This window comes from Actinomadura sp. DC4 (assembly GCF_030406325.1).
In the GTDB taxonomy this organism is placed as follows: Bacteria; Actinomycetota; Actinomycetes; order Streptosporangiales; family Streptosporangiaceae; genus Actinoallomurus.
The window spans coordinates 57,672-148,123 of sequence record NZ_JAUEQY010000030.1 but is presented as its reverse complement, the minus strand read 5'-3'; the positions used below and the strand labels follow the sequence as shown (position 1 = coordinate 148,123).

Below are 90,452 nucleotides of genomic sequence, written 5' to 3'. Positions count from 1 at the left end.
TCGCGCGCCCTGTCTCCCCCCGCCCGCCCGGGTCGGGCCGGGGCGGGTGCGGGGGGGCCCCCCCCGCCCACCCGCCCCGCCCCCCCCCCCGGTTGCGGGGTTGTGTGGGGGGCCCGGCTGCCCCCGGTGTCCCCCCCTGGCCCCGCCCGCCCGCCGCGCCGCCCCCCCCCCGGGGGGGCGGGGGCGGGGCGGCCCCCCCCCCCCCCGCGCCGCGGGGGGGGGCCCCCCCCCCCCCCCCCCACCACCCTGATCAGGAGAATTCACGCCCTGGGGGCGCCTGCTTTCAGCTGCAGCCGCTGGTCGAGCCGCAGCCCTCGCAGACGTAGCAGCTGCCCGCCGGGCGCATCTTCGTGCCGCAGGTCAGGCACAGCGGGGCGTCCGCGGTGCGGCCCTGGTGGCTCTCGATCAGCTCCGTCGAGGAGTGGGCCTCCGTCGTACGGGCCGGTGCCGGCTTCTCCGTGGTCTTCGGGCGTTCGACCGGGACCGACTGGGCGAGGGTCTCCGGGTCCACGTCCTCCTCGGCGCGCAGTGACGCCGGGTCCTGACCGGCCGCCTGGGCCGCGCGCTCCTCGGCCGAGAAGATGCCCAGCTCGGCGCGCGTGTCGTAGGGCAGGTGGTCGAGGGCCAGCCGGCGGAAGATGTAGTCCATCATCGAGTTCGCCATGCGGATGTCCGGGTCGTCCGTCATGCCCGCCGGCTCGAACCGCATGTTGGTGAACTTGTCCACCCAGGTCTCCAGCGGCACGCCGTACTGGAGGCTGATGGAGATCGCCATGGAGAAGGCGTCCATCACACCGGCCAGTGTGGAGCCCTGCTTGCCGAGCTTGAGGAACACCTCGCCGAGGCCGTTGTCCGGGTACGTGGAGGCGGTCATGTAACCCTCGGCGCCGCCGACGGAGAACCGCGTGACGGTGGCCGGCCGCCGCTTGGGCAGCCGGGTGCGGACCGGGCCGACCTCGGCCGGAGCCGGGGCCGTCTCGGCCTTCTCCTCGGTCTTCTTCTTGGCGATGGACAGCGGCTGGCCGACCTTGCAGTTGTCGCGGTAGATCGCCAGCGCCTTGAGGCCGAGCTTCCAGCCCTGGAGGTAGACCTCCTCGATGTCCTCGATCGTCGCGCTCTCCGGGACGTTCACGGTCTTGCTGATGGCCCCGGACAGGAACGGCTGCGTGGCGGCCATCATCCGCACGTGGCCCATCGGGCTGATCGCCCGCTCGCCCATCGCGCAGTCGAAGACCTCGTAGTGCTCGGGCTTGAGGCCCGGCGCGTCGATGACGTGGCCGTGCTCGGCGATGAACTCGACGATCGCCTCGATCTGCTCCGGCTGGTAGCCGAGCTTCTTCAGGGCGCGCGGCACGGTGTTGTTGACGATCTGCATCGACCCGCCGCCGACGAGCTTCTTGAACTTGACCAGCGCGAGGTCAGGCTCGATGCCCGTGGTGTCGCAGTCCATCATCAGGCCGATCGTGCCGGTCGGCGCCAGCAGCGACGCCTGGCCGTTCCGGTAGCCGTTCTTCTCTCCGACCTTGAGGCACTCCTGCCACTGCCGGGTGGCCTCGGTGTGGATGGCCTTGTCGATCGCGTCCAGCGTGCGGACCTGGTCGTTGGCCGCGGCGTGCTTGCGCATGACCCGCTTGTGGCCCTCGGCGTTGCGGGCATAACCGTCGTAGGGCCCGACCACGCCGGCCATCTCGGCGGAGCGGCGGTAGGCGACGCCGGTCATCAGCGAGGTGATCGCCCCGGCGAGGGCACGGCCACCCTCGGAGTCGTACGCGTGGCCGGTCGCCATCAGCAGCGCGCCGAGGTTGGCGTAGCCGATGCCGAGCTGGCGGTACGCCCGGGTGGTCTCGCCGATCTTCTCGGTCGGGAAGTCCGCGAACGTGATGGAGATGTCCATCGCGGTGATGATCAGCTCGGTGAGCTTCACGAACCGCGGGACGTCGAAGGTGTTGTCATCGTTGAGGAACTTCAGCAGGTTGAGGCTGGCCAGGTTGCACGAGGAGTTGTCCAGGCTCATGTACTCCGAGCACGGGTTGCTCGCCGTGATCCGGCCGGTCTCCGGGCTGGTGTGCCAGTCGTTGATCGTGTCGTCGTACTGGATGCCCGGGTCGGCGCACTCCCAGGCCGCCTTGGCGATCTTGGTGAACAGGCCCTTGGCGTCGATCTTCTCGATGACCTCGCCGGTCTGGCGGGCCCGAAGACCGAAGGAGGAGCGGGACTCGACCGCGCGCATGAACTCGTCAGAGACGCGAACCGAGTTGTTGGCGTTCTGGTACTGAACGCTGACGATGTCCTTGCCGCCGAGGTCCATGTCATAGCCGGCGTCGCGGAGAGCGCGGATCTTGTCCTCTTCACGCGCCTTGGTCTCGATGAACTCCTCGACGTCGGGGTGGTCGACGTCGAGCACGACCATCTTGGCCGCCCGGCGGGTCGCGCCGCCGGACTTGATGGTGCCCGCCGAGGCGTCGGCGCCACGCATGAACGACACCGGGCCGCTCGCGGTGCCGCCGGAGGAGAGCAGCTCCTTGCTGGAGCGGATGCGGGAAAGGTTCACCCCCGACCCCGAACCGCCCTTGAAGATCACGCCCTCTTCCTTGTACCAGTCGAGGATCGACTCCATCGTGTCGTCGACCGCCAGGATGAAACACGCCGACACCTGCTGCGGCGAGGCCGTGCCCACGTTGAACCACACCGGCGAGTTGAAGCTGAACGCCTGGTGGACCAGGGCGTGCTTCAGCTCGTGGTCGAAGATCTCGGCGTCTTCCTCGGTCGCGAAGTAACCGTGCTCGCGGCCCGTCTCGGTGTAGACGCCGACGACGCGGTCGACGAGCTGCTTCAGGCTCCACTCGCGCTGCGGGCCGCCGACGGCGCCGCGGAAGTACTTCGAGGTGACGATGTTGGTCGCGTTGACCGACCACGACTCGGGGAACTCGACGCCACGCTGCTCGAAGTTGACCGAACCGTCCCGCCAGTTGGTCATGACGACGTCGCGGCGCTCCCACCGAACCTCGTCGTACGGGTGAATGCCGGGCCGGGTGAAGATGCGCTCCATCTTCAGCCCCTTACGGCCGCCCCTCCCGCGCCGTGCCTGGCCGCTCACCGTTTCCGTCATGACCTCCCCCTTCTCGGGCCTCACCGGCCCATCTCCAGGATTACTCGTACAACACGCGACAGCGGACAGGTGTTACCGGCCGCGTTCAGCCGCGCGAAGAGTTTCGATTTCCTTCTCGAAGTCGTCGATCGACTCGAACCCCCGGTAGACGGAGGCGAATCTCAGATAGGCGACCTCGTCGAGCTCGCGCAGCGGCCCGAGGATGGCGAGTCCCACCTCGTGGGAGCGCATCTCGGCGTTTCCGGTCGCCCGGACCGCCTCCTCCACCCGCTGGCCCAGTTGGGCGAGGGCGTCCTCTGTCACCGGACGCCCCTGACACGCACGCCGGACCCCCGCGATGATCTTGTCGCGGGAGAAGGGCTCCGTGACGCCGCTGCGCTTGGCGACCATCAACAGCACCGTCTCCTGCGTGCTGAACCGGCGCCCGCATTCGGGGCACGACCGGCGTCGCCTTATCGCCGCCCCGTCGTCGGTGGAGCGGCTGTCGATCACCCTGCTGTCGGGATTGCGGCAGAACGGGCAGTGCATGCCCCACCCCTCTCTCCCCGAGCGGCACGGCGTTACGTGCCGGTTACGCCGACTTCGCTGCGTAACCACAACCTGTGGTGAACTACATCTATGTAACTACTAGATGTTGTGGTCCACCGTACGGCCCCACAGTGCCCTCCGCAACCTCGTCCGCAACAAGCGCACGAAGAGCCCGCTCACGTCACAGCCATCGGCGTGTCGCACGCCGGGCGGCAGGCGCCCGGCGGGTCACCGGGACGGGATATAGACCGTCTGACCCGGGTTGACGACCGCGCCCGGCAGGGCGTTGAGGTCGATCATGCGCTGCACCGTGACGCGCGGGTCGACGCCCGGACGCGTTCGTACGGCGATGCCCCACAAGGTGTCGTGCGGCCCCACGACCACAGACTCCAAGCGTACCGACGACGGCCCCCGATCCCCCTCCGACGTGGCACGGGCACCGTGCCGTGCCCCCACCCACAGACACGTGAGGAGCACGAAGGCCACGGCACAGATGACGACCACACGCCCTCTCCGGGTGAGCCGGACCGGCGCGGAAGGGCGAGTATGAACGGTCATGCTCATGTCGCTCCCCTCGATGAGTCGAACGAGATTTCGATCGAACATCAGTACGAGTTGTACCGCGAGAGGCCGCAAAATTCCAGGACATCTTCGAACAGGTGTTTGATCATTAAGCGGCGAGGCGATAACGTCCGTCTACAGGAGCGAAATTCCGGCGACAGCGCGTCACCGGAGCACAGCCATCCAGCGGAGACACTCATGAGCAAGGTCCGGGAAATGCCTGATGGCCCCCGCGACGAGACCGGTTTGACCGCACGCCAGCGCAAGGTGCTGGAGGTGATCCGCGACTCCGTCCAACGGCGTGGCTATCCTCCCTCGATGCGTGAGATCGGCGAGTCGGTCGGACTCACGAGCACCTCCAGCGTGTCGCACCAGCTGCGGGCGCTGCAGAGCAAGGGTTTCCTGCTGCGCGATCCCAATCGCCCGCGCGCCGTCGTCGTCCGCATGCCGGGCTCGGCGGCCATGCAGAGCGAGGTCGGGTCGTACGAGACCTCGTCGGGCCAGGAGACGGCGGCGCGCCCGGCCCCGACGTACGTGCCTCTCGTCGGCCGGATCGCCGCCGGTGGCCCGATCCTGGCCGAAGAGGCGGTGGAGGACGTCTTCGCGCTGCCCAAGCAGCTCGTCGGCGAGGGCACCCACTTCCTCCTCAACGTCACCGGTGACTCGATGATCGAGGCCGCCATCGCCGACGGCGACTGGGTGGTCGTCCGTCAGCAGCCGGTGGCCGAGAACGGCGACATCGTCGCGGCGATGATCGACGGCGAGGCGACCGTGAAGACGTTCAAGCGCCGCGACGACCGGGTCTGGCTGATGCCGCACAACCCGGCGTACGACCCGATCCCCGGCGACGACGCGACCATCCTCGGCCGCGTCGTGGCGGTGCTCCGCAAGATGTGACGTGCCACGTCTCCCCGGCACTGTGCGAGCCGTGAGGGCACCCTGGGGGGTGCCCTCACGGCTTTCGTATGAGGTGTTTGCGGGGGTTCGCCCCGGTCAGGCGGGCACGATGTTGACGATCTTCGGCGCCCGTACGATGACCTTGCGGACGCCTCGGTCACCCAGGGCCGCCTTGATCTTGTCCGAGTCGAGCGCCAGCCGCTCCAGCGCCTCGGCGGCGATGTCGGGCGCGACCTCCAGCCGGTCGCGGACCTTGCCCGCCACCTGCACGACGCACGTGACGGAGTCCTGGACCAGCAGCGCCGGCTCGGCGACGGGCCAGCCGGCCTTCGCCACCGACGCCTCGCGTCCCAGCCGCTCCCACATCTCCTCGGCGGTGTAGGGCGCCACCAGGGACAGCATGACGGCCAGGGTCTCGCCGGCCTCGCGTACCGCCGGGTCGCCCGCTCCCGCACCGGAGTCGATCACCTTGCGGGCGGCGGAGGTCAGCTCCATCATCCGGGCCACCGCGACGTTGTAGCGGTGGGCCTCGATCAGCCGGGTGACCTCGTCGATCGTCCGGTGCGTCACCTTGCGCAGCTCGACGTCGCCGCCCGCGGCGGCGGCGCCCGGCGCGGACGTCACGTCGGCCGCCACGCGATGCGCGCGGGCCAGGAACTTCATCGCGCCCGACGGGGAGACGTCGGCCCAGTCGATGTCGTCCTCGGGCGGACCCGAGAAGATCATCGTCAGGCGTACGGCGTCGACGCCGTAGGCCTCGATCTGCTCGCCCAGGTCGACCAGGTTGCCGGTCGTCTTGGACATCGCGGAGCCGTTGAGGATGACCTGGCCCTGGTTGACCAGCCGGGTGAACGGCTCGACGCAGTCCAGCATGCCCATGTCGTACAGCACCTTGGTGAAGAAGCGCGCGTACAGCAGGTGCAGGATCGCGTGCTCGACACCGCCGGTGTACTGGTCGACGGGCATCCACGCGCGCGCCTTCTCGACGTCGAACGGGCCCTCGGCGTAGTCCGGCGAGCAGTAGCGGATGAAGTACCAGGAGGAGTCGACGAACGTGTCCATCGTGTCGGTGTCCCGCTTGGCGGGGCCACCGCACTTCGGGCACTCGACGTTGACCCAGTCGGTGGCGGCCGCCAGCGGCGAGACACCGCGGGGCGCCAGGTCCGCGCCGCGCAGGTCGTCCGGCAGGCGTACGGGCAGTTGCTCGTCCGGGACCGGGACCTCTCCGCACCCCTCGCAGTGGATGATCGGGATCGGGGTGCCCCAGAACCGCTGCCGGGAGATCAGCCAGTCGCGCAGCCGGTAGTTGACGGCCGCCTTGCCCAGGCCCTTCTCCTCCAGCATCTCGGTGATCCGCGGGATGGCCGAGGTCTTGGCCAGGCCGTCCAGCGGGCCGGAGTTGACCAGCTCGCCCTCGCCGGGGGTCGCGACGCCGGTCTCGCCCGGGTCGGCCTCGCCGGTGTGCACGACGACGCGTACGGGCAGCTCGAACCTGCGGGCGAAGTCCAGGTCACGCTGGTCGTGCGCGGGAACCGCCATGATCGCGCCGTGGCCGTACTCCGCCAGGACGTAGTCGGAGGCCCAGACCGGCATGCGCTCGCCGTTGACCGGGTTGACGGCGTAACGGCCCAGGAAGACACCGGTCTTCTCGCGGTCGGTGGCCAGCCGGTCGATGTCCGACTCGCGCTGCACCGACGCGCGGTACGTCTCGAACTCGGCCCGCGCCTCGGGCGCGCAGATCTCCTCGGCCAGCGCGGCGTCCGCGGCCACCACGAAGAAGGTCGCGCCGTACAGCGTGTCGGGCCGGGTCGTGTAGACCGTGACCGGCTCGTCGCGGCCCTCGATCTGGAAGGCCACGTCGGCGCCCTCGGAGCGGCCGATCCAGTTGCGCTGCATCAGCAGGACGCGCTCGGGCCAGTCCAGCTGCTCCATGTCGGTCAGCAGCCGGTCGGCGTACTCAGTGATCTTGAAGTACCACTGGGTCAGCACGCGCTTTTCGACCAGCGCGCCACACCGCTCGCAGTGGCCGGCGACGACCTGCTCGTTGGCCAGCACGGTCTGGTCGTTCGGGCACCAGTTGACCTGGCCGCCCCGCCGGTAGGCCAGGCCGCGCTCGTAGAAGCGCAGGAACAGCCATTGGTTCCAGCGGTAATACTCCGGGTCGGAGGTGTGCAGCCGGCGGGACCAGTCGAAGGAGGTCGCGTAACGGTGGAACGAGTCGGCCTGCGTCTCGATGTTGGCGTAGGTCCATTCGGACGGGTGGGAGTTGCGCTTGATCGCGGCGTTCTCCGCGGGCAGCCCGAAGGAGTCCCAGCCGATGGGGTGCAGGACGTTGAAGCCGTGCTGGTTCCAGTAGCGGGCGCTGACGTCGCCGATCGCGTACGCCTCGGCGTGCCCCATGTGGAGGTCGCCGGAGGGGTAGGGGAACATGTCCAGCGCGTACCGGCGGGGACGCTCGTCACCGGAGTCCTCGCTCGCCGCGAAGGGGTTCAGCTCCTCCCACCGGGCCTGCCATTTGTCCTGGATTGCCCGCGGGTCAAAATTCTCGTCGGCGCCAGTCATCGTTCCTCGTCTGATCTCGCACGGCTTCGGCTCACGAAACTGTGCCCCTTGCATGAGAAGGCCCCTCGCACATGGAGGGGCTGCCGCGTCGATCGGATGGTCACGTCAACGCGGCCGACCAAGGAGCAGCCGAGAGCACATATCCCAAGACTAGCGCAGACGCAAGCAAGGACCGGCTGCCTTTACCGCTCCCGAGGGGCGGGTACGCCGCACTGCCTCACTGGACACCTTACTTACAGGAAGGTTTCCAGTAAGTTCGTGACGCAGGCTCGCCACAGTGATCCGGGTCCCCGCCAGGACTCCCCGCCCCCAAGGAGGGTCACATGCCAGGAAAGATCGCCCTAGCCGTCACCGGCGTCGTCACCGCCACGCTTCCCCTGCTCACGGCCACCCCGGCCTTCTCCCACGGCTACACGACGTCGCCGCCCAGCCGCAGCTACCGGTGCGCCCAGCACCAGGTCGCCGACTGCGGCTCGATCCAGTACGAGCCGCAGAGCGTCGAGGGCCCGAAGGGGTTCCCGCAGGCCGGCCCGGCCGACGGCCACATCTGCAGCGCGAACCACACGGAGTTCGCCCAGCTCGACGACCCGCGCGGCGGCGCGTGGCCGGCCGCGGCGATGACGAGCGGCGCGTCGTACGGCTTCACCTGGACCTTCACCGCCATCCACGCGACCACCTCGTTCCGCTACTTCGTCACCAAGACCGGCTACGACCCGGCCGAACCGCTCACCCGCGCGGCCCTGGAGTCCACGCCCTTCCTCAAGGTCGACTACAACGGCCAGCGCCCGCCCAACCCGGTCACGCACCGCGGCACCCTGCCCACCAGGCACGGCCGGCAGCTGATCCTGTCCGTCTGGGACATCGCCGACACCGGCAACGCCTTCTACTCCTGCGCCGACGTCGACTTCAGCTGATCTCCTCGCTGCGGTATCAATGGGAACCCCCCGTTGATACCGCAGCTGGAGTAGCCGATGCTCAACCTCTCGGTCGTCCTCGACGACGCCGCACGCGAGACCCCCGACCGCGAGGCTCTGGTCTTCGGCGACATGCGGCTCTCGTACGCGTTCGTCAACACCATCGCGAACCAGGTGGCGAACCTCCTGCGGTCGCGGGGCATCGGGCCGGGCGACAAGGTCGCGCTCGCCTGCCCCAACCTGCCCTACTTCCCCATGGTCTACTTCGGCATCCTCAAGGCCGGCGGCGTCGTCGTCCCGCTCAACGTCCTGTTGAAGCGGCGTGAGATCGCGTACCACCTCGACGACTCCGGGGCGAAGGCGCTGTTCTGCTTCGAGGGCACGCCGGAGCTCCCGCTCGGCGAGGAGGGCTGGGGAGCGCACTCCGACGTGCCGGGCTGCGAGCACTTCATCGCGCTGCCCGCGACGCCACTGGCCACCGAGGTCCCGCACGGCGAGTCGATCTGGGCGGTCCTCGGCGAGCAGCCGGGAGAGTTCGAGACCGCGCAGACCGAGGCCACCGACACCGCGGTGATCCTCTACACGAGCGGCACGACGGGCCGGGCCAAGGGCGCCGAGCTCAGCCACCAGAACATGCTGATGAACGCCATGGTCTCCGACGGGATGTTCGACCGGACCGGCGATGACGTGTTCCTGGCCGCGCTGCCGCTGTTCCACGCGTTCGGCCAGTCGGTGATCCTCAACACCGGCTTCCTGCGGCGCGCGACGCTCGTGCTCATGCCGCGGTTCGAGGCGGGCGCCGCGCTCGACCTCATGCTCGCCGAGAGCGTCACGCTGTTCGCGGGCGTCCCCACGATGTACTGGGGGCTGCTGACGCACCAGGGCGACCACACGCCGGAGCAGATCGCCGCGATCGCGGCGAACCTCACGACGGCCTCGTCCGGCGGCGCGGCGCTGCCCCTGGAGGTGCTCAACCGCTTCGCCGACCGGTTCGGGGTGAACATCGTCGAGGGGTACGGCCTGTCGGAGACCTCCCCCGTCGCCTCCTTCAACCGGCCCGGCCGGCCGGCCCGGCCCGGGTCGATCGGGCAGCCGATCTGGGGCGTGGAGATGAAGCTCATCGAGGACGACTGGAAGGACGCGGGCGACGGCCCGGGCGAGATCGCGATCCGCGGGCACTGCGTCATGAAGGGCTACTACGAGCGTCCCGAGGCCACCGCCGAGGTGCTGCGCGACGGCTGGTTCCGTACGGGCGACATCGCGCGCCGCGACGAGAGCGGCTACTACTACATCATCGACCGCTCCAAGGACATGATCATCCGCGGTGGGTTCAACGTGTACCCGCGGGAGATCGAGGAAATCCTGATGACGCACCCCGGGGTCTCGCTCGCCGCCGTCGTCGGCATCCCGCACGAGACCCACGGCGAGGAGATCAAGGCGTACGTCATCCCGGTCTACGGCGCGACGACCACCGAGGACGAGCTGGTCGGCTGGGCCAAGGAGAACCTCGCGACCTACAAGTACCCGCGCGTCGTGGAGTTCCGGGACGAGCTGCCGATGACCGCGACCGGAAAGATCCTCAAGCGCGAGCTTCGTTGATTCCGTACGCTTACGAACCGTGAAGTCGTTGATCGCCGCCGCTGCCGCATTCATCCTTGCCGTCGCGGCGGCGATCGTCTTCCTCCTGAACCGCCACACCGAGACCGGCCCCGACGCCTTCACCGGCGCGTACCCGCTGGTCACCGCCGCGCCGACCGGCGTACCCGCGCTGACGTGGCGGCCCTCCGGCGCTCCCGCCGGCCCGCTCCCGGCCTTCCGCGGCACGGGGTCGCCGGTGACCGGGCGGATCACCGACCGCGGCAGCGGGGTCTCCTACGCCCGGTTCGGGGCCCCGTGGCGGCAGCTCACCTCCCGGCTGAGCGGCGCCCACTCGTCGGGCCAGGAGGTCGACAGCAAGGTCAAGGACTACAAGCACTTCTGGTACGCCGCGGTGTACGTCGGGCCGCTCGACCCCAAGCTCGACGTCGCCGGCGCGCAGCGGCTGCGCGCCGCCGCCGAGCTCACCGGGCAGGCCTTCGTGAAGGAGCTCTACAGCGACGACGGCAGCCGCAAGGACCTGGCCGGCGCCGCGCTGTCGGTCGACCGGCACGCCGGGTGGGTCACCGCGTTCCGGATGACCCACTCCGGCGCCGACCGGGTGGAGAAGGGCCAGACCGAGGTCGTGGTCGCGCTCGACACCGGACGCCGGGAGCCGACGATCATCGAGATCACCATCCCCAGCAACCAGCCGCGGCTCCTGCCCGACATCAACCGGCTGGTCCGGTCCCTGCACGTGGTGAGCTGAGGTGGCTCAGACCTCGTACGGCAGGTGCTTGATGCCGTTGATGAAGCTGGACAGCAGGCGGTCCGGCGGTGCGGTGGAGCGGATGCCCGGGGCGCGCCGGAACAGCTCGCGGAACATCACGCCGATCTCGCGCCGGGCCAGGTGCGCGCCCAGGCAGAAGTGCGGGCCGGGACCGCCGAACCCGATGTGCGGGTTCGGGTCTCGGGTGATGTCGAAGACGCCGGAGTCCTTGAAGACCGTCTCGTCGCGGTTCGCCGCCCAGTAGAACAGCAGCAGCTTGTCGCCCGCCTTGAAGGCGTTGCCGCCCAGCTCGGTGTCGCACGTCGCCGTACGGCGCATCCAGATCACCGGGGAGGCATAGCGGACGATCTCCTCGACCGCGCCGGGGAGGTAGCGCTCGACGTCGGACAGCAGCAGCTCCCGCTGCCCGGGGTTGACGGTGAACAGCTTCATCCCGTGCGCGATGGCGTTGCGCGTCGTCTCGTTGCCGGCGACGACGAGCAGGATGAAGAAGGACCCCAGCTCCTGGTCGGTCAGCGACTCTCCGTCGATGTTGGCATTGACCAGCGCGGAGATGAGGTCGTCGGAGGGGTTCTCCCGACGGTGCCGGCCGAGGTCCTCGACCAGGTCCTTCAGCGTCTGCCCTGCGGTGAGCAGCTGGACCGCGACCTCGTCGTCGTCCTCGGAGATGAACTCGGTGTCGGCGCCGGCGAGGATGATATTGGAGTTGTCGAAGACCGTCGTGTAGCTGCTCTCGGGAATCCCCATCATGTCGCAGATGATCTTGAGGGGCAGGCGTGCGGCCACGTCGGGGACGAAGTCGCCCGACCCCTTGGCGAGCACCTCCCCCACGACCAGCTCGGCGACCGACTGCACCTGCGCCTCGAAGCGCTGGATCATGCGCGGCGAGAAGGCGCGCGAGACGATGCGGCGGATCTTGGCGTGCCGTGGGTCGTCCATGTTGATCATCGAGCCGAAGTACTCGTTCAGCTCCGCGGGCATGTCCGTGATGTTGGTGGCCCCGCCGCTGGAGCAGAAGTCCTGCGGGCGGCGGGACGCCTCGACGACGTCCGCGTGTGTCACGAGCGCGTAGTAGCCGGGCCCCTTCGGCGCGAACGAGAGCTCGGGCTCCCGGAAGAACGCCGGGCGTGGCAGCTGCCGGAGCGCCCGGAACGCCTCGTGCCGCTCACTCAGCGGCCGGGCCCAGAAGTCCCAATCGGTGAGGTCGATCTCGGCCGGTTCGGCCGTACCCGTGGTCACTGCCCGCTCACTCTCCTGAACTAGAATCCCGTTCGGGGTCCATCCTGCCAAGTAAGCGCAGGCGACAACAAGCGAACCGGGCAATCGTCTACTCAGTGAGCCAGCCGACGATCAGGCGGTTGACCACGTCCGGTCGCTCAAGGTGCAGGAAGTGCCCTGCTCCGGGCACGATCTCGGCGCGGGAGCCCGGCGGAAGGTGGTCTTCGACACGCTGGGCCTGGTCCACGCCGAGACAGCCGTCGGCGCTTCCGTGCAGGTACAGGACGGGCCGCTCCCCGGTGGTGGCCGCGGACTCCTGCTCGGCGGCGTAGGCGGCGACGTGCTTGGAGGGGTCGAACATCGCACGGTAGTAGCCCAGCGCCGCGGTGAGGTTCGCCGGCTCGCGCAGGCACGCCTTGACCTCCTCCAGGTCGGCGGCGGCGTCGTACCCGGGCGACCAGTCCGCCCACAACCCGTCCAGGAAGCCCATGCCGTCGGCGCCGGCCGCGGCCTCCCCCAGCGGCGTCTGGAACACGAAGATGTAGAAGGACCGCTTGAGCTGGGCGTAGTCGAGGAACGAGGTCGCCAGCGCGGCGAGCGGCGGCACGGACATCGCGACGGCCCGGCGCCAGCGGGACGGCTCGTGGGCCGCCGCCGCGTAGGTGGCGGTGGCGCCCCAGTCGTGCCCGATGAGCACCGCGTCGTCGGAGCCGCCGAGGGCCTCGTGCAGGGCGTTGGCGTCGGCGGCGAGAGCGCCGGTCTGGTAGGCGCCGTCCTCGGGCACGCCGGTCGGGGCGTAGCCCCGCTGGAACGGCGCGACCGCGTGGTAGCCGGCCTCGGCCAGCGCGGGCAGGAGGTGGCGCCAGGTGTGGGCGGAGTCGGGGAAGCCGTGCAGGCAGAGCGCGAGCGGGCCGCTGCCCGCCTCGAGGTAGCCGAATGTCAGGCCGTTCGCGTCAACCGTCTCGATCACCGTCATGGCGGCGACGTTAAGGGCCGTACGCCGTGCTGTCCACGGCGTACGGCCCCTCGGTACTTAACCGTGGAACGGCGGTTCGAAGGAGAGACGCAGCGGCATGTCCGAGCGCCCGCCTTCGTGGACCTTCACTCCGAGCACCTGGTGGAGCTGGATCCAGTTCAGATCGAAGCCCAGCCGCGAGCCGGCCATGTAGAGCCGCCAGACGCGTGCCGTGCCCTCGCCGACCTCGGCGACCGCCTCGTCCCAATGGTCGTCGAGGTTGCGGCACCAGCCGGTGAGGGTCTTGGCGTAGTGCTCGCGGAGATTCTCCTCGTGCCGTACCTCGAACCCGGCGTCGTGCATCCTGGAGATCAGGTGGCCCGGCCCCTCCAACTCGCCGTCGGGGAAGACGTAGCGGTTGATGAATCCGTCCTTGCGGATCGCCGGCTGCGTGTCGTCGGGACGGGTGATGCAGTGGTTGAGCAGCCGCCCGCCCGGCTTGAGCTTGCCGTACAGGAAGGAGAAGTACGCCGCCAGGTTGCCCTTGCCGATGTGCTCGGTGAGCCCGATCGAGCTGACCGCGTCGAAGTCGGTCTCGGTGACGTCCCGGTAGTCCAGGTGGCGCACCTCGGCCAGCTCCGACAGCCCCGCCTCGGCGATGGCCTTCTGCGCCCACTCGGCCTGCTGCTTGGACAGCGTGACGCCGAGCGCCTTGACGCCGTACTCCCGCGCGGCGTGCATGACCATGCCGCCCCAGCCGCAGCCGACGTCGAGCAGGCGCATGCCCGGCTTGAGCCCGATCTTGCGCGAGACGAGGTCGAACTTGTGGAACTGTGCCTGCTCGAGCGTCGCGTCCTCGGTCGGATAACACGCGCACGTGTAGGCCATCGACGGCCCGAGCACCCACTCGTAGAAGGTGTTCGACACGTCGTAGTGGTGGGAGATCGCTTTGGCGTCCCGCCCCTTGGAGTGGCGCAGCAGGCTGGACAGCACCGGCAACCGCTCGGTCCTGACCTCCTGGGGCGGCGGCTCCAGCCGGGTGAGCGCGGCCGCGCGCAGCAGCGGGTCGCGCACGATCCCGCGCAGCAGTGTGCGCTTGCCGCCCCAGCTCAGGTCACCCATCGCCGACTGCATCCGGGACAGCGCGGTGTACATGTCACCGTCGATGTCCAGATAGCCCGCGACGTACGCGCGGGCGAGCCCGATCGCGCCGGGTGCGTGGGCGAGATACGAGATCGCGTACGGGGACCGTACGTTCACCGAGATGTCGGCGCCCGCCGGCCCGGCCCTGCTGTCGTCATAGGCCAGAAACTCCACCTGCGCGTCGCGGCCCACGACGCGCTCGAATACCTGCGCGAGCTTCATGTTCACCTGCCTCGTACCGTTTTGTCGTAAAGATCGAGCAGCCGCCCGCCGGGGTCGTACTCCTCCTTCAGCTGTCGATAGGTGACTCCGTCGTAGTGGCGCCAGAAATCATCGCGTGTGTAGAACGCGGTGGAATATAGGGACTTGTGCCCGTCGAGGCGGGCGACCTCGCGCTCGATCAGGCGGTTGTGGTGTTCGGGCAGACGGCCGGGCGGAATGGGCACCGTTCCCCAGAAACCCACGTTGACGTACGTTCGTCCCGGCTCCAGGGGGTACAGCGGCCACTTGTCCTGTGCCCGCAACGGACACAACCACACCGGGCTCATGCCGATCTCTCGCCGGAAGAAGTCGAGGAAGTCCGGCAGCCGCTCCACCGGCACCTCGACGTCCTGGATCACGTCCTCGCGCGGCGGCTTTCCGCGCCAGCGGTCGATGCGGGAGGAGAACTGCGCGCGCTTGTCGAGGGCGACCAGGCGGCGGTAGACGTCCGAGCGCTTCTTGGCCGCGGGCCACGCGCGGCGCACGAGAGGGTTCTGCACGCCGAACGCGCGCGAGCACCAGAACCAGTCGGTGTCCCAGCGCCACAGGTAGGAGTGGGTGGTCAGGACGTCGGTCGGCGCGGTGCCCGCGTCGAGCCAGCGCGGTGTCACGTTCCGCTCCTGGATCGAGCGGTAGTAGATCCGCTGGCCGGTGTAGTCGGAGACGTGGTCGGCCGTGTCGGCGAAGGTGCCGAGCGTGAGGTAGAGCTCGTCGCCGCTGAACACCGTGCCGTCGATGAAGTCGACGTCGGGCGCGAGCTTGTCGATCGCCTCCGCGCACTCCTGGGCGGACCCGAAGCGTACGTGGCGCAACTCGACGAAGGGCTTCACCGGCTGCAGCTCGATCTTGAGCCGGAGCGCGTAGCCGAGCGTGCCGTACGAGTTGGGGAAGCCGTAGAACAGGCCTCGGTGCTCGTTGTCCCGCGTCGCCGTGACGATTTCCCCGGCGCCGGTCACGATCTCCATCTCGATGACGGACTCGTGCGGCAGGCCGTGGTGGAAACTCGAGGACTCGATGCCGAGCCCGGTGACGGCGCCGCCCAAAGTGATCGTCTTGAGCTGCGGGACGACGAGGGGCATCAGCCCGTACGGCAGGGTGGCGTCGACGAGGTCCTCGTACGTCGTCATGCCCTGCACGTCGGCGGTGCGTTTCTTCGGGTCGACGCTCAGAACCTGGTCGAATCCGCTGACGTCCAGGCCGGGCGCGCCGGCGTCGTCACGGAAGCGGAAGAGGTTGGAGGTCCGCTTCGCCAAGCGTACGGGCGCCCCCTCGGGAATCGATCGGTACGACTCCAGCAGTTTTTTCGTTGCCGCGCGGTGACCAGTCACCGGACGATCGTCTCATCCCGCGTCCGGGAGTCTGCGCCCGGCCACACGTAGGGTCGGGGGTAATGCCACTCTTGGGGGTGTCTTGTGGGGAAGCTGTACGAGACCATCGACGAACGACTCCGCGCCTTCATCACCTCGCAGCCGATGTTCTTCGTGGCGACCGCGCCTTCGGCGGGCGGCCACGTGAACGTCTCACCGAAGGGCTACCAGGACACCTTCGCGGTCACCGGCCCTAAGACGGTGGCCTACCTCGACCTGTACGGCAGCGGTTCGGAGACGATCGCGCACCTGCGGGACAACGGGCGGATCACCATCATGTTCTGCTCGTTCGCCCGGCAGCCGAAGATCGTACGGCTGCACGGCACGGGCCGGGTGGTGCGGCCGGACTCGGCCTCGTGGGCCGCCCTGATCGGTCACTTCGGCGACGGCCATGCGGGCACCCGGGCGATCGTGACCGTCGACGTGTCACGCGTGTCGGACTCCTGCGGCTACTCCGTGCCGTACATGGAGGTCGTCGGCGAACGCGGCATGCTCGACGAACAGCACGGACGCCGCGCACCGGCCGACTGGGTCCCGCGCGTACAGCGCAACGCCGCCAGCATCGACGGCCTGCCCGCGCTGGAGCCGGACCACCCGGCTCCGGGTCAGCGCGTGATCCGGAGCGTGAACGGGTAGCGGAACGGGCGGCCGGCCAGCGCGAGGAGCGCGGCGACCCCGGCGACGATCCAGGCGACGGTGTAGACGATCCCGCCGACCCCGAACGTCACGATGGTGACGAGCAGCAGAGTGAGCTGGAAGTTGAGCGCGGCGGTGATGTGCCGCCGGACGTACGGGGTGCGCCGTGCCCTCGTGCACATCATCACCAGGGGGCCTACCGCCAGGGTGAAGATGCCGACGACGTGCGCGAGGGCGGCGAGGAGCCGCTGTTCGGCGGTGGGGTCGGTCTCTGGCTTCTCGGTGGTCTGCGTTGGTGGGGGGATGAGGTCGTAGAGGACGGCGTCGAGGTCGGCCCTCGTCTTGGCCGTGATGGCCAGATGCAGTCGCAGGTCGAGCTCGGCCTTGTCGAGCCGCCCTTCGGCGTACGCCTGCTGGAGCCGTTCGACGACCGGTTCACGCTCGGCGTGCGAGACACGAAGCACGCTCAGGGGTGCCATGCCGGCGGTGGGAATGGTCATGCTCTGATCGTGCGCCCGGGGACGTGTCCGGGGCCATCGGGGAAATCCCTGAGGCGCCCCTGGTGTCGGACCCTCGCCACACCCGGCCGACTGCCGCCTACGCCGGTGCTGCGCGTGTTCTGGTCGGCGGCGGGATTCCGGCCGCGGTCTCGCTACGGCTGCGCGGGCTGGGCGGTTTGGTCGTTGCCGGGCTTGAGCGGCTGTGGGGCGAACTGTTCCGGGACTCTCACCGGGGCGAAGCCACGCTTGGCGAGGGCGCACCGCAGGCTGTGGGCGGCCCTCGTGCACGAGCGGGAGGTCGCGGTCGTGCGCTTGGGGGATCGTGCGGTGCGCGGTGTCTTGATCGGGCCTTCGTGGAAGTACAGCGTGCCGGGGCGGAGGGGGCGTGCGGCGAGCAGTTCGGGCACGGTCGCGAAGGTGAAGCCGCGTTTGGCGAGGCCGCGCAGGATCCTCGGCACGGCGTTGACCGTGGTCGGGTGGATGTCGTGCATGAGGATGATGTCGCCGCGGCGGGCCCGGGTGATGGCGCGCTGGGCGACGATCGCCGAGTTCCGGTCGCGCCAGTCGTCGGTGTCGACGCTCCAGGTGATCTGGGACAGCCCCAGCGTGCGCGCGACCGTACCCACGCTCCGGTCGGTGGCACCGTACGGGGGCCGCATGAGGCGGGTCGGGCCGCCGGTCACCTTGGCGATCTCCGTGAGCGTACGGGTGAGCTGGGCCCGTACGGCCTGCTTGGGGAGGGTGCTGAGGTCGGGGTGGCTCCAGGTGTGGTCGCCGATGGCGTGGCCTTCGGCGAGCTCCTTCCGGACGATGGCCTCCCTGCCCTGGATGTTGCCGCCGATCAGGAAGAACGTGACCCGCGCGTGGCGGGCGGCGAGCATGCCGAGCAGTTTGGTCGTGTACGGGCCGGGGCCGTCGTCGAAGGTGAGCGCGACGCACTTCACTGCGCGGCAGTCGACCGGCTCGGGGTGTTTCGCGACCGGTTTCCGGCGTGCGGTGTGCCCGCGTCCGTGCCCGGAGGCCGGGATCGCCGACCGGCCGCTCGCCAGCGTGGAAGCCTGTCCGCCGTTCGCGCCGACGGGTCCGACGCCGCTCAGCCAGCCGAGGACCAACACCCCGGCGACCGCCGCGGCCCACAGCCGCGCCCGGCCTGCAGGAATGGCAAACCGCATCAGGACCCCTGTAACTACTTGCGCCAGTACAGAGGCCACATTAGTGCGAGGTATGTAGCAATGCAGGCCAACGACGCGCGTTGGTCGATGGTGTTCAATTGGGCTCCTCGGGCGGCGCTGGAACCGGGGCGACGGCGCCGACGTTAAAGACGTAATTCGCGAAGTCTGCCGCGGGCTCTGGAAATGACGGGACGGAGCCGCCGCGAGCTGGTGAGGGAGGACCTCCGATGAAGTGGGGCGATCGCTTCGGGATCCGCCGCCGGCGCGGGCACAAGGTGACGACCATGGACCGCGAGGCGACCAACGCCGACATCGAGTCCCTGGTGACCTTCGCCCGCAGCCGTCCGGGCGTGGAGTTCTACGTCGAACCCGAGACCTTCGCCACCGACACGACCGCGGTCGCCATCGCCTCCGACGGCGAATGGACCCGCCGCCGGGTCGGCTCCCCGCAGGTCATCCAGAAAGTGGCCCGCGACCTGCGCCTCCCGGTCTATGACGTACAGATCACCGGCTACCCCCAGCGGATGCGCGACTTCAACGAACGCCGCCGTAAGCAGGGCGGCTCGAACACCTCCTTCCTCTGACTTCCTCTGACCGGAAAGCCCTCTGACCAGGACTTTTGGCACCGCGCCCTGACGACCGCGCCCCTTGTCACCGCGAACCGCATGAACCCACCGCGCCGAGAAACGGCTGCGCCGTCCGGCCCCACGCGTGCGGTGGCCGCGCTGGTGGGGTGGGGGTCGACCGCTCGCCGACGCCGGCCGCGGTCGTGAGACCGCGGCCTGCTCCCGACCTGCCGCCGATCCAGGCTCCGCGCGTGCGACGGGTGCGCCGGCGTGGTCGGCATCCCGGTCTCTTCGGTCAGCGGTGCGGTGGACGGGCGGGTTTCACGTGCGGCGGTCTCGGAGTGAGCCGGGCGTTCTCGGCGGTCGAATGCCTGTGAGGGATCTCCCATGGGACTAGTCCTGAGTCCTCCGGGTGGTTCTCAGAGTGGTGTGGTCGGCTCATGGGCCGGCGGCGGTCGGATGTTTGGGCGGCGTGTCCTCTCCGGCGGCTCAGGCGGGGTCGTCCAGTTGGTCTGGGGTGATGTTCATCGGGACGGACCAGGGTGGGAGGCCGCTGATGAAGAGCTCCTGCAGGAGGCGGGCCATCGAGTAGTGCGGGTCGGCGGCGAGGGCTCGGTCCAGGGCGATGTTGGCCAGGGCGCCCTCGCCCGCACGCCACGCGGCGTAGGACAGCAGGCAGGCCGGGGCGGCCGCGTAGGGCTCGGTCACCCGGGTCAGGACACGTCGCCACAGCCGGATGTGGGACTGGAGGTCAGGTTCGTTCATGCGGACCCAGGCTTCGTCGCGTACGCGCAGGCTGCTCATCAGCAGGGCCAGCCAGGCGGACTCTTCCTCTCCCGGCATGAGGGAGGCGGTGCAGGCCTGGGCGATCACCGTACGGACCAAGGGCACTCCCTCGGCGACCATGCGGGTCGGCACCATGTCGGCGTCTTCTCCGATCCAGGCGGCCAGGCGTCGCTCCGCCTGCTGGACGGCTCGTTCGGTCGTGTCGCCGCCGATCGGGGCGAGCATGCGTTCCAGTTCGTAGCGGTCCGGCAGGGCGACGAGGCCGCCGGCGGTCGCCGCCGCGGTGACCGGGCTCGTGCTCACGTCGACGTAGGTGCCCTCTGGAGGGCAGCAGGTCGTGTCCGTGCACAGATAGGACCAGTAGCGGTCCTTGTCCACGCGCAGGGCCTCGCGAAGTCCCACGCCATGGGCCGAGAGCCGGTCGCGGACTCGGCCCACCGCAGGCGTGACCCGCTCGTCGGTGCCGTAACCGGCGACGATCACGTCCGCCGGCCGGCGACCGGCCACGAGTAACGCGATGTGTTCGATCAACGGGTCTTGCGCCGTCAGGTCCAGCCGCACCGCGCACGCGCGGCGTGCCTCGTCGCACGCCAGTACGACCACGCTGTCGGTCGGGTGGAAGCCGATGAGATAGGGGATCGCGCAGACGACGTCGGCGGGCGACTGGAGTCGCAGTATGTTCGGGCTCATGTGACTGAGCGTGACGTGCCGGGTCTCCGGCCGACACCCCCGCCGGCGGATCTGTGGACAACGGCCCGGAGCTCCCGGCCCGCGCCCCAGCTCCGCCCCGACACGGGTGACCATCGTCGGCAGAAGGAGCCGGCGGCGCGGGCGTGGACCGCCGGACCAGATGGCCGCCGGCGGCGAAGTCCGCCGTCATGGGGGAAGGTGCCCGGCGGAGCACGAGCGCCAGCGCGGCCGGGAGGGCGGTCCGGCACAGCGAAACCCACAGGTCAGAGGGAGCAACGACACCAACCGGCCGTGAGACGCACCCGCCTCCCCCGGCGCGTCGGCCCGGTCTCCGGCGGTGCGGGCGAGTGCGTCGCCATCGTCGCTGGTCGCGGTACGTGCTCGTGGAATGACTGTGCATAAGGGCACGCTTAGTGCCAAGGTAACGGGAATGTTTCGCCTGTCTTCGACAGTGATGGTCGACGAATGAGCACTCCCTACGATGAGCGGCCGTGGCTTCGGTTCTACGCCGACGGTGTGCCCGACGACGTCCAGGTTCCCGATGTGCCCTTGACCTACCTGCTCGACTCGTCCGCCGAGAGGTTCCCCGGCCGCAAGGCGCTGATGTTCTTCGGGCGTTCGATGACGTACTCACGGCTGCTGAACGACGTCAACCGGTTCGCCGGGGCGCTACGGCGGATCGGCGTGCGCAAGGGCGAGCGGGTCGCGGTGATTCTGCCCAACTGTCCCCAGGAGGTCATCGCCTTCTACGCGATCCTGCGGATCGGGGCGATCGTCGTCCCCACCAACCCGCTCTACACGGCCTCCGAGCTGCGTCACCAGCTCGACGACTCCGGCGCCCGCGTCGTCATCGTCTTCGACAAGGCCTACGAGACGCTGACCCAGGCCATGCCCGGCACGGCCGTCGAGCACGTCGTCGTGACCTCGCTCGCCGACCATCTTCCGTTCGTCAAGCGTGAGCTGCTCAAGCTTCCCCTCGCCAAGGCGCGGCGGCTGCTCGCCGAGCTGAGTACCCAGGTGCCCGAGCACGCGCCCGTTCTGCGGTTCGAGGATCTGCTGAGAGAAGGGCCCGACAACCCTCAGCAGACGCCGGTCGACCCCATGCGCGACCTGGCCGTCCTGCAGTACACCGGCGGCACCACCGGGCGGCCCAAAGGGGCCATGCTCACCCACCGCAACCTCGTCGCCAACGCCCACCAGACCACCGCCTGGGACCCCGACATCCGCGACGGTCACGAGGTGAACCTCGCCGTCGTTCCCCTGTTCCACGTCTTCGGGCTGACGTTCTGCCTGACGTGTACGACGCTGATCGGCGGCATGGTCGTGCTGATCCCGAGGTTCGACCTCGACCTCGTGCTGGACGCGGTCCGCAAGCACCGGCCGACGTTGTTCCCCGGCGTTCCGCCGATCTACCAGCAACTCGCCGCGGCGCCCGAGTCGAAGAAGGCCGGCGTGGGCGACATCCGTACGTGCGTCTCCGGGGCCATGAAACTCGCCCGCACGACGGTGGAGGCCTTCAAGGCGGGCACCGGCGGGCAGCTCGTGCAGGGGTACGGGATGACCGAGACCTCCCCCGTGCTGATGGCCAATCCGCTGGACGGGAACGCCCGCCACGTCTCGGTCGGCGCCCCGCTGCCCGGCACGGAGGCGCGCATCGTGGACGAGCACGACCCGCGCCGCGTGCTGCCGATCGGGTACCCGGGCGAGCTCACCGTCCGCGGCCCCCAGGTCTTCGTCGGCTACTGGAACCAGCCCGCGGAGACCGCCGAGACGTTGTCACGCGACGGCTGGTTCCGTACGGGCGACATCGGCGTGATGAGCCCCGACGGATTCTTCACGCTCATCGACCGCAAGCGCGACGTCGTCATCGTCGACGGCTTCAACGTCTACCCCTCCGAGATCGAGAACGTCCTGAGCGCCCACCCCGGCGTCGTCGAGGCCGCGGTCGTCGGCATCCCCGACTCCGCGCACGGCGAGGTCGTCAGCGCGTACGTCATCGCGCACCAGCCGGCGCCGAGCCCGGCAGAGCTCATGGAGTACGCCGCCCGTCACCTCGCGGAGTACAAGGTGCCGGCGTTCATCGAGATCCGCGAGACGCTCCCCCGCAACATGCTGGGAAAGGTCCTGCGCCGCGTCCTCCGCGAGGAGAACGCGATGCCCTAGAGGAAACGGGAACGTTCGGTGCGGAACAGCGTCAGGCGAGCATGGCGATCATGGCGTCGATCATTTCGAGGAGGTGGCGCCGGGGCACGCCGGCCCGCGCCTGAACGCGGAGGCCGATCCACGCGCCGTCCAGCACCGCCGCCAGCTGCTCCGCGGAGTGCGCCGCCGTCACCTCGCCCGACCGCTGCCCCCGCCGCACAAGCTCGAGGAGCAGCCCCCGCAGGAAGCCGAAGTGGCGGTCGAGGCGGATGGCGACGTCGGCGGCCTGGCCCACGCTCTCCGTGGCGGAGTTGACGGCGAAGCAGCCGAGCGGCCCGCCGCCGTCTCTCAGCACGGTCTCGAACATCGAGCGCACGGCGGGTACGACCTCCGTGGCGTCGTCGGCGATCGACCGCTGCCGCGCCTCGCTCGTGGAGATGTAACGGTCGAGGGTCTTGAGGAACAGGGACCGCTTGTCGCCGAAGGTGTCGTACATGCTGCGCTTGTGGACCCCCATGCGGTCCACGAGCTCCTGCATCGACGCCTTCTCGAAGCCCTGCTCCCAGAACACCAGCATCGCCCGATCCAGTGCCGTGTCCGGATCGAACTCCTTGTGCCGTGCCATCCCCGCCCCCCCCTTCACCTGCCCCGTCAGGGTCCACTGTAGTCTTTTGAGAACGACCGGTGCACAATCGGCGGACCCAAAAGGAGACACGTCCATGACCACGACACTTTCCGGAGCGACCGTTCTCGTCACCGGCGCGAACGGCGGGCTCGGCGTCGAGTTCGTCGAGCAGGCCCTCGAGGGCGGGGCCGCCAAGGTGTACGCCACCGCGCGCAACCCGCGAAACTGGGAGGACCCCCGCGTCGTCGCGCTGCCGCTCGACGTCACCAGCGAGGAGTCCGTCGCCGCAGCGGCGGCGGCCGCGCAGGACGTGGACGTCGTCGTCAACAACGCCGGCGTCCTCCGCTACTCCGACAACGTCCTCACCGACGACTTCGACGACATCCGGTCGACGTTCGAGACCAACTTCTTCGGGGCGCTGCACGTCGCGCGCGCGTTCGCGCCCGTCGTCGCCGCCAACGGCGGCGGGGCGTTCATCAACGTCCACTCCGTGCTCAGCTGGGTGGCCGGCTACAACGCCTACAGCGCCTCGAAGTCGGCCTTCTGGTCGGCCACGAACTCCATGCGCGTCGAGCTGGCCGGCCAGGGCACGCACGTCGTCGGCGTCCACCTCGGCTACACCGACACTCCCATGGTCAGCGAGGTGACCGACGAGAAGGCGGCTCCGGCCGACATCGTCCGCGCCGCCTACGACGGATTCGCCGCCGGGCGGTACGAGGTGCTCGCCGACGAACGCAGCGTCAACGTCAAGAACGCGCTCTCGGGGCCGCTGGAGGACCTGTATCCGCAGCTCGCCCGCTGAGCGGCCCCGCGGCGGACGTCACGAGGACTCGTCGAGGCGCCGCAACGCGCCCTTGGCGACCTCGGAGTCGTACGTCGTCCAGAACGGCGGCAGCGACGCGCGGAGGAAGGTGCCGTAGCGGGCCGTGGCCAGGCGGGGGTCGAGGATCGCCACGACGCCCCGGTCGGTCATGGTGCGCAGCAGGCGGCCCGCGCCCTGGGCCAGGAGCAGGGCCGCGTTGGTCGCGGCGACCGCCATGAAACCGTTGCCGCCGCGCGCTCCGATGGCCCGCTGCCGCGCCGAGGACAGCGGGTCGTCCGGGCGCGGGAACGGGATGCGGTCGATCACCACGAGCCGCAGCGACGGGCCGGGGACGTCGACGCCCTGCCAGAGCGACAGCGTGCCGAACAGGCACGTCGCGTCGTCCTCGGCGAAGCGTTTGACCAGCAGGGACGTCGAGTCCTCGCCCTGGCACAGCAGCGGCTGGGAGATGCGCTCGCGCAGCTCCTCGGCGGCCTGCTTGGCCGCGCGCATCGAGGAGAACAGGCCGAGAGTACGGCCCCCGGCCGCGGCGATCAGCTCGCTCAGCTCCGTGAGGTAGGCCTCCTGCAGACCGTCGCGGCCGGGAGAGGGCAGGCTCCGCGCGATGTAGAGGATGCCGCTGCGCGCGTGGTCGAACGGTGAGCCGACGTCCAAGCCCGACCACACGATCGGCTCGCCGCTCTCGGAGGACGGCTTGTCCTCATCGGAGGCGGGAGCGTCGAGCGAGGGCAGGCCCCACTGGCGGGCGAGCGGCTCGAACGACCCGCCGAGGGACAGCGTCGCCGAGGTCAACACCGTCGTACGAGGGCGGAAGAGGCGCTCGCGGAGCAGGCCGCCGACGCCGAGGGGCGCCACCCGCAGCGCGGTCGGCCGGCGGGAGTCCTCCGAGAACGGCTTGTCCAGCCAGACGACGTCGTGGCGGGAGGCGATGTCGGCCTCGAACGAGCGCAGGAAGCGCTCGGCGGTCTCGTGGATCTCCTCCAGCGACGTGAGGGCGGCCCGCCCGGCGCCGAGGCGCTCGGCGTCCTCCTCGGTGCTCTTGAGGGAGCCGCGCAGCGCGGTCGCGCAGGCCAGCGCCGCGTCGCGGACTCCGACGAGCGAGATGCCCACGGCCTGCGGGAGCACGTCCATCCGGCCGGAGTGCAGGTCGTTCAGGATCGGCCCGAGGGCCTCGCCGGCCTCTTTGAGCCGGTCGGCGAGGTCGTCCTCGATGAGCCGCCCGCAGCGGCGCGCGGTGATCTCCACGGTCTGGGCGGACAGCTCGGCGGTGGCCACCGAGGTGACCCGGTCGACCAGCTCGTGCGCCTCGTCGATGATGACGACGTCGTGCTCGGGCAGGACCTGAAAGTCCTCCAGCGCGTCGATGGCGAGCAGCGCGTGGTTGGTGACGACGACGTCGGCGTCGCCGGCCTCGTCGCGGGCGCGCTCGGCGAAGCACTCGGTGCCGAAGGGGCAGCGGGCCGCGCCGAGGCACTCACGCGCGCTCACCGACACCTGCCGCCAGGCCTGCTCGTTCACGCCGGGTACGAGCTCGTCGCGGTCGCCGGTCTCGGTGGTCTCGGCCCACTCGTGGATGCGCTGCACGTGCCGCCCGGCGGCCGAGACGGCCTGCGGGTCGAAGAGGATCTCGTCCGGGTCCTCCGGCGCGTCGACCTGGAGCCGGTGGCGGCACAGGTAGTTGCGGCGGCCCTTGAGGATGGCGAACACCGGCTCGCGGCCGAGCGTGTCCTTCAGCGACTCGGCGAGCCGGGGCAGGTCACGGTCGATGAGCTGGCGCTGCAGCGCGATCGTCGCGGTGGAGACGACGACGCAGGCGTCCGTCTCGACCGCGTGCCGTACGGCCGGAACGAGGTAGGCGAGCGACTTGCCGGTACCGGTGCCGGCCTGCACGGCGAGGTGCTCGCCGGAGTCGATGGCGTGTGCCACCGCCTCGGCCATCTTCACCTGTCCGGGGCGTTCGGCGCCGCCGACACCGGACACGGCGGCGGCGAGAAGGGCGGATACGTCGGGCAGGTCCGTACGGTCGGCGGAGTCGAGGAGGTCGTCGGGCACGACAGGAAACGCTACCGGTGCCGGAGCGCCCGCGGTGCCTCCTTTACCCCGGCGCCGGCACGGACCGGGGACCAGCGGCTCACGCCCGCCGGGTCTCCAGGAACTCCCCCAGCCGCCCGATCGCCTCCTCGATGTCGTCGGCGTGCTGCAGCGTCACGATGCGCAGGTGGTCGGTATCGGGCCAGTTGAAGCCGCTGCCCTGCACGACGAGGATCCGCTGGGTCTCCAGCAGGTCGAGCACGAAGTCCTGGTCGTCCTTGATCGGGTAGATGACCGGGTCGAGGCGCGGGAAGACGTACAGCGCGCCGGACGGCTTGACGCAGCTCACGCCCGGGATCTCGTTGAGGAGCCGGCACGCGCGGTCGCGCTGCTCGCGCAGCCGGCCGCCCGGCAGCACGAGGTCGTCGATGCTCTGGTGCCCGCCGAGGGCCGCCTGGATCGCGTGCTGGCCCGGCACGTTGGGGCACAGCCGCATGTTGGCCAGCATGTCGAGGCCCTCGATGTAGGACTCGGCGTGCTCCTTCGGGCCCGAGACGACCATCCAGCCGGACCGGAAGCCGCACACGCGGTAGGCCTTCGACAGGCCGGAGAAGGTCAGCGAGGGCAGGTCGGGGACGAGCGGCGCGATCGAGACGTGCTCGGCGCCGTCGTACAGGATGCGGTCGTAGATCTCGTCGGAGAGGATCAGCAGACCCTCCCGCCGGGCGAGTTCGGCCACGCCTTCGAGCAGCTCGCGGGAGTAGACCGCGCCGGTCGGGTTGTTCGGGTTGATGATCACGATGGCCTTCGTGGCCGGGGTGATCTTCGACTCGATGTCGGCGAGGTCGGGCATCCAGCCGTTCGCCTCGTCGCAGAGGTAGTGCACGGGCGTGCCGCCGCCGAGCGAGACCGCGGCCGTCCAGAGCGGGTAGTCCGGCGCCGGGATCAGCACCTGGTCGCCGTTGTTGAGCAGCGCCTGCATGGCCATCACGATCAGCTCGGACACGCCGTTGCCGAGGTAGACGTCCTCGACGGCGAGCCCGGCGAAACCGCGCTGCTCGTAGTGCTGCACGACCGCGCGGCGCGCGGGCAGGATGCCCTTCGAGTCGCTGTATCCGTGGGCGACCGGCAGGTTGCGGATGACGTCCTGGAGGATCTCGTCCGGCGCCTCGAAGCCGAACGGGGCCGGGTTGCCGATGTGCAGCTTGAGGATCTGGTGACCCTCGGCCTCCATCTGCATGGCGCGCTTGAGCACCGGGCCGCGGATGTCGTAGAGAACGTTGGCGAGCTTGTCCGACTGGCTGACCTGCATGGCAGACAACCCTAACGGCGCGGCCCCCGGCCGGAGGGCAGGATCGCCGCGCGCACCCTTGTCAGACGCCGCGTCCAATATGTGACCGGGCCAACATACAAGCAGGCTTGATTGCATGTATGGCTGCTCCTACCGTCGAAGACGTGTCAGTAAGCAGTCGCCGACGTCATGGCCGGCATCCACGCGGCGCCTCCCGTACGCAGGAGGAACGCCGCGCCGAGACCCAGGGCCGCCTCCTCGACGCGACCATGGAGTGCCTCGCCGAGCTGGGCTGGTCCGGCACCTCCACCACCGAGGTCGCCCGGCGCGCCGGCGTCTCGCGCGGCGCGCAGCAGCACCACTACCCGACCAAGATGCTGCTGGTCGCGGCGGCGCTGGAGCACCTGCTGGAGCGCCAGCGGCTCGCGTACGAGCGCGCCTTCGGCGACCTGCCCGAGAGCGAGCGGGGCGTCGAGGGCGCGCTCGACCTGCTGTGGGTCACCTTCCGGCAGGCGCCGTCGCTGGCCCTGATGGAGCTGGCCATGGCCGCGCGCACGGACGAGACGCTGCGCGACCTGAGCATCGGAATCAACGAGCGCGTCGTCCAGGTCATCCTCGAGACCTTCCTCCGGCTGTTCCCCACGCCCCTGGACGAGGAGAGCGCGGGCACGCTGATCCGCAGCCTGTTCGCCACCCTCATCGGGCTCACGCTGCAGAACTCACTCGACGATGACGCCCACGGTCACCAGGCCGCCGTGCTCACCCAGCTGAAGAGCTTCGCCCGTCTGCTCATCCCCGACTCTTGAGGGAGCCCGTAATGCCGAACCCCACGAGCACGACGCTGGACGAGGAAGTCCGCGAGAAGGTCGAGGACCGCACGGCCTACGTCGGCGTGATCGAGCGCCTGTCCAAGGCCTCGGTCGACAAGCACTGGGAGGCCTACGCCGACATCCCGTGGGAGGACCCGGACTTCAAGGTCGACCCGAACGACCCCCGCTGGATCCTGCCGCCGATCGACCGGCTCGGCGCGACGCAGTGGTACCGCGACCAGCCCGAGCACGTCCAGGCCCAGATCGGCCTGTGGCGCGTCGCCACGACCATGAAGATCGGCCTGCAGTTCGAGAACCTTCTGAAGCGCGGCCTGCTCGGCTACGCGTACAAGCTGCCGAACGGCTCGCCGGAGTTCCGGTACGTCCTGCACGAGACGACCGAGGAATGCCATCACGCGATGATGTTCCAGGAGTTCGTCAACCGTACGGGGATGCCGATCAAGGGCATGCCGAGGAGCCTGGACACCCTGTCGCAGATCGCCCCGCACATCCCGCGGATCTCCACCGAGCTGTTCTTCGTGTTCGTGCTCGGGGGCGAGGACCCCATCGACTACTTCCAGCGGCAGACCATCAAGAACGGGCACGACCTGCACCCGCTGCAGGACAAGATCATGCGCATCCACATCGCGGAGGAGGCGCGCCACATCTCCTTCGCCCGGCACTACCTCAAGCACCGGGTGCCGCGCATCAACCCGCTGCGCCGCAAGATGCTCGGCGTGATCTCACCGCTGATCCTCGGCCTGATGGCGCGCGTCATGCTCGCTCCCCCCGGCCCGATGGTGCGCCACTTCGGCATCCCCAAGGACGTGATCCGCGAGGCGTACCGCGACGACGCGTGGACCGGCGAGCTGAAGAACTGCGTCGCCAAGGTCCGCGACCTCGCCGCCGAGATCGGCATGATCGACGGGTTCAGCCGGCAGCTCTGGCGCGCCGTCGGCCTGTGGGACGAGCCGAACGTCCGCCGCGCCCGTACGGCCCGCTGACCTCCGACCCCCTCAAGGAGCCGACTCATGACCTCCCGCATCGCGATCATCACCGGCGGCGCCTCCGGCATCGGCCGCGCCATCGCCACCGCCCTCGTGCTCCGCGGCGACACGGTGACAGTGGCCGACCTCGACAAAGAGGGCGCCGACGCGGTCGCCGGCCGCCTGTCCGAGCACGGCGCCGCCGAGGCCGCCGCGCTGGACGTGACCGACCCCGAGGCGGTGGCTGCGCTGTACCGCTCGGTGCGCGAGCGCCACGGCCGGCTCGACCTGGTCTTCAACAACGCCGGTATCGCCGTCGGCGGCCGGACCGACGAGCTCACGCTCGACCACTGGAACCGCACCCTCGACGTCAACCTGCGCGGCGTGATCCACGGGGTGCACGCGGCGTACCCGATCCTGCTGGAGCAGGGCCACGGGCACATCCTCAACACCGCGTCACTCGCGGGCCTGGTGCCGGCGCCGCTGATGCTGCCCTACACCACGACCAAGCACGCGGTGGTCGGGATGAGCCTGGCCCTGCGGGCGGAGGCGGCGCCGAACGGGGTGCGCGTGAGCGCGATCTGCCCCGGTTTCGTGGACACTCCCCTGCTCGACAACGCCAACCCGGGCCTGCCGGCGACGGAGGCGGGCACGCACGCACGCGCCGCCGCGCTGAAGGTGCAGCGGAAGCTCTACACTCCGCAGGCGCTGGCTCGCGACGTGCTGCGCGGGATCGAGAAGAACCAGGCGCTCATCGTCGCGCCGGCCTCGGCCCGTGCCGCGTGGCGTGGTGTGCGGCTGTCGCCGGAGGGCGCCGTACGGGTCGCCGGCCGGGGTATCGGCCGCCTGAACCCCTAGAGGCGTCGCCACGTCAACCGAGATGACCAAAGCTTGACCTGGTCACCACGTGCGTTAACTCACACCCGATGTCCACTTCCGGCCCAAAGTTCCCGCTTTTCGCATCTATTTCATAACGACTATTGCTTCACCCCACAAGCATCGAAATCCTCTCGTGGCGGCCTACCGGCCGCCGACGAAAGGACTGGTGGATGTCACGAGACGCACGACGTCGTCGCGCTCTGACAGCCGCGGCCGTCGCTCTGCCGCTCGTCGGCGCGGCGTTCGCGGTTACAGGGACGGCGCAGGCGACCGATCGGCACACGGTGGCGGGAACCAGGCCCACATGGGCGCTTTCCGCCGCCGACCGCGGCAAGACTGACAGCAACCAGCGGCTCGACGCGAAGATCTGGCTGGCGGGTCGCGACCCGAAGGGCCTCGACGCGTACGCCTCCGCCGTGTCGACTCCCGGCAGCCCGCAGTACGGCAAGTACCTCACCCCCCAGCAGTTCGACCAGCGCTTCGGGGTGTCCGCGCAGCAGGTCTCCGCGGTCACCTCGTGGGTCCGCAGCACGGGTCTGTACGTCGACCTGGCCGGATCCAACGGCCACTACCTCCACGTGACCGGCCACCTGAACACGGCCACGAAGGCGTTCGGCACGGAGTTCCGCAACTACTCCGCGCAGGGCAAGGTCGTCCGCGCGCCGGAGAGCAACATCAGCGTGCCGGACTCGCTCGCCTCCTCCGTGCTCACCGTGACGGGCCTGGACACCGGCAGCCACCTGCGCACCCACGACGACGCGCTTCCGCCGCCGGAGCCGAACTACAACGTCGCCGAGCCCTGCGGGCAGTACTGGAACCAGAAGGTCGCGAACGACAAGCCGACCGCGTACGGCAAGCACCAGTCGCGCGCGATCTGCGGCTACCTGCCCCAGAAGCTGCGCGGCGCGTACGGCTCGACCGCGAGCGGGCTGACCGGCAAGGGCGCCACCGTCGCGATCGTCGACGCCTACGCCGCGCCGAAGATGGAACAGGTCTCCAACCAGTTCGCGAACAAGTACAACAGCCCGGCGTTCGCCAAGGGCCAGTACCGCGAGGTGCTGCCCGCGACGTTCGACATGGTCGACGAGTGCGGCGCGGCCGGCTGGTACGGCGAAGAGGCGCTGGACGTCACCGCGGTGCACGACCTGGCGCCGAAGGCGAACGTCGTCTATGTCGCGGCCCAGAACTGCTCCGACGGCCTTGACGACGCGCTCGCCAAGATCGTCGACAACCACCTCGCGGACATCGTCAGCAACTCGTGGGGCGACCTGTCGGAGCACTACTCCGACGCGATGACGGCCGCGGAAGAATCGATCTTCAAGCAGGGCGCGATCGAGGGCATCGGCTTCTACTTCTCCACCGGCGACTGCGGCTACGAGGTGCCCAACACCCCGTGCCAGGCCCGGTACGGCGATGCCCAGTCGACGCACCGCCAGACCGACATGCCGGCCTCCGACCCGTGGGTGACCGCGGTCGGCGGTACGACGCTCGCGGTGGGCGCGTCGAACAACTACAAGTTCGAGGCGACCTGGAACGTCCAGTACGACAGCCTCGCGGCCAACGGCAAGAGCTGGACCTACCCGCCGCCCGGGCAGTACCCCAACACCTACTCGGCCGGTGGTGGCGGTGGCACGAGCGACCTGTTCACCCAGCCCGGCTACCAGCGTGGCGTGGTGCCCAGGTCGCTCAGCACGAACCTGCCGAACGGCACGACGGCCAAGCAGCCGATGCGTACCATCCCGGACATCTCGGCGGTGGCCGACTCGGGCACCGGCATCCGGTACCCGGAATGGAACCAGCGGTCCGACGGATCGTTCGGCTACACCGAGAGCCGCGTCGGCGGCACCAGCCTCGCGTGCCCGGTGATCGCCGGTCTGCAGGCGCTGGCCCAGCAGGCGCAGGGCCGTCAGCCCATCGGATTCGCCAACCCGGCGATCTACCTCCGCTCGGGCAAACACCTGTTCCACGACGTGACCGACACGCCGCTGGGCCGCGACCCGGTCGCGTACGTCCGCACCAACTACACCGACCCGTACGCGGCGACCGGTCCGCTGCTGTACATCCTGGTCACCTCGGGGAACAAGGGCATCCCGAAGCAGGACGCCCTGACCGCCACCCCGGGCTATGACCGGGGAACCGGTGTGGGCTCCCCGACCGCCGCGTACCTGCGGTCCTTCCGGTAAGCGGTAACGCCTCGTAACACGGGGCCGGATGCCTCCTCGGCATCCGGCCCCGTTTTTCGTCCACTTCTGGTCAAATACCGCCAATTTAACTGCTTATTTCGCTCCCGGCTTCCACGGAGTCGTGCTGGTCGGGCGGGCGGGGCGGATTTCGGACGTGCAAGCACGAAAAGTCAGCATATCGGGGCTTCCGTTGACTTCTGTCATTTCTTGTGTTGATCTTCGTCTGCCGATGATGCGGTCGGCGCGTCGGGACGACGGGGTGACAATCGAATGAAAAGGCTTCGCGGCCGCCGTACTGTGGCTCCGCTGGGGGCGGCATTCCTGCTCGCTTCCGCCACCTTCGTCTGTGCGGGGGGAAGAGTGGCGAGCGCGGACACGGTTCCGCCGCCCGCGCCGGCATATCTGCAGACCACCGGGCAAGGGACCGCCGCGCCGACCATTTCGGGAGTGGTCCAGGATCCGCAGGATCGTATCGCCACCGGCAAGTTCTTCGTGACCGACCCATCGGGAAACCCGGTCGGCGGAACGCCGACCGCGTACGGCGACATGCCGAGCGGCCAGCGGGTCAGCTACCGGTTCCCGGACGGCGCGCTCCAGCCTGGAACCATCTATCACTGGAGCATGCAGGCATGCGTGGACAACGTGTGCTCGGATTCGACAACGGCCCAGACGCTCCGGGCGGGAAACGTCTCCGCGCCGTCCGCGCCGCCCGAGCAGCCGACCACGTCCACGTCCATCACGGGAAGCGCGCTGGTGAGCTTCAAAGGGATGAGCTCTTCACAGAGCAGCTGTTCGAGCTGCGGCGTCACGACCGGAGGCGATTTCAGAGTCGGCGCGGATATCACCGGAGCGTCGGCCCAGTGGACCTCGGGTCTCAAGCCGGACCTTTCCGCGATCCCGGCCGACGCGCGGATCATCACGGCGTCGCTGAACCTGTCGCAGTGCCGGTACCCCGTCCAGCCGCCTCCCGGGGGAGGCGCGGCCATGCGGCCGAGCGGAATCCCCGTTCCCGCGTACTGGACCGGGCTCCTCGATATCTTCCCGGCAGACAGCGATGTCGCCACTGCGAGCACGGGGGCGCAGCTGGCCGCCGCCGCCGACACTGACGCCGTGGCGTCGGACGTGGGCAGCAGACAGGCATGGGACATCGCCTCCGTCGTCCAGAGCTGGGTCATCGGCGACACGCCGAATGACGGCCTGGTCCTCAAGGCGCACAACCCGGCGGAGCCCAACGGGGTGATCTATTGCTCGCCTGCGCAATCCGCCTCGGCGGCGGCCATCACGGTGACGTACGAGGCACCGGCCGCCCCCGGCAGGCCGCAGGGGCTGGTCGTGACCGCCGGCGACTCGGGGCTGCGGGCGCACTGGTCGGTCCCGGCCGACGCGGGCGACCAGGGCGGCGTCACCGGATATGTCGTGCAGGTCGTCGACCCATCGGGCAACACGGTGCGCACCGTGTCCACCGACGACGACTTCGCCGTGGTCAACGGATTGACGAACGGAACGGCGTACACGGTACGGGTGGCCGCGGTGAACGCGGACGGCACCGGCCAGCCCGCCGTCCTCGTCACCCCGTCGACGCCGGTCGCCGTGGCCGGCGGTGCAGGTCAGTACGTTCAGGCCGCACAGCAGTTCCTCGACGCCAGGCAGGGCCTGGATGAGGGGGTGTATCCGAACGCCGCCGCGGCGATCCAGGCGAGCTCGGCCGGCGCCCTCTTCGGTGACCGGCTGACCATGGAGGCTCCCCAGGACCTCGCCTACGGTGCGGACCTGAGATCGGCCGGTGAGGGGCCGAAGAACGGTGTGAGCAGCCTGACGAACACCCTGGCGGTCCCGTCGGCCGACGGGTCGGCCGTCTCGGTCTACACCACCGATCAGCTGACCTATGCGACCGACATCGCGGTCACCGACCCGCCGGACGGCAGCGTGACCTGCTGCAGCCGGCGCGACAACCTCCTGTTCGCCTTCTCGGTCCAGGGCGCGCCGAAGCTGACGGGACTCGTCGACGCGTCGGACGCGGAAGACCAGGTCGGTTCTTCGAGCGACGTCACGGCCGCATCCGACACACTCGGCGATTTCAATGACTCGGACGGCAACGACCCCGCGCCCTTGGACACATCAGCCGTTCAACCGACGCCCGCGCCGAACATCATGCGGCCCAACATCTTCTATCCGAACAGAAGAGGCATCCAGACCTGGGCGTGGAACAACGCCTATCACCGTAACTTCAACGGCTACGGCGATGACTGCACCGACTTCGTCTCGATGGCCCTTCATATCGGCGGCGGCATGAAGATGACCTCATATTGGAAGTGGCATGCCCACCACACCAACGACCATTATTGGGCGCACGACTGGAGCGGCTCCACCTACTCTTGGGGTGGTGCTCCCCATCTCGCCCAATACCTCGCCAATTATGGAAGTGACTGGGTTCGCTACTACTCTCAGGCGAATTACGGGAACGTCGTCTTCGCGAACTGGCGGGGCGGAGGTTTCAAGGGAATCAGCCACGCCGGCGTCGTCGTCGGGGTCTACGGGACCAACGACTTCATCGTCGCCCAGCACAGCCGCAATGTCCGCGAATGGTTCCACACCTGGGTGTCCTATGCGCGTAGCCACGGTCACGAGGGGACCTTCTGGGTCGCTTCCGTACACTCGAAGTGACGAGCCCTCGTGCCCGGTCCGTCAAGGAAACGCGGACCGGTCGGGAGAACGGCACCGCCGGTGAACGCCGGTGCCGTTCTCACGATCGTTAGGAGGTCGAGCGTCGCATGAGCAAGAGACGATGGAGGCTGTGGGTGGCGCTGGCCGGTGTTCCGGTCGTGGCCGCCGCCGGTGTCTACGGATTGAAGAGCTGGGACGAATGGCGTGCCCGGACGGCGGAGCGCATGGGAGCGCCGGTCGTCGTCGCACGCTTCACCGCGCCGGACGCCCGTACGTGGGAACTCGTCGCCCAGCATCAGTGGATGCGCATGGCGCACCCGCACGACCACCTCTGCCTGGACGTGGTGCCGCCGGGCTTCACGGCGGGAGCGATGGGCAACTGCGGTTTCGACCCCCGCCTGCCGATGAGCGACTATTGGGCGGCGAACGCCCTCGCCCCGGTGACGCCGTCGGCGCCGCCTCCCCACCGGGCACCGGTCTACTACTGGGGTCCGACACCGGACGACGTGGTGAAGGTCCGGCTCAGCGGCACCGGCCTTCCCGCGTACGACGTGCCGACGAAGCCGCTTCCGACAGGCCACGGCATCGCACCGGGACGTTACTTCCTGGCGGACGTCGACCCGACGGGCCGGATCTCCGGATACTCCGTTGCCGGAGGTAGGTACTGGACCGTCCGCTGGCTCGACGCGGCCGGGCGGCCGGTTCCCTTCCGGCCGTTCTGACCGCCGCCCCTCAGCGGTCCTGACCAAAAGGACCGGTCGGGCTCCCCGACCGCCGCGTACCTGCGGTCCTTCCGGTAGGGAACGACCTGGGCCCGCGTCGTGTCTCCGGCCGGTCAGTCCGGGAAGCCGATGTGGCGGCCCAGGCCGCGCATAGCGTGCTCGAAGACGGCGGCCAGGTCGGTGATGACGTTGTTGTACTGCCCGAACAGCTCGAAGCTGACCGCGCCGAACAGGCCGGGCCAGCCGGTCACCGCCCGCGCGACCATGTCGTCGGGCACGTCCGGCAGCAGCACCGTGCGGATGGCGTTCGCGTCGCCCGCGAACGTCGCCGGCGCCGGCGGGTAGCCGCCCGGCGGGTCGAGCACACCGTCGCGGTGGGCGTCGCCGAAGATCCCGCCGAACACCAGCACGGTGCGGGTCGCGGGGGCGATGGTGTCCTCCGGCGCGCTGTAGCCGGGCACCGGAGAGCCGTAGAGCAGGGCGTACTCCTGGGGGTGTGCCAGCGCCCAGTCGCGGAGCGCGTGGCAGACCGCGAGCCATCGGCCCATATGGTCGCCGCGCGGGCAGGCGGCCTCGGCCTTCTCCACCGTCTCCGCCACCGCGTTGTACCCGTCGATGATCAGCGCGGTGAGCAGGTCGTCGCGGCTGGGAAAGTAGCGGTAGATCGCCGAGGAGACCATGCCCATCTCGCGGGCGACCGCCCGCAGGGACAGCCCGGCCGCGCCGTCGCGGCCCAGATGCCGCCGGGCGATGTCGGTGATCTCCCCGATCAGCTCGGCCCGCACCCGCTCTCTCGCCGTACGGCTCGCGTTCATGACCTCGACCATAACAGAGCGTCGTTATGAAACGAGAGCGCCGCTCCAGAGATCAGCCGGCGACGGCACGCCCGAGACCCGCCAGGGCCTCGGTCAGCAGTGTCTCCCGGCCGGTGGCGGCGGCGTACTCGGCGAGCGCCGCGCACAGGAACACCGCCAGCACCCGCGCCCGTACCTCCCTCTCCTCCCCGACCGGCCCGTACGCGGACAGCAGTGCCGTACGCGCCGGGCCGGCGAACCCGGCATACGCGAGCGACAGGTCGACGGCGGGATCGGCCACGCACAGGTCGCCCCAGTCGATGACGCCGGAGGCCCGCGCGTCCGCGTCCACGAGCAGGTGCCGGATGTGCAGGTCACCGTGGGAGACCACGGCGGCGCCGGTGCACGGCCCGAGGCGTTCGCCGTCGGCGAGGAGACGTTCGACCGCCGGATCGAGCGTCCAGACGCCGTCGCGCGTGAGCCGGGCGAGCCGTTCACGCGCGAACGGCGAGCGCACGGACGGCTCGGCCCGGCTCTGCGGGTCGCGTGGCAACGCGACTCCCGTCACGGGCACCAGCCGCGGGTCGTGCAGCGCCCGCAGGAAGGCGCCCAGACCGGCCGCGGCGCCGGCCCGCGCGCCGTCGGCCAGGCCGGCGTCGGCGAGCTCGCGTCCCGGCAGGTGCCGCGCGCCCCAGAACGGCCAGGGGAACGCCGGCGACGGGCGGCCGGCGAACTCGGGTACGGGCACGGGCAGCGGCAGCCGGGGAGCGAGCCGGGGCAGCACGTCGATCTCCCTGCGCAGGCCCGGCAGCGCGACCGCGCGGCGAGGGAACCGGAAGATCCACTGTTCGGCGACGAGGAACACGGTGTTGTCCCAGCCGGTGGCGAATGCCTCGACGGACGCGCCGCGCAACCGCGGGAACTGGTCTCCGATGAGGTCGGCCGCCGCGTCCGCCGTCACGAGGTGCTCGGGTTCCCAGCCGTTCACCGTGGGACGGTACCGCACGGCGGAGCGTGAGCGGCGGGCTCTAGGGTGGGGTTACGGAGACGCATGAGGAGGCACAGCATGGAGTCCGAGCCCAAGGGCCGGGACGACGAGCAGTCGCCCGAGGAGGGCGGGGACGAGCATCCCCAGTCCAAGACCGCCGCGGAGCTGTCCGACCGGGCCGCCGAGTCCGTCGGCCGCCGCTACGACGGCACCAAGGAAAGCGTCCACGAAGAGCACGGTCACGACGACTGAGCCGTCTCAGTGCGCGACGCGGTCGGCCGACGGGCCGCACCACGCGCTGAGCGCCGTACGGATCGCGGCGGCCCGTCCCGCCGGGTCGGCGTCGTCGTCGGCCCACGCGATGTAGCCGTCCGGCCGTACGAGGACGACCGTGCGGGTCGCGCCGCCCGCGACGGCCAGGTCCACGCGGTCGGCCCATCCGCCGGGCCGCGCGGTGTCCACGTCGGCGCCGGGCGGCACGACCAGCAGGAACCGTCCGGGCCGTAGCGCGCGGTACAGCGTGCGCGGCGTGCCGCCGGCCAGAGGGATGTCCGGCGCCCGGCGCCCGGTGAGCGGGTGCGCGCCCGGCGGCGCGGCGTACGCGAGGTCGATGCCGGAGACCGCTCCGGCCATGCGGCGCGCGATCCACCGGGAACGGCTCGCGGCGGCCAGGAGCGCGTCGCGTACGAAGCGGAGCGCGCCCGGCCCCAGGAGCGCGCCGCGCAGGATGACTCCGCTGGTGCGCAGCACGCGCCGCCCGACCGGATACCGCTCGTCGTGGTAGGTGTCGAGCAGCCCGTCGGGCGCCCAGCCCTTCACCGCGGCGGTGAGCTTCCAGCCCAGGTTGACGGCGTCCTGCAGCCCGGTGTTCATGCCCATGCCGCCGGCCGGGGAGTGCACGTGCGCGGCGTCGCCGGCGAGGAACACCCGGCCGTCCCGGTAGCGCGGCACCTGGCGCTCGTCGCTGTGGAAGCGTGAGATCCACCGCGGGTCGTGCATGCCGAGGTCGGTGCCGAGGACCCGCCTCACGATGTCGCGGACCTCGTCGAGGGAGACCGGCGCGGACTCCGGCGGCTGGCCCCGGCGGTTCCAGGCGATGACCCGGTGCCAGCCGTCGCCGAACGGCACCGTGAAGACGACGCCCTCACCGGTGGCACGGGCCGTCACGGTGTCGACGGGCGGATGGAGGAGCCGCACGTCGCAGATCACGACCGAGCGCACGGCCGAGCGGCCGGGAAACGGCAGGCCGAGTTCACGGCGGACCACGCTGTGCACGCCGTCGGTGCCGACGACGTAGCGCGCCCGCCGGGTGTAGGTCCCGCCTCCGGCGTCGCGCACGGTCAGGTCGACACCCTCCAGGTCCTGGCGCAGCGCGACGACCTCGGCACCGCCCGCGATCTCGGCGCCGAGCGCCCGCGCCCGCGTGCCGAGGATCCGCTCGGTCTCGTACTGCGGAGTGATCAGCAGGTACGGGAAGCGGCTCGGCAGGCGGAAGAAGCCGAGGCCGAACGAGCCGAGGCCGGAGACCCGCACACCGGTCGCGATGAGGTCACGTGCGAGGCCCCTGGCGTCGAGGAGCTCGAGTGTGCGGGCGTGCACGCCGAAGGCGCGCGTCAGGTTGGACTCGCCGTCGCGGCGTTCGAGCAGGGTGCAGGAGACGCCGGCGGCGGCCAGGTCTCCGGCGAGCAGCAGTCCGGTGGGGCCGCCGCCCACGATGAGCACGTCGCTGTCGGGAAGCATGGTCTCCCCCAAGTCGTCCGGTCACCGCAGGTGACCGTCACTGACGACCTTCCCCCGACGCGCCCCGTTCGCACCTGATCAGGGGTTATTCGGCGTGCTCGCCGCTCTCCGGCGCCTGCGTGCGCCCCTCGACCTCGCGGCGGACCTCACGCTCGGCGCGCTCGCGCGCCTCGGCGAAGTAGCGGCGCGGGTTGCGGATCATGCGCTCCGACCGGTCGTCGGAGTCCTGCACCACCAGGTCTTCCGGCATGGCCCCCACTCCCTTTCTCTCGTCAGTGTCCGGTCACGTGCGCGAAAGGTCAATCGATTCAACGCACGAGCCGCCGCAATCCCTCCTCGGCGGCTCCATAGGCCAGCGCGTCCGCGAGCAGGCCCGCGAGCAGCCGTACGAACGGCACCTCCGAACGGCTGACACCACCGACGTTCATCGCGTCGACGGTGAGCATCCCGTACGCCGTGTGCCCGGCGACGACCGGAACGGCCACGAAGGATCGGTAGCCGTGCTCGGCCGAGCCGTGCCAGCCCTCCGGCGGGTGCCGGTCGACGTCGGAGGACTGCAGGTGGTCGTTGTGCCGGATCATGGCGAAGACGGAGTCGCCCTCGGCGGTGCCCTCCTCGAAGACCGTCACGGGCGCGTCCGCGCGGCCGGCGTACTGGGCGGGTTCGAGCCGGCGCGGCCGGCCGTCCTCGATGCGGAACCAGCACGCCCGCACCCGGCGGCCCTTGATGAGGTGCGCCGCCGAGTCGAGGATCATCGGGATCGTGGCCTCCCGCAGGTTGCCGCGCTCCTGCCGGCTGGTGGCCGTCGCGATGCGCCCGAGCTGCCGCACGATCGGGTCGAGCGCGTCATTGATCGTGACCCGCATCTCGACCGCGGCGTCGATCGCCGCGCGCTCGGCCTCCTTGCGCTGGCGTTCCTTGCGGATCTGCTCGTAGCCGGGCACCGCCGCGCCGACCACCGTCATGGCGATGCTGAGGAGGACCCACCAGGTCTTCATCGGCCCGCCCTCGGCCGCCTCGGCACCCGCCACCGCCACCATGGCGACGGAGGCGACGCCGATGCCCGTCGTGAGGTAAATCCTTCTCTGCGGTGGGATGCGCACGCTCGGGAGATTAAACGATCACTCTGCCGTTCTGCGCATCGACGGCATATGGACGCGACATCAACGCCATTTCAGGACAGACCCTTCCCCAGTCTCCTGCGGCGGGGACGGTCCGCGATCCCACGTCCGACCAGCGATGAGTCCCGGCGGCGGCACCGGCCCGACGACGCGGGAGTGCTCGTCGATACGGCCGTCTCTCCCCGCCGGAGGTCAGCCGCTCGCGGACGGCCGTACGGCCGCGGTGACCGCCGCGTCGGCCCGCGCCGCGGGGACGCCTGCGGCGATCAGGCAGGCGCGTGCCGCGTCCCGTGCCGGCTCCGCGCTCTCCCACACGCCCTCGTTGACCGCCTGCAGGAGCCCCAGGAGCAGTGACTCCAGGCCCTGGGCGAGCACGGCCGCCGGCAGGTGGCCCGCGAAGTCCCCGCTCCGCGCGCCCTCCTCCAGCAACCCGGCGAGCCGCTCCCGGGCCGGGCGCAGGTGGTCGCGCATCCCGGCGGCCGTCAGGCTGCGCTGGGCCAGCGCGATCAGCAGCCGGTAGCGGTCGCCGATCTCCCAGGTCGCCATCGTCGAGATCACCAGCGCCTCGACCGGGGATGCGGTGTTCTCCGCGCCGCTCCCCAGGGCCTCGGTGACCTCGCGCGCGGCCTCGTCGGCGATGCCCGCGATGAGCGCCTCACGGCTCGGGAAGTGCCCGTACACGGTGCGGCGCACGACGCCCGCGGCGCGGGCGATGTCGTCCATGCTCAGGTCCGGATCGCGGCTCAGCTCGTCCGCGGCGACGGCCAGGATGCGCCGCCGGTTGACCTCCGCGCGGCCGGGCCGCCTCGGCTCGCTCATGTGACTCCTTTCACAAGCGCCGATTGTTGCACACCACTGTGCAGATAAATAGCTTGCACAGTGGTGTGCAAATACGCGCCCCTTACGCAAGGAGAGGAACGAACATGCCGTTGATCGCGACCACGCCGGTCGACCACGCGGACCCGCCGTACCCCCGCCGCCGGGCGGCGCTGGCGGTGCTCTGCCTGAGTCTGCTGATCATCGTCATGGCGAACACGTCGCTGCTCGTCGCGGCCCCCGCCATGACGCGGGACCTCGGCCTGAGCGGCAGTGACCTGCAGTGGGTCATCGACGCCTACACCGTCCCGTACGCAGCGCTGATGCTGGTCATGGGGGCGATCGGGGACAAGTACAGCCGCCGGGGCGCGCTCCTGGCCGGCCTGGCGGTCTTCGGCGCCGGCTCGGTGACGGGCAGCCTGGCGCACAGCACCGCCGCGGTGATCGCGGCGCGGGCGGTGATGGGCGTCGGCGCCGCGATGATCATGCCGGCCACGCTGTCCCTGCTGACCGCGACCTTCCCGCGCCGCGAGAGGGCACGGGCGATCACCGTCTGGACGGCCACCTCGGGCCTGGCCATCGCGGCCGGGCCGCTGCTGGCCGGCCGGCTGCTGGAGGGGCACGCGTGGGGCCTGACATTTCTGATCAACGTGCCGGTCGCGGGCGTCGCCATGATCGCCGCCCTCGCGGTGGTCCCGCCGTCCCGCGCCGCCGTCTCGGGCCGCCTGGACCTGGTGGGCGGGCTCCTGTCGGTCGTCTTCCTCGCCTCACTCGTCTACATGATCATCGAGGGGCCGCGCTTCGGCTGGGGCCCTGGGGCGATCGGCGCCGCCGTGCTCGCGGGGCTGGGCCTGGCCGGGTTCGTCGCATGGGAGCTGCGGCACCCGCGGCCGATCCTCGACGTCCGCAGGTTCGCCGACCGCGCCTTCGCCGGGGCGAACCTGGCCGTCATGCTGTTCTTCCTCGCGGCGTTCGGCTCGATCTACTACCTGACGCAGCACCTGCAGTTCGTCCTCGGGTACGGCCCGCTGGCCACCGGCGTACGGCTGCTGCCGCTGGCCGGCGCGGTGTTCGCGGGCGCGGCCGTCACCGGTGCGCTCACCCCGCGGGCCGGCATGCGGGTGACCGTGACCGCCGGCATGGCCCTGGGCACGGCGGGCGTCCTGCTGCTGACCCGCGTCGGCGACGGCTCGGGGTACGGCGACTTCCTCGCCCCGCTGCTCCTGCTCGGCGCCGCGATCGGCCTGAGCGTCTCCCCCTGCACCGACGCGATCATGGGCGCCTTCCCCGAGAAGCAGCTCGGCGTCGGCGGCGCGGTCAACGACACGTCGCTGGAGCTCGGGGGTTCGCTCGGCATCGCGATCCTCGGCTCGATCCTGGCGAGCACGTACGCCTCGGGCGTCGACGCGGCCGTCGGCGGACGGCTGCCGGCCCAGGCCACCGAGGCGGCCGGGGAGTCGGTCGGCGGTGCCCTCGCGGTCGCGCGGAAGGTCGCCGAGACCGCCGGCCCCGGACCGGCCGCGGCCCTCGTACGCGCGGCCGACCACGCGTTCGCGCACGCCGTCGCGCACACCAGCCAGGTCGGCGGGATCATCCTCGGCGCCGGCACCGTGGTCGTCGCCCTGCTGCTGCCCGGCAGGCGCCGGGCCGTCCCGGAGGCGCCGCACGAGGCCGCGGACAAGGCCACGGTGTCCGTCTGAGACGAGGCGAAGGTCCCGGCGGACCGCCGGGGCCTTGACGCGCGCGCGGCCCGTGGCCGGAACGGGGCGTTCCGGCGAACCGGGGCGAAGGTCCCAGGTCTGACTTCCGTGCGGCCCTGCCCCGGCGGGCGCCGGCCAATGAGCATGGGGACATGCCGACACTCCGTGACCTCCTCGACCGGTTTCACCCGGACGGCCCGGCCGGTGAACCCGTACCCGCCGGTGTCATCGGAGCTCTCGAACCCGTGGCGATCGACGATCCGCCGTCCGCGCGCCCTGCACCGGAGAAGCGCGGCGCGGCGAAGATCGCGGTCATCGGGGAGAGCGGCAAGGTACTCGGGTTCGGCCTCGCCGGGGCGATCGTGCTGCCCGCCGAGGGCCCGGAGGCCGTACTCGCCGCCTGGCAGTCGCTGGGCGAGGACGTCGCCGTCGTAGTGCTGACCTCGCGCGCGGCACGGACCCTGGCCGGCCGGACGGCGTCGTGGCCGCTCACGGCGGTGATGCCGCCGTGAGCGGGCCAGAGTCGCGGCTGGGTGAGGGCACGCGGAGCCGGGAAGGCTGAGGGAGAGGAGAGCTCGCGCGGCGATCACGGGAAGAGGTGAACCGGCCATGCGCACCGGCACCGGAGAGTGCGTGCTCGGGGGCGACATCACGGCTGTGATCTTCGGCGTGGACGGCGTGGTCATCGACAGCGCCCGTACGTCGGCGGGGGCCTGGAAGACCGTCATGGACCCGTTCCTGCGCGCGTACGCGGCGGCGCACGAGACCGCCTTCACGCCGTTCGGCGTGCGCGAGGACTACCTGAGGTACACCCACGGCAGGCCGAGGATCGCGGGTGCGCGCGACTTCCTCGCCTCACGCGGCGTCAGCCTGCCCTACGACGACCTTCGCGCCCTCACGATCCGGCAGGAGGAGTTCTTCCTCGCCGAGGTCCGCCGGCACGGCGTGAGCCCGTTCGGCTCCGCCGTGACGCTGATCCGGGAGGCCCGTAGGCGCGGCATCCGCACCGCCGCGGTGTCCACGCAGCGGCACGGCGGCGAGGTGCTGCGGAGCGCCGGTGTGGTGGCCATGTTCGACATCGTCCTGGACGGGCTCGACGCGCCCGGCACCGGCCTGCCGTCCGGCCCGGACTCGGCGCTGTTCGCCCAGGCCGCCCTGCGGATGGGCGCCCAGCCGCGGCACACCGCGGTGGTGGAGGAGATCGGCTCGGCGGTCGCGGCGGCCCAGCGGGGCGGGTTCGGGCTCGTCGTCGGCGTCGACCGGCTCGGCGTCGCCGGAACCGGCGAGTGCGGCGCGGACCTCATCGTGACGGACCTGTCCGAACTCCGTGTACACGCGGCCTGACCACCGCTCACAACCGGGCGTGCGGCGCCGGCGTGACGTCGTCCACCTTGTACGTCAGGTGGTCCATGACGGTGAACACACCGGCGACGTGCGCGATGGCCCCGGCGAGCCGGAGCGCGGCGGAGTGGCGTTCGAGCCGCCCGCCGATGGTCACGGCGCCCCTCGTCACCGCGACGTCGAAGTCATCAGGCGGCATCCCCAGCGTGTCCTCGATGATGTCGTAGAGGATCTCGCGGCGGATGTCCTCGTCCGGGCGCTCGTACACCGCGAGCACGTCGGACCTGGTCACGGTCCCGGTGAGCCGGCCGCTCACGCCGTCGACCACCGGAAGCTGGTGGACGTGGTGCCGGTACATCGCGCGCGCCGCCTCGCGGGCGGGCATCGCCCCGGTGACGGTCACCGCCGGTGAGCTCATCAGGTCGGTTGCCAGCCTCTCCCGGCCTCCGTACCTCGTGGGCCGCACGGCGCGCCGGAACCACCGGTCCAGCCGGCCGACGATCCGGTCGCGGGGAGCGCAGGACTCACGGGGCTCGCCGCCGAGCAAAACGTCGTCGTCCACGATCTGCCCGATGACCCGGTCCTCGGCGTCGACCACCGGCAACGAGGAGACGTGGAAACGGCGCATCGCCGAGACGATCTCGGCGAGGCGCGCCCTCTCGCGTACGGCCACGGCCTGGTGACGCATCACGTCCGCGACCGCGATCACGGCCGTCTCCTCCCCTTCGCCGGCGCCGCCTCGGCGACCGCCGGGACGAGCCAGCGCAGCCATTCGCGGTCCCCCTGGACCTCCAGCCGCGCGAGCTGGGTGCCGCAGCCACCGGCCTGGCTGACGTGGGCGCTCATCGCGTACCGCTGGATCGTGCGGGCGACCCGCAGCTCGAAGTCGATCCGCGTCCCCGCGTCCCCGGTCACCGACAGCCCGGTGGCCTCACGTACGACCTTGGCCACCTCGTGCGGCAGGGTCCAGCCGAGCACGGGTACGGCCGCCTCCCGGCCGGCCTGGCAGGCCACGCACGCCGCCGTACGATCGACCACGCGCCCGTCGACGGTGAGGATCAGGTCGACGGACCATTCGCCGATCATGCGGATCACGCGTTCGGCGAGCTGCGCGGTCGGGAGCCGGCGCATCTCGGCCTCCGGATAGTCCGCGAGCAGGCAGTGCACCGCCCGCAGGGCCGACGCGGCCCGGTCCAGCTCGAACGGGCGGATCACCTCGAGCTGTTCCATCGAGTCGTTGTACGGCGACTCGTCCCCCCGGCTGAAGGCGAGAACGCTCACCTGGCTGCCACCACGGCGGAAGGCGTCGAGTACCGCACCGAGGTAGCAGGCCTCGTCGCCGGGCCTCGCCACGACGGCCAGCACACTCCTGGCCTCGGGGAGGGCCGTACCGGCCCCTCCCGGTTCGTGCGCCCCTGATGACGGCCGCATTCCGGTCTCCGCGGTCATCTGATCGTTCCCCCTGTCTGGTCTCTCTTCCGAGAATCGCCGTACGCGGGGGCCATCGTGAGCGGCAAAGGTCCTCGATCCCCGTGACTTCGGCCTCCGGGGCTCAGCCGCGCGGCCGGACGATCGCCACCGAGCAGGGCGCGTGCTGGAGCATGGCGCTGCTGACGGCGCCGAGCCGCAGCCCCGTGACACCCCCGAGACCCCGGCCGCCCAGGACGAGCAGCGCGGCCCGCGCGGCGGCCTCCAGCAGCGCGTGGCGGGGCGTCCGCATGAGCAGGACGGTCTCCGCGTCGACGTAGGGGTACTGCTCCCGCCACGGGGACACCGTGCGCTCCAGCCGGCTCGCGGCCATCATGCGCACCTCGTCCGGGTCGCGGATCATCCCCATCTCCGCGGAGGCGATGACGTCGGGCTCCCAGCAGCCGAGCACGGCCCGCAGCGGCTGCCCGCGCAGGGCGGCCTCCTCGAAACCGAACGCGAGCGCGGCGTCCGAGGCGGCCGAGCCGTCCACGCCGACCACGATCGGCCGGCCGCGGTCGGCGGCGTTACGCACGACCATCACCGGGCAGTGCGCGTAGGCGGGCAGCTGGAGGGCGGAGGACCCGGCGGAGGTCTCCGCGCCGGAGCCCTCGCCGTGCGTGCCGACCACGGCCAGGGCGGCGTCCTTGGACTGGTTCACCAGCATCGCGGGCGCGGGACCGGACACCAGCCTCCCGCTGGCCGGGATCCGCGGCCCGGCCTCCCGCGCGATGAGCATCCCCCGGTCCAGGACGTGCCGGGCCATCTTCTGGACGGTCTCCAGTGCCGACGGGCCGGACGGCGGTACGGGATAGGGCCAGTGCCAGGCGTGGCACACGACCAGCGGCATCCGCCGCAGGCGTGCCTCCTCGACGGCCCAGCGCAAGGCGCGCTCGCCCGCCGCCGAACCGTCGAAACCCGCGAGCACGTACGCCCCGTCGAACCGGCCCATCGGCGCCTCCCCCTCCCTCTCAGGGTCGTGGAGGAGGGCACGGGTCCAGAAGAGGCCGAAAGTCCCCTCGACACGGCCCGGCAGCCCCTGTTCCGGCCCGCTCGGACGGCGCGATGCTGGGGTTCTCGGCTCGCCGCGGCGCGGCCCGGCTCACGGCGGGGTCCGTCAGAGACCGGTCAGGGGGCCAAGCCCTTGCCGGCATGGGGCTGAACGGGACGTGGCACGTATGCCGACGCCCCTCCCCTGTCAGGGCCGAACCGCCTAGTCTGACGGTGAAAGGCCGTTGCGGAGGTGTCCGATGCGAACCTTCACGATCAACCTGTTGGGCGTGATCCGTTACCTGCGCCCCGATCGCAACCCGCTGCGGCGTCCGGTCGACCGTACGCACGCACGCGCGATGATCGCGCTCGGCGTGCTCTTCCTGGTTCTCGCGCCGCTCACGGTCCTGGTGACCGCACGGGTGGCCGGGGGCGCCGGGGCCCGGGCCGAACGCCTGCAGGCGCACACCCGCCACCTGGTGGACGCCGTCGTCATCGACGCCTCGCCCACGGGGTCGCGGGGCGTCCTCGACCAGGCCGTGCGCATCGGCTGGCACGACGCCGCCGGGGCCGGCCACAGCGCCGTCGTCCCGACTGCGGGAGGCGAGCCGGTCGGCACGCACCGCTCCGTCTGGATCGACCGCGAGGGCCGGCTGACCTCGCATCCGCGCAAGCACTCCCAGACGGTCGCCGACAGCATCATGGCCGCGGTGACGGCCCTCACGCTGATCGCGCTGCTGCACTCCGCCGCCCGAACGCTGATCGACCGGCGGCTCGAACGCCGCCGCATCGACCTGTGGGAGCGCGAGTGGGCCGCGGTCGCGCCCCGCTGGACCGGGCTGCCCTGATTCCGGCGATCGCGCAAGGGACCTAGGTCTTGAGGATCGCCGACGTTCGTTCCGCGCTGAACTGAGGAACGCCTCCTAACGTGAGGACACAGGGCCGGCGACCGCCGGCCCGCACGGATGACGGGGGCAGGGCATGACGATCCGGGTATTCCTGCTCGACGACCACGAAGTGGTACGGCGCGGCGTCGCCGCCCTGCTCGAGTCCGAGTCCGACATCGAGATCGCCGGCGAGGCCGCCACCGCCGCCCACGCCATCGCGCGGATCCCCGCCGTACGGCCCGACGTCGCGGTCCTGGACGTACGGCTGCCCGACGGCGACGGCGTGAGCGTCTGCCGGGAGATCCGCTCGCGGCTTCCGGGGCTCGCCTGCCTGATGCTCACCTCGTTCTCCGACGAGGAGGCGTTGTTCGACGCGGTCATGGCGGGTGCCGCCGGCTACGTCCTGAAGCAGATCCACGGGTCCGACCTGATCTCCGCGGTCCGTACGGTGGCCTCCGGGCAGTCTCTGCTGGACCCGCACAGCACCGCCCAGATGCTCCACCGGCTCCGCGAGCGCCAGACCCGCAAGGATCCGCTGTCCACCCTGTCCGACCAGGAGCGCCAGATCCTCGAGCTCATCGGCGAGGGGCTCACGAACCGGCAGATCGGCGAGCGGCTCTTCCTGGCCGAGAAGACGGTCAAGAACTACGTCTCGAACCTGTTCACCAAGCTCGACATGCGCCGCCGTACGCAGGCCGCGGCCTTCGTCGCCCAGCTCAAGGCGACCGGCGACCGCTCGCGGGACGACTGAGCGTCACAGCTCGCCCCGGGTCAGCTCGGTGACCGACCGGCGCACCGCGCCGGGGTGGGCGACCCCCAGCCGCATGATCACCTGCGGGTGGGCGCCATCGCAGAAGCGGTTCCGGACGAACTCCCGCAGTTCCGGCACCTCCAGCGCCTGGCCGTGGAAGGCCGCCGACACCTCGTACTCGGCGGCGCACAGCAGGATCCGCTGCAGGGCCTGGCCGGCGCACAGCCAGTCGCTCCGTTCGTCCCCGTCGGTCAGCAGGATGGCGACGACGCCCGTGGCGTCCCGCTGGGCGGAACCGGCCGGGCCCCAGCCCTGGCCACGGGCGAAGTCGCACCCGGCGAAGTCGGCGTTCAGGTGCGCCGACTCGCTCGGACAGGTCTCCTCACGCTCTCCGGCCGTACGGTGGGCGTCCTGGGTCCAGCGGGCGGCCTCGGCGACGTAGGCGGGGTTCTGGCGCTGCACCTGCTCGGCCGCCTCGGTGAGGGCGGCGAGCGCGATCCGGGTTCTGGGGTCGGCGACGATCCGCAGGCAGACCTGCTCGGAGTAGGCGTGGGTGCGCAGCGCCTGGAGGAGCCCGATCGGCATGCCGCCGGGGCGGAATCCGCCGCTGTGGGTGTGCCTGCGGGCGACCTGCGCGTACATCTGGCGTTCCTCGGCGGTGACCGGCTGTTCCACACCGACGCCGACGTCGGCGATCAGGCCGGGCCGCCGCCGGTCGGACAGCATCCGGACCTCCGGCGTACGGCCGAGGGCGCGGACCCCCAGGCGCAGCGTGTAGAGCGCCGCGCCGCAGCTGATGAACATCTCGCGGCCGTCCGGATCGGCCACCTCCAGCCGGCGCTCGGCGTCGGCGTGCAGGGTGACGGTCGAGCCGCGCGTGCCGAACCACCATGGCTGGGTGTCGTACACCGAAGGCGCCCACACGGCGGCGTCGACGAGCGAGTGCGCGATCCGGTCCGCCCGCGGCGTCTCCACGGCATCCATCGGCGGCTCCTGGTCGAATCGTAGGTATCCAGCGCACCATCCCCGCCCCGAGTCGGGCAGGGACGAAGGTCCTCGGCAGGCCGGGACCTCTCGCTCATCCGGAGGGGATGACGGCCAGCGGGCAGTGCGCGTGGTGCAGGAGCCCGTGACTGACCGAACCGAGGACGAGACCGGCGAACCCGCCCCGGCCGCGCGTGCCCACCACCAGGAGGTCGGCGCGGGCGGAGACACCGGCGAGGATGCGTACGGGACGCCCGTGCACGACCTCGGTGACGACCTCGACCTCGGGGTACTTCCACCGCCACGTCTCCAGCTCGTCGTCCAGCCTGCGGGCGTGCTCGCCGTTCACCACCTCGGGGTTGTAGACCAGCGGCGTCATGCCGCCGGGCCCGATCGCGCCAGGATCGGACCACACGTGCACGGCGCGCAGGCGCGCGCCGCGGAGTGCGGCCTCCTCGAAGGCGAAGGCGAGGGCCGGCTCACCGCTCGGCGGCCCGTCGACGCCGACCGCGATCTCCTGGCGCCGCATCGGCTCCAGGTGCCGTACGACCACGGCGGGCACCGTCGTGTGCGCGACGACCTGCAACGCCGTCGACCCGAGCAGCAGGCCCGCGACCGTGCCCACACCGTGGCCGCCGAGCACGATCATGGAGGCGCCGCCGGACGCCGACCGTTCCAGCAGGGCCCGTGAGGCGCCGCCGGGCACCATCTCGCCGCCGGCGTCGATGCCGGGCGCGCGGGCGCGGGCGGTCCCGGCCGCCGCGTCGAGGACCTCCCGGCCGCCGGCGAGCAGCCAGTCGCGTACGGCGAGGAGGCGCGGGTCGACGTTCCGATCATGCAGCCAGGGCGCCGCGGCGTGCACGATCCGCAGGGACGCCTTGCGCAGCGCCGCCTCCTCGGCGGCCCACTCGACCGCCCGCAGACTGTCGCGCGAGCCGTCCGCGCCCACGATGATCGTGCTCATTCGGCGGCACCTCCCCGCTCGGCTCCCTTCATCAGAACGCGTGAGCGGGGGGCGGTTTCAGGGCCGTACGGTCCGGTCCGGAGCGCCGTTGGTCCCCGGCCTGGAGTCCGCGGCCCGCGAATCAGCCACGAACAGCCCATGGCGGGCCATTGGCGAGGCCATGGAATGGACAGTTGGCATCTTGCCCTATTTTCGGGCTGTAACGCCGCCGGATGCCCTGCTGCCAGGGCGTTCGTGGGCTTTACCGAGGCCAGTCAAACCCACCCAATAGTGGTCAAGATGTTGCATATTGCCCTTTGTCGGTATTGCGTCTGACGATCCGACCATGTGAGGTGTAATTAGGCGATGAGGCCATAAAAGCCACAAATTGCCTGGCATGACAATGACCGGTCATGCCGTCGGGTACCAACCAGGGAGGTAGTTTCCATGGCAATTTCGAAGCGACTCGCGGTAGCCATCTCCGGTGCGGCCTTCGCGGGCGCGGCCGCCCTCACGATGGGTGCGGCGACCCCTGCGGGCGCGGCAACGGCAAGCGCTCCGGTCACCGGTCAGCACCTCAGCAGCCACCTGGTCTCCTGGTGGGGCTGCGGCTGGGACTGCTGCGACGACTGGGACGACTGGGACTGGTGCTGACCGGCTCAGAAGCACCCGGTGAACCACCGGCGGGGCCTCGCACCGAACGAGTGCGAGGCCCCGTGCCGCTCGGGGTGAGGGGGTCAGGTCAGGAGGCGGCCCGGTCCGGGAACAGGGCCGGGGCCTCGCCCAGCGCCGCCGCGGCGCTCTCGTCGTCCTGGCTGCGCCGGGCCTCGCGTTCGGCGTCGACGTGGCGCAGATAGTGTTCCGTCTCTCGCTTCACCGTCTCGGCGTCCCAGCCCAGATACGGGGCGATCAACGCCGCGACCTCCGGCGCGGCGGCCGCTCCCTGGTCCCATTCCTCCATCGAGGCGCGCAGGCGGCGGCGCAGGACGTCCTCCACGTGCAGGGCGCCCTCGTGCGTCACCGCGTACACCGCCTCCGCCTTCAGATAGTCCGTCGCGGCCGGAAGCGGCTCGCCCAGCGACGGGTCGGACTCGATCAGCTCTAGGAGCTCGTCCACGCAGGAGCCGTAACGGTTCAGCAGGTGCTCGATCCGTGCGACGTGCAGGTTCGCGCGGGCGGCCAGGCGGCGGCGGTCGTTCCACAGCACCTCGTACCCCACCGCGCCCGCGAGGGGCAGGCGGTGGGTCGCCGAGGCCGGCACGTTCGTCGGCAGGCGTTCGGCGGCGACGTCGACCACGTCCTCGGCCATCACCCGGTACGTCGTGAACTTCCCTCCGGCGATCACCGTGAGGCCCGGCACCGGACGGGAGACCGTGTGCTCGCGGGACAGCTTGGTCGTCTCGGCTGACCCCCCGGAGACGAGCGGCCGCAGGCCCGCGTACACCGCCTCGATGTCGTCGTGCGCCAGCGGGATCGCGAGCACCGAGTTCACGTGTTCGAGCAGGTAGTCCACGTCCGCGCCGCTGGCGGCCGGCTCGTCCACCTCCTGTTCCCAGGCCGTGTCGGTCGTGCCGATGATCCAGTGCCGTCCCCACGGGATGACGAACAGCACGCTCTTCTCCGTACGCATGATCAGGCCCGTGTCCAGCCGGATCCGGTCGCGCGGGACGAGGATGTGCACACCCTTGGAGGCGCGGACCTCCACGTCCCCGCGGGCGCCGGCCAGCCGGTGGGTCTCATCGGTCCACACGCCGGTCGCGTTGATGACCTCGCGGGCCCGTACGGTGATCTCCTGGTCGTTCTCCAGGTCGTGTACGCGGGCGCCGGTCACGCGCTCGCCCTCGCGGACGAAACCCGTCGCGCGGGCGCGGCTCACGACCGTCGCGCCGTACTCTGCTGCCGTACGGGCGAGCGTCATCGTGAAGCGCGCGTCGTCCACCTGGGCGTCGAAGTACTGGATCGCGCCGACGAAGGAGTCGCCGCGCAGGGCCGGCGCCATGCGCAGCGCGCGGCGGTGGCTCAGGTGCCGGTGCCGGGGCACCGCTCCGGAGCCGCCCATCGTGTCGTACAGGCCGATGCCCGCGCCGACGTAGAAGCGTTCCCACATCCGGTGCTTCAGCGGGTACAGGAACGGGACCGGGTGCACCAGGTGCGGCGCGATCCTGGTCAGCAGCAAGGCGCGCTCCCGAAGTGCCTCGCGTACGAGACCGAAGTCGCGCTGCTCGAGGTAGCGCAGGCCACCGTGGATCAGTTTGCTCGACCGGCTGGAGGTGCCGGCCGCCCAGTCCGCGGCCTCGACCAGGCCGACGGACAGACCGCGCGACACGGCGTCGAGCGCGGCGCCCGCGCCCACCACGCCGCCGCCCACGACCAGGACGTCGAACTCTTGGTCCGCCAGCTCGCGCACGGCCCGCGCGCGGTAGGCCGGTCCCAGGGATGCGGGTTTCATTTCTCAGGCTCCTCAAAGCTAAGGGACGAGAGGGCGGCGGGCGGGGCGCCCGTACCGGCGCGCCCCGCCCGTCGTCGAACGTCAGTCCACGTCGACCCAGTCGAGGGTGCGGTCGACCGCCTTCTTCCAGCCGGCGTAGCCGGTGGACCGCTGGTCATCGCTCCAGCGCGGCTCCCACCGCTTGTCCTCGTTCCAGTTCTGCTTGAGCTCCTCGGTGGAGTTCCAGAACCCGGTCGCGAGGCCGGCGGCGTACGCCGCGCCGAGCGCCGTCGTCTCCGCGACGACCGGCTTGGAGACCGGCACGCCGAGGATGTCGGCCTGCAGCTCCATGCACAGCTCGTTCGCGGTCACGCCGCCGTCGACGCGCAGCACGTCGAGGGTGACCCCGGAGTCCTGCCGCATCGCCTCGACGACGTCGCGGGTCTGGTAGCAGATCGACTCCAGCGTCGCCCGCGCCAGGTGGGCGTTGGTGTTGTAGCGGGACAGCCCGACGATCGCGCCGCGGGCGTCGGAGCGCCAGTACGGCGCGAACAGACCGGAGAAGGCCGGTACGAAGTAGACGCCGCCGTTGTCCTCGACCTGCCGGGCGAGGGTCTCGCTCTGGGAGGCGCCCGAGATGATGCCGAGCTGGTCGCGCAGCCACTGCACGGCCGACCCGGTCACCGCGATCGAGCCTTCCAGGGCGTACACCGGCGCCTCGGAGCCGAACTGGTAGCAGACCGTGGTGAGCAGCCCGTTCTTGGAACGTACGAGCTCGGTGCCGGTGTTGAGCAGCAGGAAGTTGCCGGTGCCGTAGGTGTTCTTGGCCTCGCCGACACCGAAGCAGACCTGCCCGACCGTCGCCGCCTGCTGGTCGCCGAGGTCGCCGGAGAGCGGCACCTCGCCGCCCAGCGGGCCGTTGGCCAGCGTCGTGCCATAGAAGTCCGGGTTGGACGACGGCTTGATCTCCGGCAGCATGCTCCGCGGGACGTTGAAGAACGACAGGAGCTCGTCGTCCCAGTCGAGCGTCTCGAGGTTCATCAGCATCGTGCGGCTGGCGTTGGTCGGGTCGGTCACGTGCACGCCGCCGGCGGCGCCGCCGGTGAGGTTCCACAGCAGCCAGGTGTCGGTGTTGCCGAACACCGCGTCGCCGGCCTCGGCCGCCTCGCGTACCCCGTCGACGTTCTCCAGGATCCACTGGATCTTGCCGCCGGAGAAGTACGTCGCCGGCGGGAGCCCGGCCTTGGTCCGGATGACGTCGCCGCGCCCGTCGCGGTCGAGCGCCGAGGCGATGCGGTCCGTACGGGTGTCCTGCCAGACGATCGCGTTGTAGTAGGGACGCCCGGTACGGCGGTTCCAGACGACGGCGGTCTCGCGCTGGTTGGTGATGCCGAGCGCCGCGAGGTCGGCGGCGGTGAGGTTCGCCCCGTGCAGCGCGGTCTCGATGACGGACCTGGTGCGCTCCCAGATCTCGGTGGGGTTGTGCTCGACCCAGCCGGGCTGGGGGAGGATCTGCTCGTGCTCGAGCTGGTGCTTGGCCACCTCGTTGCCCGAGTGATCGAAAATCATGAAACGCGTGCTCGTGGTGCCCTGGTCAACGGCTCCGACGAAGTCGGCCATGAAAGGTCGCCTCTCTTATCGCTTGAGTTCAGACGTTCTCGGGCGTGGCCTCGGCCGGGACGCGACCCGGCTCGGTCTCCTCGGCCGGCAGGAAGCGGGCGACCAGGGCCTGGTACAGCCCGGCGCCGAGGACCGCGCCGATGAGCGGGCCGACGATGGGCACCCAGAAGTACAGCCCGCCGTACTGGTCGCGGAAGGCCGTGCCGTACCCGGTGAAGAACGAGGCCAGGCGCGGGCCGAAGTCACGTGCCGGGTTGATGGCGTAGCCGGCGTCGGTCCCCCAGGCCATGCCGATCGCGACGACGATGAGGCCGACGATGAACGGGGTGAGGTTGGCGGCGGGCGCGGAGTTCTTCAGGTCGGTCACGGCGAGGATCAGGAAGAGCAGGATCGCGGTGCCGATCACCTGGTCGCGGAAGGCGCCCCAGGTGTGCACGGGGAGCGCGCCGTTGCCGGGCAGCGTGGAGAAGACGCCCTGGGTCTTGATCGTGTGGCCCGGGTCCATCTTCCCGAGCACCTCGCTGTAGTTCCAGCGGACGATCAGGGCGGCCACGAAAGCGCCGAGGAACTGCGCCGCCGCGTACGGCGCGACCTTGCGCCAGGAGAAGCCCTTGAAGACGGCCAGCGCCAGGGTCACCGCCGGATTGAGGTGGGCGCCGCTGATGCGCCCCGCCACGTAGACGCCCAGCGTGACGCCGAGGCCCCACGCCCACGCGATGCTGTCATGATCGCCGATTCCGCCCGCCACGACCTGCGCCACGACGGCCGTCCCGAAGAGAATCAGGATCAGCGTCCCGGCGAACTCGGCGGCCAGCTCACCGGCAAGTCCGGGGATCTTCAAACGCTCTGCCACGTCTCCTCCTTGAATACGACACCCGGTCCGGGCGTCACGAGGCACCGCACGTGAACGACGGGTCCCCGGTGAAGGAAAGCGCCTCTCACGGCTGCCCGGACGGTAAGTCGGCCCAGGCAGAGGGTCAACAGACAGGTGCCGACATTGTCGAACGCGGCCCTGCGTTGCCAGCTTCGGCCATCCCGTACGGGCGTGTCGCTGTGGCCTGGGTCACTACCAGGGGCGTTCGGGTGACTACAGAGCTTAATGATGCCGACATTGTCGAATACATGACGACATGGCTATGCTCCGCAGCGTGCCCGGACCGGTCCAGTCGATCGAACGCGCGGCGGCGATCCTCCGCCTGCTCGCGCGCGGCTCCGGCAGGCTCGGCGTCAGCGAGATCGCCGGGTCGCTCGGCCTGGCCCGCGGCACCGCCCACGGAATCCTGCGCACGCTCCACGGCGTCGGCTTCGTCGAGCAGGACGAGGAGACGGGCAAGTACCGCCTCGGCGCGACGCTGCTGCACCTCGGCACCAGCTACCTCGACGTCAACGAGCTGCGCTCCCGCGCGATCAACTGGGCGGACGCGCTGGCGGCGCGCAGCGGCGAGGCCGTACGGATCGGCACGCCGCTGGATGGCAAGGTGCTCGTCGTCCACCACGTCTTCCGCCCCGACGACACCCTCCAGACCCTCGACGTCGGGGCGCTGCTGCCGGCCCACGCGACCGCGCTCGGCAAGGTGCTGCTCGCCTACGACGCGGGCACCGCCGCCACGCTGCACGGCGAACTCGAACCGTTCACGCGCCGTACCGTCACCGTTCCCCGCGATCTCGCGCGGGCGCTGGCCGAGGTACGTGACATGGGGTGGGCCGCCGAGCTGGAGGAGATGACGGTCGGGGAGGCTGGTGTCGCCGCTCCCATCCGCGGTCAGGGCGGGCTGGTCGTCGGCGCCATGGGCATCTCCGGCGCCGTCGAACGCATCTGCGGCCCCGGGGGACGGCCGAAACCGGCACTGGTGACCGGCGTACGCGACGCGGCGCGCGCCGTCTCCCGAGATCTCGGCGCCTCCCGATGGTGAGAGGCCCGGCCGCCCGACCTTGGAGGTAGGGACGCGATGGTAGAGCGCTACGTGATGTCGGTCGACCAGGGCACGACGTCGACGCGCTGCATCCTGTTCGACCACGGCGGGCGCCTGGTGTCGGTCACGCAGCGTGAGCACAAGCAGCACTTTCCCAAACCCGGCTGGGTCGAGCACGACGCGATGGAGATCTGGCGCAACCTCGAGCGCATCGCGCCCGAGGCGGTCGCCCAGGCCGGCGCCACCCCCGACCAGGTCGCCGCGCTCGGCATCGCCAACCAGCGCGAGACCACGGTGCTGTGGGACCGCCACACCGGACGGCCGATCGGCCACGCCGTCGTCTGGCAGGACACGCGTACGGACCGGCTCGTCGACGAACTGGCCGCGCGGCCGGACGCCGACATCGTCCGCGACCGCTGCGGGCTCCCCCTGGCCACCTACTTCTCCGCGCCGCGCATCCGCTGGATGCTGGACCACCACCCCGGCCTGCGCGAACGCGCCGAGCGCGGGGACGTGATCTTCGGGACGATGGAGAGCTGGCTCATCTGGAACCTCACGGGCGGCCCGGCCGGCGGCCTGCACGTCACCGACGTCACCAACGCCAGCCGTACGCTCCTGATGAACCTCACCACGCTCGACTGGGACGAGAAACTGCTGGACTTCTTCGGGGTCCCCCGCGCGATGCTGCCCCGGATCCGGCCCTCGACCGAGACGTACGGTCCGGCCAGCCACGTCCTGCCCGGTGTGCGCATCGCGGCGGCGCTCGGCGACCAGCAGGCGGCGCTGTTCGGGCAGACGTGCTTCGCTCCGGGCGAGGCCAAGTGCACGTACGGCACCGGGGCGTTCTTGCTGCTCAACACGGGTACCGAGCCCGTACGCTCGACGCACGGCCTGCTCACGACGGTCGGCTACCAGATCGGCGACGAGCCCGCGGTGTACGCCCTCGAAGGGTCCATCGCGATCACGGGCGCGCTCGTCCAGTGGTTCCGCGACGGCCTGGGCATCATCGGCAGCGCACCGGAGATCGAGACGCTCGCGCGGACCGTGGACGACAACGGCGGCTGTTACATCGTGCCCGCCTTCTCCGGCCTGTTCACGCCGTACTGGCGTAGCGAGGCCCGCGGCATCATCGTCGGGCTGACCTCCTACATCACCAAGGGGCACCTGGCACGCGCCGTGCTGGAGGCCACCGGCTGGCAGACCCGCGAGGTGGTCGACGCGATGAACGCCGACTCGGGGCTGGCCCTCAAGGCCCTGAAGGTGGACGGCGGCATGACCGCCGACAACCTGCTCATGCAGTTCATCTCCGACGTCCTCAACGTACCGGTGATCCGGCCGATGGCGGCCGAGACGGTCTCGCTCGGCGCCGCCTACGCGGCGGGGCTCGCCGTCGGCTACTGGCCTGACCTGGAGGGGCTGCGCCGCAACTGGCACCGCGCGGCCCAGTGGCTGCCCGCGATGGACCCGGCCCGGCGCTCGGTGGAGTACGACAACTGGCGCCGGGCGGTGGAACGCACCTTCGACTGGATCAAGCCGGAGAGCTGATCGTCAGAGCGGCGACCCGCGGCCGTTCCAGTCGAGGCAGAGGACGACCGCGTCGTCGGCGATCTCGTCGCCCTCGTAGTAGTCGAGCAGACCGCGGGTCAGCGTGCGAACCGCCTCGGAGGGGTTCTGCAGGCGCGTCTGGCGCAGCGCCGCCGCGAGGGCGGAGGAGCCGTACGGCTCGCCGTGCGGTCCCACCGCCGCGTGGAACCCGTCGCTGAAGATCACCAGGCGGTCGCCGCGCTCGATGGCGAACTCCTGCTCGGAGTAGCCGGTGTCCTCGAACATGCCCAGCGGGAGCTGCGCCTCCAGCGCGATCGGCTCCACGATGCTGCCGCGCATGCGGAACATCTTCGGCGACCCGGCGTCGATCGCCGCGACGGCACCGGTCTCCAGGTCGAAGCGCAGCAGCAGCGTGGAGACATGGCGCTGGCCGTGGTGCTGGGTGTAGACGGTCTCGTTGGCGAGCGTGGCCTGGTCGACCAGGTCGGCGCCGGAACGCCGGGCGTTGCGCAGGGCGCCGACGGTGAGCTGGGTGAGCAGCGCGGCCTCGACGCCGCGGCCCATGCCGTTGGTGACGGTCACGATGAGGTGGTCCGCGCCGGCCGCCCAGTCGAAGTTGTCCCCCCAGATGGAGTACGCGGGTTCGAGCTGCCCGGCGAGGTGGTAGTCCTCGGACACTTGCGATCGCCCGGGAAGGAGATCCCACTGGATCTCGGCGGCGAGCGTGAGGCGGTTGCGCCGCCGGGCACGCCGGTAGACGTCGGTGCCCGCATCGGCGATCTTGAGTGCGCGGGACAGGACCGCGGCGAGCGCCACGAGCTCCTGGCGCGTCTCCCGGCCGGGCTCGTCGTGCCGGGAGACGGTGAGCACGCCGAGCCGGTCCCCGTGTACGGAGAGCGGCAGGTGCAGGTCCCACGTCCCGCCGTCGGCGGGCGGCCGCAGCACGGGTTCCTGGGAGGCGAACGCGCGACCGGCGGGGGTTCCGTCCATGCGGAAGGCGGGGCGTTCCGAGGCGACGGGGGCAAGATAGTCCAGCCGGTAGTCCGCGAGCATGACGTCCACCGAAGCCGCACCGTAGGTTTTTGTGATGACCGTCACCGCGGTTCCGGCCAGGGCGTGAGGCGGAGCGGCCCACAGGGCGCGTTCGGTGTTACTGAGCTGGTCCTCGGGCATGTTCTCGTCTCGCTCGATTTTACCGTCCGGGGTGCCGGGCGGATCGGATGCGCGGTGTGAACGAGTGACTGCGCACACGCGACGTGTGACGGTGGGGGTAAGGTGGCCGATGTGGGTGATTCATCGCAGCTGTCGGAATGCGCTGCTGCGATCGATCTGGCCGCCGAGGCGATCGTCCGCATCTGGACAGGTCCCCAGAGCGCCCCAGGCGTGCCGGTTCCAGCTACGCAGCTGCGTGTTCTGTTCGTCGTCAAGCAACACGGTTCGATCAATCTGAGCGGTCTCGCCGGTGAGCTCGGTGCGCTCTTGTCGTCGGCCAGCAGGTTGTGCGATCGACTCGAAGCCGCTGGCCTGATTCTACGCGAGTCCGGTCAGCAGTCCCGGCGGGAGATCGCCATCCGGCTGAGCCCCGACGGCGAGGCGCTTCTGGACCGTGTCCGCCAGGAGCGGCAGGAAGAGATCATGAAGGTCCTGGCGCAGATGCCCGCCAGCGCGCGGCGCTCGCTCCTCAACGGCCTCACGGAGTTTCGCAATGCGGCCGACGGCGGTGCCCGCACCGGCGCGTCCGGCGCGTCCGAGTCCTTCCAGATGCCCGCCTGACCACGGCGTCACGGCTCTCCGGCGAGTTCTTCCTCGCTCAGGTCGGCCCCGCCGCGCACGGCCCGCTCCACGCGCGCGACGTTCTCCGCCGCGATCGTCTCGACGATCTCGGCCGAGGTCGGGACCTGGCCGAACAGATGCGCCCCCTCGATCGCCCTGACGACCTGCTCTTCAACGACCTGCGCGGGGACGTCGGGATGGTCGCCGGACAGCCGGTCGACCAGCGCACCGTACTGCTCCGTCTCAGGCTCGGCCATCGAAGGCTCCTTCCAGCACGGCGAACCGCCGTTGTGGGCCGGCGGCCACGGCGGGCCGCTTTAGTTGTCATAAGACAACTGTTTGGACGTCCCCCACTATATTCGGTGGCGGCCGCGCCGAGGCCGGATCCCCCGACACCCGGTCACGGCCGCGCCCGGCGGAACATCAGCAGGCAGGTGTCGTCCTCACGTGCGCTGTCGCGCAGCATCTCCGCGAGGACGCTGTCGGCCATCGCGTCCAGCTCGCCGCGCGCCCGCCCGAACGCCTTGACCAGCCGGTCGATGCCGTCGCCGAGAGGCAGGCCGCGCCGCTCGATGAGGCCGTCGGTGTAGAAGAGCACGATCGACCCGGGCTCGGGCCGGATGCTGAACTCCTCGAGAGACGCGCCCTCGAGCGGCATGCCGAGCAGGAAGTCGTGACCCTCCAGGACGGTCACCGTGCCGTCCGGCGCGCGCAGCAGCGGAGGCGGGTGCCCGGCGTTGGCCCAGCGCAGCACGCCGTCGTGATGCAGTTGCGCGAGCACGGCGGTGGCCAGGTCCTCCGGCTGCAGGTGGGACAGCAGGCGGTGCATGCGGGTCAGCACCTCGCCGGGGCCGTCCGCGTCGATCGCGTAGGCGCGCAGGGTGGTGCGCAGCTGTCCCATCAGGGCGGCGGCCTGCAGCCCATGGCCCGTGACGTCGCCGACCGCCGCGATGATGTCGCCGTCCGGGCGCTCGAACGCGTCGTACCAGTCGCCGCCGACGTTGAGTCCCGCCTCGGCGGGCAGGTAGCGGGCGGTGAACTGCACCCGCCCGCTGGCGGGCAGGTCGGTCAGCATGGCCCGCTGCAGGAGCTGGGCGACACCGCGCTCGTGCTCGTACCGCAGCGCGTTGTCGGTCGCCGCCGCGGTCAGCCGGGCCAGCTCGGTGAAGACCGCGACGTCCTCGGTGGTGAAGGAGTCGGCGGGCGGCTCGGCGGCCAGGACGCCGATGGTGCTGCCGCGCGAGATCAGCGGGATGGCCAGGATCTGCTGCTCGTCGAGCGTGGTGTCGACGCCCGGGACCACCTCCTCGCCACCCGGGAGGCGGGTGGCGTGCTGGGCGCGCCCGCTGGCGTAGGCCTTCTCGACCAGCGGCGGAGGGCGTCCGTCCCCTGCGGGGAAGGGGCCCAGTACGCCGGGGTCGCGGACCAGCCACACGACCATCGCCGAGGCGTACCTCGGGACCACGATGGCGTGCAGCCGGCTGAGGATCTGCTCGTGGTCCAGCGACTCGGCCAGGGTCGCGCCGGCGTGCGCGAGGAAGGCCAGCCGGGCCCGTGACGCCTCGGCCGCGGCGTGCGCGGCGCGCTCGGCGCTGAGCAGGCGGCGCTGCAGGTCGCTGGCGTGCCGGAGGCGCTCGGTCGTCTCGGCGAGCTCGGCGTGCAGCGCGAGGACGCCCTGGTTGGTCTGCTCCAGCTCCTGCCGGTGCCAGCCGAGCGTGTCGTGCTGCTCGATGATGAGATCGAGCAGTCCGCTCTCGTCCGTGTGGGGATCGTCACCCCGGCCGTCGTCGTCGCGCGCGGCCCCGCCCTCGACCGGAATCGGCGCGGTGGCCGTGAGGTCGGGTCCCCCGCCGCCCCCGACCGTGACCGTGAGGGAGGCGTCCTCGCCGACGCCGACGGTGATCCAGCCGCCGGGCTGGTGCTCCTTCAGAGCGCGCGCGACGGTCGCGAGGAGGCCGGAACGTTCGTCCACGGCAACGCCGAGCCGGCCCATGGCGGAGGCGACCGCGGCCAGAGCGGCGGCCGGATCAGAGACCGGCCCGTGGTGGATCCGCTGACTCATCGAACACTATTCTCCGGTGAAGTTCGGACCACGACAACCGTGGCGTCGTCGTTTCCGCGCAAAGCGTCGCGCCAGATCAACGCCGCCAGCACGGCGGGGTGATGCCGGTCGGCACCCGGGTAGTCTCCTGCGTTCCAGCGGCTCGTGATGCCGTCCGTGTGCAGGATGAGCGAGGCGGGGGCGGCCCAGTCCGCGGCGACCACCCGGTGCAGCCGGGGCCGGGCGGCGACGCCGACCCCGTGGTTCGCGCCGAGGATGCCGGGCCGCGAGACGAGCATCTGGTCGGCGCCCGGCCGGAACAGCCGTCCGGTGACGTTGCCCATCCCGGCGAAGCTCAGCTGCCGGGACCAGCCGTCGATCTGCGCGATCGCCGCGGCGGCGCCGCGCGTGACCCGCAGGCCCACGTCGATCTCCCGGAGCAGGCCGGCCGTGTCGAGGGCGGGCTGCTGTTCGAGGAGTTCGAGCGCCGCCCGCCGCGCCTCCGCCGCCTCCACGCCGTGCCCGAGCCCGTCGACCACGGCGACGGTCATCCGGTCGCCCTCCCAGGCCAGGCCGAAGCCGTCGCCGACCGCCGACTCGTCCGGGTGCGGGGTGATGACCCCGCCGACCTGGGTGGGCCCGGACGGCTCGGCGGCCGACGGGCCGACGCGTACGAGCACGACGGTGCCGCGCCCGATCTGGGTGTACAGGTCGAACTGCGCCGCACCGCGCCGGCACGCGCCGAGCCCGGCGCCGAGCGACGGCGGGCCGGTCGTGTAACCGTCGATCATCGACGAGGCCACGTCGGCGATGCCGGGTCCGCGGTCCACCGCGAGGAGCTGCACCGCCCCCGGGCCCGCGACGTGGATCAGCAGGTGGCCGCCCACGGCGTGCCGTACGAGATTGGTGGCCAGCTCGGTGGCGAGAAGCTCGCAGGTGGCGGCGCCCTTGGCGTCCAGGCCGCCCGCCAGCCCGGCGGCCGAGGCCGCCGCGGCCGCGCCGTGGACCTGGCTCTCGTCGGAGACGGTGATGTCCCACGCCTCGGTGACCATCATCCGCCCGCTCATCGCGGCACCCGCTGACCGGAGCGCGCCCAGGACACCGCCGTGACGGTCGTCCCTCCCCCGGGCGTGCTGTCGATCGTGAACTCCTGTACGAGCCGGCGCGCGCCGCCGAGGCCCAGGCCGAGCCCGTTCCCGGTCGTATAGCCGTCGGACAGGGCACTGTCCACGTCGCGGATGCCGGGACCGTCGTCGGCGAACGTCAGACGGAGGCCCTTGCGCCCCGCGACGGTCACGGCCTGGAGCTCCATGTGGCCTCCGCCGCCGTGCACCAGAGTGTTGCGCGCGAGTTCGCTCGCGGCGGTGACGATCTTTGTCTGCTCCACCAGGCTGAACCCGGCCGCGACCGCGGCCTCGCGTACGGCCTGGCGCGCGCCCGCGATCTGCACGTCGTTGCCGATCTGCAGTCGTGTCACGTCATCTGGGCTCATCTGCCCGCCTGACCTCGCAGCTTTTCGAGAAGCGCCATCGCGCCTTCGAGCGAGCGTGCGGTGTACAGCCCCCGAAGACTCAGGCCCATCTCGACCAGGGTGATGGCGACCGAGGGCCGCATCCCCGCGACGACGGTACGGCCGGCGAGCATGCCGGCGGCAGCGGCGATCTCGGACAGGATGCGGGCGAGGAAGGAGTCGACGATCTCCACGCCGGAGATGTCGATGATCACTCCGCGTGCGCCGGCGGCGGCCATCTCCGTGAGATCCTGCTGGAGCGCGAGCGCGGACCGGTCGGTCAGCTCCTGCTGGATGGCCGCGATGAGGACATCGCCCATCCGGAGTACCGAGATCCGCCCCGCGCCGGACTCCGAACTCACACCTCCCCCACGACGGTGACACCCGACTTCTCCAGCGCCCAGGCGAGCGCGTCCGCGAGCGTGGCGCGCGTGGTGATGTCCCCCAGGTCGATGCCGAGCTGCACGATGGTCTGCGCGATCTGCGGCCGGATGCCGCTGATCACACACTCCGAGCCCATCAGGCGTACGGCCATCGCGGTCTTCAGGAGGTACTGCGCGACGACGGTGTCGACCATCGGCACACCGGTGATGTCCAGGATCGCCATCGCGGCGTCCTGGTCGACGATCGTCTGCAGCAGCGTCTCCATCACGACCTGCGTGCGGGCGCTGTCCAGGGTGCCGATCAGCGGCACCGCCACGACCCGGTCCCACAGCTTGATGACCGGGGTGGACAGCTCCAGGAGCTGCTGGCGCTGACGGTCGATGACCTCGGCGCCCTCGCTCAGCGCGATCTCCATGACCACGACCCGCAGGGTGCCCATCAGCTCGACCGCGGCCATGGACGCCGCCGCGTCGGAGTCACCGTCGCCGAGCTCACGCCGGATGATGCTCAGCAGGGGCGTCTTGAGCTCGCTGACCTCGCCGGTGATCTGCCCCAGCGAGGCGCCGGCGTGACTGCGGGCGGCGACCATCTGCCCCAGATGCGGGCGTACCCGGTCGAAGCCGGGCGCGGACGAGTCGTCGAGCCGGTCATTGCGCGCGACCTCGGCGAGGACCCCGACCAGGCGCTGGGCCGCGCCCACGGAGGCGTCGCGGCCGGAGGTGTAGACGGTGCGGAACAGCGGCAGCTCCGCCCACTGCTGCGCGACCAGCTCACCCCGCGTCTCCAGGACCTCCGCCACCGTCACCGGCGCGGACTCGTCAGAACCCACCGTCGTCATCCGCAATCTCCCTGATCACCGATATGGCCCGCCGACGGGCCGCCCAACGCCCGTGCCCGTACGGATCGGCCGCCCCGGACGAGGCGAGGTCACCCACGAACCGTTGCGGGGTGACTCATCGCAGCCGGGATCGCAAAACGCTTGCCAAGCGACAATCGTACCGAATTCGCTTGTTCACCGCTCGTCAGGCCGAACGATGCGCCCAGCGTGCGACTCTGCGGCCGACCAGAAGATAGGCCAGTACGGCGCCCAGCGTGTTGAGGATGACGTCGTCGGCATCGAACGCGCGGCCGGCGATCATCGTGCCCTGCACCGTCTCGATGCACAGTGAGATGAGGCCGACGGCCACGAGGACGCGCAGCGGGCCGCGGAACCGGTTGGACAGGACGGGGAGCAGCACGCCGAGGGGCATCAGCAGCACGACGTTGCCGCCGATCTCCAGCACCGCCGCCCGGACGCTCGGCTGGTCGAGATAGAGCCGCACCGTCTGCCCCGGATGCGTGTTGTCGTGGACGTACTTGCCCGCGCCGGGGTCGGGCTGCAGCGTGAGGCGGGAGATCACCCAGGCGAACGCGACGACGCCGACCAGCCCCAGGAGGATCCAGAGCGCGCGGACCACAACGCTCTTGAAGGATCGGCTCTTGGTGCCGCCGGTGCTGCCACGACGTTTGGTGGAGGTGGACGGCATGCTCGCCTTCCCGTCGGGGGGCCGCTGGACGGCCCGGCGCGACGGCGCGGGTCGAACGGGTGCGGGTGAAGATTCAGTGGGGGCCACATCGTAGCCATCCCCACGAATCAAGGAGCCATTCTCCTCGGCGGGGGCGATTCGCGTACGGTCTCAGGGCCCCGTCAGACGAAGGTCTCGTCCGCGAAGCACCAGCGCCAGTCCTCGCCCGGCTCGAAGGAGCGCACCACCTCGTGGGTCGTGGCGGCCGCGTGGGCGCGCGCGTGGCGGTTCGGCGAGGAGTCGCAGCAGCCGATGTGCCCGCAGCTCAGGCACTCACGCAGGTGCACCCAGGGCGAGCCGATCTTCAGGCAGTCCTCGCAGCCCTCCGTCGTGTGCGGAGTCACGGCCGACGGCAGGGTGAGAACGTGCGGACAGGTCTCGGACATCGCGCGCCATCCCTCGTTTTCGGCCGGCCCCGCGGGGGCCGACGATCTCTCCCCCAAGACTCTCATCCCGGCTCACCCCGGCGCGACGCCGGGCCGGAGTCAGCGGAGGCGTCCTCCGGCCGTGGCGTCTTCCTCCTCCGCGCGGTACAGCACCGAGATCGCCCGGAACTCGGCGACACCGTCGACCTCCGGCATCCGGTAGCCGTTGGCGGTGACGTGCGCGACCAGATCACGGCCCGGGCTGAGGCCGTACGTGCGCAGGTAGTAGGCGCTGATGTCGGTCCAGATCCAGGCGCCGTCGGTGCGGAAGCTCATCGGCACCACCCGGCCGAGATCCTGGTCGATGACGTCGTGCAGGCGTGCCGTGGTGATGAGGACCGGCGACCCGGCGTCGAGGTAGCTCAGGATGCGAATCCGCTCCTCGTCGTTCTCGATGGGCTCGGTGTCGCCCCAGTCGCTCGGGCCGATGCCCAGGAACTCATCGGGCAACGGGGCGATGCGCACGCCCGGGTCCGGGGTGCGGGACCAGAGAAGCTCGCCCGCGCCGCGCGCCGACCGCTGGTACGCCGGCAGCCACGCGCCGGTCTCGTACGTCTCGACCTGCGGGTACAGCTCTCCCGCGGTGGTCAGCCGGTCCTGCATGCGGCCGGCGAGGCCGGCCGGGTCCGCGTCGGTCTCGACGACGAACACCGGCTTGGCGGTCTGGTGGCCGTCGTCGGCCGGCACCCGCCAGGCCCGCCAGAGCCCTCGGGCGTCCGGCTCGGCCCGGCAGGCCGCGACGGCGGCCTGGTCGATCCGGTCCGTACGCGTGCCGGGGAACGGCCGGGCGGCGAAGAAGCGGTGCCGCGGCATCGGATCGCCGGGCGCGGGGTCGCCGAGAGGAGCCGGGGGCTCGGCGCCGTCGAGGAGTTCGCCCAGGCAGCGCAGGTCGTCGCGGTGCAGGGGAATGTCACGGCCGGCCACCGCGAGGGTGACGAGCCGGGCCATCGCGGTGTGCCCGCCCTGGGCGAGCAGACGGCGCGACGCGGTCAGCAGCCCGTCGGGCAATCGCCCTGCGAGTCGCAGAAGAGTCCAGTGGCATGCGCGGCGCGCGTCGGTGACCATGCGAACCGTTCCTCAGGTGAGTGACAGTCTCTACCACTCGTACGGGTAGATCTTCCGATCGGTTCACCGGCACGCCGGTGACAGGCACAGTCATGATCGAGTTGATCGATGTGGAGGAATGTTCGCAAGGGCCGGGAAGGGACACCGGCCCGTGGGACCGGAGAGTCAGGCGGTCTGGGATCCGTACAGGGACTGGACGGTCCGCAGGGCCCAGTGCATGCGGCGGGCGAACGCGTCGGGGTGGTCGCCGGCCTCCTGCGCGACGCAGGAGATACAGGCCATGCAGTCCTCATTCAAAATCCGCAGGCCCTGGTCGATGGCCAGCCGGATCTGGGCGGCGGTCGGGGCCTCCGACGCCTGCAGCGTCGATGCGAACAGGACCTCCGCGAGGTCTGCGGTGCTGTGCGTCGTGGTCGTCATCATCGGGGGCCTCCTTCGCCGCAATCTGTCTGCCCTTAGTACGCGGCTGGCCGGGTGCCGGGCTCAATGGAGTGGCCATAAATGACCTATCCCCGGCGTCATGCCGACCATGCCACCAAGGAAGCTATAGCGCACATTTTCGTAAATCACCGTGATCATGGGGCGATGAACAGCGGCTTTTCTTCGAGCGTACCGGCCGGGAGGGCGTACTCGTCGTATCTTCGTCGTTACCGCGACACGATGCGCGACGGAGCGCCTCCGCCGGGTGAGAGATCAGGTGACCGGGTCCGCCCGGAACCACTCGGCACCCTCGGGGCTCGCCGCGGGCCGGGCCGCGCGGGCACGGCGCTCGCGGCGCCGCAGATTCGCGCGTTCGACGGGGGTCAGGCCGCCCCAGATGCCGACCTTCTCGCCGCCTTCCATCGCGGCCTCCAGGCACTCCTCGCGCACGGGGCAACGACGGCAGACCGCCTTCGCGCCGGCGACGGCGTTGTTCCGGTACGCCGTCCGGTCCGGGAAGAAGATCGCCGAGTCGAACGGACGGCACGCGGCGAGCGCCCGCCAGTCGGCGGTCGCCGTGCCTGCGTCCTCGGTGGAGCGGGCCATCGGTGCCTCCTCGGCGTCGCGGGTCCTTGATGTGGTTACGGACGAGGACGGGCAAGTGGTTCACCCGGCCGGAGGATCCGCGCGATTCCACCCTCGTATGAGACAGTCCCGTACGGAGGGAACGCCATGACGCTGACGCTCGACCTGCATCCGATCTTCCGCAACGAACGCGAGGTGGACCGCGCGGTGCGCGCCATCATCTTCGAGGCGGTGCGCACCAAGGCGACGGTCGTTGAGATCATCCCCGGAAAGGGCTCGGGCAAGCTGAAGAAACGCGTGCTCGCACTGCTCGGCCAGGCCCACCTGCGGCGGCTCTACCGCCGGATCGAGACCGACGACGCCAACGACGGGCGTGTCCTGGTCCACTTCGCCTGAGCGGCTCAGGGCCTGTATCGAGACCCTAGGGCCTAGGCGTTACCGGACAGCCCGAGGCGTACGGCGCGCTCGACCGGCGAGCCGTCGCGGCGGTCGGGGTCGAGCTCCCCGGCCGGTACGAGCGGCGGCTGGGCGATGAACCTCGGCACGGTGCCGTGATGCGGCTGCGCGGCGTGGATGAGGAACGGGTGGCAGAGGTAGACGTCGCCCGCCTCGCCGGTGGCCGTCGCGGACGGACGGCCCGGCGCGTCGAGCAGGCCCGCCGCGTCCATCTCCCGGCACAGGGCGAACATCTCCTTGCCGTCCTCGCCGGCGCCGGCCAGGAAGGCGGGCACGTCGAGGTGCGAGCCGACCTTGACGCGGGTCGGCGCGCTGTCGGCGTCGACGTCGGAGAACAGGAAGAGCATCAGCAGCGCCCGCCCGCGCGAACGCAGGCTGACCCGGCCGGCCTCCTGGCCCTCGGGGATCCAGCCGGCGTCCATGTGCCAGCCGGCGTCGCCCGGGTCGTCCGGATGCGGGAACCTGATCGGGAAGGTGCCCAGACCGTCGCGCGGCACCCACCGGCCCGCGCCGACGAGCGCGTCGAACGCCTCGTGCAGGCGCGGGGTGCTCACGGCCTTCGCGAACGGCCCGCCGCCGTACCCTCCGAGCCGGACGACCGGCCGCGTCCAGGTCGCGGGATCATCGGGATCGAGCCCGGTCTCCCGCCAGAGGACCCCACGGCACTCGTCGGCCACCGAGCGCGGAAACGCCTCCGGGATGCGCACGAAGCCGTCGGTGACGAACCCCTCGATCTCCTCCGCCGTCAACGCCATGCCGGCGATCCTGCTGCGACCGGCCGGCGGCCCGCAACCGCTTTTCCCCGCCCGGACCAGGACCGCCACCAGCCTCCCGCCGAGCCCGCCTACGCCCGCCCCGCCGCCGACGCCGGAAGGCGTACGTCGGGAGCGCGACCGGTCGCCCATCCGCCGCGTGGCCCCGTATGTGGGCCGCGGCCTGCCTCGACAGGCGCATACGGACCTGCCTACGGCCCGTCCCCGGTGCGGCGCCGGCGTGGCCGGCCGCCCCATCCGTCGTGGCGACCCGCCGATCCAGCGCGTGGTTCCGTGCGTGGTCCACGGCCGGCGCCGGCAGGAACCAGTCATTGTCGGTGCGGCATCGGGCCACCGCGGCCGACGTCGCCGCAGCCGTCGGCATGGTCCGCGTGGTCCGCGTGGCCGGCCTCGCCGTGGTCGCTGCCGCCCTCGCTGAACGCCGGCACCGCTACCTCCACGCCTACGTCCCCAGCCCTCGCAAGTGGCCACGATCGTGCGGGCGAGGATCGCCCTGGACCACCGTCTCCGGAACGAGGTCGATGAACCGCCGCCCTGACCGGCGAGGCACCCGCGGGCCTGCGCGGGTCGGCCTGCGACCGGCGCGTCCTGGCGAATCGCGTCGCCGGGCCCGTGCACGACCATTGGCGACGAACTGCCGGGGTTCCTCGGCCGTCGACGCCACCGGCGGCCATCCCGCCGGCATCGGTGCGGTTCGCGGCCGGCTCTACCGGCCCTGTCCGCCCGGTCAGACCGGGACCGTCACCAGCCTGCCGCCGCCCTCGATCAGTACGTCGTAGCGTGCCACGTCGCCGGGCTTGACCGAGATGCCGCCGTGGACCTGGAGGTGCTCGGGGGAGCCCGGCACCCCGTACCCCTTCTCCGGCACGGCCCACTCGGTGACCGGCTGCTGCTGTCCCGAACGCAGGACGGCCACCAGGCGGCAGGTCAGCGGGCCACGGACGCCGGCGAGGTCGAGGCCGACCTCGGTGCCGAACGGCTCGGCGCGTGTCGCCACGATGCCGACGGCGTGTGTCGACGGGTCGGTGGCCGAGTGCCGTACGCCCTTGGCGAGCACGTCGGCGGCCGGGCTGCCGTGGTGGTGTTCGCCTCCGCCACCGGGCGAGACGATGGCCGAGCCGACGGTGACGCCGCCCGCGACCAGCGCGACCCCGGCCGCCAGGCCGATCACGAAAGTGCCGCGGCGTCGTCGGCGGTCCTCGCGCCTGCGCCGTTCGACCAGGTCGGTGACGCCGGCGGTGACGTCTTCGGGCTCCTCGTCGACCTCGACCGGGCCGATGCCGCTGAGCAGCCCGCGCAGGTCCGACAGCCCGCCGAGTTCGGCGGCGCAGACCTCGCAGTCGCTCAGGTGCTCCTCGAACGCCCGGCGGTCGTCGTCCTCGAGGAGACCGAGAGCGTAGGCACCCACGTCGGTGTGCTCGACACTCATGTCGCCACTCCCCGCTCTTCGAGCACGATGCGCAGTGCCCGGAGCGCATAGTAGACCCGGGTCTTGACCGTTTCCAAAGGGATACCCAATATATCCGCGGCCTCATTGACCGAGCGGTCGCGCATGACCGTCTCCGTCAGGACCTCACGGTGCGCACGCGAGAGGGAACTCAGCGCTTCTGCGACTAACACGTTGCGCAGGACGTCCTCCTTTCGGTCGGCGGACCGCGTGGGTCGCGCTCACAGGCCGGCCTCCGCACGTCGGTTCCGTTGAATTCTGTCGCGTATCCGGAGGCGTTACGAGAGGGGCGGGAACCCGCATTTCAGATGGCGCGTCCCCGCCCGTTCTAGACGGGAATGCTGAGGAGGGTGCGTCCGCTTCCCTCTTCCTGGACGTCGAAGCGGGCCAGGTCGGCGCGGCCGAGCGCGGTGCCGCCGTGGACCTTCAGGCTCGCGGGCGAGCCCGGCACGCCGTACCCCTTGGGCGGCACGCTCCACTCGGTGACCGTACGCCGCTCGCCCGTCTTGGAGACCGCCACGAGTTTGCAGACGAGCGGGCCCCTGACGTGGCTCAACTCCATGCCGATGTCGGTGCCCCACCCCTTGCTGCGCATCGCGACCGTGCCCGTGACGCCGGTGGAGGCGTCGGTACGGGCGATCTTTTCTCCCGTACTGAGCACGTCGTCGATCGAGGAGTGGCCGGGCATCGCCGCGGTATGCGTGCTCTGGCCGGCCGCCAGCGCGCCGGTGAGGCCGCCGCCGGCCAGCAGCGCCACTCCGGCGGCGGCGCCGAGCAGGGCCGTACGGCGGCGGCGCGCGCGTTCGGCCGTCTTGCGGCGGTGCAGCAGGTCGATCAGCTCGCCGTCGGCGTCCGGCGGGCCGGTGGGCGGGACGTCCTCCAGGATGGCGGCCATCCCGGCGAACTCCCTCATCTCGGCGGCGCAGACCTCGCAGTCGCCCAGGTGCTCCTCGAACGCCCGGCGGTCGTCCTCTTCGAGTAGGCCGAGGGCGTAGGCGGCGACGTCAGTGTGCTGGACATCAGTGGTCATGCCAGTGCCCCCCTTTCCTCCAGCGCGACCTTGAGCGCACGGAGCGCGTAGTAGGTGCGGGACTTGACGGTGCCGACGGGGATGCCGAGCACCTCGGCGGCCTCGTTGACGCTCCGGTCGCGCAGGATCGTCTCGTTCAGAACCTCGCGGTGGGCCGGGGACAGGGCCTTGAGCGCCTCGGTCACGACGACCGTACGCAGCAGGTCCTCCATGCCGTCGGCGATGTGGAGGGTCTCCAGCGCGCCTTCGCCGGCCTCCTGCGGGCGCGCCGCCTTGCGGCGCCGGTCGTCGATGACGACGCGGCGCGCGACGGTCGCCAGCCAGGGCATGAGCGACTCGGCCTCACTGTCGAGCTGGTCGACCGAGCGCCACGCGCGGATCATGGTCTCCTGGACCACGTCCTCGGCCCACTGCCGGTCGCCCCCGACCAGCTTCATCACGAAACTCAGCAGCGGCCGATGGTAGTCCCGATAGAGCTCGGCCACGATCCGTTCGTCGTCTATGTCCTTGACTGGTCTGGTCCTGCGCGCCCAGAGGCGGGTGCGCGTTGAGGAGGCGTCCATGGCCGAGGGTCTCCGGCGGGTCGAGGGACTCAGGGGCGGGTCGGCGGCGGGCGGCAGGGGCCCTGCGGGGGCCGTCAAGAGGTGCTGGCGCATCTCCGGTCTTTCGGTCTGGGCGGGGGGATCACGCCGGCGCGTTCCCCCTCGGCGCACGGGTCAGTAGCCGTAGCTCTGGTCGCCGCCGCCGGTTCCGCCGACGGGGGCGGGGACCTTGCCGCCACCGGCCTTCGTGCCGTCAGGCGCCACGGCGAACCAGGTGCCGCCGACGCCCTGGCCGGTCAGCTGACCGGGCGCGGTGTCCTTCGCGTAGGTGTACGCGGGCCAGCCGTTGATGGTGGCCTGGCAGATGCCGTCCTTGGTCATGATGTTGCCGATGGCCGAGCGCGGGATGCCGGTGAGCTTGAGCTTGCTCGTGAACTTCACCGGGGGCCACAGCTTGGCGCACGCGCCGGAGCAGTTGGAGACCGGCGGCTTGGCGGTGTCCTTGTCGAAGCGGTAGACCGTGAAGCCCTTGCCGTCGACGACGGTCGTGCCGAGCGTGGCGTTCGGCGCGGCCGACAGGACCAGCTTGCCCTTCCAGTTCTGGGCGGCGGGAGGGTTCTGCGCGGGCGTGGTCTGTGCGGGCGCCGGGGCGGTCGCGGCCACGGGAACCTGGGGCTCGGCCTTGGTCTTGGCGGCGTCGCTTCCGCCCGTTCCACAGGCGGCGAGCGTCAGCCCGGCCACGGTCGCGGTCCCTGCCAGGGCCATCCGGCGCTTCATGCTCATCGCGTTGATCCCTTCGAACTCTTCGGTGTCGATCAGCAGTACGCAGCCCTAGACACGAATGGTTCAAAGAAATGCAGGAATCATCTTAGTTTTGTTATTCCGCAGGTCACAGCACTATCGGCTGCGGCGACCGACGATCGCGAGGACCTCGCGGAGGGCGTCGGCCGCGTTTCGTACGGCCTCGGGGGGCACGCCGGACAGGACCTCGCGGTGGGCGCGGGCCGAGGCGTCGAGCGCCTTTCCGGCGACCTCGAGGCCCTCTTCGGTGAGCCGGACCCAGCGGCTGCGGCGGTCGCCGGGGTTCGCGCCGCGCTCGACGTAGCCGACCCCGGTCAGGCGCTGCAGGACGTTGCTGATGCCGCCCGAGGTCAGGAACAGGGACCGGGAGAGCTCGCTCGGCGTGAGGTGGTACGGCTCGCCGACGCGGCGCAGCGCCACGAGCACGTCGAACTCGGCGTAGGTGAGGCCCAGCTCGGCGAGTTCGGCGCGGATGGCCTGCTCGAACAGTCCGCCGATCCGCGAGACGCGCTTGCTGAACTCCACGGCGGCGACGGCCTCCGGGGGCATCTCGGCACCCCAGCCCGGCACGAACGCATCGACCTCGTCACGTACTCCCTCGTGGCGCACGCCCGCAACGATACTGACATTCGATATAGCTTTCTCAAAAGCTTTTCCCTAAGCTAGCTGACCATGAACCTCCTCATCCGCGGCGGTGTCCTGGTGGACACCGACCCGGCTCCGTACGTCATCGGCCCCGGCGACCTGCTCATCGAGGACGGGACGATCGCCGCCGTCGGCACCGGCGTGCCCGTGCCCGAGGGCACCGAGGTGATCGACGCGACCGGCGCCCTCGTCCTGCCCGGGTTCGTGGACACGCACCGGCACACATGGCAGGCGGCGATCCGCGCGGTCGCGCCCGACACGACCTTCCCCGGCTACCTGGAGCGCGTCCTGGGGACGCTGGCGCCGCGCTTCCGTGCCGAGGACGTGTACGCGGGCGACCTGGCCGGCGCGCTCGAGTGCCTGAACGCCGGCATCACGACGCTGGTCGACTGGTCGCACATCCAGCTGACGCCCGCCCACACGGACGCGACCGTCGAGGCGCTCCGCCGCTCCGGCATCCGCGCGGTCCTGGGGTACTGCTACGGCGGCCCGGACGGCCCCGGGGGCCTGGCGTCGGAGGGCCGCCGCGTACGCCATGCGCACTTCGACGGCTCGGACCCCCTGCTGACGATGGCGGTGGCCGCCCTCGGCCCTGAGATCGCCGGGGAGGACCTCGCCCGGCACGAGTGGCGGCTGGCCCGCGACCTGGACCTGCCGGTGACCGTGCACATGGGCGGGCACGGCGCGGAGAGCGCCGAGCGGGGGCTGGCGTTCCTGCGGGACAACGACCTGTTCGCGCCGGGGACGACGTACATCCACCCGAACTTCTACACGGAGGAGTCGCTGAAGCGGATCGCCGGCAGCGGCGGCACCGCGTCGGTGTCCCCGCTCGTCGAGGCCGAGCTGGGCATCGGTCATCCGGCGACGGGCCGTGCCCGCGCCGCCGGGATCCCCACCGGGCTGAGCGCGGACGCGGTGACCAGCGCCCCGGGCGACATGTTCAGCCTGATGCGCGCGGCGTACACGCTGGAGCGCGCCCGCGGCGGCGCGTTCACCACCCGCGACGCGCTGCGCATGGCGACGGCCGAGGGCGCCGAGGTGGCGGGCCTGGGCGAGGTGACCGGCTCGCTGCGGGCCGGAAAGCAGGCCGACGTGATCCTGCTGCGTACGGACACCCTGGCCATGGCCCCGGCCCACGACCCGATCGGCGCGATCGTCCTGTCGGCGGACACGAGCTGCGTCGACACCGTCCTGGTCGGCGGGAGGGTGGTCAAACGGGACGGCCGCCTCGTCCACGACGACGTCGGCACGGTGCTGGCCGCCCTGAGAGAGTCCGCCGCCTACGTCACCGCGTGACCGTCCTCCAGCGAGGCCGGTACGCCGGTGGCGATCGCCTCCAGGCACGCGGCGATCCGGCGGGCGAGCACCTCGCCCGCCGCGCCCGGCACCCGGTCCGGCGCGAGGAAGGCGTACGAGGCGAGCTCATCGGCCGGGAGCCTGATCGCGGCGATCTCGGCCTCGGTGAGGACGCCGCCGTCGTAGACGAGCATCAGGCCCTCGGGGCGGCCGGGACGCGAGGACACCCAGTCGACGGCGAGCACACGCCTGGCCGGGCGGTCGAGGCCGAGCTCCTCGGCCACCTCCCGGCGGCACGCGGCCGTCGGTGACTCCTCGGCCTCGACGATGCCGCCGGGAATCTCCCACGTCGGCTTGTAGGTCGGCTCCACCAGCAGTACCCGGCCGGCCGCGTCGCGGAACAGCGCGCCCGCGCCCATGCGCTTGCGCGGCAGGGAGGCCAGGTATTCGGCCACCGGCAATGCCGCAGAGCCGTCCGAACTCACCCCGCGAGCCTACGCGCGGCCACCGGGCCTCTCACTCGAAGGAGTCCAACGCCTGGCACGCCTCTAACTCCACGTGAGCGGCAGGGACTCCACCTGGTAGATGCCCTCGACGCCGCCGAGCGCGGCCGGTCCGTCCGCCCGCAGGCCGGGCATCCGGGGGGCCAGGAAGGCGAGGGCCTCCTCCAGCTCGGCGGTCGCCAGGTTGGCGCCCAGGCAGTAGTGCGCGCCCGCGCCGAACGTCAGCGCCCGGCCGTCGCGTTCGGCCGTGATGTCGAAGCGGTCGCCGTCCGTCGTCTCCCGGTTGGCCCGCGCCGCGCAGATCGCCACGATGCTTCCGGCCGGGAACCCGACCGCGCGGAACTCCACCGGCTCGGCGCAGATCCGCGCGGTGAACGGGGTGATCGGCTCGAACCGCAGCACCTCGCGTACGGCCGCCGGCGCGCGTCCCGCCGGGTCCCCGGCCAGCAGCGCCCACTGGTCCGGATGCGCGGCGAACAGACGCAGCGCGTGCGCGAGCTGCGCCTGGGTCGTGTCGACGCCGCCCGCCAGAACGTTCACCACGAGGTTGACGCACTCGGCGTGGGAGAGGCGGTCACCCGCGCCGGAGGCGGCCAGCAGCGCGCTCAGCAGGTCGTCCGCGGGATCGGCGCGCCGCTCGGCCAGCAGCGCCTCGACGTAGTCATGCACCTCGGCGCACGCTGTCTCGATCCGCGGCAGCTCGGTCGACAGCGCCCGTACGTCGAACTGGCGCTGTACGAGGTTCGACCACTCGTGCAGCCGGGGGGCGTCCTCGACCGGCGCGCCGAGCACCGCCGCGATCGTCATCGACGGGTACGGCCTGGCTACCGCGCGTACGAAGTCGCCCGAGCCAGTGGTCGTGTCCCACAGCCGGGTCAGGAACTCCCGCATCACCGGCCGCCACCGGTCGGCCGCGCGCGGGGTGAACGCCGGGCCGACCAGCGCGCGCAGCCGCCGGTGCCGGTCGCCGGTCTGGTTGAGGACGTTCGCGTCGATCTGCTCGCGCAGCCGGCCGGCCGTGACGCCGAACAGGTCCGCGATCTCACGGCCGGGGAACGCCGTCGCCCGCGACCGCAGGAAGAACTCCCCCGCCTCCCGGTCCAGCACGACGTAGGAGAGTGGGCCCCGCGCCAGCCAGCCGCGCTCGCGCGTCTCGGCGAGCCGCCGGTGGTACACCTCCCCGGTCAGGTCGGGCGCGGAGTAGTCGAACGCCGGCAGGTCCAGCTCGGTCACGCTCGTCATGGTGCCTCCAGCGCCACATCGTGGGGTCGCGGCGCCCGCCGCGGGAACCCCCTTCTTCCGCTCAGCGGAAGCTTCGGCGTCGTCCCCGTCTGCTGAACCTCGCCGGGTACGTCATCGGCACTCTCGTGCTCAGCCCGATCGCCGACACCATCGGCCGCCGGAACATGCCGCTGACCACCGAGTCCGAGCACTGGCCGCTCGTGCTGCCGTTCGCGCTGGCCGGGCCGTCGTGAGCGGCCGGCGCTGGGTGTAGGCATCGGCGCGCCGATGGCGCTCGTCGCGATCCTGCCGCGGGTCGAGCTGCCCGAGCCTCCGCGCTGGCTGGCCGGCCGCGGCCGGCTGGAGGAGGCCGACGCCGTGGTCGCCGCGATGGAGGAGCGCGCGAGCCGGCGCGGGCCGCTCGCCGAGCCGGTCCCGCTGCCCGAGGAGGAGGCGCTGCCGGTACGGCGGATGCCCGCGCTGTCGACCTACCGCGCGCCGTTCACCGAGCCGCGCCACGTCCGGCGGATCATCCTCCTGCTGGTCATGTGGTTCACCGCGTACGTGACGGTGTACGGCTTCTCCAGCGGGTTCACCTCGGTGCTCACCGTGCTGAAGTACCCGCCGCTTCGGCCTCGTCGACGGCTTCGGTCACCTGGGCGGCGGCATCGGCGTGCTGCTGATCGCCCCGTACGTGAAGGACATGTCGGTGCTGTGGGCGCTGCTGCTCATCTCGGCGTTCCTGGTGGTCGCGGCGTTCGTCGCGCGGTTCACCGAGCACACCTGCGGCCGCGAGCTCGACGTGATCTCACCCTGAGCCTCAGTGCGTCGGCCCGGGCTGATCATCCTCGTGGTGGACGGCCTGGGCCGCGACCGGCGCGGTCTGCACCGGGCCGGGCTCGCTCTCCGGCGGCGGCGCCTGCCCGGGGACCGCCTCGGACGGCACCGCGTGCGCCGTCGCGGTCACGCCGGTCGCCGTCGCGGTGGCCACCACCGGGGACTCGGTGGCGCGCGGCCCGACGGCGGACGACAGTACCTGGGCGTTGGGCAGCCGGAACTCCCCGTTGGACGCCTCGAGCCGCAGATAGGTCAGGCCGATCTCCAGGACGGTCCCCTCGAACTCGCCGCCGAGTGGCCCGGACCACAGGCGTACGTCGTCGCCGACCACGAACGGCTTGGACAGCAGCAGGATGATGCCGGCGAACAGGTTGGCGAGCGTCTGCTGCGCCGCGATGCCGACGAGGACCCCGGTCAGGGCGCCGCCGAGGACGAGCTGGCCCACCGGCAGGTTGAGGAGCTGCAGGGTGAGAACCAGCGTCGTGAGCGTGCCGACCAGCACGATCACGAGCCGCACCATCGTGGCGTGGGCGTTGCCGACGCGCGGCAGCAGGATGTCGCGGGCGCGGGCGGACAGGCCCAGCGTCGCGCCGAAGCCGAACACGAAGAACGCCGCGGCGCAGCCCGCCGCCACGAGCTCCAGCGGGAGCTTGTCGTCCAGGTCGCGGGACCGCTCCCGGGCGAGGATCGAACCGATCATGGCGCAGGCGGCGAGGAGCAGGGCGAAGATCGACCGCCATGGCCGCGCCCGTCTCCGCACCTTGGCCACCTGTTCCGCCAGCTGATCGACCATCTGCGTCTGGTTCACCCGCATTCTCCTCCATGGCGCCGAGGTCGGACAGTCCGGAATACGTTATCGGCGGCCGGGAGGCGTTCCGCCCCGGCTCCCCCTTGGCTTATCCACAACTGCACGCGCCTGCCCCACAGGCGACCCGCGCTCCTCGTAGAGTGGCCAGATGACCGCCCCCGATTTCGCTCCCGCGCACAACGACGCGTCGCAGGTGTTGCGGCGCGTGTTCGGCTACGACGACTTCCGCGAGGGGCAGCAGGAGATCATCGAGCACGTCGTGGACGGCGGCGACGCGCTCGTACTCATGCCGACGGGCGGCGGCAAGTCACTGTGCTACCAGATCCCCGCGCTCGTACGGAAGGGCACGGGAGTCGTGATCTCCCCGCTCATCGCGTTGATGCAGGACCAGGTCGACGCGCTGCGGGCCCTCGGCGTACGCGCGGGGTTCCTCAACTCCACGCTCGACTTCGACACCCAGCGCGTGGTCGAGGCGGAGTTCCGCGCCGGTGAGATGGACCTGCTCTACCTCGCGCCGGAGCGGCTGCGGCTGGAGTCGGCGCAGCGGCTGCTCGACGCGGCGGACGTCTCGCTGTTCGCGATCGACGAGGCGCACTGCGTCTCCCAGTGGGGCCACGACTTCCGGCCCGACTACCTCGCGCTGTCCGCGCTGCACGAGCGCTGGCCCGACGTGCCGCGGATCGCGCTCACCGCGACCGCCACCCCGGCCACGCACGCCGAGATCGCGACCCGGCTGCGGCTCGACGACGCCCGCCACTTCGTGGCGAGCTTCGACCGGCCCAACATCCAATACCGCATCGCGCCGAAGAACGAGCCGAAGCGCCAGCTCCTCGACCTGCTGCGCACCGAGCACCCGGGCGACGCGGGCATCGTCTACTGCCTGTCCCGCTCCTCGGTGGAGAAGATCGCCGCCTTCCTCGTGGACAACGGCATCACCGCGCTCCCCTACCACGCGGGTCTCGACGCGGGCGTGCGCGCGGCCAACCAGTCGCGGTTCCTGCGCGAGGAGGGCGTCGTCATCGTCGCCACCATCGCGTTCGGCATGGGCATCGACAAGCCGGACGTCCGCTTCGTCGCCCACCTCGACCTGCCCAAGTCCGTCGAGGGCTACTACCAGGAGACCGGCCGCGCCGGCCGTGACGGCCTGCCGTCGACGGCGTGGCTGGCGTACGGGCTGCAAGACGTCGTCCAGCTCCGCAAGCTGATCGACACCTCCGAGGGCGACGACGCCCACCGCCGCCTCCAGGGCCGCCACCTCGACTCCATGCTCGCCCTGTGCGAGACGGTCGAGTGCCGTCGCGTGCAGCTCCTCGCCTACTTCGGCCAGGAGGGCAAGCCGTGCGGCAACTGCGACACGTGCCTGACGCCGCCGGAGTCCTGGGACGGCACGGTCGCCGCCCAGAAGGTCCTGTCGGCGGTCTACCGGCTCGACCGCGAGCGCCGCCAGCGCTTCGGCGCGGGCCACGTCATCGACATCCTGACCGGCAAGAAGACCCCGAAGGTCATCCAGTTCGACCACGACGCCCTGAGCGTGTTCGGCGTGGGCGAGGACCTCAGCGCCGGCGAGTGGCGCGGCGTCGTGCGCCAGCTGCTCGCCCGGGGCCTGCTCGCGGTCCAGCCCGAGCACGGCACGCTGGCCCTGACGGAGGAGAGCGCCGCCGTCCTGCGCCGCGAACGCGAGGTCCCGATGCGGCGCGAGCCCGAGCGCCGCGCCCCGAAGACCAAGCCCGCCAAGGCCGCGGCGGCGGCCGCCGTCGCCGAGCTCTCGGAGGAGGCGGCGGCCACCTTCGAAAAGCTCCGGGGCTGGCGCTCGGCCACCGCGAAGGAGCAGGGCGTCCCGCCGTACGTCGTCTTCCACGACAAGACCCTGCGCGAGATCGCCACCGTGCTCCCGGCGACGTTGGGGGAGCTCGGCTCCATCAGCGGCGTCGGCGAGAACAAGCTGGCCAAGTACGGGCAGCAGATCCTGGACACCCTCACCGGATAGGCCGGTTCCGTGGCCGACGTCTTCGTCAACTACCGCACCGCCGACGCCGCGCACGGCGCCGCCGCGGCGTACGAGTTGCTGAGCGCGCGGTTCGGCGCGGACCGCGTCTTCCGTGACTGCGTGTCGATGTCACCGGGCGAGGTCTACCCGGCGGCCATCCGGGAGCACCTGGAGTCGGCGCGCGTGCTGCTGGTGCTCATCGGGGACGGGTGGTTCGCCCGCACCGGCGGCCGTTTCCGGAGACGGCGTCTCGTCGACGATCGGCGTGACTGGGTGCGCCGGGAGATCCGCCGGGCCCTCGAACGCGGCATCCCGGTCGTGCCGGTCCTGCTCGACGGCGCCCCGCCACCGTCGGCGGACGAGCTGCCCGGCGACGTCGCCCCGCTCGCCCACCGCCAGGCGGCGCAGGTGAGCCACCGCACCCTCGGCGAGGACATCGCCCGGCTCGCCGACCGTGTCGCCGGCCTGGTGCCCGAGCTGGTGCTGCCCGACCTGTTCGAGACCGTGCCGGACCTGCCGGACGATCCGCTGCCCAGCATGCTGCTCCGCCCCGAATACGGGATCGTCCCGTTCGAGGGACGCGACCAGGAGATGGCGGACCTGACGCGGTGGCTCGACTCCCCCGAACCGGTCGGCGTACGGCTGCTGACCGGGCCGGGCGGGCAGGGCAAGACGCGGCTCGCGGACGAGCTCATCCGCGCCGCCGACGGGTGGACCGCGGGTTTCGTCGCCGAGGCGACGCCGGTGCTCCACCTGATCCGGGAGTTCCGGACACCGTTGCTGCTGGTCGTCGACTACGCGGAGGGCCGCACGGCGCAGCTCGCGGCGCTGGCGGCGGCGCTCGCCGCCCGCCCCGCCGACAAGGGCCCGGTGCGCGTCCTCATGCTCGCCCGCTCGCCGGGGCTGTGGCAGCGGCTGCTGCGCGGGGTACGCGACGACCGGGTCGCGCTGATGTTCACCGAGGTCCCCGCCGTCCCGCTCGCTCCCCTGCTGCCCACCGCACGCGACCACGACGCGGAGTTCGACCGCGCGCTGGAGGCGTTCGCCGCCCGGCTGCCGGGCGGCCTCCCTGCCCCGGAACGGCCGCCCGGCCTGGCCGCCACCCGCTACGAACGCGCCCTCGACGTCCACGCCGCGGCCCTGGCCACCCTGCTCGACCAGACGACCGCCGGCCCCACACCGCCCCGCGAAAATCCGGTCGCCCAAGACCGTCTCGACCAGGCGGCCGGCGATCCCGTGGCGGCACGTGAGGATCCGGTCGCCCGGGTGCTGGAGCACGAACGTCGTCACTGGTCCGGCAGCGCCGCGCCGTACGCTCTCGCCGACCCGCACCCGGACCGCCTCGACCAGGTGGTTTCGGCAGCCACCCTCTTCGGCGCCGCCGACGCGACCGCCGCCCACGCCCTCCTGGCCGCCCTGCCCACCTTCGACGGGTGCGGCCGGGACGTCGTCGACCGCTACCGGCGCTGGCTGGCGGACCTCTATCCCGGCCCGGCCGCGCTCAACCCGCTCCGCCCGGACCGGCTCGGCGAAGACCTCGTGGCGGCGACGCTGCGCGAGCGGCCGGAGTTCGGCACCGCTCTCGCCAGCGTGATCGGCGATGCCCAGCTCACCCACGCGCTGACCGTCCTGGGCCGGGCCGCGCCGCGCCACACCGGCGTGCGGGAGACGATGAGCGCGCTCCTGACCACCGACCTGATGGGGCGCGTACCGTTCGCGATCGCCGTGGCGACGCGGGCCGAGGATCTCACGCTGACCGGCGTCCTTTCCGAGCTGCTCGAGACCGGCGACGACCTCGCACTGGACGAGGCCGTGGTCGAGAACCTCCCCGACCAGACCCTCGCCCTCGCGGCCTTCGCCGTGGTGCAGACGCGCGCCGCCCTGGACCGCCATCTCGCCCAGGACGAGCCCGACGAGGGGGTCGTCGCCTGGCTCACCCACGACCTGTCGCTGCGGCTCGGCGCCGTCGGGCAGAATGACGAGGCGCTCACGACCGCCTCACGCGCGGTCGCGCTCTTCCGTGAGCTCGCCGCCGAAGACCAGGACTACGCCTTCGACCTGGCGAACGCGCTGAACACGCTCGCCGTCGCGTACGGAATGCTCGGTATGTACGAGGACGGCATCGAGCCCGCCGAAGCGGCGGTCTCCCTGTTGCGGAGCCTCACCGGGTCCCCGGAGATCCGGAACGTCCTCGCGACGTCGTTGACGTCCCTCGGGACCCATCTCTCGGACGTGGCGCGCCACGCCGAGGCGATCGCCGCGGTCGAGGAGGCGGTCGGCCTCCAGCGCGACGAGGTACGGGACGCGGCCGAGGACGACCGCGTCGACCGCCTCTACCGTCTCGCCGAGGGCCTGGACAACCTCGCGACCACCCTCGACGACGCCGGCCGGCCCGGCGAGGCGCTAGCCCTCGTCACCGAGGCCGCCGAGGTCTACCGCGACCTCGACGGGGAGGACGGCGACCGGTTCCGCGGCGATCTGATCCGCGTCCTCGGCAACCTGAGCGCCACGTACGCGAGGCTCGATCGGCACGAGGAGAGCGCCGTCGTCTCCGAGGAGGCGGTGCGGCGAGCGCGCGACCTGGTCGCCCGCTATGGCGAGACGCACGTGCCGAGGCTGGCGAACATCCTGAACACCAGCGCGTCCGTGCTGCGCCGGCTGGGCCGCCACGACGACGCCCTCGCCCAGATCAACGAGGCCGTGGCGCTGTTCCGCGAGTGTGCCAGGACCCGGCCCGGCACCGAGCTGTCCGGGCTCGCCGCCGCCCTGTCCAACCTGGGCAACTGCCTCGACGACACCGGCGACCCCGGCGGGGCGCGCGACGCGTACGACGAGTCGATCGACATCTACCGCAAGCTGTCCGACCCCTACCCCGGCACCTTCGAGCCCGATCTCGCCGAGCTGCTGATGAGCATGGCCAACTTCGCCGACGGCGACCCCGGAAGCGCCCTCGACCTCGCCGCCGAGGCGGCGGCGATCCTCAAGCAGCTCGTGGACTCCGGCCGTAACGAGCTGCGGCACAAGCTCGGCACCGCGCTCCACCTGCTCGCCGCCATCCGTTACGACCTGGGCCAGTACGGCGAGGCGGCACGGGTCGAGGCGCAGGCCGCGGAGATCTTCGCCGCCCTCGCACGTCACGGCGAGGCCGGGCGGCGCGCCGACCAGGCGTGGGCGCTGCACGGGCTGGCCCGCGCGTACGACGTGGAGGGCCGGCACGAGGACGCCGAGCGCCCCTTCGGCCGGGCCGCCGGGCTGTTGCGCGAGCTCGCCCGCGAAGACGACGCGCACGAGGACGAACTGGCGTGCGTCCTGCTGAACTCCGCCGTGTGCCTCAGCTCGCTCGGCCGCGACGACGAGGCGAACGACCTGATCACCGAGGCCACGGCCATCCGCCGGCGACGGCTGGACGACGGCCCGCGGCGGCGACGGGAGCTGGCGGAGGCGCTGAACAACCTCGCCGACACCCGCAACGACCTCGGCGACCGGGAGTCCGCCCTGCCCGCGGCCCGCGAGGCCGTCGCCCTGCTGCGCGAGGACCACGACGGAGCCGACGAGACCTACGTCTACGCCCTGTGCACGCTCGCCACCGTGACCGGAGACGAAGATCTGGACGACGCGGTCTCCCCGCTGGTGACCGCCCGCCGCGTGGCGCAGGACGACGACGATCTGCGCGCGGTCGTACGGACGACGTTGGAGGGCCTCGGCGCGAAGGCACGGCAGGCATGGCGGAGGCTTACCGACGACCCGTACCCGTAGCCTTGTCGGGTGGCCGGCGAGATCGTGGTGGTGTGCGCGGACGAAGATCCTCCGCGGTCGTGGGACGCGTCCGTCTTCCTCGCGGGGGCCGCGTCCGCGCAGCCCACCGAGGCGCCGTGGCCGTCGCCCGCGATCGCGCTGCTCACCGAGCGGTGGAGCGCCGGGCGGCTCGTGGTGTTCGTGCCCGGCTCCCGCACCGCCTGGGAGGCGTCTCTCACCGACCTCGTCATCGTGTGGGCGCCCTGCGTACCCGAGGCCGCCTGGCACGACTCCCAGCGGATGGTCCTGGGCATCCCCCCGGGCATGCCGGGCGGGCGTGAGCTCGCCGAGCGGGCCGCCGTTCCCGTCGCGACCAGCCTGTCCGCCACCATCGCGGCGGCACTGGACGAGATCGGCGAGGGGGCGCGCCGCGAGGGCGCCGAGCGCGAGGTGCCGCTGCTCGTGTGGCGCACGTCGAGCTTCCGGCGCTGGTACACCGCCCAGCGGGGTGCCGGCAACGCTCTCCTGGGCGCCCGGGTCGTGTGGACGTTCCGGGCGAGACCGGGGACCGGCGCCGTCTTCTTCTGGGCGCTGCACGTACGCGTGCACGTGGCCGCCGAGGACCGCGTCAAGGACAACGAGGTCGTCATCTCCCGGCCGGACGTCTCCGTCGTCGCGCTGTACCGGCGCGGCGCGTCGCGGGACGCGACCACGGTCATCCTCGTACGGGAGTTCCGCAGCCCCGCCTCGACCCCGGACGGCAACGTGCACGAGCTGCCGGGCGGCTCCACGCTCAAGCCCGCCTCCCCCGTGGCGCAGGCCGCCGAGGAGGTCGAGGAGGAGATCGGCCTGGCGGTGGAGGTGAGCCGCTTCCGCGTGCACGGCAGCCGCCAGCTCGCGGCCACGATGTCCGCACACCACGCGCACCTGTTCTCCGCCGAGATCACCGCGGCCGAGCTCGACCGGCTGCGCGCGGGAGCGGGCCGCCCGCACGGCGTCGTACGCGACTCCGAGCGCACCTGGGTCGAGATCGCCACCTACCGGGAGATCCGCGAGGCGAACCTCGTCGACTGGGCGACCCTCGGCATGCTCGCCGAGGCGCTGTCGGACTTGTGACCCAGACGGCCGTCCGCGTTCCCGCTAGCCTCGAACCGGTGACGGTTCTCTGGCCCCGGAGTTTCACCACGTCACCGTCGGCGGCCGTACCGTCGAAGCAGGGGCGACCGGGACGCAGAGGCACGCCATGGCAGCGCAGGGGACATCGTTCGGACCCGAGCTACGGCGGCGGCGCACGACCGCCGGCCTGTCGCTGACGCAGCTCGCCGCCCGTACCCACTACACCAAGGGTTACCTGAGCAAGATCGAGAACGGGACCAAGCCGCCGGGCCCCGACCTGGCCCGGCGGTGCGACGCGGCGCTCGGCTCGGGCGGGGAGCTGGCGGCGCTGGTCGAGCGCCCCGCGCCCGACGAGCCGCCGGTGGCCGAGGTCTCCGGCAGCGAGACATGGACCATCAAGCTGGCCCCGGACGGGGGCGCCCGGTTCCTGCCGGCGGCGGACGAGACCGAGGGCGCGACGCCGCTGTGGCTCGACGCGGGCGGCGGGTTGAGCGCGGCGGTCGGCGAACACCGGATCGCCTCGACCCTGGCGGTCTTCCGCGCCCAGTTCGACCAGGCGCGCGCGCTCGGCCGGTGGGCGAGCCCGGCTCTGGTGCTGCCCACGGTGATCGCGCAGACCCACACGCTCCGGGGGCTCGCCGCGGCCGCCCGCGAGCCCGAGCGCGGGCGGCTGCTGTTCCTCGCCGCCCGGTACGCGGAGTTCGCCGGCTGGATGGCGCAGGAGGCCGGCGACGAACGCGCGGCCGCCTGGTGGACGCGCCAGTCCGTCCGCATCGCCGCGCCGACCGGCAGCGCCGTACTGGCCGTCTACTCCCTCGTACGGGAGGCGGAGATCTCCCTCTACCGCGACGACGCCGTACGGGTGATCGAACTCGCCCACGAGGCGCAGAGCACGACCAGGGTCCCGGCGCGCGTGCTGGGTCTCGCGGCCCAGCGCGAGGCGCAGGGCCACGCGCTGTACGGCGACTACGACAACTGCCGCCGTACGCTCGACCGCGCCGCCGAGCTCCTCGCCACCCCGCCCGCGACGGGCCCGGACGAGCCGATCATCGGATCAACGACCGTCTCGGACCTCAACGCGATGGTCACGGGGTGGTGCCTCCACGACCTCGGCCGCCCGGCGGAGGCCGCCGAACTGCTCGACCGTGAGGTCCCCCACATCGCCGAGACGGCGCTGCGGTCCCGGGTCCGGTTCGGCGTGCGCCGGGCGCTCGCCCACGCGTCGGCCGGCGAGGTCGACCACGCGTGCACCCTGTCCGGCGACCTGCTGGACCTGATCGACCTGGTCGACTCGGCGACGGTCCGCGTCGACCTGCGGCGCCTGACCCACACTCTCGCCCGCTGGCACACGCACGGCCAGGTCCGCGAGGTGTACCCCCGCCTCACCGCGGCCCTGCGGACGAACACCTTCTGACCGCCGCGTCCGCGCGTCGGCCCGGAGGACGACGGCGGCGCCGAGGACGACGGTCAGCGTCGCCATGACACCGGCCGCGACCCCTACGACGAGCGCGACTCTCGTCGGCTGGTCGAAACGCAACTGCAGAATGAGGGCGGTGAGCGCCTGGGTACGCGCGGCCGTGCCCGACATCGCCCGAGCGGCCCGGCGCAACAGCGCGCGCCGGGAGAACGGCTCCTCGTCCGTGCACCGGATCCGACGCCCGATGACGGCCTTCAGGCTTCGCTTGTCCATGGCATTGCCTCGTTACGGGTAGGAAGCGCGGTACCGCATTTCTTCCGCGTGCCCTCAGCTTGCGCGGGGCCGGGGGCGGATCGAAGTGGTTGCCCGGAGCAGGTTCGACGGTCAACAGGAAACGGCCCGGGGCGCGACGCGAGCGGGCGCGGCGTGACGGAGGGTGACCGCCGCCGCGGACGGTCCGGGCTCTCCTCCGGGCCCCGCCCGCGCCGGGACGCCTGACGGCGGTCGAGGAACCGAACGCCAGGTTAAGCCGTTGACTTAGACGGTGGCGGTCGTATCCGCGAGCGGCGATTTCGTGGAGTATGGCCATCGGATTATTCGTTTCTCCGCAGGCGAAAACTCTCCTTCGGCGACGGATGGTCGCAGCAGCCCGTAACTGGTGTGGTCCTGAGCCCCGAGGAGATCCGAATGACATCCCGTGCCGGGAGTACGGCCGAGGCCGCACGCGGAAGTGACTACGCGGTCCTGTGCCGGCAGATCAAGGCCGCGGGCCTGCTCGATCGCCGGCCCGTCTACTACACCTTGAAGATCACCGCGAACACCCTGCTGCTCATCGCGGGCATCACGGCGTTCGCCCTGCTCGGGCGCTCGTGGTACCAGCTGCTCGTCGCCGCCTTCATGGCGTTCGTCTTCACGCAGATCGCCTTCGTCGGGCACGACGCCGGGCACCGGCAGATCACCGGGTCCCGGCGGGCCGACGACCTGCTCGGCGTGCTGCACGGCAACATGCTCGTCGGGTTGAGCTACGGCTGGTGGGTGGCCAAGCACAACCGCCACCACGCCAACCCCAATCACGAGGGGCGCGACCCCGACGTCGGCGGCGGCAGCGTGCTCGCCCTCACCGACGGCCACGCGGCGGCGCGGCGCGGGGCGTTCGGCCGGGTACTGGCGCGGATCCAGGCGTACCTGTTCTTCCCGATGCTCCTGCTCGAAGGCGTGCACCTGCACGTGGCGAGCGTGAAGGCGCTGCTCGGCGGGCCGTCGCGGCGGTCCCGCACGACCGAGGCGCTGCTGCTCGGCGGCCACCTCGTGGGCTATGTCACCGTGCTGTTCGTCGTGCTGTCCCCGCTTCAGGCGGTGGCGTTCATCCTCGTGCACCAGTGCCTGTTCGGCCTCTACATGGGCTGCGCCTTCGCCCCCAACCACAAGGGCATGCCGATCCTGAACGACGAGACACAGCTCGACTTCCTCCGCCGCCAGGTGCTGACCTCCCGCAACATCCGGGGCGGCCGGTTCACCGACTTCATCCTCGGCGGGCTCAACTACCAGATCGAGCACCACCTGTTCCCGAGCATGCCGCGGCCGGCCCTCCGCCACTCCCAGCCGCTCGTACGCGCACACTGCGAGCTGCACGGACTGCCCTACCTCGAGAGCAGTCTCCTCGGCTCCTACACCCAGGTGCTCCGCCACCTGCACACGGTCGCCGAGCCGCTGCGCGCCGCCGAATAAGCGACCGTCGACCCGCAGCACCGCGGCGACAACCACCTCTGAGGCGGGAAGGACGGGATCCGGACGGCCTCAGACCCGCCGGGGGGAGCCCGAGCTCTCGCGTACGCGCAGCTCGTAGCTCACCGTCACCTCGCGCGGGGCGGAGTCGACCGCCTCGATGCGGTCGAGCAGCAGGCGCAGGGCCGAGCGGGCGATGCCGGCCTTGTCCGGGCTGATCGTGGTGAGGCTCGGCACGTTGTACCGGCCGTCGTCGATGTCGTCGAAGCCCACCACCGCGAGGTCGTCGGGGATCCGGTAACCGCGGTCGTACAGCGTCCGCATCGCGCCGAGGGCCAGCGTGTCGTTGAAGCAGAACACCGCGTCCGGCGGTTCTTCGAGCTCGGTGAGGTACGCCGCGGCCTCCGCGCCGTCGCGCCGGTGGTACTGCCGGGCCGGCACGATGAGCGACTCGTCGACCGGGAGCCCGGCCTCCTCCAGCGCCGCGCGGTAGCCGGTCTCGCGCATCCGCGCCGTGCTCTGGTCGTGGTCCTGGACGCCGATCGCGGCGATGCGCCGGCGGCCCAGTGAGGCCAGGTGCGCGGTGGCCGCGCGGGCGGCGGCGACGTTGTCGATCGCGACGTGGTCCGCCGGGCCGGCCGAGACGCGCTCGCCCAGCAGCACGAGCGGCGTCGTGTCGCGCCGGCGCGCGATGTCGAGGCGGTCCATGGCCACGGGGCTGAAGATGACACCGTCGACCAGCCGTGTCCCCATGCCGTTGACGACGTACTGCTCGCGCTTCGGGTCGCCGCCGGTCTGGTCGATGAGGATGGTGTAGCCGTGCTCCTCGGCCATGTCGACGATGAGCCTGGCCAGCTCGGCGAAGTAGGGGACGTCGACCTCGGAGACGGCGAGCGCCAGGATGCCGGTACGGCCGCGGCGCAGGTTGCGGGCGCTGATGTTCGGCCGGTACCCGAGTTCGGCGATGGCGTGCTGGACGCGCTCACGGGTCGCGGCGCCGACGGACGCGCCGTTGATGACGTTCGAGACGGTCTTGACCGACACGCCCGCGCGGGCGGCGACGTCCTTCATGCTCGCCGAGCGGCGGCCTCCGGGCGGCGCGGAAGCCGATGACGCGGACGTGCGAGCCATACGCCGACCTCCCGGCTGGTGCTTGTCGGGCGAGAGTATATCGATTAGTACATCGATGGACATGAACCTGCAAGAACGATAGAAGAGATTCCAGGTGAAGGGGTATACAACGATTACCTTCGCGAGTATGGTCCCGATATCTCCCGGCTCGGTGGCAGGCATCCGCGCCGGTACACATCCCCACTGGAGGATGGCGTGGACCTACGCAGGAAGCTCGTCGCTCTCGCCGCACTCGCCGCGCTCGGCGCCGCAAGTGCGTGTGGCGGGTCCGGCTCGTCGGACAAGACGGACGAGACGGTCACCCTGTCGTTCTGGAACGGCTTCACGGGAGGCGACCGACCAGGCGTCGAGCACCTCGTGTCGGAGTTCAACACGGCACACCCGAAGATCCACGTGAACATGCAGATCATGCCGTGGGACGTCTTCTACCAGAAGCTGCTGCCCGCGTACGGCGCCGGCAAGGGCCCGGACATGACCGCGATGAGCGCGAACCAGGTCGCCCAGTACGCCTCGAAGCGCGTCTTCCAGCCGCTCGACGACGCGTTCTCCGCCGGTCTGATCGACAAGTCGAAGATCGTGCCGGGCGCCGTGCAGGCCGGGCTGTACGCCGGCAAGCAGTACGGCCTGCCGGCCAACTTCACCCCGCTGCTCCTCTACTACAACAAGAAGCTGTTCAAGCAGGCCGGCATCGCGGCACCGCCCGCCACCTGGGACGAGTGGATCGCCGACCTGAAGAAGCTGACCAAGGGCAAGGGCCCGGGCGGCAAGCCGGCGCAGTACGGGCTGACAATGGGCACGCACGAGACGGTCGAAGGCATCCCGATCCTGCTGGCCGGACAGGGCGGCGGGGTGATCGCCGCGGACGGCAAGACGGTGACCCTGGACAGCCCCCAGTCGATCCAGGCCATGACGACGTGGACCGATCTGATCCGGAACGACCACGTCATGCCGGTGGGCACGTCCGGCGCCGACGCCGACAAGCTGATGCAGGCCGGCGACGCGGCGATGGAGATCAACGGCCCCTGGCTGACCTCCTCGCTGGACTCCTCCAAGATCGACTACGGCCTCGCGATGGTGCCCGCCGGCCCCGCGGCGCAGACGACGCTGGACGACAGCGTGCAGTTCTCGCTCGGCAGCCGCGCGACCGGTGCGAAGAAGAAGGCGGCCGAGGAGTTCTTCTCGTACTGGAACTCCCGCGACTCCCAGATCTACTTCGCCAACACGACGGGCTTCCCGCCCACCCGTACCGACATCGGCGCCACGGACCTGAAGAACCCCAACGTCGCGGTGTTCTCCCAGTTCTCGCCGAAGGCCGTGCCGTTCCTGCCGGGCCAGATCAAGTTCGCGCAGATGCAGAACGAGGTCATCGACCCGTCGTTCGAGAAGATCCTCAACGGCAAGGGCGACCCCGCGTCGGTGCTCAAGCAGAGCGCGGGACAGCTGCGGTCGCTGCTCTCGGGGAGCTGACCGGTCCATGCGGCGATCCCCCAGCCGGGCGCGCGGCGGCCTCTCGCTGCGCGTCCGGCGGCGCCTCAGCGCGTACGGCTTCATCGCGCCGTCGGTGGCCGTCCTCGGCGTCTTCCTCGTCTGGCCGATGATCTGGTCGCTGCGCACCTCGTTCTACGACGCCTCGCAGTTCGCCCCGTCGACGTTCGTCGGCCTCGGCAACTACCGGAGGCTGTTCGCGGACGCGACCTTCCGCGGCGACCTGGTCAACACGCTGGTGTACGCGGCCGTGGTCACACCCGTCGCGGTCGGGCTGGCGCTGGTGTTCGCGCTGATGCTGCACCGCCGCCTGCGC

The 90,452-nt window shown here is 71.3% G+C and carries 87 protein-coding genes (1 of these 87 only partly in view); 35 read left to right on the top strand and 52 right to left on the bottom strand.

Annotation, left to right across the window (positions count from 1 at the left end):
- Positions 1-283: 283 nt before the first annotated feature.
- The 3 genes from QWU11_RS37400 to QWU11_RS37390 all read right to left on the bottom strand — a co-directional run bounded on the left by QWU11_RS37400 (position 284) and on the right by QWU11_RS37390 (position 4,015).
- The gene (locus QWU11_RS37400; protein ID WP_290119262.1) at positions 284-3,109 is read right to left on the bottom strand and encodes a vitamin B12-dependent ribonucleotide reductase; all 2,826 of its coding nucleotides are present in this window, start codon (positions 3,107-3,109) and stop codon (positions 284-286) included.
- Between the two features lie 72 nt (positions 3,110-3,181).
- Complete coding sequence (nrdR, locus tag QWU11_RS37395; RefSeq protein WP_290119261.1) at positions 3,182-3,637, bottom strand: transcriptional regulator NrdR; 456 nt, start codon at positions 3,635-3,637, stop codon at positions 3,182-3,184.
- A 228-nt stretch (positions 3,638-3,865) separates the two neighbouring features.
- Positions 3,866-4,015 carry a LysM peptidoglycan-binding domain-containing protein gene (locus QWU11_RS37390; protein WP_290119260.1) on the bottom strand — a complete coding sequence of 50 codons (150 nt, stop codon included), beginning with the start codon at positions 4,013-4,015 and terminating at the stop codon, positions 3,866-3,868.
- A gap of 381 nt (positions 4,016-4,396) precedes the next feature.
- On the opposite strand from QWU11_RS37390, the gene lexA reads away from it, so the two are divergent.
- Positions 4,397-5,095 (top strand): transcriptional repressor LexA, encoded by a 699-nt coding sequence (lexA, locus tag QWU11_RS37385; protein ID WP_290119259.1) that lies wholly within the window; start codon positions 4,397-4,399, stop codon positions 5,093-5,095.
- Positions 5,096-5,191: 96 nt separating this feature from the next.
- On the opposite strand, the gene leuS is transcribed toward lexA, so the two are convergent.
- The gene (leuS, locus tag QWU11_RS37380; protein ID WP_290119258.1) at positions 5,192-7,657 is read right to left on the bottom strand and encodes a leucine--tRNA ligase; all 2,466 of its coding nucleotides are present in this window, start codon (positions 7,655-7,657) and stop codon (positions 5,192-5,194) included.
- 323 nt (positions 7,658-7,980) lie between these two features.
- On the opposite strand from leuS, the gene QWU11_RS37375 reads away from it, so the two are divergent.
- Genes QWU11_RS37375 through QWU11_RS37365 form a run of 3 tightly spaced genes read left to right on the top strand, consistent with a single transcriptional unit; the run spans position 7,981 to position 10,915 of the window.
- The gene (locus tag QWU11_RS37375) at positions 7,981-8,571 is read left to right on the top strand and encodes a lytic polysaccharide monooxygenase (RefSeq protein ID WP_290119257.1); all 591 of its coding nucleotides are present in this window, start codon (positions 7,981-7,983) and stop codon (positions 8,569-8,571) included.
- Positions 8,572-8,628: 57 nt separating this feature from the next.
- On the top strand, positions 8,629-10,170 hold the full coding sequence (locus QWU11_RS37370; RefSeq protein WP_290119256.1) for a long-chain fatty acid--CoA ligase: 1,542 nt from the start codon (positions 8,629-8,631) through the stop codon (positions 10,168-10,170).
- Positions 10,171-10,189: 19 nt separating this feature from the next.
- A complete protein-coding gene (locus QWU11_RS37365) occupies positions 10,190-10,915 on the top strand; it encodes a hypothetical protein (RefSeq protein ID WP_290119255.1) in 726 nt (241 codons plus the stop codon).
- Between the two features lie 6 nt (positions 10,916-10,921).
- Here the strand turns inward: QWU11_RS37365 and QWU11_RS37360 are convergent, their stop codons facing one another.
- The 4 genes from QWU11_RS37360 to QWU11_RS37345 all read right to left on the bottom strand — a co-directional run bounded on the left by QWU11_RS37360 (position 10,922) and on the right by QWU11_RS37345 (position 15,841).
- Entirely contained in the window at positions 10,922-12,175 is a 1,254-nt protein-coding gene (locus tag QWU11_RS37360; RefSeq protein WP_290119254.1) for a cytochrome P450, read from the bottom strand.
- 88 nt (positions 12,176-12,263) lie between these two features.
- Positions 12,264-13,130 (bottom strand): alpha/beta hydrolase, encoded by an 867-nt coding sequence (locus tag QWU11_RS37355; protein WP_290119253.1) that lies wholly within the window; start codon positions 13,128-13,130, stop codon positions 12,264-12,266.
- A gap of 57 nt (positions 13,131-13,187) precedes the next feature.
- Positions 13,188-14,474 (bottom strand): class I SAM-dependent methyltransferase, encoded by a 1,287-nt coding sequence (locus tag QWU11_RS37350; protein WP_290119252.1) that lies wholly within the window; start codon positions 14,472-14,474, stop codon positions 13,188-13,190.
- Positions 14,475-14,476: 2 nt separating this feature from the next.
- A complete protein-coding gene (locus QWU11_RS37345) occupies positions 14,477-15,841 on the bottom strand; it encodes an FAD-binding oxidoreductase (protein ID WP_290119251.1) in 1,365 nt (454 codons plus the stop codon).
- An 84-nt stretch (positions 15,842-15,925) separates the two neighbouring features.
- Between QWU11_RS37345 and QWU11_RS37340 the strand changes: the two genes are divergently transcribed.
- Positions 15,926-16,516: a pyridoxamine 5'-phosphate oxidase family protein gene (locus tag QWU11_RS37340; protein WP_290119250.1), complete on the top strand. Its 591-nt coding sequence runs from the start codon at positions 15,926-15,928 to the stop codon at positions 16,514-16,516.
- Here the strand turns inward: QWU11_RS37340 and QWU11_RS37335 are convergent.
- Both QWU11_RS37335 and QWU11_RS37330 read right to left on the bottom strand, forming a co-directional pair.
- Entirely contained in the window at positions 16,486-17,016 is a 531-nt protein-coding gene (locus QWU11_RS37335; protein ID WP_290119249.1) for a DUF1707 and DUF4870 domain-containing protein, read from the bottom strand. The two genes, QWU11_RS37340 and QWU11_RS37335, sit on opposite strands and share 31 nt — an antisense overlap.
- Before the next feature lie 152 nt (positions 17,017-17,168).
- Complete coding sequence (locus QWU11_RS37330; protein ID WP_290119248.1) at positions 17,169-18,188, bottom strand: polysaccharide deacetylase family protein; 1,020 nt, start codon at positions 18,186-18,188, stop codon at positions 17,169-17,171.
- 227 nt (positions 18,189-18,415) lie between these two features.
- Here QWU11_RS37330 and QWU11_RS37325 point away from each other — a divergent pair, with 227 nt between their 5' ends.
- Positions 18,416-18,772: a hypothetical protein gene (locus QWU11_RS37325; RefSeq protein ID WP_290119247.1), complete on the top strand. Its 357-nt coding sequence runs from the start codon at positions 18,416-18,418 to the stop codon at positions 18,770-18,772.
- 471 nt (positions 18,773-19,243) lie between these two features.
- On the opposite strand, the gene QWU11_RS37320 is transcribed toward QWU11_RS37325, so the two are convergent.
- Positions 19,244-20,230, bottom strand: a complete 987-nt coding sequence (locus QWU11_RS37320; RefSeq protein ID WP_290119246.1) for a DUF4192 domain-containing protein — start codon at positions 20,228-20,230, stop codon at positions 19,244-19,246.
- Positions 20,231-20,695: 465 nt separating this feature from the next.
- Here QWU11_RS37320 and QWU11_RS37315 point away from each other — a divergent pair, with 465 nt between their 5' ends.
- Positions 20,696-22,393, top strand: a complete 1,698-nt coding sequence (locus QWU11_RS37315; RefSeq protein ID WP_290119245.1) for an AMP-binding protein — start codon at positions 20,696-20,698, stop codon at positions 22,391-22,393.
- Positions 22,394-22,424: 31 nt separating this feature from the next.
- Here the strand turns inward: QWU11_RS37315 and QWU11_RS37310 are convergent, their stop codons facing one another.
- Positions 22,425-22,997 carry a TetR/AcrR family transcriptional regulator gene (locus tag QWU11_RS37310; RefSeq protein WP_290119244.1) on the bottom strand — a complete coding sequence of 191 codons (573 nt, stop codon included), beginning with the start codon at positions 22,995-22,997 and terminating at the stop codon, positions 22,425-22,427.
- Positions 22,998-23,091: 94 nt separating this feature from the next.
- Here QWU11_RS37310 and QWU11_RS37305 point away from each other — a divergent pair, with 94 nt between their 5' ends.
- Positions 23,092-23,799 carry an SDR family oxidoreductase gene (locus tag QWU11_RS37305; protein WP_290119243.1) on the top strand — a complete coding sequence of 236 codons (708 nt, stop codon included), beginning with the start codon at positions 23,092-23,094 and terminating at the stop codon, positions 23,797-23,799.
- 18 nt (positions 23,800-23,817) lie between these two features.
- Here the strand turns inward: QWU11_RS37305 and QWU11_RS37300 are convergent, their stop codons facing one another.
- Both QWU11_RS37300 and QWU11_RS37295 read right to left on the bottom strand, forming a co-directional pair.
- The gene (locus QWU11_RS37300) at positions 23,818-25,872 is read right to left on the bottom strand and encodes an ATP-dependent DNA helicase (protein WP_290119242.1); all 2,055 of its coding nucleotides are present in this window, start codon (positions 25,870-25,872) and stop codon (positions 23,818-23,820) included.
- A 79-nt stretch (positions 25,873-25,951) separates the two neighbouring features.
- The gene (locus QWU11_RS37295) at positions 25,952-27,163 is read right to left on the bottom strand and encodes a pyridoxal phosphate-dependent aminotransferase (protein ID WP_290119241.1); all 1,212 of its coding nucleotides are present in this window, start codon (positions 27,161-27,163) and stop codon (positions 25,952-25,954) included.
- A 143-nt stretch (positions 27,164-27,306) separates the two neighbouring features.
- Here QWU11_RS37295 and QWU11_RS37290 point away from each other — a divergent pair, with 143 nt between their 5' ends.
- From QWU11_RS37290 to QWU11_RS37265, 6 genes are all read left to right on the top strand, one after another.
- The gene (locus QWU11_RS37290) at positions 27,307-27,948 is read left to right on the top strand and encodes a TetR/AcrR family transcriptional regulator (protein ID WP_290119240.1); all 642 of its coding nucleotides are present in this window, start codon (positions 27,307-27,309) and stop codon (positions 27,946-27,948) included.
- Between the two features lie 11 nt (positions 27,949-27,959).
- The gene (locus QWU11_RS37285) at positions 27,960-28,955 is read left to right on the top strand and encodes a diiron oxygenase (RefSeq protein WP_290119239.1); all 996 of its coding nucleotides are present in this window, start codon (positions 27,960-27,962) and stop codon (positions 28,953-28,955) included.
- Positions 28,956-28,982: 27 nt separating this feature from the next.
- Positions 28,983-29,795: an SDR family oxidoreductase gene (locus tag QWU11_RS37280; protein WP_290119238.1), complete on the top strand. Its 813-nt coding sequence runs from the start codon at positions 28,983-28,985 to the stop codon at positions 29,793-29,795.
- A gap of 305 nt (positions 29,796-30,100) precedes the next feature.
- Entirely contained in the window at positions 30,101-31,999 is a 1,899-nt protein-coding gene (locus tag QWU11_RS37275) for a S53 family peptidase (RefSeq protein ID WP_290119237.1), read from the top strand.
- A gap of 360 nt (positions 32,000-32,359) precedes the next feature.
- The gene (locus QWU11_RS37270; RefSeq protein ID WP_290119236.1) at positions 32,360-34,663 is read left to right on the top strand and encodes a fibronectin type III domain-containing protein; all 2,304 of its coding nucleotides are present in this window, start codon (positions 32,360-32,362) and stop codon (positions 34,661-34,663) included.
- Positions 34,664-34,770: 107 nt separating this feature from the next.
- Positions 34,771-35,385 (top strand): hypothetical protein, encoded by a 615-nt coding sequence (locus tag QWU11_RS37265; protein ID WP_290119235.1) that lies wholly within the window; start codon positions 34,771-34,773, stop codon positions 35,383-35,385.
- 113 nt (positions 35,386-35,498) lie between these two features.
- Here the strand turns inward: QWU11_RS37265 and QWU11_RS37260 are convergent, their stop codons facing one another.
- The gene (locus QWU11_RS37260; protein WP_290119234.1) at positions 35,499-36,200 is read right to left on the bottom strand and encodes a TetR/AcrR family transcriptional regulator; all 702 of its coding nucleotides are present in this window, start codon (positions 36,198-36,200) and stop codon (positions 35,499-35,501) included.
- Positions 36,201-36,252: 52 nt separating this feature from the next.
- Positions 36,253-37,167, bottom strand: coding sequence for a phosphotransferase (locus QWU11_RS37255; protein WP_290119233.1), 915 nt, complete (start codon positions 37,165-37,167; stop codon positions 36,253-36,255).
- Between the two features lie 78 nt (positions 37,168-37,245).
- Here QWU11_RS37255 and QWU11_RS37250 point away from each other — a divergent pair, with 78 nt between their 5' ends.
- The gene (locus tag QWU11_RS37250) at positions 37,246-37,419 is read left to right on the top strand and encodes a hypothetical protein (protein WP_290119232.1); all 174 of its coding nucleotides are present in this window, start codon (positions 37,246-37,248) and stop codon (positions 37,417-37,419) included.
- Between the two features lie 6 nt (positions 37,420-37,425).
- Here the strand turns inward: QWU11_RS37250 and QWU11_RS37245 are convergent, their stop codons facing one another.
- The 4 genes from QWU11_RS37245 to QWU11_RS37230 form a co-directional block, all read right to left on the bottom strand.
- A complete protein-coding gene (locus QWU11_RS37245; protein WP_290119231.1) occupies positions 37,426-38,907 on the bottom strand; it encodes an FAD-dependent monooxygenase in 1,482 nt (493 codons plus the stop codon).
- A gap of 85 nt (positions 38,908-38,992) precedes the next feature.
- Positions 38,993-39,157: a hypothetical protein gene (locus tag QWU11_RS37240; protein ID WP_290119230.1), complete on the bottom strand. Its 165-nt coding sequence runs from the start codon at positions 39,155-39,157 to the stop codon at positions 38,993-38,995.
- 58 nt (positions 39,158-39,215) lie between these two features.
- Positions 39,216-40,010, bottom strand: a complete 795-nt coding sequence (locus QWU11_RS37235) for a GAF domain-containing protein (RefSeq protein ID WP_290119229.1) — start codon at positions 40,008-40,010, stop codon at positions 39,216-39,218.
- A 210-nt stretch (positions 40,011-40,220) separates the two neighbouring features.
- Positions 40,221-40,847, bottom strand: coding sequence for a TetR/AcrR family transcriptional regulator (locus tag QWU11_RS37230; protein WP_290119228.1), 627 nt, complete (start codon positions 40,845-40,847; stop codon positions 40,221-40,223).
- Positions 40,848-40,951: 104 nt separating this feature from the next.
- On the opposite strand from QWU11_RS37230, the gene QWU11_RS37225 reads away from it, so the two are divergent.
- From QWU11_RS37225 to QWU11_RS37215, 3 genes are all read left to right on the top strand, one after another.
- A complete protein-coding gene (locus QWU11_RS37225; RefSeq protein ID WP_290119227.1) occupies positions 40,952-42,544 on the top strand; it encodes an MFS transporter in 1,593 nt (530 codons plus the stop codon).
- A gap of 152 nt (positions 42,545-42,696) precedes the next feature.
- The gene (locus QWU11_RS37220; RefSeq protein ID WP_290119226.1) at positions 42,697-43,056 is read left to right on the top strand and encodes a V-type ATP synthase subunit F; all 360 of its coding nucleotides are present in this window, start codon (positions 42,697-42,699) and stop codon (positions 43,054-43,056) included.
- Between the two features lie 97 nt (positions 43,057-43,153).
- Positions 43,154-43,888, top strand: a complete 735-nt coding sequence (locus QWU11_RS37215; protein ID WP_290119225.1) for an HAD family hydrolase — start codon at positions 43,154-43,156, stop codon at positions 43,886-43,888.
- A 7-nt stretch (positions 43,889-43,895) separates the two neighbouring features.
- Here the strand turns inward: QWU11_RS37215 and QWU11_RS37210 are convergent, their stop codons facing one another.
- The 3 genes from QWU11_RS37210 to QWU11_RS37200 all read right to left on the bottom strand — a co-directional run bounded on the left by QWU11_RS37210 (position 43,896) and on the right by QWU11_RS37200 (position 46,304).
- On the bottom strand, positions 43,896-44,594 hold the full coding sequence (locus QWU11_RS37210; RefSeq protein ID WP_290119224.1) for a CBS domain-containing protein: 699 nt from the start codon (positions 44,592-44,594) through the stop codon (positions 43,896-43,898).
- Entirely contained in the window at positions 44,591-45,334 is a 744-nt protein-coding gene (locus QWU11_RS37205) for a PIG-L family deacetylase (protein WP_290119223.1), read from the bottom strand. The genes QWU11_RS37210 and QWU11_RS37205 overlap by 4 nt, the downstream gene beginning before the upstream one ends.
- A 103-nt stretch (positions 45,335-45,437) precedes the next feature.
- Positions 45,438-46,304, bottom strand: a complete 867-nt coding sequence (locus tag QWU11_RS37200; protein ID WP_290119222.1) for a universal stress protein — start codon at positions 46,302-46,304, stop codon at positions 45,438-45,440.
- A gap of 298 nt (positions 46,305-46,602) precedes the next feature.
- Between QWU11_RS37200 and QWU11_RS37195 the strand changes: the two genes are divergently transcribed.
- Together QWU11_RS37195 and QWU11_RS37190 are read left to right on the top strand one after the other, a co-directional pair.
- Positions 46,603-47,190, top strand: a complete 588-nt coding sequence (locus QWU11_RS37195; RefSeq protein ID WP_290119221.1) for a hypothetical protein — start codon at positions 46,603-46,605, stop codon at positions 47,188-47,190.
- Positions 47,191-47,323: 133 nt separating this feature from the next.
- A complete protein-coding gene (locus QWU11_RS37190; protein ID WP_290119220.1) occupies positions 47,324-47,980 on the top strand; it encodes a response regulator transcription factor in 657 nt (218 codons plus the stop codon).
- Between the two features lie 3 nt (positions 47,981-47,983).
- Here the strand turns inward: QWU11_RS37190 and QWU11_RS37185 are convergent, their stop codons facing one another.
- Together QWU11_RS37185 and QWU11_RS37180 are read right to left on the bottom strand one after the other, a co-directional pair.
- Positions 47,984-48,964: a hypothetical protein gene (locus tag QWU11_RS37185; RefSeq protein ID WP_290119219.1), complete on the bottom strand. Its 981-nt coding sequence runs from the start codon at positions 48,962-48,964 to the stop codon at positions 47,984-47,986.
- Positions 48,965-49,058: 94 nt separating this feature from the next.
- Complete coding sequence (locus QWU11_RS37180; RefSeq protein ID WP_290119218.1) at positions 49,059-49,928, bottom strand: universal stress protein; 870 nt, start codon at positions 49,926-49,928, stop codon at positions 49,059-49,061.
- A 426-nt stretch (positions 49,929-50,354) separates the two neighbouring features.
- On the opposite strand from QWU11_RS37180, the gene QWU11_RS37175 reads away from it, so the two are divergent.
- Positions 50,355-50,561 (top strand): hypothetical protein, encoded by a 207-nt coding sequence (locus tag QWU11_RS37175; RefSeq protein ID WP_290119217.1) that lies wholly within the window; start codon positions 50,355-50,357, stop codon positions 50,559-50,561.
- A gap of 88 nt (positions 50,562-50,649) precedes the next feature.
- On the opposite strand, the gene QWU11_RS37170 is transcribed toward QWU11_RS37175, so the two are convergent.
- The 3 genes from QWU11_RS37170 to QWU11_RS37160 form a co-directional block, all read right to left on the bottom strand.
- Entirely contained in the window at positions 50,650-52,356 is a 1,707-nt protein-coding gene (locus tag QWU11_RS37170) for a glycerol-3-phosphate dehydrogenase/oxidase (protein WP_290119216.1), read from the bottom strand.
- 81 nt (positions 52,357-52,437) lie between these two features.
- On the bottom strand, positions 52,438-53,955 hold the full coding sequence (gene glpK / locus QWU11_RS37165) for a glycerol kinase GlpK (RefSeq protein ID WP_290119215.1): 1,518 nt from the start codon (positions 53,953-53,955) through the stop codon (positions 52,438-52,440).
- 28 nt (positions 53,956-53,983) lie between these two features.
- Positions 53,984-54,808 (bottom strand): MIP/aquaporin family protein, encoded by an 825-nt coding sequence (locus QWU11_RS37160; protein WP_290119214.1) that lies wholly within the window; start codon positions 54,806-54,808, stop codon positions 53,984-53,986.
- Positions 54,809-55,103: 295 nt separating this feature from the next.
- Between QWU11_RS37160 and QWU11_RS37155 the strand changes: the two genes are divergently transcribed.
- Both QWU11_RS37155 and glpK (QWU11_RS37150) read left to right on the top strand, forming a co-directional pair.
- Entirely contained in the window at positions 55,104-55,868 is a 765-nt protein-coding gene (locus tag QWU11_RS37155) for an IclR family transcriptional regulator (RefSeq protein ID WP_290119213.1), read from the top strand.
- 36 nt (positions 55,869-55,904) lie between these two features.
- A complete protein-coding gene (gene glpK, locus QWU11_RS37150) occupies positions 55,905-57,413 on the top strand; it encodes a glycerol kinase GlpK (protein WP_290119212.1) in 1,509 nt (502 codons plus the stop codon).
- 3 nt (positions 57,414-57,416) lie between these two features.
- Here glpK (QWU11_RS37150) and QWU11_RS37145 read toward each other — a convergent pair whose 3' ends face one another.
- Entirely contained in the window at positions 57,417-58,586 is a 1,170-nt protein-coding gene (locus tag QWU11_RS37145) for a PP2C family protein-serine/threonine phosphatase (protein ID WP_290119211.1), read from the bottom strand.
- A 111-nt stretch (positions 58,587-58,697) separates the two neighbouring features.
- Between QWU11_RS37145 and QWU11_RS37140 the strand changes: the two genes are divergently transcribed.
- Positions 58,698-59,186 carry a MarR family transcriptional regulator gene (locus tag QWU11_RS37140; RefSeq protein ID WP_290119210.1) on the top strand — a complete coding sequence of 163 codons (489 nt, stop codon included), beginning with the start codon at positions 58,698-58,700 and terminating at the stop codon, positions 59,184-59,186.
- Between the two features lie 8 nt (positions 59,187-59,194).
- Here the strand turns inward: QWU11_RS37140 and QWU11_RS37135 are convergent, their stop codons facing one another.
- The 11 genes from QWU11_RS37135 to QWU11_RS37085 all read right to left on the bottom strand — a co-directional run bounded on the left by QWU11_RS37135 (position 59,195) and on the right by QWU11_RS37085 (position 67,202).
- On the bottom strand, positions 59,195-59,443 hold the full coding sequence (locus tag QWU11_RS37135; RefSeq protein WP_290119209.1) for a hypothetical protein: 249 nt from the start codon (positions 59,441-59,443) through the stop codon (positions 59,195-59,197).
- A 143-nt stretch (positions 59,444-59,586) separates the two neighbouring features.
- Positions 59,587-61,248, bottom strand: a complete 1,662-nt coding sequence (locus QWU11_RS37130) for a GAF domain-containing SpoIIE family protein phosphatase (protein WP_290119208.1) — start codon at positions 61,246-61,248, stop codon at positions 59,587-59,589.
- Positions 61,245-62,294, bottom strand: coding sequence for a SpoIIE family protein phosphatase (locus QWU11_RS37125; RefSeq protein ID WP_290119207.1), 1,050 nt, complete (start codon positions 62,292-62,294; stop codon positions 61,245-61,247). Before QWU11_RS37125 ends, QWU11_RS37130 begins: the two co-directional genes overlap by 4 nt.
- A complete protein-coding gene (locus QWU11_RS37120) occupies positions 62,291-62,719 on the bottom strand; it encodes an anti-sigma regulatory factor (RefSeq protein ID WP_290119206.1) in 429 nt (142 codons plus the stop codon). Before QWU11_RS37120 ends, QWU11_RS37125 begins: the two co-directional genes overlap by 4 nt.
- Positions 62,716-63,099, bottom strand: a complete 384-nt coding sequence (locus QWU11_RS37115; RefSeq protein ID WP_290119205.1) for an STAS domain-containing protein — start codon at positions 63,097-63,099, stop codon at positions 62,716-62,718. Before QWU11_RS37115 ends, QWU11_RS37120 begins: the two co-directional genes overlap by 4 nt.
- Positions 63,096-63,959 (bottom strand): STAS domain-containing protein, encoded by an 864-nt coding sequence (locus QWU11_RS37110; protein WP_290119204.1) that lies wholly within the window; start codon positions 63,957-63,959, stop codon positions 63,096-63,098. The genes QWU11_RS37115 and QWU11_RS37110 overlap by 4 nt, the downstream gene beginning before the upstream one ends.
- A gap of 184 nt (positions 63,960-64,143) precedes the next feature.
- Positions 64,144-64,647, bottom strand: coding sequence for a VanZ family protein (locus QWU11_RS37105; protein ID WP_290119203.1), 504 nt, complete (start codon positions 64,645-64,647; stop codon positions 64,144-64,146).
- Between the two features lie 161 nt (positions 64,648-64,808).
- Complete coding sequence (locus QWU11_RS37100; protein ID WP_290119202.1) at positions 64,809-65,072, bottom strand: UBP-type zinc finger domain-containing protein; 264 nt, start codon at positions 65,070-65,072, stop codon at positions 64,809-64,811.
- A 99-nt stretch (positions 65,073-65,171) separates the two neighbouring features.
- Positions 65,172-66,176: a hypothetical protein gene (locus QWU11_RS37095; protein ID WP_290119201.1), complete on the bottom strand. Its 1,005-nt coding sequence runs from the start codon at positions 66,174-66,176 to the stop codon at positions 65,172-65,174.
- Positions 66,177-66,341: 165 nt separating this feature from the next.
- Positions 66,342-66,599, bottom strand: a complete 258-nt coding sequence (locus QWU11_RS37090; protein WP_290119200.1) for a hypothetical protein — start codon at positions 66,597-66,599, stop codon at positions 66,342-66,344.
- A gap of 270 nt (positions 66,600-66,869) precedes the next feature.
- Positions 66,870-67,202 (bottom strand): WhiB family transcriptional regulator, encoded by a 333-nt coding sequence (locus QWU11_RS37085; RefSeq protein WP_290119199.1) that lies wholly within the window; start codon positions 67,200-67,202, stop codon positions 66,870-66,872.
- A 126-nt stretch (positions 67,203-67,328) separates the two neighbouring features.
- Between QWU11_RS37085 and QWU11_RS37080 the strand changes: the two genes are divergently transcribed.
- The gene (locus QWU11_RS37080; RefSeq protein ID WP_290119198.1) at positions 67,329-67,577 is read left to right on the top strand and encodes a Smr/MutS family protein; all 249 of its coding nucleotides are present in this window, start codon (positions 67,329-67,331) and stop codon (positions 67,575-67,577) included.
- A 32-nt stretch (positions 67,578-67,609) separates the two neighbouring features.
- Here the strand turns inward: QWU11_RS37080 and QWU11_RS37075 are convergent, their stop codons facing one another.
- The 8 genes from QWU11_RS37075 to QWU11_RS37040 all read right to left on the bottom strand — a co-directional run bounded on the left by QWU11_RS37075 (position 67,610) and on the right by QWU11_RS37040 (position 72,839).
- Positions 67,610-68,392, bottom strand: a complete 783-nt coding sequence (locus tag QWU11_RS37075) for a phytanoyl-CoA dioxygenase family protein (RefSeq protein ID WP_290119197.1) — start codon at positions 68,390-68,392, stop codon at positions 67,610-67,612.
- A 326-nt stretch (positions 68,393-68,718) separates the two neighbouring features.
- A complete protein-coding gene (locus QWU11_RS37070; RefSeq protein WP_290119196.1) occupies positions 68,719-68,850 on the bottom strand; it encodes a hypothetical protein in 132 nt (43 codons plus the stop codon).
- Between the two features lie 287 nt (positions 68,851-69,137).
- Positions 69,138-69,839 carry a zf-HC2 domain-containing protein gene (locus QWU11_RS37065; RefSeq protein ID WP_290119195.1) on the bottom strand — a complete coding sequence of 234 codons (702 nt, stop codon included), beginning with the start codon at positions 69,837-69,839 and terminating at the stop codon, positions 69,138-69,140.
- The gene (locus tag QWU11_RS37060; RefSeq protein ID WP_290119194.1) at positions 69,836-70,030 is read right to left on the bottom strand and encodes a sigma factor-like helix-turn-helix DNA-binding protein; all 195 of its coding nucleotides are present in this window, start codon (positions 70,028-70,030) and stop codon (positions 69,836-69,838) included. The genes QWU11_RS37065 and QWU11_RS37060 overlap by 4 nt, the downstream gene beginning before the upstream one ends.
- 155 nt (positions 70,031-70,185) lie before the next feature.
- Complete coding sequence (locus QWU11_RS37055; protein WP_290119193.1) at positions 70,186-70,887, bottom strand: zf-HC2 domain-containing protein; 702 nt, start codon at positions 70,885-70,887, stop codon at positions 70,186-70,188.
- Complete coding sequence (locus tag QWU11_RS37050) at positions 70,884-71,372, bottom strand: sigma-70 family RNA polymerase sigma factor (RefSeq protein WP_290119192.1); 489 nt, start codon at positions 71,370-71,372, stop codon at positions 70,884-70,886. Before QWU11_RS37050 ends, QWU11_RS37055 begins: the two co-directional genes overlap by 4 nt.
- A gap of 231 nt (positions 71,373-71,603) precedes the next feature.
- The gene (locus QWU11_RS37045; RefSeq protein ID WP_290119191.1) at positions 71,604-72,212 is read right to left on the bottom strand and encodes a hypothetical protein; all 609 of its coding nucleotides are present in this window, start codon (positions 72,210-72,212) and stop codon (positions 71,604-71,606) included.
- A gap of 114 nt (positions 72,213-72,326) precedes the next feature.
- The gene (locus QWU11_RS37040) at positions 72,327-72,839 is read right to left on the bottom strand and encodes a MarR family winged helix-turn-helix transcriptional regulator (RefSeq protein WP_290119190.1); all 513 of its coding nucleotides are present in this window, start codon (positions 72,837-72,839) and stop codon (positions 72,327-72,329) included.
- Positions 72,840-72,902: 63 nt separating this feature from the next.
- On the opposite strand from QWU11_RS37040, the gene QWU11_RS37035 reads away from it, so the two are divergent.
- Positions 72,903-74,171 (top strand): amidohydrolase family protein, encoded by a 1,269-nt coding sequence (locus QWU11_RS37035; RefSeq protein ID WP_290119189.1) that lies wholly within the window; start codon positions 72,903-72,905, stop codon positions 74,169-74,171.
- Here QWU11_RS37035 and QWU11_RS37030 read toward each other — a convergent pair.
- Together QWU11_RS37030 and QWU11_RS37025 are read right to left on the bottom strand one after the other, a co-directional pair.
- Positions 74,156-74,656 (bottom strand): NUDIX hydrolase, encoded by a 501-nt coding sequence (locus QWU11_RS37030; RefSeq protein ID WP_290119188.1) that lies wholly within the window; start codon positions 74,654-74,656, stop codon positions 74,156-74,158. The genes QWU11_RS37035 and QWU11_RS37030 overlap by 16 nt on opposite strands.
- 63 nt (positions 74,657-74,719) lie before the next feature.
- Positions 74,720-75,916: a cytochrome P450 gene (locus QWU11_RS37025; RefSeq protein WP_290119187.1), complete on the bottom strand. Its 1,197-nt coding sequence runs from the start codon at positions 75,914-75,916 to the stop codon at positions 74,720-74,722.
- Positions 75,917-75,936: 20 nt separating this feature from the next.
- On the opposite strand from QWU11_RS37025, the gene QWU11_RS37020 reads away from it, so the two are divergent.
- Both QWU11_RS37020 and QWU11_RS37015 read left to right on the top strand, forming a co-directional pair.
- Entirely contained in the window at positions 75,937-76,149 is a 213-nt protein-coding gene (locus tag QWU11_RS37020) for a hypothetical protein (protein WP_290119186.1), read from the top strand.
- Positions 76,150-76,568: 419 nt separating this feature from the next.
- The gene (locus tag QWU11_RS37015) at positions 76,569-76,712 is read left to right on the top strand and encodes a hypothetical protein (protein ID WP_290119185.1); all 144 of its coding nucleotides are present in this window, start codon (positions 76,569-76,571) and stop codon (positions 76,710-76,712) included.
- A gap of 3 nt (positions 76,713-76,715) precedes the next feature.
- On the opposite strand, the gene QWU11_RS37010 is transcribed toward QWU11_RS37015, so the two are convergent.
- Positions 76,716-77,540 (bottom strand): mechanosensitive ion channel domain-containing protein, encoded by an 825-nt coding sequence (locus QWU11_RS37010; protein WP_290119184.1) that lies wholly within the window; start codon positions 77,538-77,540, stop codon positions 76,716-76,718.
- 148 nt (positions 77,541-77,688) lie between these two features.
- Between QWU11_RS37010 and recQ the strand changes: the two genes are divergently transcribed.
- From recQ to QWU11_RS36985, 5 genes are all read left to right on the top strand, one after another.
- Positions 77,689-79,527, top strand: a complete 1,839-nt coding sequence (gene recQ, locus QWU11_RS37005; RefSeq protein WP_290119183.1) for a DNA helicase RecQ — start codon at positions 77,689-77,691, stop codon at positions 79,525-79,527.
- 9 nt (positions 79,528-79,536) lie between these two features.
- On the top strand, positions 79,537-83,283 hold the full coding sequence (locus QWU11_RS37000; RefSeq protein ID WP_290119182.1) for a tetratricopeptide repeat protein: 3,747 nt from the start codon (positions 79,537-79,539) through the stop codon (positions 83,281-83,283).
- Between the two features lie 9 nt (positions 83,284-83,292).
- Entirely contained in the window at positions 83,293-84,378 is a 1,086-nt protein-coding gene (locus QWU11_RS36995; RefSeq protein WP_290119181.1) for a hypothetical protein, read from the top strand.
- Positions 84,379-84,505: 127 nt separating this feature from the next.
- On the top strand, positions 84,506-85,792 hold the full coding sequence (locus QWU11_RS36990) for a helix-turn-helix transcriptional regulator (protein ID WP_290119180.1): 1,287 nt from the start codon (positions 84,506-84,508) through the stop codon (positions 85,790-85,792).
- A gap of 690 nt (positions 85,793-86,482) precedes the next feature.
- Positions 86,483-87,523, top strand: a complete 1,041-nt coding sequence (locus tag QWU11_RS36985; protein WP_290119179.1) for an acyl-CoA desaturase — start codon at positions 86,483-86,485, stop codon at positions 87,521-87,523.
- A gap of 69 nt (positions 87,524-87,592) precedes the next feature.
- Here the strand turns inward: QWU11_RS36985 and QWU11_RS36980 are convergent, their stop codons facing one another.
- Positions 87,593-88,591 carry a LacI family DNA-binding transcriptional regulator gene (locus tag QWU11_RS36980; protein ID WP_290119178.1) on the bottom strand — a complete coding sequence of 333 codons (999 nt, stop codon included), beginning with the start codon at positions 88,589-88,591 and terminating at the stop codon, positions 87,593-87,595.
- Between the two features lie 255 nt (positions 88,592-88,846).
- Here QWU11_RS36980 and QWU11_RS36975 point away from each other — a divergent pair, with 255 nt between their 5' ends.
- Positions 88,847-90,118 (top strand): ABC transporter substrate-binding protein, encoded by a 1,272-nt coding sequence (locus QWU11_RS36975; protein ID WP_290119177.1) that lies wholly within the window; start codon positions 88,847-88,849, stop codon positions 90,116-90,118.
- Between the two features lie 7 nt (positions 90,119-90,125).
- On the top strand, positions 90,126-90,452 hold the 5' portion of the coding sequence (locus QWU11_RS36970) for a sugar ABC transporter permease (protein WP_290119176.1). It continues 582 nt past the right edge of the window; 327 of the gene's 909 nt are visible here — the first part of the coding sequence; its start codon is at positions 90,126-90,128; its stop codon lies beyond the right edge, outside the window.

Bases quoted from the DNA above. Each gene is read 5' to 3' on its own strand.
- QWU11_RS37400 (WP_290119262.1), bottom strand. From the start codon at position 3,109: ATGACGGAAACGGTGAGCGGCCAGGCACGGCGCGGGAGGGGCGGCCGT.
- nrdR (WP_290119261.1), bottom strand. From the start codon at position 3,637: ATGCACTGCCCGTTCTGCCGCAATCCCGACAGCAGGGTGATCGACAGC.
- lexA (WP_290119259.1), top strand. From the start codon at position 4,397: ATGAGCAAGGTCCGGGAAATGCCTGATGGCCCCCGCGACGAGACCGGT.
- leuS (WP_290119258.1), bottom strand. From the start codon at position 7,657: ATGACTGGCGCCGACGAGAATTTTGACCCGCGGGCAATCCAGGACAAA.
- QWU11_RS37375 (WP_290119257.1), top strand. From the start codon at position 7,981: ATGCCAGGAAAGATCGCCCTAGCCGTCACCGGCGTCGTCACCGCCACG.
- QWU11_RS37370 (WP_290119256.1), top strand. From the start codon at position 8,629: ATGCTCAACCTCTCGGTCGTCCTCGACGACGCCGCACGCGAGACCCCC.
- QWU11_RS37355 (WP_290119253.1), bottom strand. From the start codon at position 13,130: ATGACGGTGATCGAGACGGTTGACGCGAACGGCCTGACATTCGGCTAC.
- QWU11_RS37350 (WP_290119252.1), bottom strand. From the start codon at position 14,474: ATGAAGCTCGCGCAGGTATTCGAGCGCGTCGTGGGCCGCGACGCGCAG.
- QWU11_RS37335 (WP_290119249.1), bottom strand. From the start codon at position 17,016: ATGACCATTCCCACCGCCGGCATGGCACCCCTGAGCGTGCTTCGTGTC.
- QWU11_RS37330 (WP_290119248.1), bottom strand. From the start codon at position 18,188: ATGCGGTTTGCCATTCCTGCAGGCCGGGCGCGGCTGTGGGCCGCGGCG.
- QWU11_RS37325 (WP_290119247.1), top strand. From the start codon at position 18,416: ATGAAGTGGGGCGATCGCTTCGGGATCCGCCGCCGGCGCGGGCACAAG.
- QWU11_RS37320 (WP_290119246.1), bottom strand. From the start codon at position 20,230: ATGAGCCCGAACATACTGCGACTCCAGTCGCCCGCCGACGTCGTCTGC.
- QWU11_RS37315 (WP_290119245.1), top strand. From the start codon at position 20,696: ATGAGCACTCCCTACGATGAGCGGCCGTGGCTTCGGTTCTACGCCGAC.
- QWU11_RS37310 (WP_290119244.1), bottom strand. From the start codon at position 22,997: ATGGCACGGCACAAGGAGTTCGATCCGGACACGGCACTGGATCGGGCG.
- QWU11_RS37305 (WP_290119243.1), top strand. From the start codon at position 23,092: ATGACCACGACACTTTCCGGAGCGACCGTTCTCGTCACCGGCGCGAAC.
- QWU11_RS37295 (WP_290119241.1), bottom strand. From the start codon at position 27,163: ATGCAGGTCAGCCAGTCGGACAAGCTCGCCAACGTTCTCTACGACATC.
- QWU11_RS37285 (WP_290119239.1), top strand. From the start codon at position 27,960: ATGCCGAACCCCACGAGCACGACGCTGGACGAGGAAGTCCGCGAGAAG.
- QWU11_RS37280 (WP_290119238.1), top strand. From the start codon at position 28,983: ATGACCTCCCGCATCGCGATCATCACCGGCGGCGCCTCCGGCATCGGC.
- QWU11_RS37265 (WP_290119235.1), top strand. From the start codon at position 34,771: ATGAGCAAGAGACGATGGAGGCTGTGGGTGGCGCTGGCCGGTGTTCCG.
- QWU11_RS37260 (WP_290119234.1), bottom strand. From the start codon at position 36,200: ATGAACGCGAGCCGTACGGCGAGAGAGCGGGTGCGGGCCGAGCTGATC.
- QWU11_RS37250 (WP_290119232.1), top strand. From the start codon at position 37,246: ATGGAGTCCGAGCCCAAGGGCCGGGACGACGAGCAGTCGCCCGAGGAG.
- QWU11_RS37245 (WP_290119231.1), bottom strand. From the start codon at position 38,907: ATGCTTCCCGACAGCGACGTGCTCATCGTGGGCGGCGGCCCCACCGGA.
- QWU11_RS37240 (WP_290119230.1), bottom strand. From the start codon at position 39,157: ATGCCGGAAGACCTGGTGGTGCAGGACTCCGACGACCGGTCGGAGCGC.
- QWU11_RS37230 (WP_290119228.1), bottom strand. From the start codon at position 40,847: ATGAGCGAGCCGAGGCGGCCCGGCCGCGCGGAGGTCAACCGGCGGCGC.
- QWU11_RS37225 (WP_290119227.1), top strand. From the start codon at position 40,952: ATGCCGTTGATCGCGACCACGCCGGTCGACCACGCGGACCCGCCGTAC.
- QWU11_RS37220 (WP_290119226.1), top strand. From the start codon at position 42,697: ATGCCGACACTCCGTGACCTCCTCGACCGGTTTCACCCGGACGGCCCG.
- QWU11_RS37215 (WP_290119225.1), top strand. From the start codon at position 43,154: ATGCGCACCGGCACCGGAGAGTGCGTGCTCGGGGGCGACATCACGGCT.
- QWU11_RS37205 (WP_290119223.1), bottom strand. From the start codon at position 45,334: ATGACCGCGGAGACCGGAATGCGGCCGTCATCAGGGGCGCACGAACCG.
- QWU11_RS37200 (WP_290119222.1), bottom strand. From the start codon at position 46,304: ATGGGCCGGTTCGACGGGGCGTACGTGCTCGCGGGTTTCGACGGTTCG.
- QWU11_RS37195 (WP_290119221.1), top strand. From the start codon at position 46,603: ATGCGAACCTTCACGATCAACCTGTTGGGCGTGATCCGTTACCTGCGC.
- QWU11_RS37190 (WP_290119220.1), top strand. From the start codon at position 47,324: ATGACGATCCGGGTATTCCTGCTCGACGACCACGAAGTGGTACGGCGC.
- QWU11_RS37185 (WP_290119219.1), bottom strand. From the start codon at position 48,964: ATGGATGCCGTGGAGACGCCGCGGGCGGACCGGATCGCGCACTCGCTC.
- QWU11_RS37180 (WP_290119218.1), bottom strand. From the start codon at position 49,928: ATGAGCACGATCATCGTGGGCGCGGACGGCTCGCGCGACAGTCTGCGG.
- QWU11_RS37175 (WP_290119217.1), top strand. From the start codon at position 50,355: ATGGCAATTTCGAAGCGACTCGCGGTAGCCATCTCCGGTGCGGCCTTC.
- QWU11_RS37170 (WP_290119216.1), bottom strand. From the start codon at position 52,356: ATGAAACCCGCATCCCTGGGACCGGCCTACCGCGCGCGGGCCGTGCGC.
- glpK (WP_290119215.1), bottom strand. From the start codon at position 53,955: ATGGCCGACTTCGTCGGAGCCGTTGACCAGGGCACCACGAGCACGCGT.
- glpK (WP_290119212.1), top strand. From the start codon at position 55,905: ATGGTAGAGCGCTACGTGATGTCGGTCGACCAGGGCACGACGTCGACG.
- QWU11_RS37145 (WP_290119211.1), bottom strand. From the start codon at position 58,586: ATGCCCGAGGACCAGCTCAGTAACACCGAACGCGCCCTGTGGGCCGCT.
- QWU11_RS37135 (WP_290119209.1), bottom strand. From the start codon at position 59,443: ATGGCCGAGCCTGAGACGGAGCAGTACGGTGCGCTGGTCGACCGGCTG.
- QWU11_RS37130 (WP_290119208.1), bottom strand. From the start codon at position 61,248: ATGAGTCAGCGGATCCACCACGGGCCGGTCTCTGATCCGGCCGCCGCT.
- QWU11_RS37125 (WP_290119207.1), bottom strand. From the start codon at position 62,294: ATGAGCGGGCGGATGATGGTCACCGAGGCGTGGGACATCACCGTCTCC.
- QWU11_RS37120 (WP_290119206.1), bottom strand. From the start codon at position 62,719: ATGAGCCCAGATGACGTGACACGACTGCAGATCGGCAACGACGTGCAG.
- QWU11_RS37110 (WP_290119204.1), bottom strand. From the start codon at position 63,959: ATGACGACGGTGGGTTCTGACGAGTCCGCGCCGGTGACGGTGGCGGAG.
- QWU11_RS37105 (WP_290119203.1), bottom strand. From the start codon at position 64,647: ATGCCGTCCACCTCCACCAAACGTCGTGGCAGCACCGGCGGCACCAAG.
- QWU11_RS37100 (WP_290119202.1), bottom strand. From the start codon at position 65,072: ATGTCCGAGACCTGTCCGCACGTTCTCACCCTGCCGTCGGCCGTGACT.
- QWU11_RS37095 (WP_290119201.1), bottom strand. From the start codon at position 66,176: ATGGTCACCGACGCGCGCCGCGCATGCCACTGGACTCTTCTGCGACTC.
- QWU11_RS37090 (WP_290119200.1), bottom strand. From the start codon at position 66,599: ATGATGACGACCACGACGCACAGCACCGCAGACCTCGCGGAGGTCCTG.
- QWU11_RS37085 (WP_290119199.1), bottom strand. From the start codon at position 67,202: ATGGCCCGCTCCACCGAGGACGCAGGCACGGCGACCGCCGACTGGCGG.
- QWU11_RS37080 (WP_290119198.1), top strand. From the start codon at position 67,329: ATGACGCTGACGCTCGACCTGCATCCGATCTTCCGCAACGAACGCGAG.
- QWU11_RS37075 (WP_290119197.1), bottom strand. From the start codon at position 68,392: ATGGCGTTGACGGCGGAGGAGATCGAGGGGTTCGTCACCGACGGCTTC.
- QWU11_RS37065 (WP_290119195.1), bottom strand. From the start codon at position 69,839: ATGAGTGTCGAGCACACCGACGTGGGTGCCTACGCTCTCGGTCTCCTC.
- QWU11_RS37055 (WP_290119193.1), bottom strand. From the start codon at position 70,887: ATGACCACTGATGTCCAGCACACTGACGTCGCCGCCTACGCCCTCGGC.
- QWU11_RS37045 (WP_290119191.1), bottom strand. From the start codon at position 72,212: ATGAGCATGAAGCGCCGGATGGCCCTGGCAGGGACCGCGACCGTGGCC.
- QWU11_RS37035 (WP_290119189.1), top strand. From the start codon at position 72,903: ATGAACCTCCTCATCCGCGGCGGTGTCCTGGTGGACACCGACCCGGCT.
- QWU11_RS37025 (WP_290119187.1), bottom strand. From the start codon at position 75,916: ATGACGAGCGTGACCGAGCTGGACCTGCCGGCGTTCGACTACTCCGCG.
- recQ (WP_290119183.1), top strand. From the start codon at position 77,689: ATGACCGCCCCCGATTTCGCTCCCGCGCACAACGACGCGTCGCAGGTG.
- QWU11_RS36990 (WP_290119180.1), top strand. From the start codon at position 84,506: ATGGCAGCGCAGGGGACATCGTTCGGACCCGAGCTACGGCGGCGGCGC.
- QWU11_RS36985 (WP_290119179.1), top strand. From the start codon at position 86,483: ATGACATCCCGTGCCGGGAGTACGGCCGAGGCCGCACGCGGAAGTGAC.
- QWU11_RS36980 (WP_290119178.1), bottom strand. From the start codon at position 88,591: ATGAAGGACGTCGCCGCCCGCGCGGGCGTGTCGGTCAAGACCGTCTCG.